The organism is Trinickia violacea (assembly GCF_005280735.1).
GTDB lineage: Bacteria > Pseudomonadota > Gammaproteobacteria > Burkholderiales > Burkholderiaceae > Trinickia_A > Trinickia_A violacea.
Window position 1 is genome coordinate 3141274 of record NZ_CP040077.1, and the last position, 115343, is coordinate 3256616.

The 115343-nt window shown below is 61.8% G+C and carries 103 protein-coding genes and 5 pseudogenes (2 of these 108 only partly in view); 37 read left to right on the forward strand and 71 right to left on the reverse strand.

What is annotated here, in order from left to right; translation table 11 throughout:
- A protein-coding gene (locus FAZ95_RS14345) for a CapA family protein (RefSeq protein ID WP_137334552.1) crosses the window boundary here: on the reverse strand, positions 1 to 175 show its 5' portion. It extends 938 nt beyond the left edge of the window; only the first 175 of its 1113 coding nucleotides appear in the window; it begins with the start codon at positions 173 to 175; its stop codon lies beyond the left edge, outside the window.
- A gap of 573 nt (positions 176 to 748) precedes the next feature.
- On the opposite strand from FAZ95_RS14345, the gene FAZ95_RS14350 reads away from it, so the two are divergent.
- The 3 genes and pseudogenes from FAZ95_RS14350 (at position 749) to FAZ95_RS14360 (ending at position 3111) form a co-directional block, all read left to right on the forward strand.
- Positions 749 to 1021, forward strand: coding sequence for a hypothetical protein (locus tag FAZ95_RS14350; RefSeq protein ID WP_137333074.1), 273 nt, complete (start codon positions 749 to 751; stop codon positions 1019 to 1021).
- A 451-nt stretch (positions 1022 to 1472) separates the two neighbouring features.
- Positions 1473 to 1836: pseudogene (locus FAZ95_RS14355) on the forward strand (DUF4148 domain-containing protein).
- 555 nt (positions 1837 to 2391) lie between these two features.
- Positions 2392 to 3111 (forward strand): hypothetical protein, encoded by a 720-nt coding sequence (locus tag FAZ95_RS14360; RefSeq protein ID WP_137333075.1) that lies wholly within the window; start codon positions 2392 to 2394, stop codon positions 3109 to 3111.
- 409 nt (positions 3112 to 3520) lie between these two features.
- Here the strand turns inward: FAZ95_RS14360 and yfiB are convergent, their stop codons facing one another.
- The 7 genes from yfiB to FAZ95_RS14395 form a co-directional block, all read right to left on the reverse strand.
- On the reverse strand, positions 3521 to 4030 hold the full coding sequence (gene yfiB / locus FAZ95_RS14365; protein ID WP_137333076.1) for an outer membrane lipoprotein YfiB: 510 nt from the start codon (positions 4028 to 4030) through the stop codon (positions 3521 to 3523).
- 97 nt (positions 4031 to 4127) lie between these two features.
- Positions 4128 to 5396, reverse strand: coding sequence for a diguanylate cyclase DgcN/YfiN (dgcN, locus tag FAZ95_RS14370; protein WP_137333077.1), 1269 nt, complete (start codon positions 5394 to 5396; stop codon positions 4128 to 4130).
- A complete protein-coding gene (gene yfiR, locus FAZ95_RS14375) occupies positions 5393 to 6055 on the reverse strand; it encodes a regulatory sequestration protein YfiR (protein ID WP_137333078.1) in 663 nt (220 codons plus the stop codon). The genes dgcN and yfiR overlap by 4 nt, the downstream gene beginning before the upstream one ends.
- 735 nt (positions 6056 to 6790) lie before the next feature.
- Positions 6791 to 7687 (reverse strand): 2OG-Fe(II) oxygenase, encoded by an 897-nt coding sequence (locus FAZ95_RS14380; protein ID WP_254699705.1) that lies wholly within the window; start codon positions 7685 to 7687, stop codon positions 6791 to 6793.
- A gap of 511 nt (positions 7688 to 8198) precedes the next feature.
- Positions 8199 to 8972: an SRPBCC domain-containing protein gene (locus FAZ95_RS14385; RefSeq protein WP_137333079.1), complete on the reverse strand. Its 774-nt coding sequence runs from the start codon at positions 8970 to 8972 to the stop codon at positions 8199 to 8201.
- The gene (locus tag FAZ95_RS14390) at positions 8969 to 9262 is read right to left on the reverse strand and encodes an ArsR/SmtB family transcription factor (RefSeq protein ID WP_217497403.1); all 294 of its coding nucleotides are present in this window, start codon (positions 9260 to 9262) and stop codon (positions 8969 to 8971) included. The genes FAZ95_RS14385 and FAZ95_RS14390 overlap by 4 nt, the downstream gene beginning before the upstream one ends.
- A 140-nt stretch (positions 9263 to 9402) precedes the next feature.
- Positions 9403 to 10374: a LysR family transcriptional regulator gene (locus FAZ95_RS14395; RefSeq protein WP_137333080.1), complete on the reverse strand. Its 972-nt coding sequence runs from the start codon at positions 10372 to 10374 to the stop codon at positions 9403 to 9405.
- 103 nt (positions 10375 to 10477) lie between these two features.
- Here FAZ95_RS14395 and FAZ95_RS14400 point away from each other — a divergent pair, with 103 nt between their 5' ends.
- Genes FAZ95_RS14400 through FAZ95_RS14420 form a run of 5 tightly spaced genes read left to right on the forward strand, consistent with a single transcriptional unit; the run spans position 10478 to position 13771 of the window.
- A complete protein-coding gene (locus FAZ95_RS14400; protein ID WP_137333081.1) occupies positions 10478 to 11965 on the forward strand; it encodes an aldehyde dehydrogenase family protein in 1488 nt (495 codons plus the stop codon).
- A 28-nt stretch (positions 11966 to 11993) separates the two neighbouring features.
- Complete coding sequence (locus FAZ95_RS14405; protein WP_175425607.1) at positions 11994 to 12200, forward strand: NAD(P)-binding domain-containing protein; 207 nt, start codon at positions 11994 to 11996, stop codon at positions 12198 to 12200.
- Entirely contained in the window at positions 12176 to 12655 is a 480-nt protein-coding gene (locus FAZ95_RS14410; protein WP_217497404.1) for an NADPH-dependent F420 reductase, read from the forward strand. The genes FAZ95_RS14405 and FAZ95_RS14410 overlap by 25 nt, the downstream gene beginning before the upstream one ends.
- Positions 12656 to 12698: 43 nt before the next feature.
- Positions 12699 to 13346 (forward strand): NADPH-dependent F420 reductase, encoded by a 648-nt coding sequence (locus FAZ95_RS14415; protein ID WP_137333084.1) that lies wholly within the window; start codon positions 12699 to 12701, stop codon positions 13344 to 13346.
- Between the two features lie 8 nt (positions 13347 to 13354).
- Positions 13355 to 13771 carry an ester cyclase gene (locus FAZ95_RS14420; protein ID WP_137333085.1) on the forward strand — a complete coding sequence of 139 codons (417 nt, stop codon included), beginning with the start codon at positions 13355 to 13357 and terminating at the stop codon, positions 13769 to 13771.
- Between the two features lie 286 nt (positions 13772 to 14057).
- Here FAZ95_RS14420 and FAZ95_RS40060 read toward each other — a convergent pair.
- The 10 genes and pseudogenes from FAZ95_RS40060 to FAZ95_RS14465 all read right to left on the reverse strand — a co-directional run.
- A pseudogene (locus FAZ95_RS40060) lies at positions 14058 to 14172 on the reverse strand (integrase core domain-containing protein); the annotation flags it as partial.
- Positions 14173 to 14220: 48 nt separating this feature from the next.
- Complete coding sequence (locus tag FAZ95_RS14425) at positions 14221 to 14472, reverse strand: hypothetical protein (RefSeq protein WP_254699706.1); 252 nt, start codon at positions 14470 to 14472, stop codon at positions 14221 to 14223.
- A gap of 233 nt (positions 14473 to 14705) precedes the next feature.
- Complete coding sequence (locus FAZ95_RS14430) at positions 14706 to 15830, reverse strand: porin (RefSeq protein WP_137333086.1); 1125 nt, start codon at positions 15828 to 15830, stop codon at positions 14706 to 14708.
- Positions 15831 to 16003: 173 nt separating this feature from the next.
- Positions 16004 to 16420 carry a hypothetical protein gene (locus tag FAZ95_RS14435; protein WP_137333087.1) on the reverse strand — a complete coding sequence of 139 codons (417 nt, stop codon included), beginning with the start codon at positions 16418 to 16420 and terminating at the stop codon, positions 16004 to 16006.
- Between the two features lie 64 nt (positions 16421 to 16484).
- Positions 16485 to 16868: a BON domain-containing protein gene (locus FAZ95_RS14440; RefSeq protein ID WP_137333088.1), complete on the reverse strand. Its 384-nt coding sequence runs from the start codon at positions 16866 to 16868 to the stop codon at positions 16485 to 16487.
- 118 nt (positions 16869 to 16986) lie between these two features.
- The gene (locus FAZ95_RS14445) at positions 16987 to 18579 is read right to left on the reverse strand and encodes a class I adenylate-forming enzyme family protein (protein ID WP_175425608.1); all 1593 of its coding nucleotides are present in this window, start codon (positions 18577 to 18579) and stop codon (positions 16987 to 16989) included.
- Positions 18580 to 18649: 70 nt separating this feature from the next.
- Complete coding sequence (locus FAZ95_RS14450; protein WP_137333089.1) at positions 18650 to 19426, reverse strand: SDR family NAD(P)-dependent oxidoreductase; 777 nt, start codon at positions 19424 to 19426, stop codon at positions 18650 to 18652.
- 126 nt (positions 19427 to 19552) lie between these two features.
- On the reverse strand, positions 19553 to 20710 hold the full coding sequence (locus FAZ95_RS14455; RefSeq protein WP_137333090.1) for an acyl-CoA dehydrogenase family protein: 1158 nt from the start codon (positions 20708 to 20710) through the stop codon (positions 19553 to 19555).
- Positions 20711 to 20720: 10 nt separating this feature from the next.
- Positions 20721 to 21962, reverse strand: a complete 1242-nt coding sequence (locus FAZ95_RS14460) for a thiolase family protein (RefSeq protein WP_137333091.1) — start codon at positions 21960 to 21962, stop codon at positions 20721 to 20723.
- 51 nt (positions 21963 to 22013) lie between these two features.
- A complete protein-coding gene (locus FAZ95_RS14465; protein ID WP_137333092.1) occupies positions 22014 to 22799 on the reverse strand; it encodes an enoyl-CoA hydratase/isomerase family protein in 786 nt (261 codons plus the stop codon).
- Positions 22800 to 23086: 287 nt separating this feature from the next.
- Between FAZ95_RS14465 and FAZ95_RS14470 the strand changes: the two genes are divergently transcribed.
- The 3 genes from FAZ95_RS14470 to FAZ95_RS14475 all read left to right on the forward strand — a co-directional run bounded on the left by FAZ95_RS14470 (position 23087) and on the right by FAZ95_RS14475 (position 26403).
- Positions 23087 to 24124 carry an AraC family transcriptional regulator gene (locus tag FAZ95_RS14470; protein ID WP_137333093.1) on the forward strand — a complete coding sequence of 346 codons (1038 nt, stop codon included), beginning with the start codon at positions 23087 to 23089 and terminating at the stop codon, positions 24122 to 24124.
- A 585-nt stretch (positions 24125 to 24709) separates the two neighbouring features.
- The gene (locus FAZ95_RS39330) at positions 24710 to 24856 is read left to right on the forward strand and encodes a hypothetical protein (protein ID WP_175425609.1); all 147 of its coding nucleotides are present in this window, start codon (positions 24710 to 24712) and stop codon (positions 24854 to 24856) included.
- A 1295-nt stretch (positions 24857 to 26151) separates the two neighbouring features.
- Positions 26152 to 26403 (forward strand): transcriptional regulator, encoded by a 252-nt coding sequence (locus FAZ95_RS14475; protein ID WP_137333094.1) that lies wholly within the window; start codon positions 26152 to 26154, stop codon positions 26401 to 26403.
- 42 nt (positions 26404 to 26445) lie between these two features.
- Here the strand turns inward: FAZ95_RS14475 and FAZ95_RS14480 are convergent, their stop codons facing one another.
- Positions 26446 to 27060, reverse strand: a complete 615-nt coding sequence (locus tag FAZ95_RS14480; protein ID WP_137333095.1) for a dioxygenase family protein — start codon at positions 27058 to 27060, stop codon at positions 26446 to 26448.
- A gap of 1031 nt (positions 27061 to 28091) precedes the next feature.
- Between FAZ95_RS14480 and FAZ95_RS14485 the strand changes: the two genes are divergently transcribed.
- Entirely contained in the window at positions 28092 to 29516 is a 1425-nt protein-coding gene (locus tag FAZ95_RS14485; protein WP_137333096.1) for a pepsin-like aspartic protease, read from the forward strand.
- 354 nt (positions 29517 to 29870) lie between these two features.
- Here FAZ95_RS14485 and ltrA read toward each other — a convergent pair whose 3' ends face one another.
- On the reverse strand, positions 29871 to 31034 hold the full coding sequence (ltrA, locus tag FAZ95_RS14495) for a group II intron reverse transcriptase/maturase (protein ID WP_254699707.1): 1164 nt from the start codon (positions 31032 to 31034) through the stop codon (positions 29871 to 29873).
- 750 nt (positions 31035 to 31784) lie between these two features.
- Complete coding sequence (locus FAZ95_RS14505; RefSeq protein ID WP_137333097.1) at positions 31785 to 32789, reverse strand: dienelactone hydrolase family protein; 1005 nt, start codon at positions 32787 to 32789, stop codon at positions 31785 to 31787.
- A gap of 722 nt (positions 32790 to 33511) precedes the next feature.
- Between FAZ95_RS14505 and FAZ95_RS41000 the strand changes: the two genes are divergently transcribed.
- Entirely contained in the window at positions 33512 to 33766 is a 255-nt protein-coding gene (locus tag FAZ95_RS41000) for a hypothetical protein (RefSeq protein ID WP_496543825.1), read from the forward strand.
- 325 nt (positions 33767 to 34091) lie between these two features.
- On the opposite strand, the gene FAZ95_RS14515 is transcribed toward FAZ95_RS41000, so the two are convergent.
- Complete coding sequence (locus tag FAZ95_RS14515; RefSeq protein ID WP_137333098.1) at positions 34092 to 34976, reverse strand: LysR family transcriptional regulator; 885 nt, start codon at positions 34974 to 34976, stop codon at positions 34092 to 34094.
- Positions 34977 to 35144: 168 nt separating this feature from the next.
- On the opposite strand from FAZ95_RS14515, the gene gstA reads away from it, so the two are divergent.
- The 3 genes from gstA to FAZ95_RS14535 all read left to right on the forward strand — a co-directional run bounded on the left by gstA (position 35145) and on the right by FAZ95_RS14535 (position 38045).
- Positions 35145 to 35753, forward strand: a complete 609-nt coding sequence (gstA, locus tag FAZ95_RS14520; protein ID WP_137333099.1) for a glutathione transferase GstA — start codon at positions 35145 to 35147, stop codon at positions 35751 to 35753.
- Complete coding sequence (locus tag FAZ95_RS14525; RefSeq protein ID WP_137333100.1) at positions 35750 to 36427, forward strand: glutathione S-transferase family protein; 678 nt, start codon at positions 35750 to 35752, stop codon at positions 36425 to 36427. The genes gstA and FAZ95_RS14525 overlap by 4 nt, the downstream gene beginning before the upstream one ends.
- A gap of 1105 nt (positions 36428 to 37532) precedes the next feature.
- The gene (locus FAZ95_RS14535) at positions 37533 to 38045 is read left to right on the forward strand and encodes a hypothetical protein (protein ID WP_137333101.1); all 513 of its coding nucleotides are present in this window, start codon (positions 37533 to 37535) and stop codon (positions 38043 to 38045) included.
- A gap of 518 nt (positions 38046 to 38563) precedes the next feature.
- On the opposite strand, the gene FAZ95_RS14540 is transcribed toward FAZ95_RS14535, so the two are convergent.
- Positions 38564 to 39232: a c-type cytochrome gene (locus FAZ95_RS14540; RefSeq protein WP_137333102.1), complete on the reverse strand. Its 669-nt coding sequence runs from the start codon at positions 39230 to 39232 to the stop codon at positions 38564 to 38566.
- A 529-nt stretch (positions 39233 to 39761) separates the two neighbouring features.
- Between FAZ95_RS14540 and FAZ95_RS40515 the strand changes: the two genes are divergently transcribed.
- Genes FAZ95_RS40515 through FAZ95_RS14550 form a run of 3 tightly spaced genes read left to right on the forward strand, consistent with a single transcriptional unit; the run spans position 39762 to position 41230 of the window.
- The gene (locus tag FAZ95_RS40515) at positions 39762 to 39884 is read left to right on the forward strand and encodes a hypothetical protein (RefSeq protein WP_302674735.1); all 123 of its coding nucleotides are present in this window, start codon (positions 39762 to 39764) and stop codon (positions 39882 to 39884) included.
- 27 nt (positions 39885 to 39911) lie between these two features.
- A complete protein-coding gene (locus tag FAZ95_RS14545) occupies positions 39912 to 40433 on the forward strand; it encodes a sigma-70 family RNA polymerase sigma factor (RefSeq protein ID WP_137333103.1) in 522 nt (173 codons plus the stop codon).
- Positions 40430 to 41230, forward strand: a complete 801-nt coding sequence (locus FAZ95_RS14550; RefSeq protein WP_254699708.1) for an anti-sigma factor family protein — start codon at positions 40430 to 40432, stop codon at positions 41228 to 41230. The genes FAZ95_RS14545 and FAZ95_RS14550 overlap by 4 nt, the downstream gene beginning before the upstream one ends.
- 10 nt (positions 41231 to 41240) lie before the next feature.
- On the opposite strand, the gene FAZ95_RS39335 is transcribed toward FAZ95_RS14550, so the two are convergent.
- On the reverse strand, positions 41241 to 41417 hold the full coding sequence (locus tag FAZ95_RS39335) for a hypothetical protein (RefSeq protein ID WP_175425610.1): 177 nt from the start codon (positions 41415 to 41417) through the stop codon (positions 41241 to 41243).
- 283 nt (positions 41418 to 41700) lie between these two features.
- On the opposite strand from FAZ95_RS39335, the gene FAZ95_RS14555 reads away from it, so the two are divergent.
- Positions 41701 to 42930 (forward strand): hypothetical protein, encoded by a 1230-nt coding sequence (locus FAZ95_RS14555; RefSeq protein WP_137333104.1) that lies wholly within the window; start codon positions 41701 to 41703, stop codon positions 42928 to 42930.
- A gap of 275 nt (positions 42931 to 43205) precedes the next feature.
- Here the strand turns inward: FAZ95_RS14555 and FAZ95_RS14560 are convergent, their stop codons facing one another.
- Both FAZ95_RS14560 and FAZ95_RS39340 read right to left on the reverse strand, forming a co-directional pair.
- Complete coding sequence (locus tag FAZ95_RS14560) at positions 43206 to 44630, reverse strand: ISKra4 family transposase (protein ID WP_137333105.1); 1425 nt, start codon at positions 44628 to 44630, stop codon at positions 43206 to 43208.
- A 75-nt stretch (positions 44631 to 44705) separates the two neighbouring features.
- Positions 44706 to 44861, reverse strand: coding sequence for a hypothetical protein (locus FAZ95_RS39340; RefSeq protein ID WP_175425611.1), 156 nt, complete (start codon positions 44859 to 44861; stop codon positions 44706 to 44708).
- Positions 44862 to 45064: 203 nt separating this feature from the next.
- Between FAZ95_RS39340 and glnH the strand changes: the two genes are divergently transcribed.
- From glnH to FAZ95_RS14600, 7 genes and pseudogenes are all read left to right on the forward strand, one after another.
- Positions 45065 to 45817, forward strand: a complete 753-nt coding sequence (gene glnH, locus FAZ95_RS14570) for a glutamine ABC transporter substrate-binding protein GlnH (RefSeq protein ID WP_137333106.1) — start codon at positions 45065 to 45067, stop codon at positions 45815 to 45817.
- Positions 45818 to 45883: 66 nt separating this feature from the next.
- Positions 45884 to 46540, forward strand: a complete 657-nt coding sequence (glnP, locus tag FAZ95_RS14575) for a glutamine ABC transporter permease GlnP (protein WP_137333107.1) — start codon at positions 45884 to 45886, stop codon at positions 46538 to 46540.
- Positions 46537 to 47265 carry a glutamine ABC transporter ATP-binding protein GlnQ gene (gene glnQ / locus FAZ95_RS14580; RefSeq protein ID WP_175425612.1) on the forward strand — a complete coding sequence of 243 codons (729 nt, stop codon included), beginning with the start codon at positions 46537 to 46539 and terminating at the stop codon, positions 47263 to 47265. Before glnP ends, glnQ begins: the two co-directional genes overlap by 4 nt.
- 97 nt (positions 47266 to 47362) lie before the next feature.
- Positions 47363 to 48315 (forward strand): annotated as a pseudogene (locus tag FAZ95_RS14585) (C45 family autoproteolytic acyltransferase/hydrolase).
- Positions 48316 to 48326: 11 nt separating this feature from the next.
- The gene (locus FAZ95_RS14590; RefSeq protein ID WP_137333108.1) at positions 48327 to 49109 is read left to right on the forward strand and encodes an enoyl-CoA hydratase/isomerase family protein; all 783 of its coding nucleotides are present in this window, start codon (positions 48327 to 48329) and stop codon (positions 49107 to 49109) included.
- A 2-nt stretch (positions 49110 to 49111) separates the two neighbouring features.
- The gene (locus FAZ95_RS14595) at positions 49112 to 51286 is read left to right on the forward strand and encodes an acetate--CoA ligase family protein (protein WP_137333109.1); all 2175 of its coding nucleotides are present in this window, start codon (positions 49112 to 49114) and stop codon (positions 51284 to 51286) included.
- Between the two features lie 20 nt (positions 51287 to 51306).
- On the forward strand, positions 51307 to 52122 hold the full coding sequence (locus FAZ95_RS14600) for an enoyl-CoA hydratase-related protein (RefSeq protein WP_137333110.1): 816 nt from the start codon (positions 51307 to 51309) through the stop codon (positions 52120 to 52122).
- A gap of 478 nt (positions 52123 to 52600) precedes the next feature.
- Here the strand turns inward: FAZ95_RS14600 and FAZ95_RS14605 are convergent, their stop codons facing one another.
- The 5 genes from FAZ95_RS14605 to FAZ95_RS14625 form a co-directional block, all read right to left on the reverse strand.
- Positions 52601 to 53962, reverse strand: coding sequence for an epoxide hydrolase family protein (locus FAZ95_RS14605; protein ID WP_137333111.1), 1362 nt, complete (start codon positions 53960 to 53962; stop codon positions 52601 to 52603).
- 35 nt (positions 53963 to 53997) lie between these two features.
- A complete protein-coding gene (locus FAZ95_RS14610) occupies positions 53998 to 54207 on the reverse strand; it encodes a hypothetical protein (RefSeq protein WP_137333112.1) in 210 nt (69 codons plus the stop codon).
- 76 nt (positions 54208 to 54283) lie between these two features.
- Positions 54284 to 55336 carry an alpha/beta fold hydrolase gene (locus FAZ95_RS14615; protein WP_137333113.1) on the reverse strand — a complete coding sequence of 351 codons (1053 nt, stop codon included), beginning with the start codon at positions 55334 to 55336 and terminating at the stop codon, positions 54284 to 54286.
- Between the two features lie 185 nt (positions 55337 to 55521).
- The gene (locus tag FAZ95_RS14620; protein WP_137333114.1) at positions 55522 to 55881 is read right to left on the reverse strand and encodes a COG4315 family predicted lipoprotein; all 360 of its coding nucleotides are present in this window, start codon (positions 55879 to 55881) and stop codon (positions 55522 to 55524) included.
- 543 nt (positions 55882 to 56424) lie between these two features.
- Entirely contained in the window at positions 56425 to 56955 is a 531-nt protein-coding gene (locus FAZ95_RS14625; RefSeq protein ID WP_137333115.1) for a hypothetical protein, read from the reverse strand.
- Between the two features lie 398 nt (positions 56956 to 57353).
- Here FAZ95_RS14625 and FAZ95_RS14630 point away from each other — a divergent pair, with 398 nt between their 5' ends.
- Positions 57354 to 58370 (forward strand): substrate-binding domain-containing protein, encoded by a 1017-nt coding sequence (locus tag FAZ95_RS14630; protein ID WP_137333116.1) that lies wholly within the window; start codon positions 57354 to 57356, stop codon positions 58368 to 58370.
- A gap of 407 nt (positions 58371 to 58777) precedes the next feature.
- Here FAZ95_RS14630 and FAZ95_RS14640 read toward each other — a convergent pair whose 3' ends face one another.
- The 21 genes from FAZ95_RS14640 to FAZ95_RS14740 all read right to left on the reverse strand — a co-directional run bounded on the left by FAZ95_RS14640 (position 58778) and on the right by FAZ95_RS14740 (position 84969).
- The gene (locus FAZ95_RS14640; protein ID WP_137333117.1) at positions 58778 to 59434 is read right to left on the reverse strand and encodes a tyrosine-type recombinase/integrase; all 657 of its coding nucleotides are present in this window, start codon (positions 59432 to 59434) and stop codon (positions 58778 to 58780) included.
- 359 nt (positions 59435 to 59793) lie between these two features.
- Positions 59794 to 60768, reverse strand: a complete 975-nt coding sequence (locus tag FAZ95_RS14645; RefSeq protein ID WP_137333118.1) for an isoaspartyl peptidase/L-asparaginase family protein — start codon at positions 60766 to 60768, stop codon at positions 59794 to 59796.
- A gap of 23 nt (positions 60769 to 60791) precedes the next feature.
- Positions 60792 to 62360 carry a peptide MFS transporter gene (locus FAZ95_RS14650; RefSeq protein ID WP_137333119.1) on the reverse strand — a complete coding sequence of 523 codons (1569 nt, stop codon included), beginning with the start codon at positions 62358 to 62360 and terminating at the stop codon, positions 60792 to 60794.
- A gap of 57 nt (positions 62361 to 62417) precedes the next feature.
- The gene (locus FAZ95_RS14655; RefSeq protein ID WP_254699710.1) at positions 62418 to 63323 is read right to left on the reverse strand and encodes a MurR/RpiR family transcriptional regulator; all 906 of its coding nucleotides are present in this window, start codon (positions 63321 to 63323) and stop codon (positions 62418 to 62420) included.
- Positions 63324 to 64006: 683 nt separating this feature from the next.
- Positions 64007 to 64555: a cupin domain-containing protein gene (locus tag FAZ95_RS14660; RefSeq protein ID WP_137333121.1), complete on the reverse strand. Its 549-nt coding sequence runs from the start codon at positions 64553 to 64555 to the stop codon at positions 64007 to 64009.
- Between the two features lie 63 nt (positions 64556 to 64618).
- The gene (locus tag FAZ95_RS14665; RefSeq protein ID WP_137333122.1) at positions 64619 to 65341 is read right to left on the reverse strand and encodes a GntR family transcriptional regulator; all 723 of its coding nucleotides are present in this window, start codon (positions 65339 to 65341) and stop codon (positions 64619 to 64621) included.
- A 92-nt stretch (positions 65342 to 65433) separates the two neighbouring features.
- Positions 65434 to 66669, reverse strand: a complete 1236-nt coding sequence (locus tag FAZ95_RS14670; protein WP_137333123.1) for a metal-dependent hydrolase family protein — start codon at positions 66667 to 66669, stop codon at positions 65434 to 65436.
- A gap of 49 nt (positions 66670 to 66718) precedes the next feature.
- Complete coding sequence (locus FAZ95_RS14675; RefSeq protein WP_137333124.1) at positions 66719 to 67717, reverse strand: 4-hydroxyproline epimerase; 999 nt, start codon at positions 67715 to 67717, stop codon at positions 66719 to 66721.
- A gap of 82 nt (positions 67718 to 67799) precedes the next feature.
- Positions 67800 to 69233, reverse strand: a complete 1434-nt coding sequence (locus FAZ95_RS14680) for an aldehyde dehydrogenase family protein (RefSeq protein ID WP_137333125.1) — start codon at positions 69231 to 69233, stop codon at positions 67800 to 67802.
- A 64-nt stretch (positions 69234 to 69297) separates the two neighbouring features.
- Positions 69298 to 70200, reverse strand: coding sequence for a dihydrodipicolinate synthase family protein (locus FAZ95_RS14685; protein ID WP_137333126.1), 903 nt, complete (start codon positions 70198 to 70200; stop codon positions 69298 to 69300).
- Between the two features lie 73 nt (positions 70201 to 70273).
- Positions 70274 to 71548, reverse strand: coding sequence for an NAD(P)/FAD-dependent oxidoreductase (locus FAZ95_RS14690; protein ID WP_137333127.1), 1275 nt, complete (start codon positions 71546 to 71548; stop codon positions 70274 to 70276).
- 60 nt (positions 71549 to 71608) lie between these two features.
- Positions 71609 to 72757 (reverse strand): branched-chain amino acid ABC transporter substrate-binding protein, encoded by a 1149-nt coding sequence (locus FAZ95_RS14695; RefSeq protein ID WP_137333128.1) that lies wholly within the window; start codon positions 72755 to 72757, stop codon positions 71609 to 71611.
- A gap of 161 nt (positions 72758 to 72918) precedes the next feature.
- Entirely contained in the window at positions 72919 to 73464 is a 546-nt protein-coding gene (locus tag FAZ95_RS14700) for a GAF domain-containing protein (RefSeq protein WP_137333129.1), read from the reverse strand.
- Between the two features lie 12 nt (positions 73465 to 73476).
- Positions 73477 to 74886, reverse strand: a complete 1410-nt coding sequence (locus FAZ95_RS14705; protein WP_137333130.1) for an MFS transporter — start codon at positions 74884 to 74886, stop codon at positions 73477 to 73479.
- Between the two features lie 234 nt (positions 74887 to 75120).
- Positions 75121 to 76173, reverse strand: a complete 1053-nt coding sequence (locus FAZ95_RS14710) for an Ldh family oxidoreductase (protein WP_137333131.1) — start codon at positions 76171 to 76173, stop codon at positions 75121 to 75123.
- A gap of 118 nt (positions 76174 to 76291) precedes the next feature.
- Positions 76292 to 78187, reverse strand: coding sequence for a D-apionate lactonase (apnL, locus tag FAZ95_RS14715; RefSeq protein WP_137333132.1), 1896 nt, complete (start codon positions 78185 to 78187; stop codon positions 76292 to 76294).
- Positions 78188 to 78206: 19 nt separating this feature from the next.
- Positions 78207 to 79451: a ribulose-bisphosphate carboxylase large subunit family protein gene (locus FAZ95_RS14720; RefSeq protein WP_137333133.1), complete on the reverse strand. Its 1245-nt coding sequence runs from the start codon at positions 79449 to 79451 to the stop codon at positions 78207 to 78209.
- 73 nt (positions 79452 to 79524) lie between these two features.
- Positions 79525 to 80439 carry an SMP-30/gluconolactonase/LRE family protein gene (locus FAZ95_RS14725; RefSeq protein WP_137333134.1) on the reverse strand — a complete coding sequence of 305 codons (915 nt, stop codon included), beginning with the start codon at positions 80437 to 80439 and terminating at the stop codon, positions 79525 to 79527.
- A gap of 24 nt (positions 80440 to 80463) precedes the next feature.
- Positions 80464 to 81486 (reverse strand): ABC transporter permease, encoded by a 1023-nt coding sequence (locus FAZ95_RS14730; RefSeq protein ID WP_137333135.1) that lies wholly within the window; start codon positions 81484 to 81486, stop codon positions 80464 to 80466.
- Complete coding sequence (locus FAZ95_RS14735; RefSeq protein WP_137333136.1) at positions 81483 to 83939, reverse strand: ATP-binding cassette domain-containing protein; 2457 nt, start codon at positions 83937 to 83939, stop codon at positions 81483 to 81485. Before FAZ95_RS14735 ends, FAZ95_RS14730 begins: the two co-directional genes overlap by 4 nt.
- A gap of 13 nt (positions 83940 to 83952) precedes the next feature.
- Positions 83953 to 84969, reverse strand: a complete 1017-nt coding sequence (locus FAZ95_RS14740) for an ABC transporter substrate-binding protein (protein ID WP_137333137.1) — start codon at positions 84967 to 84969, stop codon at positions 83953 to 83955.
- 237 nt (positions 84970 to 85206) lie between these two features.
- Between FAZ95_RS14740 and FAZ95_RS14745 the strand changes: the two genes are divergently transcribed.
- Positions 85207 to 86160, forward strand: coding sequence for a LysR substrate-binding domain-containing protein (locus tag FAZ95_RS14745; RefSeq protein WP_137333138.1), 954 nt, complete (start codon positions 85207 to 85209; stop codon positions 86158 to 86160).
- A gap of 46 nt (positions 86161 to 86206) precedes the next feature.
- Here the strand turns inward: FAZ95_RS14745 and FAZ95_RS14750 are convergent, their stop codons facing one another.
- The 4 genes from FAZ95_RS14750 to FAZ95_RS14765 form a co-directional block, all read right to left on the reverse strand.
- Positions 86207 to 86914 (reverse strand): transcriptional regulator NanR, encoded by a 708-nt coding sequence (locus FAZ95_RS14750; protein ID WP_137333139.1) that lies wholly within the window; start codon positions 86912 to 86914, stop codon positions 86207 to 86209.
- A 92-nt stretch (positions 86915 to 87006) separates the two neighbouring features.
- Complete coding sequence (gene oiaK, locus FAZ95_RS14755) at positions 87007 to 88389, reverse strand: 3-oxo-isoapionate kinase OiaK (RefSeq protein ID WP_137333140.1); 1383 nt, start codon at positions 88387 to 88389, stop codon at positions 87007 to 87009.
- A 20-nt stretch (positions 88390 to 88409) separates the two neighbouring features.
- Complete coding sequence (locus FAZ95_RS14760; RefSeq protein ID WP_137333141.1) at positions 88410 to 89240, reverse strand: phosphogluconate dehydrogenase C-terminal domain-containing protein; 831 nt, start codon at positions 89238 to 89240, stop codon at positions 88410 to 88412.
- A 52-nt stretch (positions 89241 to 89292) separates the two neighbouring features.
- Positions 89293 to 90648, reverse strand: coding sequence for an MFS transporter (locus tag FAZ95_RS14765; RefSeq protein ID WP_137333142.1), 1356 nt, complete (start codon positions 90646 to 90648; stop codon positions 89293 to 89295).
- 354 nt (positions 90649 to 91002) lie between these two features.
- Here FAZ95_RS14765 and FAZ95_RS14770 point away from each other — a divergent pair, with 354 nt between their 5' ends.
- A complete protein-coding gene (locus FAZ95_RS14770; protein ID WP_137333143.1) occupies positions 91003 to 91281 on the forward strand; it encodes a hypothetical protein in 279 nt (92 codons plus the stop codon).
- Positions 91282 to 91988: 707 nt separating this feature from the next.
- On the opposite strand, the gene FAZ95_RS14780 is transcribed toward FAZ95_RS14770, so the two are convergent.
- The 5 genes from FAZ95_RS14780 to FAZ95_RS14800 all read right to left on the reverse strand — a co-directional run bounded on the left by FAZ95_RS14780 (position 91989) and on the right by FAZ95_RS14800 (position 97615).
- Positions 91989 to 93191, reverse strand: coding sequence for an IS91 family transposase (locus FAZ95_RS14780; RefSeq protein WP_137333145.1), 1203 nt, complete (start codon positions 93189 to 93191; stop codon positions 91989 to 91991).
- A gap of 5 nt (positions 93192 to 93196) precedes the next feature.
- A complete protein-coding gene (locus tag FAZ95_RS14785) occupies positions 93197 to 94078 on the reverse strand; it encodes a tyrosine-type recombinase/integrase (protein WP_137332475.1) in 882 nt (293 codons plus the stop codon).
- 597 nt (positions 94079 to 94675) lie between these two features.
- A complete protein-coding gene (locus FAZ95_RS14790) occupies positions 94676 to 95023 on the reverse strand; it encodes an NIPSNAP family protein (protein ID WP_137333146.1) in 348 nt (115 codons plus the stop codon).
- Positions 95020 to 96735 carry an FAD-dependent oxidoreductase gene (locus FAZ95_RS14795; RefSeq protein WP_137333147.1) on the reverse strand — a complete coding sequence of 572 codons (1716 nt, stop codon included), beginning with the start codon at positions 96733 to 96735 and terminating at the stop codon, positions 95020 to 95022. The genes FAZ95_RS14790 and FAZ95_RS14795 overlap by 4 nt, the downstream gene beginning before the upstream one ends.
- A 34-nt stretch (positions 96736 to 96769) precedes the next feature.
- On the reverse strand, positions 96770 to 97615 hold the full coding sequence (locus FAZ95_RS14800) for an SDR family NAD(P)-dependent oxidoreductase (RefSeq protein WP_137333148.1): 846 nt from the start codon (positions 97613 to 97615) through the stop codon (positions 96770 to 96772).
- Positions 97616 to 97739: 124 nt separating this feature from the next.
- Between FAZ95_RS14800 and FAZ95_RS14805 the strand changes: the two genes are divergently transcribed.
- Entirely contained in the window at positions 97740 to 98672 is a 933-nt protein-coding gene (locus FAZ95_RS14805; RefSeq protein WP_137333149.1) for a helix-turn-helix domain-containing protein, read from the forward strand.
- Between the two features lie 25 nt (positions 98673 to 98697).
- Here the strand turns inward: FAZ95_RS14805 and benC are convergent, their stop codons facing one another.
- Positions 98698 to 101475: a benzoate 1,2-dioxygenase electron transfer component BenC gene (gene benC / locus FAZ95_RS14810; protein ID WP_137333150.1), complete on the reverse strand. Its 2778-nt coding sequence runs from the start codon at positions 101473 to 101475 to the stop codon at positions 98698 to 98700.
- A gap of 291 nt (positions 101476 to 101766) precedes the next feature.
- Here benC and FAZ95_RS14815 point away from each other — a divergent pair, with 291 nt between their 5' ends.
- The 4 genes and pseudogenes from FAZ95_RS14815 to FAZ95_RS40065 form a co-directional block, all read left to right on the forward strand.
- On the forward strand, positions 101767 to 102939 hold the full coding sequence (locus tag FAZ95_RS14815) for a 4-hydroxybenzoate 3-monooxygenase (protein WP_137333151.1): 1173 nt from the start codon (positions 101767 to 101769) through the stop codon (positions 102937 to 102939).
- Positions 102940 to 103260: 321 nt separating this feature from the next.
- A complete protein-coding gene (locus tag FAZ95_RS14820; RefSeq protein WP_137333152.1) occupies positions 103261 to 103578 on the forward strand; it encodes a hypothetical protein in 318 nt (105 codons plus the stop codon).
- A gap of 133 nt (positions 103579 to 103711) precedes the next feature.
- Positions 103712 to 103858 (forward strand): hypothetical protein, encoded by a 147-nt coding sequence (locus tag FAZ95_RS39345; RefSeq protein ID WP_175425613.1) that lies wholly within the window; start codon positions 103712 to 103714, stop codon positions 103856 to 103858.
- Between the two features lie 532 nt (positions 103859 to 104390).
- Positions 104391 to 104597: pseudogene (locus tag FAZ95_RS40065) on the forward strand (hypothetical protein); the annotation flags it as partial.
- A 356-nt stretch (positions 104598 to 104953) separates the two neighbouring features.
- On the opposite strand, the gene FAZ95_RS14840 reads toward FAZ95_RS40065, so the two are convergent.
- Together FAZ95_RS14840 and FAZ95_RS14845 are read right to left on the reverse strand one after the other, a co-directional pair.
- On the reverse strand, positions 104954 to 105343 hold the full coding sequence (locus FAZ95_RS14840; RefSeq protein ID WP_254699711.1) for a TniB family NTP-binding protein: 390 nt from the start codon (positions 105341 to 105343) through the stop codon (positions 104954 to 104956).
- A 6-nt stretch (positions 105344 to 105349) separates the two neighbouring features.
- Complete coding sequence (locus FAZ95_RS14845; RefSeq protein ID WP_437437702.1) at positions 105350 to 106837, reverse strand: DHA2 family efflux MFS transporter permease subunit; 1488 nt, start codon at positions 106835 to 106837, stop codon at positions 105350 to 105352.
- Positions 106838 to 107059: 222 nt separating this feature from the next.
- On the opposite strand from FAZ95_RS14845, the gene FAZ95_RS14850 reads away from it, so the two are divergent.
- Positions 107060 to 107503 carry a MarR family winged helix-turn-helix transcriptional regulator gene (locus FAZ95_RS14850; RefSeq protein WP_137334560.1) on the forward strand — a complete coding sequence of 148 codons (444 nt, stop codon included), beginning with the start codon at positions 107060 to 107062 and terminating at the stop codon, positions 107501 to 107503.
- Positions 107504 to 107532: 29 nt separating this feature from the next.
- Positions 107533 to 107957 (forward strand): annotated as a pseudogene (locus FAZ95_RS14855) (urea carboxylase-associated family protein); the annotation flags it as partial.
- Between the two features lie 82 nt (positions 107958 to 108039).
- Here FAZ95_RS14855 and FAZ95_RS14860 read toward each other — a convergent pair.
- The 7 genes from FAZ95_RS14860 to FAZ95_RS14890 all read right to left on the reverse strand — a co-directional run.
- Entirely contained in the window at positions 108040 to 108459 is a 420-nt protein-coding gene (locus FAZ95_RS14860; RefSeq protein WP_137334561.1) for an HIT family protein, read from the reverse strand.
- 404 nt (positions 108460 to 108863) lie between these two features.
- Positions 108864 to 109880 (reverse strand): DUF7064 domain-containing protein, encoded by a 1017-nt coding sequence (locus tag FAZ95_RS14865; RefSeq protein WP_137333155.1) that lies wholly within the window; start codon positions 109878 to 109880, stop codon positions 108864 to 108866.
- Entirely contained in the window at positions 109873 to 111327 is a 1455-nt protein-coding gene (locus FAZ95_RS14870; protein ID WP_137333156.1) for a phosphotransferase family protein, read from the reverse strand. Before FAZ95_RS14870 ends, FAZ95_RS14865 begins: the two co-directional genes overlap by 8 nt.
- A gap of 49 nt (positions 111328 to 111376) precedes the next feature.
- Positions 111377 to 112519 (reverse strand): MFS transporter, encoded by a 1143-nt coding sequence (locus FAZ95_RS14875; RefSeq protein WP_254699712.1) that lies wholly within the window; start codon positions 112517 to 112519, stop codon positions 111377 to 111379.
- 295 nt (positions 112520 to 112814) lie between these two features.
- Positions 112815 to 113960, reverse strand: coding sequence for an NADH:flavin oxidoreductase (locus FAZ95_RS14880; RefSeq protein WP_137333158.1), 1146 nt, complete (start codon positions 113958 to 113960; stop codon positions 112815 to 112817).
- A 43-nt stretch (positions 113961 to 114003) separates the two neighbouring features.
- Entirely contained in the window at positions 114004 to 114804 is an 801-nt protein-coding gene (locus tag FAZ95_RS14885; RefSeq protein ID WP_137333159.1) for a crotonase/enoyl-CoA hydratase family protein, read from the reverse strand.
- A gap of 28 nt (positions 114805 to 114832) precedes the next feature.
- Positions 114833 to 115343, reverse strand: partial view of a crotonase/enoyl-CoA hydratase family protein gene (locus tag FAZ95_RS14890; RefSeq protein ID WP_137333160.1) — the 3' portion only. It continues 251 nt past the right edge of the window; only the last 511 of its 762 coding nucleotides appear in the window; its start codon lies off the right edge, out of view; it ends in the stop codon at positions 114833 to 114835.

The window sequence follows — 115343 nt, forward strand, 5'->3', positions numbered from 1 at the left end:
CGAACGGGACACACTCCGGTAACGGGCCGTTTTTCGCTTCGGCGAGGCTCACATAGTCTCTCGCCGAACGCATATAGGGCTCGAAGAGATGGGGCCGGTTCGGATGCGGCAGTATCTGATCGATACCGCGCCCCAACATCACGTCCCCGCACAGAAACAGCTTGACGCAGTTCATCCTTCGGGAAGAAACCAATGTTCCGGGCGCGGCAAGCCGCCCAAGACGCCTCCAATATAGTTTGCTGGCACTGACCTGCAACTGATCATCGCTGCGCTTGCCCCATACCGCGGCGAGTTGCAAGGAGTCTTGGTGGAGTCAACCTTTGACACGGGGCGTCGGCGCTACGAGGGCGTGCGGAATTTGTGCGCTTTTGGGGGGACCACACAGACCCACGCCGTCCCGCGGACGGGGCGGCGTGGTCGGCGCAGAACGGAGAATGGTGCGCGCACGCTCGGCTTGCCGATTGCACTGCGCCCAGCGTGCACTAGTGTTCCAAACACGCTATTGACTCGCGCCTTGACCGCGATGCGGGAATCGCTGCGCGACGCCGTCAGCGCCTCATGTTTTATACAAGCAAACAGAAGCTGTGGGAATAAGCGGTGCCCGTCCCAGGAATACCTTCGCGTGAGCAGGCCTTGTGACGACTACAGCGTTTCGGTCCACTCACATCGCCCGCCTCGGCGGGCGCGAGCGAAGAAGCGCTGCGTTGCATGCCGGGACGCTCTCCATCTTTTTCGCGGAGGTATTGCCATGAACATGCTCAGACTTGCCGCGGTCGCAGCGATCGCGCTCATCGGGACGGGCGCATGGGCACAGGAACTGACGCTGGAACAGGCACAGATTCAGGCGGCGCAGGTGCCTGCGACCGAGTCGGCTTCTCAGGACCTGGGCGGCGTGGAGCCGGGCGTCGGCGGGGGCGCGCCGCAGGGCGTGACGCGCCAACAGGTCTATCAGGATCTGATCGATTCCGAAAAGTCGGGCCAGCTGCAGATGATCCAGAACGGCGTCTTCCGCGGCCATTGACGGCCTGACGACCACGCCGGGCGCCGCGACGCGGCATACCGGCGCGGGGCGCGCCGGACGGGCGCGGAGTCGGCCGTATGCGTGTCCGTGGCGAGCGCGGTGGCCGACCATCTCCCAATGCGGGACGCCGACAACGGACTTGCATTGGGCGGCAGAAGTACCGGGCGCGAGGCGGGCGCACCGCATCCGGCGAAGCGCGTTCGAGCCCCTCTCGTCAACGTCTCGACAGCCTCGACGGACGCGAGTTGCGCGCTGGTTGAACCCTTGTGGGACAAGGCGCGGCCAATGCGGATTTGCACAACAGTTTCCGCTAATGCACTCCGCTTTTTGCTCCATTCAGCGTCTATCCACGCCGTTCCGTGACCCGGGTCAACGGACTTTCCGACGAGCCGCCGCGCCGGCGCCGATTTCAATGCTCACTCTGCGGGGCTTCACTGAAGGGAGGCTTGACATGAAGAACTCGCTGACGATCTGGCCGATGCTTCTCGCGTTGGCATTCTCGCTCGCTGGCTGCGCCATAGGCGGCACGCCGGAAGGCGCGACACATCTGAGCGCAACGCAGTGCCGCGACCTCGCCGCTCTCAAAAACAACGCACCCATCACATCAGAGCGCAACCGGAGTGAACTAGCGGCGCTGGAGGCAGCGGGCTACGGACCCGTCAATATGGTTCGATCCGTACTATCCGGATGATCTGGAGGCGGCGCAGCGTCAGGTGGATCGTTGGTACCAGCAGGAGCCAGCAGGCGCGGCCCAGTTGAGGCGCAAGCGCCACGTCGGCTCGCTGCTCTGTTTGCGGTTGACCTGTGGCCGATGAACGACGTGCGCGACGCTGACATGAATGTCTCTGTCGCGACCCCACTCGGACAATCGATCCAGACGCTCGTGTGTCCGCTTGCAAGTTGCCCGGACGTTCCTAACCCAAATCACCTTCTAGTACCTCTTGGCGGCAGGGGTATGAGCGTGTCCGCCCGTTTCGCAAAAGCAGCTCGTCGCGCTCTATACACGCGTATCAACGGACACGTCACTAGCCTATTTTGAACCTGGGGCCACTGCGTTTTGGAGCGGTGAATTCGCTTCACTCGCCAACCATGCGAAGGGCACTGATTGGCAGGCACGATTGGGCTCAAAGAGTGCAACAGATAGGTGTCGCTGGGAGCGTTGCTTTCCAGCGCCACACAATTAAGCTTGTCCATCATTCCATCGATGCCGGATCGGCGGTGCGAATCAGTTACGGTTTGGACATCATCTCCGCACGCAGCAGCTGGGACGGATGGATACCAATCGCGCGCACGACGTTCATTGCAAACATGCATCGCCCGATAATGTTGAATTCGGTGCATCAACACCCTCACTATTGGAGAGCTACCAAATGATCGACCTCCTGACGCAAGTCTTGAATGCGCACGGCGGCCTTGAGCGTTGGAACAGGTTCAATAGCGTGACCGCGACCATCGTAACTGGGGGTGGGCTCTGGGCAATGAAGGGGCTTATCCAGGACCCCAATCCTCGTGAAATGACGGTCGCGCTCCATGAAGAGAGTGCGTCCGTCTCGCCCTTCGGCAGACCCAACTGGCGCACAGCCTTTACTCCGAGCCGCATTGCCATCGAGTCGACTTCCGGCGAGATCGTTCGGGAACGCCACGACCCTAGAGCCCACTACTCCGGCCATGTGATGAATACGCCATGGGAGCCATTGGACAGAGCCTATTTCAATGGCTATGCGATGTGGACTTACCTGACAACCCCCTTTCTCCTGTCCATGCCGGGCGTCGCAGTGACTGAAATCCCGCCGTTGAACGAATACGGCGAAGTATGGCGTGGCCTGCGCGCTCATTTTCCCGAGCAGATCGCTACACACAGCACGGAACAGGACTTCTATTTCGGTCCAGACTTCTTGCTGCGTCGCCACGACTACGTCGTCGAAATCTCCGGCGGATTTTCCGCTGCACAATACGTCTACGAATTCGCGCAAGTTGAAGGACTGTATTTCCCGACTGAGCGCCGCGCCTACTTGCGCGGCCCCGACATGAATCCGGTTCGCGACTTGCTGCTCGTGTCCATTGATCTCAGCAACTTTCGATTCGGCTAGCCGCGCGCTCGCGACGTCGGCTGTGTGCCAACCTTCGATCATTCGGTGGCGCTAGTCGAATGGCCCTTCATGGCCCAGAGTGTGTCAAAACGTGCGCCGCGACCGGTGATCGGGAAACTCGACTCGTCAGATCGCTCTGTGTTGGCTTGGTAGCCCTTCGGGAGGGGTAAAGCGACACTCGAAAACCGGGGGATTTCGAGTTTTGACACACTCTGGGCCGCTTGCTGCCTGCCGCGACCGACGCAAGACAACCCGACCGGAACGTCCGGACCGGCTCCACGGTTCGCTGGGCCAGGCAGCCTATGGGTGTAGGATCCAGTCACCCGGTCCAACGTATTCGCGTCAGAAATCCGGTCGGTCCAACTAATTCGGTTCGCACGTCATGGTTGGCGTGACCGAAAAGGTTGGATCAACGCGTCGAGACGACGATCGCCGCGCGGCGGTTCTGCGCCCGGCCGGCAGCAGTGCGGTTGTCACCCACCGGGTCGCGCTTGCCTTTCCCGATGGTGTGGACGCGGCCGGCAGCAAGGCCGGTGTCGACCAGTTCGATCGCTACGGTCTCGGCACGGCGCTTGGACAACCGAATGTTGTAGGCGTCCGTGCCCTCCCCGTCGGTGTAGCCATAGACGCGCACGCTGTTGAGCCCCACCGACGCGAGCGTGTGGCCGATGCGCTCGACGCTCCGGCGGACGTCAGGCTTGAGGTTGTAGCGGTCGAAGTCGAACAGGATCGGGTCGTTCGAGCCGAACTCGAAGCCCTGCTCAGTCTCTTGGAATCCTGCCGACCTGAGCGCCTTGACCTGCGTCTGGGTCAGACCGCGGTAAAGCGGTGGCGTCTGGCAGCCCCCAAGCAGCATGCACAGGAGCAGTGCGCTCCCGATGCACATCCGCCAAATGCTTTCAGGAAACGAGTCTCTCATCACCGCATCCTCTTCGAGTGCGCCCGCCTTGCGCGCGCTGTTACGAACCCTTGCGACGGCACCGGCTGCGCCTCGGCCGCTGCGCCAGGCCAGGGCGTCAAGCCGGTCCGGCGACGCCTTCGGCAAACTGCCACGACCCCGGCCGCGCGCGCTTGGCCCGATACATCGCTGCATCTGCGGCGCGCAGCAAGCCGATCGCGTCGCATGCATGATCGGGATACAGCGCAACGCCGATGCTCATCATGGTGGCCACCGTGTGGCCATCGGGCAAGACGATCGTCGGTGCCATGCTGGCCAGCACCTCCTCGGCGATACGGCCGGCGCTGGCCGCTTCGCGCATTGGCGCCAGCATCACGGCGAATTCGTCGCCGCCAAAGCGCGCGACCAGATCGGCCTCGCGCAACTGCATGCGCAGCCGCGCCGCAATGCCGATCAGCACCACGTCGCCGGCTTCATGACCGAGGCAGTCGTTGATCTCCTTGAAACGGTCACAGTCGAGATATAGCACGGCGACCCGCTGGCCCGTCACCGCGGCCTCGCCGAGGGCGCGCGCGAGGCGCGACTCGAACTGCACGCGGTTGGGCAGGCCCGTAAGGGCGTCGTGGCTGGCCTGGTGTTCGAGCGAGGCGTTTTCTTCGCGCAGGCTGTTTTGCCAGTCTTCGAATTCGTCGAGCAAGGCGTTGAAGTCGTCGCCGAGCTGGTTCAGTTCCGCGATCGCCACGGGCTCGACCCGCCGCTCGAACGCGCGCTCGCGCCGCACCGCGTGGGCGACGCCGGCCAGCGCGTGCAGCGGCGCGACGATATTGCGCAGCAGACGCTGCGAGCTGACATAGGCGCCGAGCACGCTAACGGCGAGGCAGGCCACGATGCCGCCGAGGCCGCCGAGCAGGAAGCCAAAAAACTGGTGACCCTGGCCGCGCACTTCGATGTGACCGACGACGATGCCGTCGTGCAGCACCAACGTGGTCACGGGACCGGGCAGCGCAATGCCGGCCACCTCCCGCTCGAGCCTGGCGGTTGCATTGCCGGCGGGCAAGTGCCACGCCGCGAACGGCAGGCCCTTTGCATCTGTGACGACGACCTCGGCCACGTCCTCTTCGTTGGCGATCACCCCGATCGCCTCGGCCGCCGCTACGCGGTCGCCGAACACCAGCGCCGCCTCGACCGTATAGCCGAGCGAGCGGGCCAGCAGGTTCAGATTGTTGCTGGCATAGGCACGCAGCGCGATCACGGCGACCACGATCAACGACACGGCGGCCATCGCGATCGCGACGAACGCCAGGCGCAGGTGCGCGCGGCGCAACACGCTTTGCAGCGTCGGGCGCGGCGTGCGCGGAGGGGAAACGGGGGGCGTGGGCTGTCTCATGGCGTCAGCGGCCGCCGAGCAAGATTGAGCACATTCGGGTGAACCCGTACGCCGCTGCGCGCCACGGCGTCGAGATTGATGTCGAACGTGATGCGTTCGACATCAACATTGAGGCAGAACATGCTGCCGGCGGTACAGGACGAGTCGTGTTCCGAGATGGTCAAGACCGGATGGCCGGCCACGGCGGCTCTGACCTGCTGTCTCTCATCGACGCTCAGGTCGCCGAGATAGACGACGTCGCAGGCTGCGCCGATAGCGGGATCATCAAAGCCAATGCGCTGCACGTCGAGCGGCGTCGCGCCGGCCTGCAGCGCGCCGACCAGGCCGCTCGCGTAGTCGGGCCGGCCCGTCACGCACAGGCGCAGGCGGGCGGGTGGCGTCGGCCAGTGCGTGAAGCTGATAATGCCTAGCACGACTTGGCGCACGGCGGCGTCGCGCGGCGAAGTGGTGGGATCGGCGCGGCTCGCGGTGTCGACGCCGCGCGTATCGTTGGCTGGACCGGCTGCACTGGCGGGTGTCTCGGCGAGCGCGGCCGGTGCCGCGCCCAGCGCGCAAGCCACCGCGAGCAAGGCGTGGTGAAGCCAGGCGGCCCAGCCACGCCGACCGCGCGTCATTGCGGCCGCATGACAGGCAGCCGCCGCGCAAACCCTCGCATGCATGATGAAAACATTCGTTGGCGTCGATCCCGGCGCTGTCTCCTGCCTCCCGCCATTCACGGGCCTGCACCGTATCACGCGCACGGATCAATTCATCTTAGGCACAATGTCGGGCGACCAACCAGTGGGAAACACCCGCGAGCATCTTGGGGCGGAACGCTGACTTAGCGCCGTGCGCGGCTATGCCAGCGAACTCGGCACCCGCCGTTGATCCGGCCTCGATGTTGTAAATGGATACCATGACATCAACGATCCGATCGTCCGACGAAACATTGACAGAAAGGCGTGCAAGTCCTGCTGAACGCGCCATTCAGCCCCCATTCGAGGCTTCGGCTGCGGCTTGTGGGCGACCGCTTCCGAGGGGCACGGAGGACTGCCGCCGACCCGATATAGCGGACAGCCGGTCTGTCCTAAACGACCGCGTTGGGTTCGAAAGCGCCTGGTCGATTTTTCTGGAACCGGTCACCGGATCGAGCATGGATCTCAATGGCCGGTACCTGAGCGTGGCCGACGTTCGAATGTCCACCTGAGAGCGCCGGCGAATGGCCGCATTTGGCCGCAGAACTGGGACCTTCGTCGACGGCCGACCAGCAGTTACCTGCCGGAATGAGCCGCCAAAAATGGCCATTCATGATTCTCTGCCCTTGACGAAAACTATTTCGTGTTTGCCAATTCATTGAATTTGTGCGACCGGCGTCAAGCGCCGAAACGATCAGGCTCCCGGAACGGCCTGGGAGATCATGAGCGGCGTCTAAACCATCCCGCGAGCGACATGCGGTCGCGCGTCGCAGGTAATACTTCGTGCAGCATGTCGGCGGAAAGAAACACTGCGATCCGGCTGCCGACTGGCGAGATGTCCTGCGTGCTCAAGCCCTCTGGATGTAGCCGCAACGCACCGCCGTGCTCAGGCAGCCAGTCCGCATTCAGATAGACGATGACAGACACCGTGCGGCTATCGTCATCGCGAAATTGATCGCGGTGTCGCAGATACGAAGCGCCCGGGGCGTAGTATGCGAAGTGGCTTTCGTATTCTTCGAGTCCCAGAAAGAGCCCGCGATTCAACGCAATACGCAGCATTTCCATGATCGCCAGATACCGGTCGCGGGCTTCGGACTGGCCCGCCTCCAGCCACTGAATCCGGTCGCCGCGCACATCGCGCTGCAGCGAATGCGCCGTACCATGGCCGACACGCGCCATTTTGAGCGTCCCGGCCGTCGCAAGCGCTGCACATTCCAACGCCAGCGCGAGCGTCAAATCCGGTGGAAGAAAATTGTCCTGTTCCGACCAGCCATGATCATGAATGGCATCCACGATACGTCGATGATGTTCATCTCCGGGGGCATCGAAACGCGCCGGCGGGTGTGATCGGGTCACTGCCTGTTCCTTCGAACGACGGTGCTGGGTGGAAATTCGAACGGGCGTCCGAGGCGGGTATCGGCAAGGGGAGCCTGATCTGAACGAAAGATAGTAACACCGACTTCTCACGGGTCCTGTGGCCGGCTCTCCGCGTGGTCGCCGCATGGTTCCATGCATGGAACCGACAGCAAACGAAAGCGGAAGTGATTGCAGGGGATGGGCCAATTCCGCCATGTCGAAAAACCGGTTGCAGCCAGTGCCGCGGAACAGGGTAAGCAAGGGAGCGCAGTATCGTCTGGATGCCCGGCTGCGATCTCATAAAATTGGACCGCCGAGACTGGTAGCCTCGGCCTGCCCGTCAGTGACGTGTCGCCGCGAGCGGAAACACCAGTTTGAGCTTGAAACGGACAAAGCCGTAGGCGAACAGCAACGCTAGCGGCAATGCTGCGACGATGAACCCCGGCTTCCGCCACCGCCCACGCTGCCTCGGGTCCGTGCGTCCTCACCAGGCCGACGTTGCGGCAGCCATCCACCGCAGATCGCCGCTCGCGGCGCTACGCCGTACCGGCTCCTGCGCTTTTTTTTAAGCGTTCGCGAACTGTGCTGTTCGAATGGCGCTGAGCGACCCGAACCCGTCCTTCGAGTCATCACCCGCAGAGTGGCCGCTCGCGACCATAACGCGGCCACCCGGTCTACTGCCGGGGCCGGTATCTCGCCGGCACAAGGCACCCATTCGAAGTCGCCGATCTCGTTGCCCTTCTTGCCAGTCCACCCGCCATGTCGGTTTGCGCTAGTACACCGCCGTCATCATCGGAAGTATTTCGTATTGCATACCAATGTCCGCCACCATCGCCGGATCGGCGTCGCGCATCGCTTCGACACTGGCCTCGTCCTTGGCGCGGACGATACCCACACCCCAGCCGCCCCTTGGGTCAAGCACCGGCCCGAATGCGACGACAATGCCCTCCTGAAGCTTCCCAGCCCAGTACTTGGAATGTTCGCTCATCGCCGACTTCTCCAGCGCATTTAGCGTCTGGGCGAAGTCTGGCCGCGGGGGGATCAGCCGGCACAGGAAATGGGAGAGCTTCCCCTCTTCCGATGCGTACGCCGTGAGCCACCCGAACACGCGCTCCCAGCCTTGTGCGTGTCCGGCACAGGATTGTGGACGGCCGGCGAATCCTTCGTGCCACAGCGTCAGTCGCGTGCCGCCATCGATCGGACTGAGTTCGTATGTGATCGTCGTGGTGTTGCCGCCGTCCCAATCCGCCACCCAGGTCTGCACAAGTCGCGTTGGCGGCGACACTTCCAGGTACTCTCCCCCTACGCTGAAGGAGCGGCCGTCTGCACTCACGCCACCCGCGCGCCATTTGCCGCCTGGTCGAACCTCGGCCTGCCACTCGGTGGTCTGGTAAGTATCAGGCGACCCCCACCAGCGGGTGACTTCGCTGGAAGTCAAGGCGTCGAAAATCTTCTGCGCGGCAGCCGCGATTTCCACGACGGCCAATATCGTGCCGCGGTTGACATCGGCAACAGCGCGGGCTCTGCTATTGGGCGAAGCGCTCATGATTTCTCCATCAGTTCCTTGAGATTGTCCAAACTGACCTGCCAGTGCGTTCGGTAGGCGTCAATCCAGCCCGCCACTTGTTGCAGCGGCGCGCCTTGCAGGCGATACACCCGTTCGCGCCCCGCCGGCTCCGCAATGACAAGTTCCGCGTCGCATAGCAGCTTCAGGTGCTTCGAGATGGCCGGACGGCTTTGCTCAAAGCCTGCAGCGAGGTCTTTGACCCTCACTGGGCCCTGGCGCAGCCGATCGAGAATCGTACGTCGAGTGGGATCGGCGATCGCGTGAAACACGTCGGCTTTCAGTGCGCTTCGTGGCATCATGTCGAGAGGATTGGTAACCGCATGGTTACCAATATAGGCTCAACAGGTCGGCGCGTCAAATGAAGGCGCGCATGGCTGCACGCATCATAACGACAAGGCCATGCGGCAATTCAGAGGACTCGAACGGTACGCCGCTGAACGAGTTCCCTTGATCGATTGACGATCTCGCTCTGCCGGACTTCCTCGACCACGAATTCGACGAACGCCGCGACGCGCGGCGGTAAGTGCTTTCTCGCTGCGTAGTAGATGCAGATGTCGCTGCGCCGTGACACGAACTTCGTCAGTACGCACTTCAGCTTGCCGGCGGCAATCAGCCCGGCCGCATGATGGGCACCAAGAAGCGCGATGCCGCACCCGCCGAGGGCAAGCTCCGTCAACGCTTCCGTATCGGAGACGATGAGATGCGAGCCCGGCTCGAATACGACTTCCTTGTTTCGCGCCTGCAATTTCCACGTCTGGATTCTTCCCGAACTGGGAGAACGGAACGAGATGAGTTCGTGATGCGTGAGGTCCTCGATCGACTGCGGTGCGCCGTGCTGCTCCAGGTACGCGGGCGCCGCGCACAAAATGAGCGTCAAAGGAGCGAGCGTACGCGCGACCACACTGGAATCCGTATCGTGCAATTGTCCGATCGCGCAGTCATATCCTTCCGAAATCAGGTCCACGTGGCGATTTTCGAATCGCAGGTCGAGCGTGACCTGGGGGTAGCGCTCGCGGAACCGGCTCAACACCGGCAACAGCGCGACGCGGCTGAAGGCGATCGGCAACGATACCTTCACGGTGCCGCTCAATTGGGTTTCGTCAGACGACAGCGCCGCGATCGCATCTTCGATCTGTTGCGCGGGCTCGTGCACCATCGTGTACAGGCGCCGCCCCTCGTCCGTCACCGACAGGTGGCGTGTCGTGCGCTGGAATAGCCGGCACCCGAGCAATGTCTCGAGCATGCCGATCTGTTTGCTCACCGCGCCGGGTGTCACGCCAAGTTGACGGCCGGCCTCCGAGAAACTTGTCGACTCGGCGGTTGCGGCGAACGTTTTCAGGGCCCTGAACAGGTCGATCGATCCGCCTCCGTTCGTTTTCATCTTGCACCGTCACTCACAACTGTTTCGCTGCTCCGTAGCATAGACCAGCCGCGACAGCACGCCGACAATGGACTGCACCGTCTGAACTGAGAGGAGCGCGGCCATGAATCAGGAACCGACGCGGATGCCGCAGCGCAAACGATTGGCGAGCGGACAGCTTCTGATCGACGGCAAATGGCGTAACGCATCGGACGGCGCAACCGTCCCGACCGTCGATCCCACCACCGAGGAAACCATTACGGAGGTTGCGAAGGCGACCCTCGAGGACGCCGAGTCAGCGGTTGCCTCGGCGCGCAGAGCATTCGAAGCGGGCGACTGGTCGCGCCTGCATCACGAAGCGCGCGCAAAAATCCTGTTCCGCGTGGCCGATCTGCTCGACGAGCGGGCGGAAGACTTCGCGCTACGCGAAGCAATGGATATGGGCATGCCTTATCGCGACTTTCTCGACGTCATCATGCCGCACTGTTCCGGGCTATTCCGCCTTTTCGGCGGGCTTGCCATGCATGCGATGGACGGCGCCTATCGCGCGACCTACGAACCGCACACCCGGATTCTCACGCGTCGCGAGCCGCTCGGCGTGGTGGCGGCGATTACGCCCTTCAATTTTCCGCTGGCACTCACCTGCTCCAAAGTCGCGCCGGCATTGGCCGCCGGCAACACCATCGTGCACAAGCCAGCCTCCGACACGCCGCTGACGGCGCTGGCCCTCGCCCAGGTCATACTCGACGCGGGTGTGCCGGACGGCGTGTACAACCTCGTCACCGGCCCCGGCGGCACGCTTGGCGACGCGCTGGTCAGACATCCACTCGTCGACAAGATTGCCTTTACCGGTTCCACAGCCGTGGGGCAGAACATCATCCGCAACGGCGCGGCGACGCTCAAGCACACGACGATGGAGTTGGGCGGCAAGTCGCCGAACATCATCTTCGCCGACGCCGATCTCGATGCGGCGGTGCAGGCGGCGTTCTGGGGCATCTTCTGGAACAAGGGCGAAGTCTGCGTCGCGGGCTCGCGGCTGCTCGTCGAGCGGCCCATCTACGATGAAGTCGTCGAGCGGCTCGCCGCACTGGCCAACGCCGCGGTGCTGGGCGATCCACTCGACCCGCGGACCCAGATGGGGCCTCTCGCTTCGAAGGCCGAGTTCGACAAGGTGCGGCAATACGTCGAATCCGGCAAGGCGTCGAGCGCGCGCCTCGTCGCTGGCGGCGATGTGCGCAAGATCGATGGCCGTGGCCTGTTCATCGAACCCACCGTCTTCGCCGACGCCACCAACGAACTGAAAATCAGTCGCGATGAGATTTTTGGGCCGGTCCTGCCGATCATTCCGTTCGATGGTGACGAAGAAGCCGTGCGCATTGCGAACGACACGCCATACGGCCTCGCTGCGGGCATCCAGACCCGCGATCTGAGCCGAGCGCTGCGTCTCGCGGACCGCATCGCGGCCGGCACAGTCTGGATCAACACTTGGCATAAGTACCATCCCAACGGGCCCTTCGGCGGCTACAAGATGTCCGGCTACGGGCGCGAACAAGGTGCGGAGGCGCTCGAAAGCTACACGCAGTACAAGTCCATCTGGGCAAACATTGCGTGAGTTCGAGTTCATGGAAGGAGACGCGATCGTGAACATTGGAATCATCGGAGCCGGTAACGTCGGAACCGGCCTCGCGAAACATCTCATCCCGAACGGCCATGCCGTGATGCTGAGCTTCAGTCCCGACATGGACAAGCTCAAAGCGACCGCCGCCGAGCTCGGCGCGCGCGTCGGCACGGTCGCCGAAGCGGTGCAGTTCGCGGACCTGGTGTGCTGGCCACGCCTTGGACTGTGACGTCCGACGCGCTCGGACAGACCGGCAGCGTGCAGGGTAAAAAGATCATGTGGGATTGCACGAACGCGCTCAAACCCGACCTGAGCGGTCTTGCCATCGGGACAACGACATCCGGCGCGGAAGAGATCGCGAAACTCGCGCCGTGGGCGACTGTGGTCAAGGCAATCCCGCCATTCGCGGAGATGTTGCACTCGCCCAGCATGCTTATCGGCGAGCACCGTCCAAACGTGTTTGTCTGCAGCGACGACGCCGATGCGCGGGCGGTCATCGCGAGGCTCGTCGACGAGATTGGCGCACAACCGGTCGACGCGGGGCCGCTTGCCCTTGCGCGGTACGCCGAACCCGCGGCGATGCTGCTGGTGCAGCTCGCCTATCAACAGGGGCTCGGCGCCCGGATCGGGCTGTCGTTGCTGCATGAGCCGCCGCGCGGCGCGTCTGACGGCCCGCGTTCCTGAGCACGGGTATCGCCGCGGCGGCATGACATAGAGGAGGCTGAAAATGAAAGTGGGCGTATTGGGATCAGGAGTGGTAGGTCGCGCGCTTGGCGCGGGCTTTGTCAAGCACGGCCATGACACGATGCTGGGCACGCGGGATCCGCAAAAGAGCGATGTGCAGGACTGGGTCAGTGACACATCCGGAGCGCGAGCCGGGACATTCGAGCAGGCTGCGCAGTTTGGCGAACTCATCGTGCTGGCCGTGCTAGGCCGCATCGCCGGGAGCGTGATCGCGCTTGCAGGTGCGGAGAACCTTTCTGGCAAGACTGTCATCGACGCGACCAACCCGCTCGCTGACGAGCCGCCGGTCAGTGGGATCCTGAAATACACGACCGGGCCAAACGAGTCGCTCGGTGAGTGGATTCAGGGACAGCTCCCGCAGGCGCACGTGGTCAAGGCTTTCAATAGCGTCGGTAATACCTTGATGGTGAATCCGTACTTTTCTCAGGGCACACCGACCATGTTCCTATGCGGTGACGATGACAACGCAAAGGCCCAGGTTAGCGCGATCGCACGGCAATTCGGCTGGGAACCCTATGACTGTGGGAGCATTGTTTCGGCGCGGGCGCTGGAGCCGTTATGCATGCTGTGGTGCCTACCGGGATTTCTTCGCAACGACTGGCATCACGCCCTCAAGATGCTGACTGAGTAGAGGCCGCTATGGAAGCGTACCGAGTACCGCCCGACGGTGAGCCGGGTTTCACGCTGGACGAGATGAAGCAGTTCGTCGCGAAACACTTCGACGAATTCGTGAATCGCAAGAATCCGGAGGTCGCACGGGATAACTTCAGCGCCGATTTCCTCGACCATGACGAGCCGTCAGGCCCCCAGGTCGGCCCGGAAGCGGCGATAACCATGATGAAGGCGGCTTACCAGAAATGGCCGGACCTGCACGTCACGATCGAGGTCATGATCGCTGAGCGTGACAAGGTGATGGTGAGAAACACGTGGCGCGCGACCGACGCGGCGACCGGACATAAGATCGAATTCCACGGCTTTGTGCTATGGCGATTTGCGAATCGCAAGATCGTCGAGAGATGGGCCACTCTAACGACACCACGCAAAGCAGACGACTGAACTCAACGCAAGCGTGCCCCTTCTGCCGGATGGCCCCGCGCTCCCGGGCCGTGTCCGGAGTGTGGCAAGACCGCGCGCATCGCGTGGTCCGGCCGCGCCGGCTCGGGAGATCCCAAGTCGAAGGTCCGCGGTCGACCCAACTCTGCCGTTCGGCCTACTTCATCCTAAATGACCGCTTCCGAGGTACAACGGCCGCATTCGTGATCGTTAGCGTAGCCGCGCCCATCGAGCTAAAAGCCTGTCGCTTCCGCGCCCGAGTCGGGCGTATCGGCGGCCGTCATCCCCACAATGCGGGGTGGGGACGAACCTCGTTAAGGTACGTGCGACAGTCGTTGATTTTGCTCCGCGTCGGCCAATGACAAAAATCCATGCGCATTCAGACATTCCTGCCGGAAGCGCCCGACACGGTCCATATACATCAGTGTGGCGAATCAAAAATTCGTCAAAATTTACGCGGCACGCATCATTGGCCGTTCTCGACTCGGCGGAAAGATCCGCCAAGTGCCATCTGCGTGACGAAAGAAAAACATTGCAACCGCCCCTGTCGCGTTGAATGTCTCGACGCATACATAGCATTCCCGGATGGAACGACTGTTTTTGAACCGAGTGACGCGAACCTGGTTCGCTCGCTCCGGAACAAGCCAGTGCTCGACCATCAGACGCAGCGATTTTTCAGCTCTAGCCATCAACTTCTCCTTCATTGCGCGCTCGTATCGCAGTCCGGTTGACGCGGCCGCGCCGCCTGTTGCTCCATCAGGATCCGAGTGCCTTTGGAAATCAGCAAGGAGTTCAACGGACAATAAGCAACAGGCGTTGAATTGCGAACTTCTAACTCGGGACACTGCCGCTGGCGCTTGCGCACGCTCGAGCACAAGGGCGTGGACGTGCGCCGTGTGGTGCGCGCGCAGCGTCGAACATGGCGATGAGAAAGTCGCTAGAACACGTGACGGATACCCAGCATGACAGCTGTCGTGCCCATGCCGGGCGCCACGGGCTGGCCATACGTTATTGGCTGGTTCATCGTTCCCCGGTTGTTCACGTGTCCCACCTGGCCGTAGACGAGCGTAGCTTTCGACAGGCTGTACTCCGCGCCGGCTGCAACTTCGATCGACTTGTTGGCCGAGTTGTTGCGGTCCTTCAGGTAGTACACGCCACTGGTAACCTGGAAGGTAGGTGAGAACTGGTAGCCGAGGCCGGCCGAATACAGATCGAGGTTGACCTGCTCAGGCTGCGCCGGATTCCTACCGTTCGAATACGATGCGGAAACCGAGAATGCGTGGTACGTGTATAGAGCGCCCACGTAGAAAAGGCGGTTATTGGCAAGTCCGGTGGGCACCGTCGTCGGGCCAGGATTCGTATCGTGGCCAATGTAGTAGCCAGCCGCAAAACGAAGGCCATAGTTCGAATATTTCAGTACAGCGGACTCCCGCGTGTTTCCCTGGAAACTGCCCGGTACACCTCCGGGTGCGTACTCGAGTGCCGCGGACAGGCCGGCGAACTTTGGCGATTCGTAGACAATCGCATTGCTGTCGTACAACGCGCCGATTGGCCCGTTGGTGCTGATGCCCTGCCAGCCCGCAGCCTGGTTGGTGCCGAGCCACGCAGTCAGAATGCTGCCGAAATACTGAGCCCCCCGTACGTCGGTCTCGGCCATTGCATAGGCAATCGGCACGATCTGGCGACCGAAGTTCACTGTGCCGATCGGTCCCGACACACCTACCGTCGCGATCTGGTTGAACTGTGCGGCCACGCCCGGCGTATCGCCCAGGTTGAACTTGCCGGTGCCGCTGTCGAACTCACCTTGCAGCCTGAAATTGACGTGGTACCCACCGCCGATGTCCTCTGATCCCTTGAGTCCCCAGTAGCTCGCATAGATGCCGCCATCCTTGTAGCGAAAGACCTTGCCGAGGTTCGTCGCCGTCGGGCTCAACGTGGCAGCCGAAGTGCTTTGATACAACATCCCGGCATCGATAACACCATATAGCGTCACTGACGACTGTGCGTGTACTGCACTACCTGTTGTTGCTAAAACGGCTGCTGCTATCCATTTCAATTTCATTGCGTCTCCGATTTTTTCTTTAAAGCGACCTGTTTCGACCGCCGTACGTACTGAACACGTTGGATGCCTCGCCTCAACGCCAACTGCGCTCTCCGAAGGCGTTCTAGTTTCGTTTTTACTAGTTCGAAGTACTACATAAATAAGCGCGTGCTACAGAAAGCAAGGTTGTCCGTCTACTGTCCGTGCAAATAGAAGTACCCGATAACCCAGACGACGGCACCAATCGGGATCGCCGTTGCGGCCAAAGTGAGCCGGCGAGTCGGCTGAACGCGCTTCATGTCGTGGTCCTCGCAAATGCGGGACGCGACCAGAAAAACGCGGAACGTGTTGGCAGCGACAGCAACGAGGCCCAAAGCAGCCTTGACGAGGATAAGTGTTGGAGCTGGCCACATGTGCATCATCAGCAGCACCCCTGTGACCACGGTCGTAGCGATCAGCGGCGCCTCCGCAAAGAGTCCGATCCATCCATGCATGGCCGCGACGATGGGGTGCGACTCCGGTGCTCGCGCTTGCGCCTCGATAGCTGTTTCCGCCACTAGAACAACAAGCCATGCGGCGACGGCAACAGCATGCAGTTCCTGCAAATTCATGTTCCATCCTTCAAGGTGTGCATGCGTACGCAGCGGTTGGTGCATGCCCCGACGTTCGAGCTTTTTACGCACCGCCAAACGGTTTTTGCACGGTCAGCTTGTTGGTCACGGAGGTCACCCCCGGAACACCCTTCGCGATCTCCGCAACCTCATTGACCTGCGAAGCGTCCGTAACTGTGCCGTTCAGCGTTACCGCGCCGCCTCTTGCGACGACGCTGATATTGCCGGCGCTGATCTCCTTATGCTTGCCGATGGCGGCATACACCTGCCGGCGCAGCGCGCGATCGGCTTTCCTTGCGCTGACGGGAGCCGCTGCGCCTTGCGAAGTGGATGCAGCCGGCATACCGGCAGATGCACTGGCCGTCTGGCCCGGCTGCGACCATGCGGTGCTGGACGCGGTCAGAATTAAGGTGGCAATCGCCAACGCGCTTGCCTGAATACTTTTCATCGAATACTCCGGTTGTTATGAAGGACGGAATCAAAAGGAATGCTAAATGACGATCAAGGCAGGCGTGCCGCGCAATATCGGCCATAGCAAGTCCTGCTTACATGTCAAATGAAACTGTCTAGCCGACCTTGCGCTGCATGTTCTGCCAGTACTTTTCCTTGACCACGCGCCGCAGTACTTTGCCGACCACCGAGGTCGGCAATTGCTCGACGAACACCAGCGACTTCGGCGCCTTGTAGCTGCCGAGCTTTTCCTTGGCGTGCGCGATAAGTTCGGCGGCCTCGACCGAGGCGCCGGGACGCAGCAGCACTTCCGCATGCACGGCCTCGCCCCACTCAGGATGGGGGACGCCAACCACAGCGGACATCATGACGGCCGGATGGGAGGCCAGCGCCGCTTCGACTTCAATCGCATAGATATTGAAGCCGCCACTGATGATCATGTCTTTCAAACGGTCGACGATGTACAGGTAGCCGTCCTGGTCGATGTAGCCGACGTCGCCCGACTTCCACGCCCCGTCGGCAAACTCGGCGGCCGTCGTTTCCGAATTGTTGTAATACCCCTTGATGACGGCTCGGCTGCGGATACGGATTTCGCCGCATTGGCCCGTTGGCAGTGGTTTGCCCTGCTCATCGGTCACGTAAACTTCGACGCCCGGCGTCGGCCGGCCGGCCGAAGACAGACGTTCGATGCCGCCCTCGGTCTTTTGCGCGAACTCGTGCTCGACCTTGTCGAGCGCCGACACGAACATTGGGACTTCGGTAGCGGCGTAGACCTGCGCGAAGATGGGGCCGAAGCAGGTGATCAGTTCTTCGAGCTTGGCGGGACTCATCGGTGCGGCACCGTAGATCAGGGTGTTCAGCGAAGAGAGATCGCGTGGGTTAGCGCGCTGAAATTCGAGCAGACGGTAAAGCGCGGTCGGCACCAGGAACGAATGTGTAACGCGCTGCTGTTCGACCGTTTGCCGCCATTGCCCGAGATCGAGCTGATTGAGCGTCAGGTTGGCGCCGCCGGCATAGAAAGTCGGTATGAAAGCGACCATCGTGCCATGCGAGAGCGGCGCCACGTGCAACATGCGTGTGTGGCCGTTGAAGCCGAAATCCGGGTTGGCGAAGCCGCCATCGCGGCAAGCCATCAGATTGCCGATCGTGTACATCGCGCATTTGCCCTGGCCGGTCGTGCCGCCGGTGAAGCGCAACATGAAGATGTGCTCGTCGTCGTCCAGCTCGACGTTGGCGTCGAGTTCAGAGGCCGCGTCGATCAGGCTCCAGAACGCGCGCACGCCGGGGCGTGCCGCCTGTTCCGGCGTCGGATCGTCCATGACGACGATCTCGCAGCCGGCCGCACGCAACATCGCGTAGTAGCCATCGAGCAGGCCCGATTCAATAAATACGACCTTCGGCTTGACCAGTTCGATCTGACGCGCATGCTCTTCCGGCGCGTCGCGCAAGTTGGTCATGACCACCGTGCCTTCCTGCTTGAGAACAGTCGGCAGCATCATCAGGCTCAGGTTGTCGTTTTCCAGGATGAGCAGGAACTTGTCGCCCTTGCCGACCCCGAGCGCGTTGCGCAGCGCATCGGCGATGCGGTTGGTCAATAGGTGGTAATCGTGGTAGGTGTAGCGGCGGCCGCGCTCCACATTGACGATCGCTTGCCGGCCGCGAAAGCGCAGCGTCATCAAGCCCATGATGCGGCAAAAGTTCATCTTCATGAACCTGTCTCCTTGTTTTTAGCTCGCCTCCTCTTTAGAAGAAGGGCGACCCTGTCGCCGGTACGGTCGTTTAGCGTGCGCGCAGGCGTGACGCTGCGTCCAGGCGGATAGTGTGTGCGTTCAGATAGGCGTTTTCGATAGTGAAAGCGCAGCAGTGCGCGAACTCGCGCATGTCGCCGAGGCGTCTCGGGGCTTCGATCTGCGTCTTCAACGCAGCGATGATCTTTGCATCAAGTGTCTGCACCATCGGCGTCAGGAACAGGCCGGGCGCAATGGCGTTGACACGAATGCCGACGTCACCGAGTTCCCGCGCCGCCGGCATGTTCATGCCGAGCAGCGCCGCCTTGGAGGCGGCATAGGCGACTTGACCGATCTGCGCCTCGTAGGCGGCACCCGACGAGATGTTGATGATCACGCCGCGCTCCTCGCCGGCCTCCGGGTCGTTCTTGACCATCTGCTCGGCGCATTTCGACATGACATTGAAGACGCCGTTGACGTTGACCGCCGTCACCTGTGCGAACTTCGCCAGCGGTGTGGCCTTGCCGTCCTTGCCCAACACCTTGCACGGTGTGGGCAGCGCCGCGCAATTGATGCAGACGTGAACCGTACCGAAGCGGGCAGTCACAGCGGCCACCGCGTTCTGCACCGATTCCTCGTTGGCGACGTCGGTTTGCACGAACATCGCGTGTTCGGCGCCGACATCCTCGACCGCCTTGGCGCCGGCCTCGGCGTTCAGATCGAAGATGGCGACGCGCGCGCCTTTTTCCTGTACCAGATAGCGCGCCGTGGCGAGACCGAGGCCCGAAGCGCCGCCGGTAATGACGATGACTTTTCCTTCAATGCGCATGATGTGTCCTGTGGATATGGTTTAGAGGCTGTTGCGAAATTGCCGTGACCTCGCGGTGGCTCCTTGCCGTACTAACCGCACTGGTTTCGTCGCCATGCCTGGTCACGCTAAATTCGCCTCAGCGCCTTAGAACGCCGGCACGCCAGTCAAGGCGCGGCCGATAATGAGTTGCTGAATCTGGGTCGTGCCTTCCGGAATCGGTGCGATGATCGCCTCGCGCGCGAGCTTCTCGACGAGGAATTCGGTCGTGACGCCGTTACCCCCGTGGATCTGCACCGCCTCGCGGGCGATTTTCACGGCTGCTTCGCAGGCGAAATACTTGGCCATCGCCGCTTCCATCTCGGCCGGCACGCCGGCTTCGATCATCGACGCTGCGCGGTAGGTCAAAAGGCGCGCTGCGTCCACGTGAGTTGCCATTTCGGCCAACATCGCCGCGATCAACTGGTGACCCGCGATGACCTTGCCGTGCTGGCGGCGCTCCTTTGCATAACGAATCGCTTCTTCGAGCGCGCGGCGGGCGATGCCCAGTCCCTGGGCGGCGACGAATACGCGCGACCTTTCGAACAGCGAGAGCGTATTGCGCAGTCCCTCGCCTTCGTTGCCGATCATGTTGGAGGCCGGCACGCGCACATCAGTCAGGAAGATCTGTGCGGTGGACTGGCTGTTGAAGCCGATCTTATGGATGCCGCGTACTTCGTAGGGATGTTCCATGCGGTCGAGCAGAAAATGGGTCAGCCCCTTGCGCGGGTCATCGCTGGTTCGGCAGGTGCAGATCAGGAAGTCCGAGTACTCGCCATTGCTGATCCAGGTCTTTTCGCCGTTGATGATGAAATGATCGCCATCGCGACGCGCACGCGTTCTGATCTCCAACACGTTGGAGCCGACGTCCGGTTCGGAAATGCCCATCGAGACGAAACTGTCTCCGCTCAACAAGCCGGGCAGGTAGCGTTCACGCAAATGCGGGGGGGCAACCTTCTCGAGCAGCACTACGCCAAACGAGTTGATCAGCACCGGCACCGACAGGTCGGCCGAGGTGGTAGCCACCTCCTCGAACAGCATCAGCGAAGTCAGCCAATCCAGGCCCATGCCGCCGTTAGCCTCGCTCGCGATGCCCGACACCAGCCCGAATTCCGTCAGCCGGCGCATGATTTCGGCCATCTTGTTGCGCGGCACGAACTTGTCGCGGTATTGCTTGCTGAAGATCGGATCGATCTCGGCGTCGAGGAAGCGTTTCAGTCCATCGACGGCAGCCTGCTGCTCTTCAGTGCGGAATACGTGTCCCATTCTGGTCTCCTTATTGTTTTCCCAGAATGTTGACGCCGACCACGGCCTCTTCGATGCCGTACAGGCCGCCGCCGTTTTCCTGGATTGCGATGCGTGCGTCTCGTACCTGACGCTGTCCGGCTTCGCCGCGCAACTGCGTCACCAGTTCGTGAATCTGGCCGAGACCGGTAGCGCCGATCGGATGGCCTTTCGATTCGAGGCCGCCGGACGGGTTGATCGGGATGCGTCCGCCGACCGTGAAGTCGCCGCGCGCGGCCGCAGGGCCGCCCTCACCGAACGCCACCAGCATCAGCGATTCGGCGTTGAGGATCTCGCCGATCGCCGAGGCATCGTGCACTTCGGCAACGTCAACGTCCTGAGGCGCGACGCCGGCTTGTTCGTAGGCTTTCTTCGCCGCGAGGTGTGCAATGATTTTTTGCGGCTCGTCGAGACTGCGCGTCGTACCGGTCTGAATGACGCTGGCCAGCACGCGCACTGCGCGGTCGGGGGCACCCCGCAGGCGCTTCAGGCCGTCGGCGGTGCACAGGAGAGCGGCGGCGGCGCCGTCGCTAATCGGCGAGCACATGGCCGTCGTCAACGGGTAGGCGATCGGCGCCGAAGCCAGCACCTGCTCGATCGTCATGGGCTGCTGGAATTGCGCCAGTGGGTTATGCACCGAGTGCTGGTGGTTCTTGGCCGCGACCGCGGCGATCTGGTGCTGCGTGGTGCCGTATCGCTTCATATGATTGCGGCAGATGGCGGCATAGACATCCATGAACACGCTGTATGGGCGATCCGACATCGTGCCGGGCGGGGGCTCGACGCCTTCGCCTAGTGCCAGCAGCGTCTTCTTGTTTTCCTCGACAGTCGAGACGTCCCAGCCGCCATCGAACGCGGCAAACATCTTGGCCTTGTCGGCGATGTTCATTTTTTCCGCGCCGACGGCCAGCGCTACGTCGCAGGCCCCGGCCCGCAGTGCCTGCACAGCCAGGTTGAATGCCGAAGAGCCGGCGGCGCAGGCGTTTTCGACGGTGAACACCGGAATGCCTTCGATGCCGACGCGGCGCATGGCAATCGGTCCAGGAATCGCGGTTTGCCCTTGGAACTGGCCATTGGTCAGCGTTGCATAGAATGCCGACCCGATGTCGGCAGCCTCTGCGCCGGCGTCTTTCAAGGCCACGGTGACGGCCTCGCCGACCATGTCGTACACGCTGCGATCAAGCAGGCGTCCGAACTGCGTCATGCCGACACCGGCAACATAGATATCGTTCATGTAATTCCTGACAGAGGAATGAGAAAAGCAGGATGAGAAAATTGGGCGGGCTTAACGGCCCTGGAATCGCGGTGCGCGCTTTTCGGCGAATGCCTGCAAGCCCTCCTGCAGGTCAAAGCTGCGCAAATGGCGACGCAACATGACTTGCTCATGCAGCAAGGCGTCGTCCCGGCTCTTGTCGGCGGAGGTGCGCGCGACTTCCTTCATGCGCCGCAACACGACAGGGCTCTTTCCGGCAATCTGGCCGGCCAGCTTCATCGCTGCATCGGCCAGTTCGCCGTCGGGATGCACTTCAGATACGAAACCGTAAGCCTTCATCTCAGCCGCCGAAAGCGTGTTGCCGGTCAACAGTAGATACATGGCGATGTTCTGAGGAATGAGGCGCGGCAAAACGGCTGCGCCGCCGGCGCCGGGATAGACGCCAAAGTTGGCATGGGCGTCCCCGATGGCAGCGCTTTCAGCAGCGATGACGATGTCGGCGCACATGGCCATCTCCAGGCCCCCGGCCATGGTTATGCCGTTGAGTGCGGCGATCACCGGTTTGGGGAAATTGCGCAGGCGCGCAAGCGTTGCGTCGGCACGGTCGAGGAAATCTGCTTCGCCGGCCTCTGCCTTCTGACTTGCCAGCACCTCCTTCAAGTCCGCGCCGGCGCAGAACGCGGGACCAGCGCCGGTTAAGGTCAGGACGCGAATGTCATCGTCGGCGGCGATCTGTGCCAGCCGGCGGTCCAGTTCGGCCAGCAGCGCCATATTCATCGCGTTCATCGCCTTGGGGCGATTCAGCGTCAAGCGCGCAACCGCGCCAGTTGTCTCAAACAGCAAGGTTTCTTCGGTCATAACGTCTCCGGGTTATGCAGGAATGTTGTCGTGGCGGAGAGGCGCAGATCTGTCCGCAGTAGGAAGTGATCTTAGGCAGGGGGCAATGACCGCGCGGCTCTTTGGAACGAAAAGTACATTCCGCAAAGCGATCCACAGTGATCATTCGTTGGAACGCGCCAGTGAGAAGCGACTGTGGAAGGAGGGGTGTCGTCCCAGCACGGACGCAGGGGGGCGCAAGCGCGCCTTGACCGGTTCAGCGACGGTGTAGAATCGGCGGCACCACCGTCTGCCAGGATCGCCGCGCCTTGAAATCCGACCGCCAGCCATCCCTCGTCGCAACGCAGGAAGCGACGACCATAGGGGGGTACTGCACGGCAATCGCCAAGACTCTGCAAGCCAGCGGAATGGACAGCGAGCGCATTTTTCGCTCCGTCGGCGTGCAACCCGATATGGTGAACGGCCCTATGGTCCGGCTGCCAGCCGCCACCTTGACCAGGCTATACCGTGCCTGCGTGGAGGCCACCAACAATCCGTATTTCGGCCTGTCGGTCGCCCGGCACATCCATATTTCCAATTTGCATGCGCTCGGCTACGCGCTCGCCGCCAGCAGCACGCTGCTCGACTTCTGTCGCCGGCTGGAGCGGCACTTCCGGCTGGTGTCGCAATCGGCGACCGTTCGTCTCATTGATGAAGGCCACACAACCGCCGTGCGCGCTACCGATTTCAAGGTTGAGGTCTGCGGCGAAACTGAAGACGCATTCGTCGGCTTCCTGGTGCAAACGATGCGCATGTTGTACAAACCGGGGTTCAACCCGCTGTCGGTGGAATTCCATCGTCCAATGCCGCGTGAAGGCGACGAGCCGTACCGCGCCTTGATGCGAGCACCGGTCAGTTTTTCGAATCAGGCCACGACGCTGACTTTCGACAGGCACGAGTTGATGCAGCCGCTCGGCGGAGCCTGCCCGGAATTGGCGCAAGTCAACGACAATATCGCCAATCAATATCTTGCACGGCTGGACAAGAGCGACGTGGTGACCGGCGTCACGCAGAAAATCATCGAATTGCTGCCCTCCGGCGACTGCAGCAGGGAGAAGGTAGCCGAAGCTTTATGCGTGAGCCCGGCAACTTTGCAGGTGCGATTGGCGCAGCGCGGCACCAATTTCCTGCAGATCATGGACGACACGCGCCGGGAACTGGCTTGCAATTACATCCAACAGCGAACAGGCTCCGTGACCGAAATCGCTTTCCTGCTCGGATTCACCAGCACCAGTAATTTCGCCCGCGCATTTAAGCGATGGACCGGCAAATCACCTACGCAATTCCGGGATGATCCACCTGAGTAGGAGGTTTTGTCGCAGTAACAAGATCAGTCGATGCCCCCACGCTTACTTGCTCCTGCCCATGCTCGCGCGAGACTGCACGCTGTAGGACACTCGGACCTCCGGACTCGCGATGGATCCGACGTAGACCGGTTACGTTTGCCGGCACGAAGGTCCGTTGTTTGAGTGGAGCGGCCGCTTGAATGTCCGTCGGAGCGCGACGGCGAAAGGCTGGAGATGGCCGGCTACCGTCTGTCGCGGATCTGTGCGCCGTGCTGCTACGGGTTGGGTCTGACGCGGGGAGTGTCGAGGCGCCGGCCCCCCATTTATGCGTGCACGAGATCCGGATGTAGTGCGGTACCGGCGACGGCTTACAGCGGCGCCGTTTCATATGGTGAGGCGAAGACATATCTCAAACCCCGAAAGGATCTGGATCCAGCCGGCGCCCCCATTTATGCGCTGGCGTTCCTGCTGGCGTTCGGGTGAGCGCAAGATGGGTGCGTATGGCGCGGGCGGCATGGCGAGGCGCGTGGTGTGGCATCCACTTGGTGGGGGGAGCAGATGCAAGGCGACAGGTACGAAAAGGCCCCGGCCGGAGCCTTTCAGCAAATGAAGTCGACGATTGAGGAAATCGAGGAGGACATCAGGGCGCTCGAAGAAGCGGGCCACCACGCATCGGCGGAGATGCGCCGAAAGCTTGAAAAGCTCCGAGTTCAGTTTGCGGCTCTGAGCGGAGAGAGGCTCGACGATAAGTGACGTGCCGACCGACTACGTCGACGACGAGATCAACGACCGAATCGCGGAGGCCTGCCGGGAAGATCGGGAGTCGGAGGAATACGCTGTAGCCTGGTGAGCGGAGGGATCGGCGTCGTGGGCGTAATCGGGATCACGGCACCGATCCCCTGCGGCGACTAGCGAGCAGCGCGGGCGGCGCTTGACGGCAACGGCCGGTAAGGTCGTTCGATTCGAATGTCCGCCGACCCCCTTCCGCCGTTGGGAGCCTCTCCAGATCAATGGCGTCGTTCACACGAGGCCTAACGGTCATCTGTGCGTCTGCGGTGGCCGGCGCTTTTCGGCCGCAGCGGACATTGATGTAAAGCATTCCAGGGCCAGATGGAAAGCTAATTTCGCACCAGATCGCTATCAGGCGAGTCTTTCGAGCGTACAGACCGACGCATCCGAATTGCCCCACAGCCATTTAAATTTGGCACGCTGTATGCGTGACTGAGAATCTCACCTGTTCATTTCGGGGGGCAATTATGATGACCCGAAAATTTACCTACGTAACCTGTACGTGCGGACATCGCGGTGTCATCGTCGAGACCGAAAACGCTGAGCAACGTTCGGGCGATTGGTACATGGCTAGCCTGCGCGATCTCGAGCACAATGGTACTTACGACGGACCTGACGATCTTTTTGCGGAGATGAGCCCGTCCTGCCCGAAGTGTGGTGCCTCGCTCACGCCGAGCCATATTTCTTCACAGACGCTGCGAGGGTTTGCGTCCCGCGGCGAGCGTGCGATGTCACGTGTTGTGGGCGTAGGTTCTCGCCTGTGATAAGACGGGACGCTCCCTTTGTAGGAAGTACACGCCGGTACGCGAATGTCGGAAATGGCCGATAAGCCGTTCGCCCCACTCCCAGCACGAAGGTCCGTTGTCCAGGCGAAGCGGTCGCCCAAATGTCCGACTGCCGCCCGACGCGAACGTCGCATCTTGGCACAGAGACGTTGGTTGCCGCTCAGCGGCCCGGCAACCTGGGGGACTGGCATTTGCCGGTGACAGAATCATTTCGCTTCGCGAGACCCTTGTCTCGCAACGGAGAGCGGGGATGGGCGTGCGTTCCCGCGGCGAGTTGAGAGAATTACTGCCGGAACACTGACAGATTCGATACGGTCTACGTCACAACGCTGGGGAGCGCCCCCGCCTAGCTCAAGGCTATACAACGACGGCGCGTTTGATGAGACCGAGTCGGCCCGGCTCGCGCCGAAAGCGGCGGCCGAGCATACTGGCATCGGTTGACGATATCTCCGTTGAACACATCGGGGGACGAACATGCGCCTGATCGAACCAGATGAACACAAAGATTTTCTCGCGACGCTGCAGCGCAACGGTTTGGCTGAAGGAGATTTCGATCTTCGGGAAACCGACACGACAGACCCCAAGAGTGACGAGAACTGCGGTCTGCAGGGCTATGTCTGCATAACGAGGCTATCGACGCAGGTTACGAAGGAATACCCGTTATCCGACGAAAGCGATTGGCTACAGCATTTCACGAGAGATCTCGACGCGGGCGTCTTCGGCTGACCGGAATGAAATCCCGGGCGCCATCGAAATCCGTGACTTGCGCTACGCAAACGCGAGCACGAAATCGAACCGGGCTGCGTTGCGCCTGCCGTGGTCGTCCATCGTCATCAGCAGTCGGCGATCAAACAGGAAATCGCGAGCGTTGCGCTGCTCGCCCGGAAAGTAAAGTTGGGTCGTGAGTCTGGGCCCGTTCGGCGCTTGCACCGTCACATGGAAGTGTCGTGTGCGTCCCGGATACAGACCCGGCACGATGGTCTCAAGGCGATAGCGTCCCTCGCTGTCGGCGAATTGATGACCGCGCAGCCGGAATCCCTCGACGTCGTATTCTCCGGCGTCATTAGCGTGCCAGAAATCGAGCAAAGCCCCGGACACCGCCCTGCATCGCGTCGACAGCACCTGCCCGGTCAGGACGATCTTCGCTCCATTGATCCCCGGTTCGAGCAGCGACGCGCGTTGCGGCGAGTGCGGCAGGAAGAACGGGCCTGCCGTCTGCCGCGGCGTCGGTCCGTGACCGTCGTCGCAGGCGGGCGTCGGCGAAATTGCGTCGGCCCGGCCTTCGTCGGTTTTTCCGAGCGCCAACAGCAGCAACGTGAACGGCACCGCACCCGACCCGCGAAGAAAATCGCGCCGCCCCTGGCTCACACTTCGTGCGAGCATCGTGGACCCTCCTTGTTTCGCGCTCGATCGTCCCGCCGCGCGATCCGCGCTGCGGAGTCGACGGGCGTCGATGCGGGTCCCGTTGAAGTTACCAGAGCCTGCACCAGTGCCAACCATGGTAAGCCGAAACTTCAGGTCGGGTGAGGCGGCCGCGAGGACCCGAAGCGGTCCGTCGATCCTGCCCGAACTTAATGGCGGCTTCCGTGGATTCAGCGGACATCCACAGGAGCCGTCGCACCGCGAAGCTCTACTGACAGGTACACCAAATAGTGCCCAATCTTTCAGGTGCGGGCGGCGGCCGGATCTACTTCCCGAGCTGTCAGTCAGGGCGTGGCTGGAAATCGGAGGCAGACAGTGCGGCTTGGCTTGCAAAGGCTACGGCACCAGATTATCGACCCCGGCTACACAACGGCGTCGTAGCTTGAAAGCAAAATAGGCTTGCGTTCGAGCAAAACAGATAGCGGCAGTGGTCGACCGCGGAGTTCTTTTAGTGCCCGATGCCCTCTGTCAACAGAGCGATGGACCGCCGCACGACAGTCGACGACTCATGCCTGATCGCGTTTGCAGTATCTGCGTCAACCAGCAACCCCGCTATCTCGTATATCAGCGTAGCAGCAGCGAGACTGCGAGCGGCAGTCAGACTGGCGCCCAATTCAGGATTGTCACCCGGGATCGGCACGACATGGCCGGACGCATCCACACCCCAGCCCGCAGCGCCAAGGCGGCCACCGAACATGACAGTCTCAATTATCGCCTGGCCTAGATTACCGGAGTGGCGTTCGGGCGTCATGATGAACCCGTGGTCCACGCCATTCAGTCGACCACTTCCGACAATCTGACCCGCGTCATTCAATGCTTATTCTATGCTCGGTCTAGGCCTTCGCCTCCTCCATGACCTCTATAGAGGTGCGCCCTCGGCAGAGCTTCGGCTGCGCTCCTCGCAGGGGAGCGGCTGAACTTGGTGTTCGTTCGGCGACGTGGTAGTCCCGCCGTCATCTCAAATCTAACCACTTTCGACTGAGGAGCGAGACATGGCGACTATCGCAACTTCGACACCTGCAATCTCCGATCTGGCGAACGGAGCCCTCGACACCGCCGAGACTCACAAGGCCCGAGTCATCGCCAAGGCCAGGGCGAGACGCATCGCCCGCGGCGATGCTGAAGCCCACCGGCTGCGCGGAATCGCTCGCCTGGAGGCGGCCACAGGCGGAGCTCCCACGAAGATTCTGCGCCTGGAGATCACCAACGTGCTGAGCGGCAACGACTACTCCGCCCGGCTCGCGATCGGCAGCAAGGGTGCAGTGGCCGACGTCATCCTCGACACTGGCAGCAGTACGCTGGCGGTCGAACCTTCGGTCTACAGTGGTGTTGGCGACGCGGATCTCAAGCCCACCACGCTGCTTCAGTTGATCACTTACGGCACCGGTGGCTGGGCCGGGCCAATGGTCGACACCACGCTCACTTTCGGAACGGACGCTGGCCAGGTCGTGCTGCACAACTGTCCCATCGCCATAACTACAGTGCAAGAGAGCGGCAACTTCCAGGGGGTGACCGGTATCATGGGGCTGGCCTACAACGGCCTGAACAACGCCTTCGACTTCGGCGCCTACTTGGCCACCCAGGGCAAGGAATCGACATTCCCGTGGCCGTTCGGCAAGGTCTGGACCAGCTTTCTCGCCGGCTTCCGCAAGCTGTTGCAACGGGCCCGCGCGACCGGCGTTGACGTGAAGCCCTATTTCGACCAGTTGGAGGAAAGTGGCGTGGTTGCGAACAAGTTCGCCTTCTACACCCTGCGTTCCTGGGTCAGCGTGCGCCTCGGCACCACCGTGGAGGCCGTCTCTGCTGATCCGCTCAACAAGGGCTATTTCATCATGGGCGGCGGCGAGGAGCAGCACGACCTCTACACGGGCGATTTCGTCGCCGTGAACGTGCTGCATGATCTCTACTACAACACCAACCTGAAGTCGGTGCGCGTGGATGGCTGCCCCGCGCACCAGGCCGCGCCATTGCAGTCGCAATACACAGCCACGTCGATCTCCAACTCGATCGTCGACAGTGGCACCAGCGACCTATCACTAGCTCAGGACGTCTACGACGCGATCCTGCAAGGCCTGGAGCAGCGCAACCCCGCGTTCACGCAGGCCATTCAGGCGGCGGCCGATAGCCGCGACGGCGTGCCGTCTGCATCGCTGGAACTTGCGAAGTGGCCAAACATCTATTTCACGCTGGAGGGCGAGGACGGCCAGGACGTCGAACTCGCTTGCATGCCGCAAACCTATTGGCAGACCGACTTCCCGGCGGCGGGGCGGGCGGCCTTCCAAATCAGCGGCCCGCTCGACCCGGCTAACCAATCCATCCTCGGCCTGCCGTTGATGAACAACTACTACACCGTCTTCGACCGCACTCAGGACGTCAACGGAGTCATCCGCTTCGCCAAGATCAAGGCCCCGGCCTAAGGGCGCCCATCCACCGGCTTTCGCTGGAAGCTGGCGGATTCGCGTCTGGCGCTGGTGGCTTAGTCACGCAGATCGGCAGGGAACCTCTTTTTTGGTTCATCGCCGATGTCCGGCGCGAAGAACCCTTTTTGGGCTCGTCACCAATCTGCGGGGGTGACGGTCTCAGAACGGTAGAGTCGAGATGTGGCGCGGTAGCAGTAGGTTCGGTTTGTCTGTTGCCGCCCCTTTCGTCTGGCGGTGCCCGAATAACCTCACCCTAACCCCGTTTCCACATCCCGCTCATCGAACCGGACATGCAGATTTCCCGCATCCGGCTCTCGGACAAGACATCACGCCTTCGTACACGGCAAGTTATTACCAAGGACCCTGTAGACGTACGAGACCGAAGTGCCCGTAAAGGTGCGAGGTTGGATAGGTCCCGCCCCTGCGACGTCTGACTTTGTGCTTGTTGCGTAACCACCGGCGTAACCGCGTAGCGGTGTAGCTGTCGATTGCTCGGTATGCTCGGCTGACGCTCCCTACTTGGAAGTAGTTTGCCCAGCCGCGCAACGTCCGATTCAACCTGCCCACCAACTCCGTGGTCCCTTGCCATACCGTCTTGAGGGCGGTCATCGCATGAAGCTTTTCGACCATGCGCCGGATACTCTTCTTCGACGGACGCATGCCCATACGGGCCCGACCAGTCATTGCTGAGTACATCCGCCCAAACGTAAAACCCAGGAAGTCGAATTCGCCTTCCGGCACCTTGCAGATTCGTGTCTTCTCCTCGTTGACCGTCAGCTTCAGCTTGCTCATGATCTCGCGCAGTCTGAGCAACGCCTCTTCGGCCTTGCCTCGCTTGCAGAGGATCACCAGGTCATCTGCATAGGTCACAATGCGACTGCCAAGACTTCGCTGAAGTCCGAGCTTCTTCCATGCCAGCACGAACCGGCGCATGTAGACATTTGCCAGCAGTGGTGAGATGGGAGACCCTTGCGGAATGCCGCGTCCGCTATCCCGAGCCTCCGTCGTGCGTTTCTTCCGGCCTCGGTCATCGGTTTCTTCAACGGGGCATTCCAGCCACATCTTGATCAGATGCAGCACACGCCGATCGACGATGCGTCGCGCGAGCGACAGCATCAATTCGGCGTGGGGAATGCTTCCGAAGTAGTCCGCGAGGTCGGCGTCAACAACGTCCGTTTGCCCTCGATGCAGCCGCTCTTCCACCTCGATTACCGCTTCCTGGGCATTTCGCCCCGGGCGGTAAGCGTACTGCTCGGGCGGAAGGTCCGCTTCGAAGATCGGTTCGAGCACCAGCATCGCTGCTGTCATGCACACCCGATCCCGTAGGGTCGAGATGCCCAGTGGCCTCAGCTTGCCATTGGCCTTCGGGATAAACACTCTTCTGATAGGGTCCGGCCGGTACGTCTCCTGCCTGAGCGCAAGCGCCAGTTCGCCGAGCCACTTCTGCACTCCGTACGCTTCGACCTCTGCGAAGTCCTGGCGATCGACACCGGGCGCACCCTGTTCGAGCGACACTGGGCGTACGCATGCGCCAGCACATCCTCGCGATAGATCTTGTCGTACAGCGCGTAGAAGCGGTACCCGGCTTCTGCCTTCGCTTTCGCGTGTAACGCCGTCTGCAGCTTCTGAACACTGATCGGAGTTGATAGGTTGCCCAATCTCCTGGTCCCTCACCACGTATTGCGTTCGTCTTGAACTGAGGCCCCTTCCCTCCACCGGCATTACCCGGCTTCACCGGTACTACGAGCCTCTCCGTCATCCCAAGGCGCCCGGCCTGTCCCTCGCGGGCGTCCGGTTGGTCATCCCTGACCTCGCCAAGGGACTTCCCGTGTTGCGTACGCTTTCCTTGTGTACATGCTGTCGCCACTACCCCGGCGCAGCAACTGGGCGTCCAGCCTGCTCATTCACCCAGTCGTATCAGCCTTCCCCGATAGGGTTGCCGGGTCGGCCTGCGCATCGTCCTTTTCGAGGTTTGCTCGGCGTTCACTCGCGTTACGGCCTGCACACTCGCGCTGTCACCTATTCGTGACACGCATTACCAGAGGCTTCAGCCACTTCGTTACCTCCATGACTGCTCCGGTTGCTTCCGGCTGGAGCGGTTGCCGGGCGGGGCTTGCACCCGCTGGAAAGCGCCGCCTTTTCACGGCGCACACCCATTAGGGACGTAGAACCCGGCGCTATCTGTGCGACCGCTTTGAGCGGTACAACAGTCATCCCTTTATCTGCAGCGGCTGCCACATCCCTGGCCAGGGCGGGCCACAATGATCACGGGCGGGCTGTTGAAGCGGCAACGCTGGGCTTTAGCACTTTCACCACTATCTCGTGAACAGCTTGCTTTGCCTCCCTTGCCGCCTGTTCGTCGTACGCCGTCGTCACCCCGCGCTCGACACAAGGGTCATTGTACGTAAAGGGTTCCCTTGTCCGGGCGTTGACCAGCAGCCCGTTCTCCTGCTCGATGGTCCTGCAATTTCTAGTCGTTTGCGCCTGCGGAAGCTGAACCGGCTGCCTGAGAGCCACCGAGTCGAATACATGATTGGCCCTTGCGTACTCGGTCAGCTGAGCATCGTTACCTTTTGCCGTTAGCCGTTCTACATATGCACGGCATGGGGCAATTGGGTTGTAGTTGTCTGCGCTGCCTTGGAAAATTCTTACAGGCTTTGCAACAAGATCGTCATCTTCACGATACGTATAAGTGCAGTCTGGATAGAACGCAACATAGGCCGCGAACTCCGTCCCGGGTGAGGCATGCAATCGGTGGAACCGCTTCAAGCTTGCATAAAGTGCATTTTGCCCGCCTCGCGAAAATCCCATGACCATGATCCTTGCCGGGTCGATCCTCGGGTGTTTCGAAAGAATCGCGAGCGCTCGGAAGGCGTCCTCGGCTTGTGCCAGGCGAGGCAGCTGAGCCTGATCGTTGTTTGTGTTGATGATGCCGCGTCCGGAGAAGCTATCCAGGACAAAAGTGGCGACGCCCATTGCGAGTAGATCCTGCTCCCAGTCGGTCACCGAACTGCCAATTCCGCCTGAACCATGCAGCAGGATAACGAGCGGAAGTCGATCCACCCCAGCCCTGGGAAGTCGAAGTTCGCCCGCGATCGTGACCGGTCGCCCGTCCTCAAGACCGTTCAGGAACTCCTGATCCGTCATCGTGACAGACGGGACCGGAATGACCTCAGTTCGAACCACTTGCGCCAGTCCGGCGCTCGACAGACACTCGAGCGCAAATAGCAAAGCAAGTTGGGCAACGACGCCAGTAATTGCTGCGTTCATGGCACCCCCTCCTTCAACCTCACATCGCGCGAAAGTTCACAGCGTCGGCTCCCAGGTATTCTAGACAGTGGATTCCTGACCGCCAAACTGCTCTTGCCGTGCGCCCGGCTCGAGTTTCCGGGCAACTGTTGGTCAACCAGTCGCCGCTAACGGGATTCGACAGCAGAAGCCCGCGACGGGCGGGCCAAGGCAGACCGACATCTACTGTGTGGTCAGAGCGCGCAGCGCGACTTTCCGGATCGAGGGGAGTGCCGGGCATGTTCAACGGGAAAAGGTCCGTTCACTGGGTAAAGCGGACGTTTGAGCGTCCGTCCGAACGTGCTGGCGAATGGCCGGTGATGGCCGATCTCGGAAGTCCATCAGCGAGGTGGCGGCTGCCGCTCCGTCCGCCCGCTGAACTTACGTAACCGACCCATATGAGCCATCGGAACACGATTGGCGAACGTCTGTTGTACCACACAATGACCCGTCATTCAGCGGCAGCGACTACCGCAGTTGCTGCCCGATACACCTACCGAAACCTCGATTGCTTTCGGTTGTACTTTATGAGGTGGGACTGATCGCCAAGCGGCCATGGTCTCGGACCCGCTCTACGACCGTATTCACCGCGCGGACAACAGTGTCGGGTTGATCGAACTGGAATATTGTGATGCGAATTGAACAACGGCGTGGCAAGCCGGGGAGGTTCGACCAACGCATGATCGAAAAGCAGGCCAAAAGTATTGCAGTGGCTTGAAACGGAGCCCGGCATCACAGCGAAAAAGCTGCACGAGCGTCTCATCGCAATGGCCCCGACGATGTATTCCGGAGCCAAGCTGCGCACCCTTCAGCGTCGAGCAAAAGCGTGGCGATCAAATCGCGCAAGGGAACTGGTAACCCGAATACTCGGAGACGCCGACGCGGTGAAGTCTGCCGCCTCTACGCATCGACAGTCTTCACCGCAGAACAATTCGACGACGGCGATTTCTCGGGAGTAACATCATTCCGTGAGGCAACACGGCGGCAGTTCTAATTGACGCCAGACAAAGCGCCATTGATATTTGCCGACTTCACAAGCGTAGGACTCTTGAACACGAAGTGCCCGACGACGTGAAAACGTGCCTCCTAGGCGTCGAAATCGAGTGGCACGCCAAGTGCAAGTTCAGCCGATGTGATTGGCAGGTTCGACGACGCGAACATCCTGATCGGTGATCGTGATCGCCGAGATAAGCGCAAAGGTCTGAATGCACCCTGGAGCCGGCTTTCACCCCCCAAAGTGAGTCGATATTGCTCCACGCCGGCAGGATGTCTCGCCCCGATGTCTCACGGCATGTTCATCGCTTGGGCCAAGTGCGCATAGACCTCGGCCACACGGCGGAGATGTCGCAATTCGGGATGCGTGAGGAGCCACAAATCCGTTTCACACTCGTCAAGCGGCTCGGTCAGACGTACAACGTCGCTTCGCCCATCGGCCAGGAACAAGGGCACGATGCCCACGCCAAGCCCGAGAGCAACCAGTTCCAGCACGGAAAGGATGCTGTTGACGCGGTAACGCGGGTCCGACTTGGGAAAGTGGCGCTTGCGCCAAACCACCGAAGGGTGTTCGGGTAGCGCATCGTCGGGCGCGATCCAGTCAGCCTTGCCGGCCTCGACATCGGTGAAATTGCCCGCGCGGCCTCTCTTGGCCGCGTAAAGCGCGACGCGGATCGGCCCGATATGCTTTCCCACCAAGTGCTGTGGCGGGCGCTTGGTCGCTCGCACCGCGATGTCAGCGTCACGGCGGGTCAGATTGGTCAGTTCGTTGCCTGTATGGAGTTCATAACTCAGCAGGGGGTGAACTTTCCGCAGGCCGCGTAGCGCGGGCGCGACCAGGCCGTGCAGGACGGTGTCGGTCGTCGTGATGCGCACCGTGCCCGACACCTGTGTCGGCTGCGCCTCCACGGATGAGCGCGCCGCTTCCAACGCGACCTCCATTTGCTCGGCGTGCTCGGCCAACTGTATGGCCAGCTCCGTTGCGCGGTAGCCCGAACGCGTTCGCTCGAACAAAAGACGCCCTAAACCTCGCTCGATGCGCCGCAGTGAGCGGAACACTGTTGAGGCATCCACACCGAGGCGTTCCCCTGCCGTCGCCAAGTTCCCACCACGTACGAGCGCGAGGGTCATCTCCAAGTCCCCAGGGGTCATTTTGTATTGCGCTTTTGCAATCATAGCTTGCCGTTTAGTCCATTCTAATTTCGATATGGCAATACTATAGTCGTTATATCTGACGCCCATCACGAGTCGCACCATGGCCTCATGGGCGTTGCTGGTTCCTCGGCTCCGTGCCGCTTGACTCGGCAAGGGCTCGTTCTATCCCTCAACCTATAGGGAAGTCCCATGAAGCTCTACTATGCTCCCGGCGCCTGCTCTTTGGCCGTCCACATTGCCCTACGCGAGATCGGTGCCAGATTCGACGGCGTCGCCGTCGATCTGATCAAGCACACTACGGCCGACGGCACAAACTTTTATGACATCTCACCGCGTGGCTACGTGCCGCTCCTGCTGCTGAACAATGGCTCGCGTCACACCGAGGCATCATCGTTACTACAGTACGTGGCCGACCTGGATCCGCAACAGACCTTGATCGGCGCCTCGGGGTCGACCCGGCGGCTGGCCGTGGTCGAGTGGCTGACTTTCGTCAGCACCGAGTTGCACAAGATCTTCAGCCCCTGGTTGTGGCACAAGGAGACGGCCGACTCTACGCGCCAGGCCGTCGAGGACAAGCTGGCCACACGGTTTGTTGAACTCGATGCGCTGCTATCGAAACAGGACTATCTGGCCGGCGAATACAGTGTGGCCGACGCCTACGCCTTCACGATCGTGAACTGGGCCAACTTCCTGGCACTGCCACTGACGCCCTACCCGCACTTGATGGCCTACCTGGACCGCGTGTCGCAGCGGCCGCGCGTGCAGGACGCGTTGCGCGCCGAAGGACTGGTCAAGTGAGCGCGCCATTCGTGCTGGTGTCGCACGCGCTGTGCCCCTACGTGCAGCGCGCGGCCATTGTCCTAGCAGAAAAGGGCCTGCCGTTCGAGCGCCGTGACATCGACCTGGCGGACAAGCCGGACTGGTTCAAAAAAGTCTCGCCGTTGGGCAAGACACCGGTGTTGCTGGTGGGCGACGCGGCGATCTTTGAGTCCGCCGTGATATGCGAGTATCTCGAGGAGACGGCGCTGCCCCGCCTGCACCCGACGGACCCGTTGCAACGGGCGCAACACCGGTCATGGATGGAGTTCGGCTCGGTGCTGCTAAACTCGATCGGGGCGTTCTACAATGCCGCGGACGAAGCGGCGCTGACGGCGCGCGCCGACGAGATCTACGCCCGGCTCGTGCAAATCGAGGCCGCGCTCAGCGATGGGCCGTACTTCGCAGGCGCGTCTTTCAGCATCGTCGATGCGGTCTTCGGGCCTGTGTTCCGGTACTTCGACGTTTTCGATACGATCGGCGACTTCGGCTTCTTGGACGGGTTGCGGAAGGTGCAGCATTGGCGCCGCGCACTGGAGATGCGGCCTTCGGTAGTCGCGGCGACACATCCGGACTACCCGATACGGCTTGGCAAGTTCTTGTTGGCCCGCCGCTCCGCGCTGTCGCGGCGCATGACACCAGTAGGCACGGCTTGACTGACGAAACTGACATGCAGGGGTGTCATCAAGAAACGAGGTACATTGAGGTGGTCGAGATTGAGGCATGCCGCAGGTTGTCGCGCACGTTCGTGAGCTCAGCTGTTGGAAATCGTTAATTTTGGGAGTGGACAAAAACTGGGGGAGCACGACGTTTTTGTCTTAAGCTACCTTCGACACCCGTTCAGCGAGGTGAAGAATGGACATGCACTGGACGATTTACCTGCAGCGGGACGGCACCGACGAGAAAGTGCCATTAGCCAGCTTTCAGCGCCCGCTCGAAGGAGCGACCCCGGCAGATTTTGGATTGTCGATGTCTGAGGCAAAAAGGCTGCTATCTAGCCTTCAACATGTGGTGGCCCAAGACCAAATCCGCGCCTACGACGCTCGGCGTCGCCGCTGCAGGCATTGCGGGTGATACCGCCGCATAAAAGACTGGCGGCCCCGCGTGTTGGCGACTGCGCTGGGCAACGTCAAAGTTCGAGTGCCCCGGGTGATCTCGTGCTTGTGCACCCCTGAACCGCTGGACGAGAACGATGAGCCAGCGGATCTTCGATTCTCCGAGAGCCCGATAGAAAGTTTGCTGCCGGGACGACGTACGCCGGAGCTTGCATACCTGTGTGCGAAGCAAGGCGCTGCCGTTTCCTACCGATCTGCTGCACGCAATGTCGCCGATCTCACCGGGTTGCACACCCTGTCTCACGCCACTGTTCGCGAAGAGACGCTCGACTGCGGTGAGCACATTGAAAACGATCAGTTCCACGTTGGGTGGTTCGCGCGAACCCAACACCGTGGTGGAGCGAAGCACTTGCGTCTCGCAATTGACGGCACAGCAGTCACGGCGGTGCCGCTGGAAGAGGTGCGCAGGTTCGAAGTTATCGCGGGCCGTGTCGAATGTGAGGGGATAGCGGCTCGACGATTCGCTTGTGCTCTCCAGCGCCCAAGCCTGACACGCGTGCTTGTCGCCGCTGCACTCGACCAGTGTGGCTGGGTCAGTTCTACTTTGGTCGACGTGGTCACAGATGGCGCTCGAGGTATGCGATCGTTAGTGACTTCCGTGGCGCCTTAAGTCGCACCGCGGATTCTTGACTGGTTCCACATCGGCATGAAACTCCACGCTGTGCGGTCGGCGCTCTGCGCGTACACATTTCCTCTCTACCAGCGACCGATGGTGATGCAGCGATGCGAGCGACTACTAAATCGCGTGCGCGACAAGCTATGGCGCGGCCGGGGCGACGCGGCAATCGAGATCCTACGTACGCTTATCGCTTCCCTGAATCTTGAAATCGGATCTTTGCCACTGTTCTATGATCTCGGCGCCGGTACAGCGAGTAGCGCAGCCGCTCGATTATTGACTTTCCTGGTGAACAATCGCAGCGATCTTATCGACTATCAACAGGCACGTATGAACGGCCGTCGGGTATCGTCGGCGTCGGCCGAATCGGTCATGAATCATTTGATAAATCGACGGCTCACGAAACGTCAACAAATGCGTTGGTCGATGAAGGGCGCTCACTACCTTCTGCAAACGCGAGTTGAACTGCTCGACGGGAGGCTGGAGACGTGTTTCGCAAAGCGTTTCCCTCACTTCAGATCGCCAGAGGCCGTTCGACAATGAGCGTCCCTCCCCCAGTTTTTGTCCACTCCCAGAATTAACGAACATCAACAGCCGCTGAACGATATGACGATGCAAAGGACGGTGTAGAAGAGGCGGACTGAGCACCGCGCATCGAAAGAAGGCATGACAGGCACCTCACCGGAGAGAGTCCATGTGCCGATTAGTGTACCGGGTCTCGTGCGTGATGATCCGCGATATGGCGGCTGGTCCAGTTGCTGGTCGCCTGTCGGGCCATGAAGAGACGGTCACCCAATGACGTGAAACGCGCCTTAATTCCAGCTACCAGACACTCGGACTCAATCGCATCGTATTAACCCTTCAGCCCAAGACTACCGTACACCTCGATACGACCCGTCTGGCTTACCTGCCTTAGATACACCAGGGCGATCAGAGGGATAAGAGGCACGGTACGCAGAGTTTCCATTCCTGTAATGCAATGTCCGAGTTGACTATCCTGATAAGCGGGTTGCGGTTATCAACTGGTCGTAGCGTCTGCCGGCGAAAAGCCTGGCCAGGACTCAGTGATCGGCGGTGCTGTCCGCTACTGCAGCCTTTGCCGGAAACACTTCGAGGAAGGCGGCCAAGGCACGCATATCCTGCTCCGACAGGTTGGCGCATATCGCCTGCATGACCTCACCGCGGGGCCTGTCCCGAGTGCGCTGGAAGACCAGTAGCTGCTTCACGATGTAGTCCGCATGCTGACCTGCGAGCCGTGGAAACCCGCCCGCTCCTTCGCCGTGCTGGCCATGACATGAAACGCATGCGGCAACACCCTTGTCCGGCAGACCGGATGCATAGATTGTCCTCCCCTTATCGATGAGCCTTCGATCGCCGGGCTGACCGAGCGTTGTCTGCTGTGTCGAGAAATACGTTGCAATCTCGTCGATTTGCGTACCGGTCAAGTGGGTAAAGCCCCACATGAATCTTTTCGCGTTCGGGTCGGATCGAGCGTGGGTCTTAAAGTCGGTCAGTTGATCGACAAGGTACTCCCGTTGTTGACCCGCGAGCTTGGGAAAGGTGGGCGATACCGAAACGCCGGTCACGCCATGACAATTCGAGCAGACCTGCAGCGCGATTGTCTTTCCGGAGACAGCCGGGTTGTCGACTGCACGGGAGCGCTCCAGGTCGTGGCAGGCCGTCCCGGCAAGCAGCATGCCTAGGCAGATGAGTTGCGTCACTCTGTTCATGTCACGAACCTCCTGACAGCCGACGTTGGCGTCCTTGACTCGACCTCGCTCACATCTGAGGTACAAATCCGTGCTGTTGCCGCTGCGTGTCGGGTCAAAGAGACAAAAGTTCACCCTGCCCGGACCCAGAGGGTCAAGGCATCTTTGGTCAGTGGCGATTGGAAGTTTGCCGACTGGCTGTCCGCATAAACGAAATCTGCTGCGCATGTATTCCGGCGAAGGTGACCGGCGGTCAGGCAGGGATCGCGCGGACCCTTCGGAAGCTGTGAACAAGGTCGCGTTGATGGTGAACGACGCTGCCGCTTAGCTCTACCGTGGATTTTTTTCGAGCACGTTACGAACGCTACTCGGCGAGTTTTTCAACACTATCCACCTGGAAACCGGCGTCTGGATTCCCGGAACAAGTCTAAGTCGGCGCAAAACTCACGATTCCGATGGCAGCTCATTCCCGGAATAAAGTGATCGGGCTGATCGTTTTAGCCTACGTGGATTAGTTTTGGAATGCTCCGCGTATGCGGAGGGGATAGGCATGAAGTCGACACAAATCCTGTCGGCAATACTGGTGACGGTTGGACTCGTACGATGGGGCGGCTGTTCGTCGGCGTGCGACATGAACGCATCGGACAGCTCGAGCGGCGGTGGCGATTACTAACGACGGCGATGCACGTGCCGACTTGGTGTGAGCTTCGAAGCCGACGTCGTAGGGTCACTTCCCCGGTTGCGTCACTATGCCCGCGCGTTGACGGGCGACCACGCTTGGGCGGATGACTTGGTGCAGGACACGGCCGAGCGGGCGCTCACGCGCGCGCGCGCGTTTCGTTCGGGTAGCAACTTGGGTGCCTGGCTCCTGACGATCCTGCGCCACATCTACATCGACCAGTTGCGCGGGCGTCGCGAGATCGCCGTGGACGACGAACGCGCCCCCTGGCGCACGCTCGAAGCGCCGCACGGCGAAGTGGATTCGCTCGCGCTGCGCGACGTTCAGCGCGCGCTTTACCGCCTTCCTTTCGAGCAGCGCGAGGTCCTGTTGCTCGTTTGCGTCGAGGAACTGAGCTACCAGGAAGTGTCATCAGTGTTGAACGTGCCGGTCGGCACGGTGATGTCGCGGCTTTCGCGCGCGCGGGAGAATATGCGCACGCTTTATGCCGATGGGCCGACGCGCCAATGTCGTGTCGATCAAGGCCATGAGAGATGTCAATGAGCGATCATTTCGACCCCACGGTGACATCGGGCTACAGCGAACGAGAACTGTGGGAGTTCTCAGCGCTCGTCGACGGCGAACTGCCAGAAGCGGAGCGCCCGGCAGTGATCGAGCGGCTTTTGGTCGACCCGCGGGCAGCGGGCATTGTGGCGGCCTATCGCGCGCAGCGAGCAGCGTTGCGCGCGCTGTTCGCGGACCCCGCGGCACAGACCAGCGGGCCGTGCATCGTGTTGCGCTCGCGTGTTCCATGGTGGCGGCGCGTCGCGTTGGCCGCGTGCTGGGTGGCGCTCGGCGCCGGTCTCGCGTGGCTCGCCGGCAGCTTGTCGCTGTTCAACTGGCCCCCGGGCCAAACTGTGTTCGCTCAACGAGCCAATATTGCCTACGTGGTCTACGCGCCGGAAGTACGCCATGCCGTCGAAGTGAGCGCCGCAGATGAGCAGCAGTTGACGGGCTGGCTTGCGCGAAGGATGAACCAGCCGTTGTCCGCGCCCTCGTTGCAAAACTACGGGTTCACGCTCGTGGGTGGGCGGCTGTTACCAGGCGACGCGGGACCGGCGGGTCAGTTGATGTACGAGAACCGCGCCGGCGCGCGGCTCGCGCTCTACATGACGGCCGTTTCGAAACGTGAGTTGGCGTACGGCGTCCTTCGCGACGGCAATCTCCGCACGTTCTTTTGGGCTACCAACTATATGGGTTATGCCGTGTCGGGGCAGATCGCGGAGAGCCAGTTGCGGGCGATCGCGATCGATGTGTGCGGCAAGCTCGGTGGGCACCCCGAGCGCTGGGACTGGGATTGAGACGACGGCACTAGCGATGTGCCCGATTAACAACGCCACCGCTTCGCGCAAACCATTCGCTTTCCGCCATCGACTGCGCCACCGCCGAGGCTTCCTTCACCAGCGCGGCATTCTGCACCATCCGGTTCATCTGGCTGGCTGCAATTGAATTTCGCTTGTGCTCACCGGAATATTTTTGCGTACTCACCCGTTTACTGCGCACGTGCGGCCGCCTGCAGGTTGGCTCGTTGCGCGCCTTGCGGCGTGGCCGACGTGACCGCTGTACCGGTCTTGTCAGCAAGAACGGCGTTGCCGCAAACCTCGCCACAACGCCGCTCATCCTCCGTACTGCCAGAAAGTATCGCCTGCGCCGGTGAGGTGCGATTGCGCGCTCGCCGTGCCGCAAGGCGACACAGTAGGTGGGGTTCGCTCGCGGCAGTCGACGCACCGCGCGTACGGCAGTTGCCGCAGCTTTCTTGGAGAGTCGAGTCATGAAATCTGTCATCAGACACCTCGCTTCGCTTCCCGCGGCGCCGGTTAATGCCGCAAGAGTCAGCAAGAAGCTACCCACACGGGGTGCCGCCCCAACGTTGCATCCCGCACCCGCCGCACATGGCGGCCTGTGGCGCCGGCTGCTGCTCGCGCTATGCGGCGCGGGCGTCGCGCTCGGCGCGGTACACGCTGCGTACGCCCAGGAGCCGCTACTACCGCCGCCCGCCGTCACGACGACCACCATACCGGCGAACGGCGACCTGAATCCGTATGGCGTCGTCTTCGTTCCGGACGGCTTTCCCTCCTTCGGCAATATCGCGCCGGGCGACTTGCTGGTTTCGAACTTCAACAACGCGCAGAACGTGCAGGGCACCGGCACCACGATCGTCAAGATCGTGCCGGGTGCGAAGCAGGCCACCACATTCGCCCAGCTTCACGCCACGCCCCCGTCCCCCATCGGCCTGACCATGGCGCTTGGCGTGCTGCGCGGCGGCTTCGTGCTGGTCGGCAACACGCCCACCACCGACGGCACGTTCAACACGATCAAGCCCGGCTCACTGATCGTCGTGAACCGCAACGGCGTGGCGGTCGGGGAATTCAAGGGCACTCCGACGATCAATGGACCGTGGGGCATGACGATTTTCGATCAGGTCGATCACGCGAAAGTGTTCGTCTCGAACGTGCTGGGCGGCAACGTCGTGCGGCTCGACGTGACCGTCGACACCAACGGCGTGCACCTCGTGAAGGCGACGCAGGTCGCATCGGGCTATCCGCACCGTGGCGACCCGGCAGCGGTCGTCGTCGGGCCGGCCGGGCTCGTATACGACCCGGTGCGCGACGTGCTCTACGTTGCGTCGATAGTCGACAATGCGATCTTCGCGGTGTTCGGCGCGGGCAACTCGCATCACGACGGCGGCAAGGGCGTGCTGATCTACGCGGACAACAAGCACCTGCATGGACCGCTGGCGCTTGCGTTAGGGCCGAACGGCGATCTCTTCACCTCGAACGGCGACGCGATCAACGCCGATCCGGCCCAGCCGAGCGAGCTCGTCGAGTTCACGCCGCAAGGGCAATTCGTTGCGCAGTTGCCGATCGATCCGGCACCGGATGGAGCGTTCGGCGTCGCGTTCCGTCAGATCAACAACGGACACGTGCACTTTGCAGCGGTCAACGACAATACGAACGCGGTAACTGACTGGAACCTGCCGTTCGAACAGGCGGGACAGTGATGGTGCTGGCGGCGCGATCGGTACGCTGCCGCAGTGCATGAACGCTGTGAACGACAACCAGCGCGGCTGCAGGCGCAGCACACGCTATCGGGGTAGAACATGCTAAGGGGGTAAAAAAGGCATCGTGCGGGAATCCACGCGATGCCTTTTCGTTGTTGCGTGCCGCGCAAGAGCAATGCGGCGTCCTGGCTACTGCTGCTGTTGAAGTTCGTAAATCACGCTAATGGTGTCCGTTGGAGCGCTAATCGTGGAAGCCGTTAAAAGACCCGGGATGTTCATTGCCAGGGCCACGACACGCGTCGCTGTCCAATCCATGGAAACTGCCGCCCAGCGAGTTCGTGAAATTCCTGGTTCAAGAGGGCAACGCGCACTTGAACGACACTGTGTGCCCCCGCGCGACTCCAGCGCATATGTTGGCTCTTGCCCATTCGACGGCCAACTATCCGATTGATCGACGACTCGACAAAACCGGTGGAGATTCGCCGGCCAACGCGCTGCCATGCTCGATAGTCGATCAGCGACTCAAGATTGCGCTCAAGGTACGCAATCACGTCCGTGAGCCTGTAGCGCGCTTGTTTGGCTCGGTGGCTCGAATTTGGGTCGAGCTTCTCGCGCAGCTCAAGGAGCCGATGTAGCTGTTTTCCGAGTCGTTGCCAACCCACCGTTTGTCCGGTCCAGACGAGACTGCGGAAGCGAACAAAAAGGTCCCACAGTTCGAATGCCGATCCGTTGGTCGTGAGCCGCCCATATGCCAAAGGCGCGAGAGTTTGGTCGACGTATCGCAACATTCGCCCGATATGCGCCCAGTCGAGCACCCATTCGGAATCGAACGGAAGGTCGTTTGCAACACCGGCCAGATCCAATGCTCCATCGGTCCGAACGCAGACGTCATTGGGATCGTCGTAGCCGCTGTCCTCCAAGAATCTCGTCATTTCTTTCTGCATTCGCTTGGTGCGCGGCATGGCGGAAGCCCATACCCTTGGTCGCTTACCTGCCGGGCCCAAAGCCGCAACAATGACCGCAATCGACGATGACCCTTTGTCTGTTTCCACGCGATTGCCCTTGCCCGAACCCTTGCTGTTGTTTCGTGCACGACGAACATAGCCAACGTCAATGCCAAGTTCGGCATCCGGCTTTGTCTCCTCGCACCACCGATGCACAGGCTGCGCATGCTGTATGGATTTACCGATGGTCACAGTGTGATTGCGAATGGTGACGTGACTGTCGCGACCGGAAGTCGGTAACAATAGGTCCATGACCCGCTTGGCTTGCCGGTAGGGCATCGTGGCACCCAGCTCTGCATGCAGCCATCGCAGCTCGCCTGTGCTTACATCCGTAAAATAGTTCTTGAGCGGCGACACATATCTACAGGCGTCAGCACCACACTTGCATGCCTTCCATCGCTCGCGGCAGTAGAAAACCTTCCCAAGGGTGGTCTTCAGCTCAGAGCAACGATTATCGTGCAGGCGACGGGGCACGCCGCAGGCCGCACATGCTCGACGCGACGCGCAGAATCGTTCGAGTTGCTCGACAACAAAATTCTGCTGGATGCAATTGACCAATGATTTGCCCTCGGCGAGGGACAGGCCCACGTCCCCAGATGTCGGGTTTTCTGCAGCCCTGTGAAGCCGCATTACCTCGACGCGCTTGACCGCGGATCCATCGCCATCGTCGAACTCAAGAACGATTGTGCATCGCATGGCGGCTCCTGTTCCGTAGCTAAGGAGACGATACCCTTTCTCTCACCGGCTTCCCGGGGTTTTTAACGGTTCCCTTCAACATTTGTCGCGACGCTCGCCATCGCCGAATGGCTTGTCACCGATCTTCTTGCACTCGAGGGAAATACGGCCGTCCAGCATTTGTCCGAGGCGGAAGAGGTTCCGCAAGCAAATGCACATACGTAAGCTGACTTCGGTCAGTTGGGTTGCCATTTCCCGCTTGCCCTGACGCGAAGCTACGGGTTTCCCCCATTCAGATTTTTGTTGACATCCTTTCTTGGCGGCGTAGCATCCGTCATGACAACAACTGTTGCTCTAAATATAACTAAAACAACGCATGTTGCACTGCACGGAGTGTTGTCATTGGTCCCGCCCGCGTCGCGGAGGGCGCCTTGTCAATTGCTTCGGAGAGAATTATGGGACGTCGTTCCTTCCTTATGTCCGTCATTGCTGTTGCCATGTTCGGCGCGAGCATCGCACATGCGCAAAGCAAAGAACTGGTCGTTGGCACCGACACTTCCTTCATGCCGTTCGAATTCAAGCAGGGGGGCAAGTACGTCGGCTTCGACCTTGACCTGTGGGCCGAAATCGCGAAGGACCAAGGCTGGAAGTACAAGATTCAGCCGATGGACTTCGCTGGTCTGATTCCGGCTCTTCAAACCCAAAACATCGACGTCGCGCTTTCGGGCATGACCATCAAGGAGGAGCGCAAGAAGGCTATCGATTTTTCGGACCCGTATTACGACAGCGGGCTCGCAGCGATGGTGCAAATCGACAACACGAGCATCAAGTCTATTGACGACCTGAATGGCAAGGTCATCGGCGCAAAAACGGGCACCGCCACTATCGACTGGATCAAGGCACACCTGAAGCCAAAGGAAATCCGCCAGTTCCCCAACATCGACGAGGCCTATCTGGCCCTGGAAGCAGGCCGTGTCGACGCGGCCATGCACGACACGCCAAACGTCCTGTATTTCGTCAACACGGAAGGCAAAGGCAAGGTCAAGGTTGCCGGCGCCCCGGTGAGCGGCGACAAGTACGGCATCGGGTTTCCGAAGGGAAGCCCGCTGGTACCCAAGGTCAACGAAGAGCTGACCAAAATCAAGGCCGATGGCCGTTACGCCAGGCTGTACAAGAAGTGGTTCGGCTCTGAGCCGCCGAAGTCGTAAGTGCTCGGAAATGAGTGCGCGGTGGTGACAACCGCCGCGCTCCTACGAATCAACCAGGAGCGATCCATGGATCTCGATTGGTCAGCTATTTGGGCGGCACTTCCGGACTTGCTGGACGGCGTGAAGCTCACAGTCTTTATTGCATTTGTCGGGCTCGTCGGCGGTTTCATCGTCGGCATGATTGCCGGAATGTTCCGGGCATATGGACCCACCGTGCTGAACGTTCTGGCTCAGCTCTACATCGAGCTGATCCGGGGCACGCCAATTGTCGTGCAGGTCATGTTTCTATACTTCGCGCTGCCGGTGCTTGCGCATATCCGGATCGATGGCCTAACGGCCGCGATCATCGCGATAACGGTCAATTCGGGCGCCTATCTTGCCGAAGTGGTGCGCGGCGCACTGTTGTCCATCTCCAAGGGCCTCACGGAAGCCGGTCTTGCGATGGGTCTGTCCATGCCACGTGTCCTCGCAAAGATTATCGGGCCGCTCGCCTTTCGCCGGCTGATTCCGCCGCTCGGCAATCAGTGCATCGTCAGCCTGAAGGACACCTCACTATTTATTGTCATCGGGGTGGGCGAACTGACACGAAAGGGGCAAGAAATCATCGCGGGGAATTTCCGCGCCGTCGAGATCTGGACTGCAGTTGCCGCCATCTATCTGGTTCTGACTGGCCTGATGACGCTCACACTGCGTCTCGTCGAAAAGAGGATGAGCATCCTATGAACATGGTCGAATTCCAGGGGGTCTCGAAGAGCTTCGGCCATTTGGCCGTGCTCAAGGACATCACCCTGCGCATCGAAAGTGGTGAAGTCGTGGTTGTCGTCGGTCCGTCCGGCTCGGGCAAGTCCACGATGCTTCGCTGTATCAACGTACTGGAGAAAATCTCGGGCGGAGACTTGCTGGTCGACGGGCAGAGCGTCAAGGGCAACGCATCCGTGATTCGTAACATCCGCCTCGAGGCCGGCATGGTCTTCCAGCAGTTCAACCTGTTTCCGCAGATGACAGCGCTGGAGAACGTCATGTTCGGCCCGATCCAGGTACGGGGAGCCTCGAGAGCCGAAGCACGCGACCAGGCAATGGCATTGCTGGACAAGGTGGGCCTCGAAGCGCGCGCCAATCATTACCCGTCCGAGTTGTCCGGGGGGCAACAGCAGCGCGTCGCGATTGCTCGCGCCTTGGCCATCAAGCCAAAGCTGATGCTGTTCGACGAGCCAACCTCGGCGCTGGACCCGGAACTTCGTCACGAAGTCCTCAAGGTCATGCAGGACCTGGCCAACGAGGGCATGACGATGATTGTCGTGACGCATGAAATCGGGTTTGCAAAGCGTGTCGGCACGCGTCTGCTGTTCATGGACCAGGGCGGCATTGCCGAGGACGGGCACCCGGCCGCGCTTATCCACACCCCGCCGACGCAGCGACTGAAGGACTTTTTGCAGCACGTGGCTTAAGCGAGGTGATGTTTTTATGCAGCTTCTAACTCCATCCGTCATTTCCGGCTCTCCGTACGACATCGGATACGAACTCGGAACGCTCGCCAGGCCGTTGATGAGTGCGTACATGGGTCAAAGTGCCGCCTGGCAGGCGGTCAGCCGATGGCGCGGGCACTCGTTTTTGCGAGACCTGCGCCAGGCTGCCCAAAATGTGTTCCCGGACTATGTCGAAGAAATCGAAGGTATGGCGGCCGGAATGGGATGGTCCGCCGAGGATGTGTTCCTGTGGAACTGCCGGGGAGAGTTGATTCACAACGCGCCGGACGGCTGCACGACGCTGGCTGCCAGGTCGCCCAATGAGCGGCTCATTGCGCATAACGAAGATGGCGACCCATATCTGCGCGACCAGTGCGCGCTCGTGGACGTTCGCCCAACCGGAAAGCCCGGATTCGTGAGCTTCTACTACCGGGCTCCCTGCCCGGACATACCTTCGCAGTGAACCGTGCCGGACTGGTGCAGGCTATCAACAACCTGCGAATCAGGCACCCCGCGGTTGGGGTGCCCCGCATGGTGCTCACCCGCGCGGTGCTCGACGTCGCTTCGCTTGATGCCGCGGTCGAGGTTCTCAAAGGCGTACCGCGCGCAAGCGGCTTTCACCATACGCTGGGTTGCGTAGGGGACCCGCGGCTGCTCAGCATCGAAGCAACGGTACAACGCTGCTCGGTTGTTGAGGTGAGCCGCCTGTCCGGGCACGCCAATCACCTCATCCACGATGGCTGTGGCAACGAGGAGCAGCTTGTCACGGCATCGTCCCGCGACCGGCAGACACGACTCGGTGAGCTTCTTCCGGAGCTCTCCGGCGTCAGCGAGTTGAATCTCCTGCAGGTGCTCTTCGACCAGGCGTCGAAAGGTCTGCCCATTTACCGTGACGACCCCATGGACCCGGACGATGAGAACACGCTCGCGACCGCCCTGTTCGTCATTCGGGAAGCCGGTGTGGAATTCGAAGTGCGACAGCAAGGTGAACTTCGATTCAAGCAATTCATGCCCCAGGTCAAGGTGCAGTGACGGAGACGTTCATGGCTTTCGAAACGATTATTTACGGTGTGCAGGACGGCATTGCAGAAGTCAGACTGAACAGGCCGCATCGTTTGAACGCGGTGGTCCAGCAACTTTACGATGAGCTGGGCGAAGCGCTGAGTCTGGCGGAGGCGGACCGCGACGCACGGGTGCTCGTCATTACGGGAGAGGGACGCGCTTTCTGCGTCGGCGCAGACCTGAAGGAACACAAGGCGGGTCGCACGGCCTTCGAGCGTCGCGAGTACCTGCGAGGCGAGCAGGTAGTCTGCAAGCGATTGTTGACGCTCGGTAAGCCCGTGATCGCGGCGGTCAATGGCTTCGCGCTGGGAGCCGGTGCAGAAATTGCGATTGCTTCCGACTTCGTTGTGATGGCCGCGAGCGCGAAGATCGGACTGCCTGAAATCAGCATCGGCAATTTTCTTGGTGGCGGCATCACGTATCTCCTCCCCCGGCTGGTCGGTCTGGCAAAAGCCCGCGAGCTTGTTTTCCTTGGCGAGCAGATTGACGGGCACGAAGCTGCCCGGATTGGGCTGGCAAACCGTGCGTTTCCCGATGACGGCTTTTTGCAGTGCGCGCGCGAGTTTGCACAGAAGATCGCCAGCAAGGCACCGTTTTCAATGCGGCTCGCGAAGGAACAACTGAACTTCGCGGGCGAGCGCACTTTTGACGCAGCGCTGACAGCGGAGCTGGAGGGCATGATGTTCTGCTCCACAACGAAAGACTGGCGGGAAGGGATCGATTCGTTCGCCGAGAAGCGCTCACCGGTGTTCAAGGGAGAATAACGATGAGCAGCCACGCTCTCCATGAGATTTTCTATCCGGACTCGATTGCCGTCGTTGGCGCATCGAGGGACCAGACGAAACGCGGTTTCCGTTCCATTCAGAAGCTGCTGGAAGACGGATACGTCGGGGCGATATACCCGATAAATCCAAAGGAATCCGAAATCCTGGGGCTCAAATGCTACGCGAGCCTGGGCGACATACCCGGCAACGTTGACCTCGTTCTGGTATGCACGCCGGCGAAGACCCTGCCACAGGTCATCGAGCAGTGTGGCAGGAAGGGCGCAAAAGGGGCGGTTGTCCTGGCGGGCGGGTTTGCCGAAGCGGGCGATGACGGGCGGCGCCTGCAGGATGAAATGGTGCGGGTTGCTCAGCGCTGTAACGTGCGTATCGTCGGGCCGAACACGTCCGGCGTGTTCAATACCCACAAAGCCTGCAACATCGTCGGCTTCAGCAATCTGAAGAAAGGTGGAATCGGCTTGCTGTCGCAGTCGGGGAACATGGCGCTTTCCCTCGTGACGGAGGCCGAGGCGAATGGACACATCGGTCTGTCGACGTACGTGGGTATTGGCAACGAATCGGATATCCAGTTTGATGAGTATCTCGACTACTTCGCCGAAGATGAGAACACCAAGGCCGTCGTCGCGTACGTCGAGGGGATGAACAACGGGCGGGTGTTTCTAAACGCACTGCGTCGGATCACACGCAAGAAACCGGTCGTCCTCTACAAGTCGGGTCGCACCAGCGCCGGACGGAGTTCCGCGAAGTCGCACACCGGTGCGCTGGCCGGCGACTATGCGGTTAGCGAGGGCGTTCTGCGTCAGGCGGGTGCGGTGCTGGCTCGCAAGTCCGACGAGATTCTGTCGCTCGCTGAAGCGCTTTCGCTACTCAAGCCGCTCGCGTCGCGCCGCGTGGCGGTGCTGGCAGATGGTGGCGGGCATGCGACGATTGCTGCAGACGCCCTGAGCGAGCAAGGTCTGACGCTGGCATCTCTGAGCCGCGAAACGCAGCAGCGCCTCTCGGCAATCCTGCCGCCGTCGGCCGCCGTTGCAAACCCGGTGGATGTGGCCGGGGGAACGGACGCGAATCCTGCGATATTTGCTGACTGCGCGCGCATCCTGCTTGAGGACCCTCAGGTCGACGGGCTGCTCATCACGGGGCTCTACGGTGGGTATGGCGTGAGATTCTCGCAGTCGCTGACGCCCATTGAGATGCAGACCTCGTCGCGCATCGCCGAGATGCTGGAAACGTACGGCAAACCGATCATCGTGCATAGCCTGTACGGGAGTCTGTATGCGGACCTGCGACCTGCGCCGCTGACATGTATCCGTGAAGCTGGCGTGCCGGTCTATGACTCGCTTGAGCTGGCAGTGCGCTGCATGCTGGCTCTCGCCGAATTCGGCGAAACGCAAAGGCGGCCGTCAGCCGACGCGGAGGGCCAAGCGGTGCGCTCGCCGGCGTTCGAGACAGTCCTTGCGTCCTGTCGCCGCGAGCACCGGACGGTTGTGCTCGAGCACGAAGCCCGGCAGGCGCTCGCGGATGCGGGCGTCCCGATGCCCGCACCCGCGATTCTGGCCAGCTCGCCGCATGAGGCCGTTGCGGCGTTCGAGCGCCTCGCGTCGGTGCCGGTCGCGATGAAAATCGTGTCGCGCGACATCATCCACAAATCGGATGTCGGTGGGGTCAGGCTGAACGTTGGAAGTCCCGATGAAGTCAGGCAAGCGTTCGAAACCATTGTGGCCAACGGCCGAAAGCATGTGCAAGATCCGGACATTACCGGCGTCCTGGTAACGCCCATGGCGCCCAAAGGTGGCGTCGAAATCATCATCGGGGTTGTGCGTGACCCGACTTATGGGCCGGTCATGATGTTTGGCCTCGGCGGCATTCTGGTCGAAGTGCTCAAGGACGTCGTGTTTCGCTCGCTTCCTCTCACCCAAGACGATGCGCACCGAATGCTCGCCGAGATCCGGGCCAGTGAGATTCTGAACGGGGTACGTGGAGCCGCCCCGACCGACAAGGATGCGCTGGTCAGGCTGATGATGGGCATTTCGGCGCTTTGCTCCGCGTTTCCCGAAATTGCCGAGCTGGACCTTAACCCCGTGCTGGCCTATTCCAGCGGGGTAGCCATCCTTGACGCGCGCATCCTGCTTGAGGATGTCGGCGCAACCACCCCACAGTGACTTGCAACCGGGAGGCCAGAATGACCCTTGCACCTGAACTGACTGATGCGTTGCTAAGCGTCGACGGGCGTGTCGCGATACTGACCATGAACCGGGACGATGTGCGTAACGAACTGACCGGCACGAAGCTCGTCGACGATATTGAACGCACCGTACAGTGGATTAACGCCGAGGAATCTATCGGCGTCTTGATTGTGACCGGTGCCGGAAAGGCCTTTTCATCCGGCGGAAACATCAAGCACATGTTGCATCGCGAAGGGAGTTTCGGAGGTGACGTATATGAGGTCCAGCAACGATATCGAAAAGGCATCCAGCGCCTGCCGCTGGCGATGCATCGTCTCGAGGTCCCTTCCATCGCAGCCATCAATGGCGCCGCATTGGGCGCGGGCTTGGACCTCGCCTGCATGTGCGACCTGAGACTGGCAACAACCGACGCGATCATGGGTGAGACCTTCATCAACGTGGGCATCATTCCCGGGGATGGCGGAGCGTGGTTGCTCCAGCGACTCGTCGGCTACCAGCGGGCCGCAGAGCTGACGTTTTCTGGCCGCACCTTTACCGGTGCGCAGGCCAGGGAACTTGGTATCGTTCTCGACGCCGTGAGCGCGGACCAGTTGCTGGATACCGCGCAACAGTTGGCCAGGGGCATCGCAGCAAAACCTCCGCAAGCCCTCAGGCTGACGAAGCGCCTGATGAAATCAGCCCAGCGCATGGAACTACCCGACTTCCTCGAACACTGTGCCGTGTTTCAGGGGATGTGCCACAACACCGAGGACCATATCGAAGCGCTCGCCGCGACACTCGAAAAGCGCGCGCCTCAATTCAAGGGGCAATAGGCGCGCCCACGGCAGTTGCACAAGAAAGGAGCACACGATGGCCAACCTATCCCTTTCGAGCGGTACATCAATCGACGAGATTGCGGACCGCTATCGAAGTCGAACGGTCATACCCCCACGCGGACTCGCGTGGCCGCAGCTCGGCCAAAGTTGACGTTCCGGTAACGCTGCCGCTGAGGCAGCTTCAAGTCGCTTTCCTGCCGTTCCCGTATCGATGGGCGCGAACGTCAGGTCTCGTTGTCAACGAACGCGTGCTCCCGACCCGCTAGCGACATTCAACCTTGGCAGCTGAGCGACTGCTGTCGAGTGACAACCCGTCAAGCGATCGTCGGTGCAACGAGTGCGAGACAGAATCACCGGCGCGATTGGGCCACTGCGACGCGCAACGGCCTTCGCACCACCTAACGGGATCACTGGAGTCAGCAATACACCGGAAGTATCGTTTCTGCCCCGGAAATGTACGCGCGCCCTGCCTCTGCTACCCTGCTTTCACGTTCGCTTGACGCACCGGCTTGAACGCCGCGCGCAACTCTTCCGTAAAGAGTTGTGGCTGTTCCCAGGCTGCGAAGTGACCGCCTTTGGAAACCTGGTGGTAGTAGTACAGCGAGGGATATGCCTGCTCGCTCCAGCTCTTCGGCGCGCGATAGATCTCATGCGGAAACACGCTGATCGCCACCGGAACCTTGATGTCTTGAGTCTTCTGCGTGACGGAGCTGAAATTGTTGTTGTTGTTTTCCCAGTAGAACCGTGACGACGACGCCCCTGTGTTGGTCAGCCAATACAGCGTGATGTCGTTGAGCATCTCATCCTTGCTCAGGACACGCTCGGGCACTCCGCCGCTGTCGCTCCATTGCGCAATCTTCTCATACATCCAGGCTGCGAGGCCCGCAGGCGAGTCCGAGAGGGAGTACCCGATCGTCTGCGGACGCGTGACCATGAGGGCCCCGTACGCCGCGTTTCTGCCGAAGAACGTGCTCAGCGACTGATAGGCGTCCCGCTCGGAATCGGTCAATCCAGCAGGAGCCGGGGCGCCGTTATTGATGCCCGCCATGAGGTCGCCCGGAACGGTGGCCGGCATATTGAGGTGAATCGCGAGCAGGCCGGGGGGCGCCTGGCGGGCCAGCGCATCGGAGATGACAGAGCCATGGTCGCCGCCCTGCGAGACGTAGTGCGTGTATCCGAGGCGCTTCATTAGCACGTCCCACGCCCGCGCGGTGCGGTCGGGTCCCCAGCCCAGCTCTTTCGGTTTGCCCGAAAAGCCATAGCCGGGAATCGACGGAATCACGACGTCGAACGCGTCTTCCGGACGCTCCCCATAAGCCACGGGATCGGTCAACGGGCCGATGGCCTTGATGAACTCGAACATCGAACCGGGCCAGCCATGCGTCAGGATGATCGGCAACGCATTGGGATAACGCGAGCGGACGTGGATGAACTGGATGTCGACCCCGTCGATGGTGGTCACGAACTCGGGCAGCGCATTGAGCTGTGCCTCGGCCTTGCGCCAGTCATAGTCAGTACCCCAATAGCGCACGAGCTCCTGCACTTTCGCCAGTTGAATGCCTTGCGAATCGTCCGTGACGGTCTCCTTGTTCGGCCACCGCGTGTCCACGATGCGCCGACGCAGGTCGTCGAGTTGCGCCTGCGGAACGTGAACGCGAAACGGGCGGATGCTTTCGTCGCTGTGCGTACTCGCCACCGGAGCACTCGACACCGCGTCGGAGGCGTATGCGGGTCGCAAACAGCCAGCGAACACGAGAAGGATAAAACCGATCGCCGTCGTCAATGCCCAGCTGGCGCTGGTACGGCGAGGCGCGATAGGGAGGTCTAATGCAAACATGTTTTCTCTCTTACGAATTTGGTGTGAGGAATGCGTCATTGCGATTCCAATGAGTCGATACGTGCCTGTGTCACCTCGTCGGGATACTCGCGCTCATAGGCCTCGAACAACTCTGAGCACAGAGTTGCCAATGCGGTGAGACTCACCGCTTGGCCTACATACTCGACCTCGCCCGCGTTAAGGATGTCGTCGAGGATTGGAGTAAGACGGCGCAGTCGCCGGAAAGTGGAGGCATCAAGTTTCATATCGGTACTCGTGACGGGCGTTGATTACAAGTCGTAGCACGCAAGGCCTTTCGACATGCCATTGACCCGTCACCGCTCAGTAGGATTCAACTTCGGCGACCGCCTCAGCGAACGCCTGTGGCGCTTCCTGAGGAAGGTTGTGCCCGATACCACCTCTGATGATTCGGTGTGTGTATTTGCCCGAGAACTTCTTGGCATAGGCTGTACTGTCCGGGTGCGGTGCACCGTTGGCGTCACCTTCAAGAGTGATCGTGGGTACAGTGATGACCGGACCTTCCGCAAGACGCTTTTCCAGATCGTCGTATCTCGGCTCGCCTGTGGCCAGACTTTGCCTCCAGCGGTAGTTGTGGATCACGATGCTGACATGGTCCGGATTGTCGAAGGCCGCCGCGGTGCGATCGAACGTGGCGTCGTCGAATGCCCACTTCGGCGACGCGATCTCCCAAATGAGCTTCGCAAAATCGTGCCGATACTTCTCGTAGCCGGCTGCACCGTGCTCTGTGGCGAAGTAATACTGGTACCACCACGCGTACTCAGCTCTTGGCGGCAGCGGCTTCTTGTTGAGTTCACGGTTGTTGATCAGATAGCCACTCACGGCGACGAGGGCTTTGCAGCGCTCCGGCCAGAGGGCCGCGATGATGCAGGCGGATCGTCCACCCAGGTCATAGCCGCCAATGGTCGCCCTCTGGATCTTCAGAGCATCCATCAGAGCGACGACATCCACAGCGACTGCCGCTTGCTGGCCATTCCGAATGGTTCCACTTGAAAGAAAGCGGGTCGTGCCATGGCCACGCATGTACGGAATGATCACCCGGTACCCCGCCGACGCTAGTAGGGGGGCGACATCGACATAGCTGTGAATGTCGTAGGGCCAGCCATGCAATAGAATCACCACAGGACCCTCGGCCGGGCCCGCTTCGGCGTATCCGACGTTCAGCAGGCCCGCATCGATCTGCTTCAGCGGACCGAATGATGTGTTCGTCCCCGGCTTGATGGCGGGCAAATGAGCCCGTTCTGCATCGCCCGATTTCGCCCTTGCGGAGCCAACCATCCCGAACTGTGAAGCGGCAAGAGTCATGGCCGCAGTGCCCAGGAACCCGCGACGGCGGTAATCGACATCGTGTGACATTTTCACATCTCCAATTAAGGTTTAGTGCGGTCGGCGAGCGCGACAGGGCATAACTCCGATCGGGCGGAGCTCATGCGGCCGCGTCAACGACTTTTCAGACGATGTGCGCTTTTAGCCTGATTACTTTGCATACCTATTCATCAATCTCGCGCATCGGCATCGTCTCATCCGGTCAACCTGACATCTCAAGGCTTCGCGGTATGCCACACCCCCTTGATGCCGTCTCCGGTCGACTCGCCGGGCTGTTCGTCTTTGACAAAACGGTACAGCGGATGTCCCTTATAGGTCCATTGCTTCTGGCCATCGAGCGTGGTCAGGAAACTCCAGCTACCGCTTGCCCTGTCATGCCCGCTGGCAATCGCGGCCGGCCAAATAGCCGCGCACTCGCCCGTGCAGGCACTCTTTCCTGGCTCTGTGTCCTTGTCGAACGTGTAGAGCGTCATGCCATTTTCGTCGACCATCACGCCATTCGAAACGTTGGGTTCCTTCGCGTACGACACGAAGGGAACAGCACAAGCAACGATGCAAAGCAAAGCCTTTATCATGAAAGCCATCCATATAGTTGCAACAGCGTCACCCGGGCACGTGACTTTCGATAGCCCGACGAGGAACACCCTCCCCTGTCTACTGGTGGTAAAAAGGGCTCGCATCATGCGCGCCGGATTTCACTTTTGTGATGCGATTCCAACCGGGATCAATGCGAGTTTGCCGATGGCAGGTGCTTGCCCCTACAGCCTTCTGAGGCTGTGATCGGGTCAATCTTCGTAGATTTGTACTCCATAATATCCGTGAGCATCTGACGCATTCATCGAGGTGAACATCCGCACCCAGACAGATATTCCAATGACTGGATTTTTTTCGTAACTCCAACTGATTCGCCTTGCGCATGCTCCGCCTGCCAGGCGTTCGAACAGATGATGGTGTAACCCTGTCTGTCCGGGGGCAGCCACTCGAACCGTCCAGCGTTAGCTCACGATCCCACGGGTTCCCCGTCGCTATTCGACATTGCGCGCCACATCGCGCACGGCCTCCTCCGTGACGGTGAATTGGCAAACGTCTGCGTCGCTAACGCGAAAGCGCCGGCATCCTCATACAGCCAAATGGGGTCGACCATCGCGTGTCGAGGGCTCGCGGTAGAACCATTCAAAGAGAACTGCGCAAAGCAGGAAGAACACCATATGAGCGCAGGCGAAATACAACATGCCACCCACGCTTATAACCCGATATCCCGCAAAGCCCTGATGGATCATCGGCAGGACGATACAGGCATTCGCCAGCCAGACGAGGGCCCCGTACGTCGCACCTCTTCTCCACGCGCCACCGGGCAGAAACACAAACAGAAAGGCGTACACGATGCCCATTGCGATTCCGACTGCAACGTGAAAAGCCTGTTGGAAGCTATATGTCTGGAAAATGGGGCGTACGGTGACGTGTCCGCGTGCCACTTGAAGAAGCAGCGAAAGAAGGCTGCCATTACCCGTTACTAGCTGAAAATGGGCCGCGCATGAAAGCAAGGCCGTGTTCACGGCAATTGCGATGGCCGCCGCAGCCAACGCGCATCCAAGCCGGGCGAAGAAGCGGGAATTCCTGGAGCAGCTGCTTGCATAAAGTTGAAGCATCGTAGTTCCTGAAGACGTAGTCGACTGAATGCAAACGCGTAGTTGCGCTGTTTATTCCATCCTCGGGGACACCTTTGTGAATTTCGCCCGCGGAAGAGGGCCTCACGCGACGCAGCGCTTCTTTCCCTCAGGAATGACTCACCGTGTTCGAATCGTCCACGGCGCGCTGGTCCGTCTCAAAAGCCTATCGGGTGAATCCGAGTCTCATCCAGGCCTTGGGTCGAAGACTGGAATAAACATCATCGACCGATGTTTGCCCGCATAGGGTTCATGAGCCACACAAGCGACAGTCACGACGTTCGAAGCGAACTGCCCTGCGCCACTGTCGCTGTAAAACCTCGCCCGGCTGGCGCTGACGTGTGTGTGGGCGATAGTCAATCTGTTCTGAGGTATTCTCGATGTACAACTTGAGAAGAAATGCGCTGGTGTGCACTCTCTGTGCCGCAGCTGTGCTTGCAGCGCCACTCGCCTACGCCGTCGCGGGTATTGAAACGGCGCCACCCGAAGCAGTTGAGCGCGTTTCGCCGCCTTGGCAACAGGGTGCGAACAACGACGCACCCGAGCGCGGCCTGTCATTCACTGAGCCCGATGCGGATAACCTCGCCGACTTCCACGGCGATCCGATCCATTCGGCGCTCGCGCTGTATGTCGGCGGCAACTACTTCTTCGCGATGGCGCCGCTCGTCCACGCGTTCGAAGCGCGTTATCCGCAGTACAAGGGGCATGTCTATTGGGAGACGCTCCCTCCAGGCCTGCTTGTCAAGCAGATGGAGTCGGCCGGCGTGGTGACCGTCGGCAACATGACGTGGACCGTCGCACCCGACGTCTACCTTGCGGGCCTGAAAACGGTGCAGAGGGAGATCGATGCAGGTCTGCTGCAGGCGCCGGCGGTACCTTATGTAACGAACACGCTGACTATCATGGTGCCGAAGAACAATCCCGCGCACGTCGAAAGACTCGCAGATCTCGGCGAACCCGGTGTGCGACTCGCAATGCCAAATCCGGCGTTCGAAGGGGTCGCGCGACAAATCAAAGCCTCACTCGAAAACGCGGGCGGCGACGCGCTCGTGAAGGAGGTATACGACACGAAGGTCAACGACGGCTCAACGACACTCACCCGCATCCATCACCGGCAGACGCCTCTGTGGATCATGCAGGGCAAGGCCGACGCAGGCATCACGTGGCGGTCAGAGGCGCTTTTCCAGGAGCAGGCCGGCCATCCAGTGGCTCACGTCGACATCCCTGCTGCCAACAATACGATCGCGATCTATGCCGGCGCGCTCGTCAAGGGTGCATTGCATGTACAGGCCTCGCGGCGCTGGCTCGACTTTATCCGTTCCCCGGAAGCACAGTCGGTCTTTGAACATTACGGCTTCACGCCGCTCCAGCCGAACGCCGGCATGAGCGCAAGCTGACGCCTTCTCTGACAGACCGGCCCTCGGACGAAAACCGGGTGTCGTGCGCTCTGTTCACACGAAGATGTGACTTTTCTATCTCTTTAGGTTATCAAAGCAATCCTATCGGGCGCACATCCCGGGTTGCGTACCTCCCGAAAGTATTCGTGCCGATCCGGCTCAATGTTTCATTTCAATAGGAGTACACGTTAATGTATATCGATGCCTGCCATCGTACGGGGCGATCTCATGAAATCGATTCTCGGCGGTGACCCCCCCCGCGGATCTGCCGGCTCCCGAGCGCAATGCCTACCAGGCTTTGAGTTCCTTCTTCGGCCGCAATGCTGCCTATGGCGCGATGATGGTCACGCGTCCGCTGACCATCGGCTACTCGTTGTCGGATTCTCCCCGGGCCTGGCCGCCTGGATTTATGAAAAGGTTGCACAGTGGAGCGATAGCGACGGCGTGCCCGAACTGGTGCTATCTAGGGACGAGATCTCAAGCGCGTCGTCGACTTCGATGCCAAGGTACCTGATTGTGCTTTCAACCTTGCTATGGCCAAGCAGCAACTGGACGGCCCTGAGGTTCTTTGTTCGCTTGTATATCAAGGTTGCCTTGGTACGACGCATGGAATGTGTGCCATAGACCGTCGGGTCAAGTCCCGCCGCCCCCGCCCATCGATGTATCATCCGCGCATATTGCCGGGTTGAAATGTGTGGGGACGCCGATAGCCTACTGGGGAAAAGGTATTGCTCGGGCCTCAGAGCAGCCTCATCAAGCCACGCGCCGACTGCCGTGCGGGTCGGCTCGGTCAGTTCGAACTGTACGGGTCGCTGCGTTTTTCGCTGGACGATCAGCGCCCGCGGCAGCACCTGATTGCCGCGGGTGTTATCGCCGACTCGCAGACTGACAAGGTCACAACCGCGCAGTTTGCTGTCGATTGCAAGGTTGAACAAGGCGAGATCGCGGACAGCATGATCGTTCCGAAGATAGATCCGGATGGCCCAAACGTCCTTGGGCCTCAGCGGCGGCTTCTGGCCGACCAACTTGCCATTGTTCCACGCCACGCGAGTTTCGGTTTCCATGACAGACTCCCTCAGGGATGATGGGAGTTCGATTGTGTTACTCCCCCTGACGGTCGCTTTTGGCGGACCTGACGGAGACTCACTCGCGGCCAACTCCTGCCGCTCCTAGCTCCTTATGAACGGACATTCAAGCGGCAGATCGCACTTCGTAAGCGGCCGCTGGAGTGCAGGCGTATATGACGGAGCACATTCGCGACCAGTTCACGGGCGCCAGCTCGCCGACATGACGGGCATAAGCGCACACAATTTCCCGGCGCGCAGGCTCGTTGCTCAGACTATGGCGATCGCAAATGCACCGATTTCGTCTGAACGGTTCCTAGGCTAAGGCCTTTTTCTCTGGCATTGGGAAGAGCCGTCAACTACCGATAGATATCGACGTACCGCTTGCCATCGCTTTGAACAACGCCGCGATACATCCCTTCGGTGTTGAACGGCATTGAAACATGCCCCTCGACATCGACGGCAACGAGTCCTCCCGTTCCGCGTTGCTGCAGGATCACCTCGTTCACGACCGTGCGCGCGGCTTCATCGACTGTTGCGTGACCGTACTTCATCCGCGCAGCGACATCATGCGCCGCGACAGCGCGGATAAACGCTTCTCCCGTTCCCGTCGTGGACACGGCCACGCGTGCGTCGGCAAACGTGCCGCATCCGATCAGCGGGGAATCGCCGATTCGCCCGTGGCGCTTGTTTGTCAAGCCGCCGGTGGACGTCGCTGCGGCCAGATGCCCAATTGCATCGAGCGCGACGGCGCCGACCGTACCCAGCTTGTGCTCGCCATTGATGAGTCGGCTCGCGTCGCAAGGATCCTGTTTGCGAAGCAGTGCGGTGCCGTCGTGATCAAGTAATTCGCGTCCGGTATCACGCACGGCGAGCAACTGCTGCCAGCGGAAATCGGTATAGAAGTATTCGGGCTGCTCCAGAGCCAGGCCCTCGTCGGCTGCGAATTGCTCAGCCCCCGCTCCCGAGAGCAACACGTGCGTGGAACGATCCATCACGCGTTGTGCCGCGATGACGGGATTCTTGATGCGAGACACGCCAGCCACCGCGCCTGCGCGCCCGGTATGGCCTTCCATGATGGCCGCGTCCATTTCGTGCGTGCCCGCATGCGTGAATACGGAGCCGCGCCCGGCGTTGAAAAGCGGGCAATTCTCCAGCGCGACGACGGCGGCAACAACAGCCTCGACGCTCGATCCACCGCCATTCAGAACCTGATGGCCTGCGTCGAGCGCTTCTTCGAGTGCTGCCCGATGAGCGGCTTCCTGTTCCTCCGACATGACGCCGCGCTGCAGTGTTCCGGCGCCGCCATGGATTGCCAGGATGTACTGTGCCATTTCACGCCTCCTGCCGTATTCGATCAATGCGCGTGAGTCGCAGCTTGAGCCGGTTCGTCCCCGACGAGCTTTCTCATCATCGGCATCATGAGGAACAGCAGGGCCGATACGGCGATGAGCCCTGCGGCTATGCCCCCATAGAGCAATGTCATCCGTGCCGGGACAGGCATGTAAAAGCCCGCAAAGTAACCGGCGAGCTTGTAGCCGAACGAGCTTCCAAAGAACCAGAGTCCCATCATCAATCCAACGAGCTTCACCGGTGCGAGCTTCGTGACGAGGTTCAAGCCGACAGGGCTCAAGCAGAGTTCGCCAAACACTTCGAACAGGAACAGACCGGCAAGCCAGAGCGGATTGACCTTGGCGCCGATATAGAGCGACGAGGCCATGATCGCAAACCCGGCGTAGCCAAGACCGATCAACAGCGGCGCCACGGCGAGCTTCGCGAGGCTCGAGGGTTGACGAGGGCCGAGCCGCGCCCAGAGCGCCGCGAACACCGGCGCGAGCAGGATCACGTACAGGGCGGTCAGCGACTGGAACCAGGCTGCCGGTACGAGAAAGCTGCCAATATTTCGCTGCACCAGATCCTTGGCAAAGAGACTCAGGCTCGAGCCTTTCTGTTCATATGCGGACCAGAAAGCAATTGTCACGACGAAATAGATGCCCATTACGGCGAGGCGCTTCCACTCGGCAGCAGTCAGTTGTTCCTGCAGACCCATCATAACGACGAGAACGAGCGCATCGAAGGCCAGCAGGAACGGAAGCACGTTTTGCCAGTTGCTTCCGGCGAGCAACGTGCCGATGACGGTGAACACGCTGAGCGCGATATAGACCGTCGTTCGCAGCAGACCACCTTGCCGTTTCTGTGTCGCCTGTGCGGGTTTTGCGGCGCTCCGATCGCCGACATGCGCGAGACGGCCTCTTTGCCGCCAGAAAACGATGAGCCCGATCAACATGCCGACGCCTGCCGCTGCAAAACCGAAGTGCCAGCTATTGACCGGATCGATGCCGAATGAGCGCAGCACATTCCTGAATGGCTCAGCTTCCGCAAGAAAGCCGCAGACAAGCGGCGCGAGGAATGCGCCGATGTTGATGCCCATGTAGAAGATCGAGAACCCGCTGTCGCGGCGCTCGTCATCCTTTGGGTAGAGGCCGCCCACAAGTGCGCTCACATTTGGCTTGAGCAGACCCGTCCCGCATGCAACCAGCACGAGCCCGGTGAAGAACGTCGGGACCGCCGGAATGGCCATGGTGAAGTGGCCGCATGCGATGATGATGCCGCCGATTAGCACCGCCCGACGCGTGCCGAGCAACTGGTCAGCGATGATGCCGCCGGGAAGCGCGAGCAGAAACGCGGCCATCGAATACGTGCCATAGATCGCCGTCGCGTGGGGCGTGTCGTAGCCGAGCCCGCCGAGCCCTGGGGCCGCAACCATGTACAGCACGAGAATGGCTCTCATGCCGTAGAAGCTGAATCGCTCCCACATCTCGGTGAAGAACAGTGTGGTGAGCCCGCGCGGATGCCCTGCAAGCCCCGTCGTGTCCCTGAGCTGCTGGACCGGTGAACCGGTAGCGCTATCGGAGGTAGTGTTCATCTTGCGTCTCCTCTGCTTCTCGACCTGCTGAGACAATTGAAGGCGACCATCGCGAAGTCACGATCGGTTGCGACTTCTGCGAGGCGCACCAGCACCGCCATCGCCACCCTTTCGGCTGATGCCCCTGGTCTTGCCGCTGCGCCTCGTGCCCGCTTCGGCTTTCGCCTGCGTCGACGACGTGGTGTCGAACACGAGATACGGCAGAACCGTTTGCGACAAAGTGGCCGCCATGGCTTTTGTTTGCGGCGTCGCTTTCAGCACTTCTGATGTCAATGTTTCGATGAGCGCCACCATGGCCACCGCACTTGACGACAGCACCCGATGCTCAGCCGGAGCCAACAACACCGTGTCGGCCGTAGCGGCGAGAGGCGCGGTCGGGTTGTCGGTCAGGGCGACGACGAAAGCGCCGCGTTCGCGGGCAAATCGCGCGAGTTCGACCGTGTCGCGCGAATAGCGGGGCAACGAGATCGCGATCAGCGTGTCGCCTGTGCCAATGTGCGCCATGTGTCGCGCGGCTTGCTCGCTGCCTCCTCCGGCAGCGGCCCATATGACGCGCCGGTGATACGGCATCAACGTGTCCGCCAATAGGCCGGTCAAATAGGTGCTCAGGCCTAGCCCGAGACAATACACAGAGTTGCTCGAAACGATGCGCGTCACCGTCTGGGCCAGTCGCTCTTGTTGCAGCGAAGAATCCATCGCGACAAGGTTGCGCTGGTGATCTGCCAGCCATGCGCCGATTCCTTCCTGGGCAGTTGGCGCTGCCAGTTTCTCCACTGGTTGCAGCGCTTGCCGCACGACTGCGGCAAGTTCCGCCTTCAGCTCCGAAAACCCGCGATATCCGGCGTGCCTGGAGAACCGGTTGACGCTGGCAGCGGAGCCTCCGCACGCTTCGGCGACTTCCTCGATCGTAAGCGTCGCGGCATCGAGCGAATGCGAGGCAAGCCATCGCGCGACGGGCTTCAACGCCGCCGACGCGGTGGCGGATGCATAGTGAATGCGCTCGATCACGCCGGGGAGTTCGGCTTCGCTCACAGGCATGAGTGGGTCGTCTTGGTCAACGTACGTTTGTAGTATGGCGCGTGAATCTAAATTTTCAAGTTGGTGAAAATACGAAAATTCTTATTCACCTGTCCGTGGGAGACCGTGCGAGGCTGCCATTCATCTGACTACCGCGGCCTTGGCGTGCTCGATCCCGTGTCGGACCGAGCGACAGATGTGGACTCGAAAGCGGCCGTTTTCAGTGTGAGGGAACGAACGGCGGCATTGGGTCGAAAGTACGCATTCGTCAAAGTCGGTAGCGGCCGTTCGCCGTTGCCATCGGCGAACGGCGGCTCTGAAGCAGTGAGCGGGCATATCAGCGTCGATGGGCGAACGGCAGCAACGGCCGAACTGCAGTCCGATGCCCCCGCTCCGCCGGCCACACCTCGCTGCGCTAGCAGCGATAAGGAGCGAATTATCACGGCTATCTCTTCCCGTGCCCGGCACGGATGCCGCAAGGCATTTGACCTGGAGATTTCGCAAAGTCCAACGGAATAGCCGAAGTCGGGAATCCAGCTCCAACGGGAACTGTTGCGCCGTCGTCGCCCCCCAGCCGTACGACTACTAGAAGCCGTCGACAAGCATCCTGACGAATAATCAGCAAACCGCTAACCACCCGGCTTCGAAACCGGCGTGAACCCGGTACTCGCTTCAATTTCCAATACGTCGTCCGGTCGCGCGAATGCAGCGGGCGCCGTTTCACCCGGTCGACGCGGGTGACCGACTGCTTTAAAGAATTTTTCGAGCCCGGAAGGCACGAAGAACCAGACCCAATGCAAGTCCGCTGTCCCATCGTTGATGAGCGTGTGCGACTGTCGCGCCCCAAGGAAAATCGTTGTCCCTGGTTCTAGCCTATGTTCCACGCCTTCAATGATCGCCTTGCCATACCCGTGAACGATGTGAAACACCTCTTCGGCATCGGCGTGGGCATGGAGACGAACGTAGCCGCCGGGCGGCACGGTCTGCGTGCCGACCGAGAATGCGCGCTGCATTGCGGCCAGGTGAGGTGCAACGTGCACCGATGCGAACCCGTTCGCGGGAACGGGCTGCCAATAGCTCTCCTCGTTGTCCGGCCGAACGACGAGATAGCGCCTCTCGGCCGCCGTATTGCTCGTGCCCGGATCGGCCCGAGTCGATTCGGACGATTCGTTTGCCATTCGCATTCCTCGTGAAAGTTCGACGTTCGTCGGCACAGCGCCGGGCCGAGGATGCCCGCAGGCTCAACGCGCCATGATCGCGTCCACGACCGAGATGATTTGCTGAGACGCGGTCTTGACGTGCTGTTCGAGCAGCTTCGCGCCGAGTTTCGGGTCGCGCTTCCTGCAGGCCTCCACCAGTCCCATGTGCTCCTGATGCGATTGTTCGCGAATCGGAACCTGAAAGACCTGAAAGCGGAAATACCTGTCGCTGCGATCGTGCAGCACACGTAGCATCTGCAGCGTGATGTCCTTCTGAGCCGGCACATAAAGCGTTTCGTGAAAACGCCAGTTCAGATGCCCCCACTCGCTCGAGTCGGCCTTGTCCATTTCCTTGACGAGCCGTTCAGCCTTGCCTATCTCAGCGTCCGTGATTCTCGGAATCGCCTCGGCGAAAATCCACGGCTCCAGACGAAGACGAATATCGAATGTCTCCCGGACCTCCTCGATAGACAGTTCAGCCACATACGCACCCTTGTGCGGCACGCTGGTCAGCAACCCTTCGGCGGTCAGTCGCGTGATCGCTTCGCGGATCGGCACCCGGCTCACGCCAAGCTCCTCCGCGACCGCCTCCTGGCGCAGCACCTCGCCCGGGGCCAACTCGCCGCTCAAAATGCGCTGTCGGATCGCCGTTGTTACTAATTCGACCGTCGTTGGCCGAACGATTTTTCGGGTGGATTCGGCCGCGAGGGCTTCCGTCACGTTGGATTCTTCTGCGCGGCGTTTTTTGGCTGCAACTGGGGACATGATGACGTTACTCGAAATGCGGTATGTAACTACCATCGTAGCACGCAGTTGGCTTTAGGATCCAAAATCCAAACCAGCATTCGCCGTGTGGTTCACGCAAGCGCTTGGCGAACCCAGTTTCCGCCCTTCATGATCCCCACGATATGCTCGCCCTGGCCGGTGAGAAGATTGATGTCCTTGAGTGGATCGCCATCCACGACCAATAGATCGGCTAGCGCTCCTGCGCTCACGACCCCGAGACGCCCTGCCATTCCGACGATATCCGCGCCAACGGCCGTCGCCTGGCAGAGGGTCTCAAAGACCCCGAGAATGCCGGCGCGAATCGACAGTTCGTCGCTCTGATATTGATGCATGTCGCCCAGCAGATCGGTACCCAATCCCATCTTGACGCCGTGGCGCTTGAGCAGCTCCAGCGCCTTCAAGCCCTGGATGCGCACCACTTCATTCTTCGCAAGCGCGCTTTCCGACACCCCTGTTTTCGCGCCCACCTTGCTCATCGCATCGTAGGTGACGAGGGTCGGCACCGCGAACGCGCCATATTCGGCCATCACGGCAGCCGATTCCTCGTCGACCAGGTTGCCATGCTCGATCGTACGCACACCCAACTTCACCACTCGCGCTATCGCTTTGCCTGTGTACGCGTGCGCCATTACGTACGTTTGATGGGACGCTGCCTCCTCGACAACGGCCTTCACCTCATCGACGGAAAACTGCAGATTGCCAATCGGATCAGTCGGCGACGCGACACCACCTGACGCCATGATCTTGATGTGATGCGCCCCGGCGCGCATTTCCTCGCGCACCGCCTTGCGCACCTCGTCGACGCCATCGACGATCCGCCCAATTGCACCGAGATTGCGGTAGCAGCCGCACGGGTCCGGATCGGAATTATCGAACCGCTCGCGAAAATCCCCGTGGCCGCCAGTCTGGGACAGCGCCTTGCCGGCAACGAACAGCCGCGGCCCCGCGATGACGCCCTCCTCGATTGCCCGCGAGAGCGCATAGTCCGCGCCGCCCGCGTCGCGCACGGTTGTAAAACCCCGATCGAGCATGCCGCTCAGAATCGGAACTGCCCGCAACACCGCGAGCGTGTTCGGCAAGCGGCCGTTATTCCCTAGATGGGCAACCGATGCCACGACGTGCGCGTGACAGTCGACCATGCCGGGCATCACCGTCCTGCCGCCGACGTCGATGGACTGGGATCCTTCGGCGGAAACCGGTTCGCGGGTGACCTCCTTGATCGTATCGCCGTCAACGACGATGGAGTAACGGCCCGCGTCGTTCTCGTGGTTGATGTCCAGAATGCGTGCGTTCTTCAGGATCAGCATGTCGGTTCCTCATCTATTCCTTCGCCGCGAACCCGTCGTTCACGGAGCTTCACTTGAGCAGGAAGCCTTTCGCCAACGGGTCACGATCGTCGACGAAGATCGTGTTGTGTCCCGTCACCCGCGCCCAGCCTTCGATGCTCGGAACGATCGCGTCGAACTCACCCACCTTGGCCGCCTCTTCCGGAATACCTGTGAAGAGCGTGCCGATAATGCTCTCGTGCACGAAGCGCTCGCCGATCTTCAACTTGCCCTTGCCGACCAAATGCGCCATACGCGCTGACGTGCCGGTGCCGCACGGTGAACGGTCGATGGCCTTGTCTCCGTAGAACACCGCGTTGCGCGCACTCGCGCCTTCAACGGTCGGGGCGCCCGTCCACATCACGTGGCTCAAGCCTCGGATCTCTGCCTTTTCCGGGTGAATGAAGGGGTATTTCTCATTGGCCTTCTGCCGCAGAATGGGACTCAGTCGCTGAATGTCCGACGGCTTCAATGCATGCAGCCCAACATAGTTCGCCTGCGGTTCGATGATCGCGTAGAAGTTGCCGCCGTACGCAACGTCGAACCGAATCTCGCCCAGTCCGTCCACCTCCACGCTGAGATCCGTCGAATGCAGGAACGACGGCACGTTGATGAGCTGAACGGAGTCGACGTGATCGCCGTCCATCTTGTACTTCGCGACGACCAGACCCGCCGGCGTATCCAGACGCAGCACACCCGGTTCCCTTGGACGCACAAGACCGTGCTCGATGGCCGACGTCACGGTCCCGATCGTTCCATGGCCGCACATGGGCAGACACCCGCTCACTTCGATGAACAGGATGGCGACGTCGCAATCCGGGCGCGTCGGCGGGTACAGAATGCTGCCCGACATCACCTCGTGCCCGCGCGGTTCGAACATCAGCGCTGTTCGGATCCAGTCGAACTCGCGCTCGAAATGCGCGCGCCGCTCGATCATGTTCTGGCCTTCCAGTCGGGGCGCCCCGCCCGCGACAACCCGGACCGGGTTGCCGCAGGTATGTCCGTCGATACAGAAGAAAGTCGATTTCATCGTTGTGCTCCGTTGGCTTCTATCGGAGATGCGCGCCCGAGGCCGCGCATTTCATCCACGCTCAAACACCCAGCATGGCGTTTTATGCCTTCACGTATGCCGTCTTCACAATCGTGTAGAACTCACGTGCGTAGGCGCCTTGTTCGCGAGGGCCGTAGCTCGACCGCTTGCGGCCGCCGAACGGAACGTGATAGTCCACGCCGGCCGTCGGCGCGTTCACCATCACCATGCCCGCTTCCGCACGGCGCTTGAAATGAGCCGCGATCTTCAGCGACGTCGTGCAGATGCCGGATGCGAGCCCGTAGGGGGTGTCGTTTGCAACGGCGAGCGCTTCGTCGTAATCCGCCACCTTGATGACCGATGCGACCGGCCCGAACACTTCCTCTCGATTGATCCGCATCGAATTCGTGGTGCCAGTAACGAGCGCCGGCTGCATGAAGAAGCCTTTGGTCGGCCGCTCGACTAGTTCACCGCCGAAGACCTGGCCGCCCTCCTCGCTGGCGATCTTCAGGTACGAGAGGTTTTGCTGCAGTTGGCGGCCGTCGACAACGGGGCCGATTTGGGTTGCATTGTCGAGCGCGTGACCGACGACGAGAGCCGCCGCCATCTGTTGCAACGCGCCGACGAACCGGTCGTGAATCCTTGCCGTGACGATCAGGCGCGATGACGCCGTGCAGCGCTGCCCGGTGGAAAAGAATGCGCCGTCCAGAGCCGCATTGACCGCAACGTCGAGATCCGCATCGTCCACGACGACCATCGGATTCTTCCCGCCCATCTCGAGCTGCACCTTCTTGCCCGTTTCGACACACTTCGCGGCAATCGCGCGCCCCGTCGTCTCGGACCCCGTGAAGGTGATGGCGTCGACGTCCGGCGACGTCACGAGCGCATTGCCGATCACCCGGCCCGGACCGAGCACAAGGTTCAACACGCCGGCAGGCAGGCCCGATTCCGCGAGAATCTTGACGAGTTCGGTGGCACATCCCGGTACGGCTTCCGCCGGCTTGATCACCACCGTGTTGCCGAACGCAAGCGCGGGCGCAATCTTCCACGCCGGAATGGCGATCGGGAAGTTCCAGGGCGTGATCATGCCGATCACGCCCAGCGGCTCGCGCGTTACTTCGACCGTCATGCCGGGTCGAACGGACGGGACAATCTCGCCGCCCACACGCAGCGCTTCACCCGCGAAGTACTTGAAAATATTGCCCGCGCGCGTGACTTCGCCAATCGCTTCTGGCAGCCGCTTGCCCTCTTCGCGCGCGAGCAGCGTGCCCAGCTCTTCCCGTCGCGCGAGGATTTTTGCTCCGGCGGCATCGAGAATGTCGGCGCGCTGCTGCGGCGTCGTCAGTGACCAGTTGCGAAACGCATGGCGTGCGGAGGCAATGGCGTCCGTGACCCGCGCTTCGTCTGCCAACAATGCCTCACCGACGATATCCGAGAGATCCGACGGATTGACGTTCGGCAGCGAATCCGACGCGCCAAGCCATTCTCCGTTGATGAAACTACGATATTGGGTCATGCACCCATCTCCAAAGCGGCAACCGGCCGCGCCGGAATATGGCGTGGCCGGTTGATTTCATCGACTACTTCGCCAGCGCGCGCAGATTGGCGAGCGTCTTTTCAACGATGTCGACGATCTTCTGGCGCTCTTCTCCTTCGAGCTTCAAACGCGGCGCCTTGACGTTCTCCGAATAGCCGGCGGTGATGTTTTCAGCCAGCTTGATGTACTGAACCAGCTTGACGTGCGTGTCGAGGTGGTACAGGTCGATCAGCAAGCGGTAAAGCTGGCGGGCCTTCTCGAAATCGCCGGCCGTCGCGAGGTTCATCAGTTCGACCGACTCCTTCGGAACGGCATTGGCCATACCCGACACCCAGCATTTCACGCCCAGCGCGACGGATTCGAGCACCAGGTCGTCGACGCCGCAGATCACCGCCAGACGATCGCCGAAGCGGGAAATCAGATCGGTCACGCGAGTCGTGTCGTAGGACTCCTCCTTGAGTGCCTCGATGGTCGGCTCTTTCAGCAGCTCGGCCACCACGTCCGGGGTCAGGTCGACGCCATAGCCGCGCGGATTGTTGTAGAGCAAGATCGAAAGCTTGGACGCTTGCGCGACGGTCTTGTAGAAGGCGATCGTTTCGCGGACATCGGACTTGTAGGTCAGGCCCGGGAACACCATCAGACCCTGGACGCCGATCGCTTGCGCATCCTTCGCGAACTGGACCGCGGCTGCGGTGTTCGTCTCCGCGAGGCCCGAGATCACCGGGACGCGGCCAGCGACCGTTTCGACGGCGATCTTGAGCACTGTGCGCTTCTCTTCCGGTGTGAGCTGAGCGTTCTCGCCGACCATGCCCATCATGACGACGCCACTGACACCGTTTTCGATCAGGCGGATCAGACCGGCCTTGATGGCATCGTGGTCGAGCGAGCCATCATCCTTGAGCTTGGTCGTCGCGGCAGGAATGACACCTTTCCAATTGAGTTGCATAGCTATACCTCTTAATAAAAATTGACAATGAAGCGGGAAATCCCGCGAGTAAATCGAGGTCGCGGGGGCCTCGCTAATTCCGGAAGCGTTTGATCGAATAGGGCTCCAGACTGATTCCGGGCGTTCTGCCGGCAAGCAGGTCGGCCACGAGAGCCCCTGTCGTTGCGGATTGCGTGAGGCCAAGGTGGCCATGGCCGAACGCATAGATAACGTTCGACGCACGAGGCGACTGGCCGATCACCGGCAATGAGTCAGGCGTCGCCGGACGATGCCCCATCCACTTCACGGCGCCTGCATCGTTGATTCCCGGCAGGAAGCGCTTGCCCAGAGCGAGCAGCGCGTCGCTGCGCTTGTAGTTGGGCGGTGCCTTCAGACCGGCGAATTCGGCCGCGCCGCCGATACGTACGCCGATATCGAGAGGCGTTGCGACGAATTTGCGTTCCGCGAAGATCACTTCGCGTGACAGACTGATCCCATGCGACGGCAGCGTCGTGTTGTAACCTCGCTCGCTGTCGAGCAGAACGTGATCGCCGACCGTCGCGGCGATTTCGGCAGACCAGGCGCCCGTCGCGACGATGATGCGGCGCCCCTTTATCGGTTCGCCCGTTGCGAGAACCGCGGACTGCGCAAGACCATCGGACAAGTCGAGTGCCTTGACGCTGCCTTCCACAAACTGCGCGCCCAACTCGCGAACGCGGTTGCGTAGCTGGATCACGACGCGCTTGGGGTCGCCGATGTGAGCCCAATCGTCGAGGAACACGCCGTGGCGAAATACAGGCGCAAGCGACGGTTCGCACTCGCGGACCTCGTCGGCTGTCATGGCTCGCCAACGCACACCGAGTTCCCGTTTGAAAGCCCATTCGTGCTGGTCGGCAGCGAACGCTTCATCCGTCTCGTAGATGGTCAGCGCGCCGCGCCGGTAGAAGCTGTCCATCACGCCGATGTCTTCGAACATCGGGACGATGTCGTCATAGACGCGATTGTTCAGCTTCGCGAGCGCAAAGGAAATTTCCTTGAACCGTTCCTCGTTGCCAGTACGCTGGAATTCGAGGAACCACGGCAATGCCGCGGGCAGATGCTTCCAATCGAGCGAGAGCGGCCCGAGCGGATCGAAGAGCCACTTGATGGCCTTCATGTACAGCCCATTCACGGAAATCGGCGTGCTCTCGGTCACGGCAATACCGCCGGCATTCCCGTGCGACGTGCGATCTCCTTCGAAATCGCGATCGACAACGGTGACCGTGGCGCCATCCCGAAGCGCCGACCAGGCGCAGGCGAGGCCCACGATGCCGCCGCCGATGACGACGACATCAGGAGTTGTCCGCGAATGCTGAGCTTGCTGTGTCATTTCGAATGAATCGAACTGTGGCGAAGGTGGACGGCAGACGGGTCGTCCACCACGGTGCGGTTACTTGCCGCCGAGCACGGTCTGCGGAACCCACTTCCCGTCCTCGCACTTGTAGACGGTGATGATTGCGTCGCGCAGATCGCCGTACTGGTCGTACGCGAAGTGATCGCTCGTCACGCCCTTCATGTCGGTTTTCGCGAGGACGGGCAGGTACTTCGCCGGGTCCGACGAGTTGGCTTTTTGCATCGCCTGCATCATCGCCATCGCGCCGTCATAGGTGTACGGCGCATAGGTCGTCGGTTCACCGCCGAACTTGGCTTCGTAACGCTTCGCGAAGCCCGCGCCGCCTGGCATCTTGTCGAGCGGCAGGCCCGCGAGCGACACGATCACGCCTTCCGAGGACGGTCCGGCAATCTTGATGAAGTCCTCGGTCTTCGACATTTCACCCGAGGCGAACAGCGCCTTGATCGCGAGGCCGCGTGCCTGCTTGACGAGCGGCGCGGATTGCGCGTCAGCCCCTGCGTAATAGATGAAATCCGGATTCTTGGATTTGACCTCCGTGAGGATGGACCGGAAGTCCACAGCCTTATCTGAAGTGAACTCATGGTCGATGAGGCTTCCACCGGACGCCTTCACCGCCGCTTCGAACTGCTCAGCGAGCCCCTGGCCGTATGCAGTCCGGTCGTCGATGATCGCGATCCGCTTCGCGTGCAGCGTTTCGACGACATATTTGCCCATCACGCTACCCTGCTGGGTGTCCGACGTCATCATTCGGAACGTCGTCTTGAAGCCCTGGTGCGTGTAGGCTGGCGCCGTCGCGGTGGAAATCTGCGGGATACCGGCGCGCGAGTAGATGGCGGATGCCGGAATCGTCACGCCGGAGTTGAAGTGCCCGAGCATGCCCTTGATACCGTCGTCGACGAGCTTCTGCGCGACGACCGTTCCCGTCTTGGGATCCGCCTGATCGTCGAGCGCTTCGAGCACGAACTTCGTCTCCTTGCCGTCGATCGTCGGCTTCGTTGCGTTGAAGTCGTCGATGGCAAGTTGGACGCCCGATTCGAAATCCTTTCCGTACTGCGCCTGAGCGCCTGTCATCGGCGCGGCCAGGCCAAGCTTGACCGTTTGTGTTGCAGCCGCCTTGACCGGCGAGCCGAGGACAAGAGCCGACAGCGCCGAGGCCGCTGCAAAATTGATGATGCGGACGTTCATACCAGTCTCCTTCCTACCCCAAAAAAGCCGCCTCGGCCAGAATCGGGTTCAATATTTTGGATCCAATATCCAGACATCGAGCCCATGATGCCGCCCTTCAGCGGGTCTGTCAATTCACTTCCGAAATTTCCGGGGCGGTTCTTGCCGTCCCGGCCCAAGGACTACACCTGCTCCATCCGGTCCGGTTCGCCGAACTGCTGCAGCTTGCGGACGGATGCTTCCAGTGTCGTTACCGCGAGCTGCGCGAACACCAGGGCGAGATCGACGTCGGCACCGTCGTAAAGGCCTGCTTCGCCTAGCAGATTCAAAGTGCCCAGCGTGATGCTGCCTTTTCGCACGGGGATGTTCAGCACGCTTTCGCAGCCGATCGACCACAACACTTCGTACTCGGAGAACACGGCCTTAATGGCCTCGCGAGTCGAGCCGAGAAAAATCTCGCCACGACGCAGGACCTGCTCCGTCCAGCGACTATGCGTGACCCGCTTCATGCCGCCGACAGGATTGATGTCAGGACGGTTGCTATGCAAACGACCCAGCCGATTCGACGCTTCGTCATAGGCAAGTACCGTGAAGAGTCGCTGTCCGAACACGTCCGTAAGCGTTCGCTCCAGTTCGCACCAGATCGACTCTGCCGCATGTCCCTCATGGGTCGCGCGAGCGAAACGCTTGAGCGCCGGAAGTACAAGCGCCTGATTGCCGAGTTCCATCTTTTTCCCAGCCTATTTGACGGTTTGCAATGTACCGCTACATGCGTCAGCTGCGGTCGAGCCGTATTCGGCCTCGGTAATCTCCTCGAGCGTTTTGCCGGTGGTCGACACACCCAAGAAAATGACCGCGAGCGCACCGAACAGCAAGATCGCTGTCGTCATGCCGAAAACGCCGGCAAAACCCCATAACGGGTAGATGTAGCCGACCAACATGGGCGAACAGATCGCGCCGATGCGGCCAAACGCCGAAGCCGTACCCATACCCGTGGCGCGCAGATGTGTCGGAAACACTTCGGGTGTGTACGCATACTCGCCTGCGTTCACGCCATTCATTGCGAACGACATCGCAATCGACGCGAGCACGATCGACGTATCGCTCCCCGCGTACGCCAGCCAGATGCCGGACACACAGGCCAGCACCATATACGTGACGATCGTCGCCTTTCGGCCGAGCTTTTCGCAGAAGTAAGCCGACGAGTAGTAACCCGGGATCTGCGCAAGATAGATCGCAATCGACACCGAGAAGCTCTTGGTAATCGTCATGCCGTGCTGAACCAACAAGCCCGGGATCCAGACGAAGAACGCGTACGAGCAGAAAGTTACCGACAGCCACAAGCACCACGTCATCAGCGTCGTTCTGGCCAGCGGCCGCTTCCAGAGAAGTTTCAGGTTGCCCAAGAATGAGCCGGCGTGCTCGTAGCTAAGCGTGTCAGAGGCAACAGCCTGCACCGGGGACAATGTGACGCCAGAACGCGCGATTTCTCGTTCAATGTCGGCCACCACCGCCTCGGCTTCCGCGTGCCGCCCGCGCGTCTCGAGCCAGCGCGGCGACTCGTGCAGCGACCGGCGCCACCAAAGCAGAACGATCACCGGCACCGACACGATGATTAGCGCGATGCGCCAACCTTCCGGGTTAAGCGGAATCACGAAATAGCCGATCAGCGCGGCTGCCACGAAACCGAACGAGAAGAAACCGGCCAGCGCGCCTGTAAAAGCTCCGCGATACCGATTGCTGACGAACTCGACGAGGAACGGAGCAATGATGGCGCCCTCCGCCCCCATCCCTATGCCTGCGATCGCGCGCAACAAGGCGAACGTATGCCAATCGTTGACGAACGCATTGGCAAACGTCAACACGCAGAAAAACGTCAACGCCCACATCATCACGACCCGACGGCCAAATCGATCGCCCAACAATCCCGCAAACAACGCGCCGACGAGGAAACCAACATACGTGCTGCTGCCCAGAAGGCCCGTTTCAAAGCTGGTCAGATGCCATTTGGTGCGCACGACCGGAAGGATGAACGCGATGATGGCAGCGTCGATAGCCTCGAACATGAAGCCCGCGCCGCCCATGATGAGCAGTTTGAAATGGAATCGACTGAACGGAAGACGTTCGAGTCGGGCGGCGACAGGCGACATGGCTGACTCCTGAGAGGCGGTGTTGCCTTGCAGAAAGGCAACTCCCGCTTGATTGAATGGTCACAATATCCTGGATCCAAAATCCAAAGTCAACGCCGGGTTTGTACGGAGCGGTTTTCGGGGAACACGTTTAAAACCCGGCGCGTCGCCGGAGCGCGGCGAAGAAGGGAAAATGAACAGAAGACACGCGCCGCCTCGCGTAAGGCAGCGCTTGAAGAGCTGACAGAAGTTTCGCTACCCGCGTATCAGTGCCTGGACGTCCGAGTAGAGTTGCGCCGAGACCTGAACGCCTTTCGTCTCACTGCGCACTCTCGCCTCGAAGCGTCGTTGAGACGGCAAACGTGCCCCCTGCCCTACGATGGCATCGAACATCGCTTCCGCGAAGCGCTCGCCGTCTGCCTGCTTGCCGGCGGCAAAAGTCTCCGGATTGAACGCCAGGACGAGTTCGCCGTGGCATGGCGTTGCGCCGACTCCCTCGTCGAATTTTTGCGACTCGAGGCTCGTCAGGTCGCCCAGTAGCGGACCCGCGAGCAACTCCACCATGGCAGAGAGCGCCGATCCCTTGTGGCCGCCGAAAGTCAGCATGGCCCCTTTCAACGCCGCGGCCGGGTTTGTCGTCGGCTGCCCTGCTTCGTCGACAGCCCAACCTAGGGGAATGTCCTTCCCGGCGCGCCGGTGTAACTCGATGTCGCCGCGGGCAATTGCGCTTGTCGCAAAGTCGAAGACAAACGGAAACTTTCCTGGCCGTGGCCAGGCGAACGCGATCGGATTGGTGCCGAACACCGGTTTCGTGCCGCCCGCCGGCGCCACCCAACTATGGCTCGGCGTCATGGCGAGCGCGGCGAGGCCTTGTTCTGCAATGGCTTCGACCTCGGGCCACAGTGCAGAAAAGTGGAAGCAGTTATTGATCACGAGCGCGGCGATTCCGATTTTGCGAGCCTTCTCGACGAGGATCTTGCTACCCACCTCGAACGCGAGTTGCGAATACCCAAAGCCCGCATCGACCCGCACGATTGCCGGCGAAAGTTCGCTGATCTGTGGTTTGGCATCGCCGACAAGCTTGCCGTCTCGCAACGACCTGACGCACACCAACAGACGATAGATGCCATGAGAATGACATTCATCGCGCTGCCCCGCGGTAATCACCCGAGCGATCGCACGGGCATGGTCATCCGCCATGCCGTTCGAAGTCAGAACGCGCACCGAAAGTTGATAGACCTCGTCCAGCGAGAGGCTCACCGTATCCACATTGCACTCCTCGTCGGCAATTTTGGATACAATATACATTGCAAATGAACACCGCGAAAGTCTCAATGGCCCCGAGCGCACTAGTACCAGGTTGTCCCGATTGCCGAAGTAGGCCTCACGATGACGCATTCACCGATCGCCCGCGGCCACAACGAAGCTAACGCGCAAGTGGCGGTGTAGTGGGGCTGACCACCCATTCAAAACAAGAGAACGGCGTCAGACTCAGCGGGGCCCCGCCGACCATCCGCGCAGACTGAAGCCTGCCAGTGAGGTTGGCGACCAGAACCCGAGTGACGCCTCGCTCGTCCGTAGCGCCGAAACCCACAATGCTGCCGGCGCCCCCCGAGCGGCAGACAACCCGACGCGTGCCGGCCATGCTTGCAAGCAGGCGAGCCACATAGAATGCGGGATAACGCTGCCCCGAATGACTGATGATGCCGCGAGGACCTGTGAGCCCGCCGAGCGTGAGGCATTCAATGTTTGCACCGGACAGAGACGCGGCATAACCGGCCAGCCATGCCGCGCCGAACCGGGCATGTTCGCGGGGGTCTTCCTCGGCCATCGGTATCCGCTCACGATTGGGGTTGGACATCGTGCGTGACCCATAGGGGTTCTGCCGCATCCCGATAGAGACGGGTCCTATCGCATAGGGCTTCGAACCGATCAATGCCCGGCAAGAACGGGTGATGTGCGGCACGGCCTCGAGTGTCTGCATCACGCTACGGTCGTCCGCCGCGTGAACGATCGGGCACGTTGCATGGCTGACCCAGTCGACCATGTCGAACGGCGGTCGCTTCCTGTTCAACTCCGTGAAGTAACTAAGCATGCCGCCCCCCAGCCGGACGTCGGGAAAGACACGCCGCGCTTCCCGATACACCTCGTCCAGCGGAGGACACGGTCCCGGCTCACTGCCGGGCGGATCCGAACGGCGATGAGCGGCGGGCGTGACGAAGATGCCTGAGAGGCTCAAGCCCACGTCGGCGATCAGGGCAGCCAGGGTGGTCAATTCACATCGCGGTTCCAAGACGCCCGGCAGGACATATTCCAGAATCGCCGGAATGCCGGAGCGTAGCTGCAATTCGGCGAGACGAGCGAGCTCGCTTCGGCCGTGCCCGGCAAGCGGATCAAAGTGCAATGTCAGACGTTGTGGACCGAGCTCTGCGAGGGCGTCGAGATTCGCCAGCGCGGACTCGACTTCGGCTGGCGCGACGGCAATGCCAAGACTCGGCATCACTTCGTCCGTTATCGCGAGATCGAGGTGAACATCGACGTCCCTGCCGGTCACGCGAGAAGCCCCGCCGCGCTCCGGAACACGGCGTTTGACTTCGATCCTGACGACCTGTTCTTGGGCGGAGCCGGCTGCCATGACATAGGGCCATGGCAACGCGAGCGGCCTCGAGTACGTCTTGTACGAGGCATCGGACCAGTTCCGCTGATCTTCCATTTCGAACACGTCGCCAAGCAACGTGCAACGCACTGTCAGGCCGCTTTGCAGTTCGTGCTCGATGGCGCGTATATCCTTGAATGGCTGCCGCGGATCGATCAATTCGGGAAAGCGTGACGATTCGATTGAGCCGTCGGTGTGCGTGATTCGCGCGGGCACGCCGGCGACATCCGCTATCGGATGCAACACGCAGAAGCCGCAACGCGCGATCGTACAATCGGTTCTCGCGCGGCATCTCGACAGACACTCGAGCTCGCCACGGGCGTCACAGCGAATCTCGACCGTGTACGACAACGCTCCGCCATCCGGGTTCGTGCACTCGGCCGAATAGGTAATGTGAAGCGAAACGGCCGATTCGACTACCGTGACATCGCTGGCTGCCGGTCGGCACGTTCCCCAGTCCCTGTCACGCACCAGGAAAGACACGGCACGGATGACTTCGATGCCGTCAAAGCGGATATTGCGTAACGCCCCCTCGACGACATCGATCGACCAGGGGCCGACCGTGAACGTGTCGCAAGCCGGCTCGGCCTGCAACGTACCGTAGCAAGCCAGGGTCTCCTCCGGCTCTCTGACTGTAGTGGCGCCTCTGCCTTCGCGGTCGCACATGCTGCTCATATCGACAGGATCACTTCCAGAATCGCAAAGCATCCTGCAAGGCAGGATGATGCTTCGCATGACGTTCGAGCGGCACGCCCTCCATGGCCGCAATCCAGGCCTGCCGCATCGCGTCGACACCCGCAGCGATCCCTCCCGGGTGCCCGAAGATACCGCCGCCTGCCGTGTGGATCAGGTCTGTGCAACGGATCGCCGCAAAGGTCGGCGCCGCCTGAAGTCCGGTCTGTCCCGAGCTGAACACCGGCATCGCAGGTAGCGGCGCCTCCGGCATGACCGGTGACAGCACAGCGCGCGCGGCTGCGATGACGCTTTCGTCGGACTCGCTGAACTTGTTGGCGAGGCCGTTCACGTGGAGATGATCGGCGCCGAGGAGCCGCCAGATCTGCTGCCACGGCGCGTAGTCCCACCCCAGATGCGGACTGCGCGACAGATAGCCCCAGCCCGCCCGGTGCGCATGGATCGGCAGTTGCGAATGACGCCGCAGCTCATGCAAGCCCACGAGCCCGACGGAATTCAGCACCGCCATCACGCACGTGCCCCCCTCCTCGAGCACCAGGTCATGACGGCGCCGCATCTGATCAAGCTCGCCAGTCAGATTGAACGCAACCATCACTTTCTTGCCGGTGCGCTCCGCATGCTCGTTGACCACTCGCATGACCGCACGCACGCGTTCATCAAACGGGCAATGCGGACCATCGCCCTGCAGTTCGTCATCCTTGATGAAATCGATGCCGCCGGCTACGAGTTCGCGTACGTGCTCAGCCGTCGCTTCCGGGGCCAACCCGACACTTGGCTTGATGATGGTGCCGATGATCGGGCCATGCTCGACTCCCGCCATCCGGCGGGTGCCCTCGATGCCGAACGCGGGCCCCGGGTAAGCGGCAGCGAACGACGGCGGCAACCGCAAGCCCGTCAGGCGCAGCCCCGACACCTGGCGCAGCTCGAACAGATTGCCCGCGATCGTCGACATGAGGTTCGGCAATGACGGGCCCATGTTCTCGATGGGCCAGGACAGCTCCAGCTCGCATTGCGTGTAGAAGTTCGAGCGCATTCCGCCTGGCAGGCTCGGCTTATACGTTTGCCCGAGGATCTCGAGCCGTTCGACCCGCGCGCCCGAGCGCTCCTTGAGCTCCCGGGTCTCGCCAGGGAGGGCGACGAACGTGCCGCTCGATTGCTCGCCGGCAATCGCGTCCGCCGCCGCGCGGGGATCCGTTCCGGTCTCGAGCCAGTATTTGGCATGAATTCGCTCAGTCACAGCGTTACTCCCTTAAGTGGTGGTACTGCCCGGCAATCCCTCGAGTCGATCGGATCGCCACGGCGTATTTCGCCTAAATCTTTCTTGCACCGTTTACCGGCAGCCTGATCGCATACAAGGACGTCGTCGCGCAGATAAAAAGATGATTGCGCTGCGGACCGCCGAACTCCACGTTCGCGACCGGCTCGCCGGTCTTGATCTTGCCGAGCAATGTGCCGTCGGGGTCGTAGCAGTGCACGCCGTCCGCGGCCCCCGCCCAGACGCGCCCCGATTGATCGAGACGGATGCCGTCGAACATGCCGGACTGACAAGACGCGAACACCGCGCCGCCGCTCAACTCGCGATCGGCCGATACGTCGAACACCCGGATGTGGCGCGGGCCGTTTCTGACATGCGTCACGCCGCTGTCGACGATGTAAAGACGACGCTCGTCGGGCGCGAACGCCAAACCGTTCGGGCGCACGAAGTCGTCGGCGACGACTTCGCACTCGCCAGTGCGCGCATCGACGCGATAGACATGGCACGCGCCGATCTCGGGGGTTGCCGCGAAGCCCTCGAAATCGGTGTCGATCCCATAGGTCGGATCGGTGAACCAGATCGAGCCGTCCGACTTGACGACCACGTCGTTGGGGCTATTCAGCCGTTTGCCACGATAGTGCGATGCGAGCGTCGTCACGCTGCCGTCGTGCTCCGTGCGGGTCACCGATCGCGAGCCATGCTCGCAGCGCACCGCGCGGCCTTGGCGGTCCAGCGTCTGTCCGTTTGCGAAATTGGCCGGTTGCAGGAACACGCTCACGCTGTGGTCCGTCTCGTCCCAACGCATCACGCGGTTGTTCGGGATGTCGCTCCACAGCAGGTAGCGGCCGGCCGGCACATACACCGGCCCTTCGGCCCAGCGGCAACCGCGGTAGAGCGTCCGGACCTGCTCGCTGCGGCGAACGCAAGACCGAAAACGCTCGTCCAATTCCTCGAAGTCACCGTCTGCCATGGCTCGCCCCTCGCGTTCCCGTGCTCAGGCCGCGCGTCGCCCGGCATCGCCGGTCGGCGGTGCTGGCCGGGCGCCCCGCGACGCCCGACGCACGGCGCCGCCTCCCGCCATCGCGAGCACCGTGATGATCACGAGCCCTTGCACCACGTCCTGGACACCAGGCGGCAAACCCGCGATTTGCATCGTCGTCACGACGAGCACGAGCAACATGCTGCCGAACAGCGTGCCCAGCGGGGTCGCCGCGCCGCCGAATATCAGCGTGCCGCCAAGCACAACCGCGCCGAGCGATTGCAACAGGTACGGCTGTCCCATCTCGAGAAAGGCGCCGCCGACGTAACCGCCGAGCAAAAGGCCCGCGAACGCGGCGAGCACCGAACTCGTCACGAACGCGCTCGACGTCACCCACGACGCCCGCACACCGGCGAGCCTTGCCGCACGTACGTTCTGCCCGGCAGCGGACAGCATACGTCCGTAAGCCGTATAGCCCAGCAGCAGCGAAAAGATCACCGTGACAGCCAATGCGACGACGACGATCACGGGCATCGCGCCGATGCGTCCGGTCGCGATGAAGTGAATCGCCGGCGCGACCTTGAAACCCGGAATGGCGCGGTTTGCGAGCAACGTCGCAGTGGCGAGAATGTAGCCGGTCGCGAGCGTCGCGATGATCGCGGGAATGCGGCACAGCACGACGAGCAGCGCGTTCACCAGGCCGACCGCGAGCCCGAGTGCGAGCGTCGCGGCCAGTCCCGCGACGAGCCGGCCGTCGCTGCCGCCCATCACGATCAACGCGAGATAGGCGCTCAATGTCATCACGCTTGCGATCGAGAGATCGATGTTGCCGCGCCCCGTGGTGACGACGATCATCTGCCCGAGGGCACACAGCGCGAGGAACGAGCTGGACACGGCCACGCCGGACAGCGAACTCAGGCTGAAGCGACTCGTCACGAGCGACAGCGCGAGCCATAGCAGGACGACGGCAGCCGCGGCCCACACCCAGCGATTGCGCGCCGACCATTCGGTAAATCTGACGGAGGCTGAGTGTTTCATTCGTCATTCCCCTTTCTGGTGACGAGCGCGCGCAGCGCCAGAATGACGACGAGCAGGACGCCCTGCACGGCCGCATTGAAATCGGAACTGACGTTGAGCGTGCCGAGCAGTGCGCCGATCAGCGAGAGTGCGACCGAGCCGGCGACCACGCCGGCGGGCGAGATGCGTCCGCCCATCAGGCTGCACCCGCCTATCACGACGCCCGCCACGCCAAGCAGCGTGTAGCTCGAGCCCGAGTTGACGTCGCTCGCGGTGTTGATCGCAGTGAGCGCGAGCCCCGCGACAACGATGAACGACGCCGCGAGGACGTAGCGCAGCGCCGCATAGCGCGGCGCCGACCAGCCAGCGCGGACCATCGCCGCCGGATTGTTGCCGAACGCGCGCAGGCTCACGCCGAGCGGGCAGCGGTCGAGCATCCATGCGACCAGACCTGCCAACACGATCAGCGCGAGCGACGTCGGCACGCCGGGCACCGACCAGCCGAACAACGCCGACAGCCATGCGGGACTCGACCCGCCCGGGGTCGGCTGCAGCGTGTGACCGATGCCCATCCAGATGAAGGACGCCCCCAGCGTGATCACGATGGCCGGTATGCGACGCGCCTGGATCAGCCAGCCCAGCGCGCTGTAACACGCCATCGCGCAGACGAGGCTGAACACGCCCAGCGCGGGCTGATCGAAGAGCAGCGTCGCGCTCAACACGTTGGCTAGGCCAGCAAAGGCGCCCGCGCCGAGGTCGATCTCGCTGCCGCCGATGACGAACATCTGCCCGAGCGCGACGAGCACGAGCGGCAGCGCCGGGCCCAGCAGCAGATCGAGTCCGAACACGGACCCGGCGCTGGGATTGGCGATCATCATCGCGGCGAAGACGAGCACAAGGCTTGCAAACGGCGCCATCTGGACCACGCGCTGCCCCCCCTTGCCCGTGCCCGCCTCGGCCGCGGGGGAAGCGGCAGATGCGGCAGCGGGCTGCTCGAACGAAGCGTCCACGATCGCCTGCTCGCTGATCTCGCCGCCCGTCAGTTCGCGCACGACGCGACCGCCGGCAAAGACGAACACGCGATCGCATTCGAGGAACTCGAGGTCTTCGGTGGAATGCCAGAGCACGAGACGTCCAGAGCGGGCGACTTCGGCCACGAGCTTGTAGAAGTCGCGCTTCGCGGCAACGTCGACGCCGCGCGTCGGGTCGTCGAGCAGAATGATCGGCGCCTCGGAGACGAGCGCTCGCGCCATCAGTGCCTTCTGCTGATTGCCGCCGCTCAGGTCGAGGATGCCCGACGCAAGGCGGTTCGCATCCAGCCTGAGCCGTTCGGCCGAGGTTGCTGCAACGGCCCGCTCAGCAGAGTTCGTGACGGTGCGAAACGGTGAGCCGGTAGCAATCTTCCCGAGCGAAATGTTCGACAGTACCGACCACAACGGAAACACGCCTTCGCGCTGCCGGTCACCGGACACGAAGCTGACCGCGCCGCACCGCTCGACTTTCGTGGCGTCGCGCTTCGAGGGCTTGAAGATCTGATGCAATAGCGCTTTCTGGCCGCTGCCTTCGAGTCCGGCGAGGCCGACGATTTGCCCGGCCCGCAATGCGATCGGCTCCTCGCCGCCCGCCGCGCCACCACAGAGGCGCAGGCAGACGGCGCCCGTCGCGCCCTGATGATCGGCCGCCGCTTCCCGCAGCACCGCGGTCTCGCCGCCCATGAGCCGCACCAGCACCGGCACGGACGCATCCGCCGCCAGCCCCTCCCACTCGAGGCGCCCGTTGCGAAGCAGCACGACACGTGTCGCCACGTCAACGATCTCGTGCAGCTTGTGACTGATGAAGATGAAGGCGAGACCCTCGGCCGCCTTCGCGTGAATAAAGGCGCGCAACTGGCGGCTGCGCTCCAGACCGAGCGACGAGGTCGGCTCGTCGAGAATGACGAGTCGCACGCCAGGCGCGGCGACCGTCCGGGCGATCTCCACCATCTGACGCTCGCCAATCGGCAAGTGCCCCGCTTCGGCATTGACATCGATGCCGTGGTTGGGGAACACGGCATCGAGTGCCGCGTGCGCGCGTTGGCGATAGGCCTGGCGCCACCCGGGGCGCGCCTTCGCGCCTTGCGGCGCCTCCAGGAAGAAGTTCTCCGCGACCGACAAGTTCGAGCAAAGCGAAAGCTCCTGATGGACGATGCGGATGCCCCGCTGCTGCGCCGCGTTCGCGTCGTAATCCTCCGGCTGCCCGGCTTGATCGCCGAAATCGATCGTTCCCGCGTCGGGCGACGTCACGCCGCACAGCATGCGCATCAGCGTGCTCTTGCCCGCACCGTTGCCGCCAACGAGTCCGATCACGTCGCCACATGCAACCGCGATCGAGATGTCGTCGTTCGCGCGGGTCGGCCCGTATATCTTCGTCAGATTGCGGGCACGGATGACCAGTTGTGCGCGGTTCTGCAAGTGCGCAGTGTTGTCGCGGTTCATTTGCGCCTCCACACTACTTGCCCGCCAACAGATTCTTGTCGACCCAGGCTTGCGTGTAGGTGGGACTGACGATCATGCCCGAGGGACTGTTGACGTAGTCCTTGAGGTTGTCCTGCGTCACAGTGGCGACGGGCATGATCATCTTCTTCGGAGGCTGTGCGCCCTTGACGAGCGACAGGCTCAGGTAGAACGCGGTCGCGCCGATGCCCGGCGTCGTGTTCATCGAGATAGTCGTGTAGCCGCCCTTCTGGTTCTGCGCGGCCCACCACTTGATGAAGTCAGTGCTGCCGCCGCCTTCGATCACCGGCATCTTGTCGTGATACTGGCCACCGTACTGCTCGAATGCCTGCGCGATCCCGTAGTCGTCGCTGCCGCCCTGGCCAAGCACCGCGTCGACGTGAGGCAGGCTCGGCAGCACGTTGGCGACCGCGGACTGGGCGACCGACGCGGTCGCCTGCCCGTATACCGTCGCCACAACCTTCACGTTCGGATACTGCTTGAGCACCTCCATCTGGGCGTTGTACATGTCGTTGTCGGGCGCCGATCCCTTCACGCCGCGCACCTGGATGACGTTGCCCTTGCCGCCGATCTTCTTCATGACCCACTCGGCTTCCTGCTTCTTGTAGCCGGTGAAGTCGAAGTTGAGTTGGTAGTTGCAGGGCGCGCTCGCGACCGAGTCGAACGACACCACCTTGATACCGGCCTGACAGGCTTTCTGGATGATGCCGTTCACCGCCGTTTCGGACGCCGCATCGACGGCGATTGCGTCCACTTTCTTGAGGATCAGCTCGGCGATCTGGCTGTTCTGCTGCGCGACCGAGCCGTCGCCGTTGACGACGATGTAGTCGGCGATCTTTCCATCCGCCTTCGCCTGCTTGGCGGCAGCGTCGAACGAGTCGACCATCTGATGGCGCCAGGTATTGCCGTAGTAGGCATTGGCGAGCGCGATGACCGGCTTGTCCGCCGAGGCGAACGCGGCCTGTGCCAGCGAAAGCGCGCCGAGTGCGGCGGCGAGGGTCTTCAGCTTCATGTCTGTCTCCTGACATTTTCTGCTCACCCGCAGTGCCGCGGTCCGAGCGATGGGTTGTGATTTTTTGTTCTGGTATGGCTCAAACTGTAGTCAGCCGGGAAAGGGCCTACAATCGATTTGTTCTCAGTGAGCCGTGAGAAAATGTCACAAGAGAGGCGAAGGCTCGGCTCTCGTAGCCGAGCGGTTCCATGCAAGCGGCGGGAGCGGCCGCACGCTTGAAGCGAAGGAGGCAACACTATGCATACACCGCGCCCTTCTTTGAACGCCCTGCGCGCTTTCGAGGCGGTCGCGCGTTTGCGCAGCATGACCCTTGCCGCCGAGGAGCTGTGCGTCACGCACGGCGCCATCAGCAGGCAGGTGAAGTCGCTCGAGGAAACGCTCGGGCTGACGCTGCTGGTGCGCTCCGCGCAGTCGTCCAACCCGACGCCCGAGGGGGCGAGGCTCGCCGACGGGCTGTCGACAGCGTTCAACCTCATCGACGCGAGCATCGAGCAGCTGAAGCCGGAGCCCCTCACGCTTTCGTGCTCGGCGTCGATCATGATGTACTGGCTGATTCCCCGGATCGCCGGCTTTCACGAGCGCTATCCGCAGGGGGAACTGAAGTTCAACATGAACTACGACCAGATCGACTTCGTGCGCGACAAGATCAGCGTCGCGATCCGCGCGAGCACGATCGAGCCGCCGAAGGATGCGATCACGCGCAATCTGATCGAGGAGTGGATCGGGCCGGTCTGCTCGCCGGCGTACGCGCAATCGATCGGTCTCGCGTCACCGCGCGAGCTCGCCCGCGCCAAGCTGCTTTCGACGAGAACCCGCCCCGAAGCCTGGTCGGACTGGTTCGGCGCGACAGGGATCGAGCCGCTTGCCGGAGCCGGCGACGGCGTCTACGACCATTTCTATCTGTTGATTCAGGCCGCGGTGTGCGGCCTCGGGGTCGCGCTCGTGCCTCAAATGCTCGTGATGAACGATCTGCTGTCGGGCAAGCTGTGCGCGCCGTTCGGTTTCGTGCCCGGCCCGCGGCGGCTCGTGCTGTGGGTCGCGCCTCATCTGCGCGCGCATGCGGACGTCACCAACCTCGAGAAATGGCTGATCGGCGAAATGAACGAAAGCTTGAAGGAAATGACGCAGTTCCTGCGCTCCGCAGACGAAGCGCAAGCGCCCCTGCTGCGCGCGGCGGCGCGAGCCAAGTAAGCGGCGCCCGCCGGCGTGCCGCCAGCCACGCCCGGCCGCCTTCCGCTCACGTGTGAATGAGCTTGCCGTAGAGCGCGTTAGCGCGGCTCAGATGCGCGTGCATCGCTTGCGCGGCCGCGTCGCCGTCGCGTGCCGCAATGGCATCGACGATGCGCTGATGCTCCGCGAGCGTCAGCTCTTCGGCCCCCGGTGCACGCACCATGGGCCGGTAGTATTCGCCCGCCCACCTGAAGATCGATTCGACAATCGACGGATAGATGGGGTTGCCGCTGATGTACGCGATCTCACGATGAAACGCCATGTCGCGCTCGAGGAATTGTTCGAGATCGACCATCGATGCGCGCTGCTGCACCACCCTCATCTGCAGGCGGGCGATATCCTCGTCGGTCGCCTGTTCCGCCGCCATGCGCGCGATCCCGGTTTCGAGGAAAAGCCTCGCCGATTTCAGGTGTTCGAGCATGTCCGGCTGAGTCCGCAGCAAATGCATCGCGCCGGTTGCAATCTGAGCGATCAGGCTTTGCGCAGTGGGCACGACTACTCGCGCGCGTTCGCCGTGCGCGATCTCCACGATGCCCGAGCGCTCCAAGGTCTGAAGCGCCTCGCGGATGGCCGGTCGCCCCACCCCGTAGACTTCCATCAGCTCCCGTTCAGAAGGAAGCTGGTCGCCGGGCGCGATTTCGCCGGACCGGATACGGTCCATCAGACGGTCGAGCACTTCCTGATACAGCTTGCGCCGCTGAATAATCTCAGCCATCGATATTGTCCGCGAGAGTGAAATCCAGATTTGCCGACATTATCTCCCGCCCGCGGGTAACCGCGGCCGGCAGCCCGGAAGAACCCTTCGCGCTACGTCAGAAGCCGACCTTCGCGCACCGAACCGAAGAACGAAACGCCGCCTATCTGCCCGCCCTTCAGCGCGATCTCCAGTCCGTCGCGGGCGGGGTCGTTCGACCAGGCGCGGCAAAGGGGCGATCCAGGCGCCATGCCCGCGGCGACGCTGAGCGCGGAGATGCCGAGCGCGCTAGCAACCTCGCCCGAGCTGTCGCCGCCCGCGACCACGACGCGCGACAACGGCACGCGGTCCAGCAGACGCCGCATGACCTCGGCCAGCGCTTCACCGATACGCCGGGCCGCGTCGAAACGGGTCATGCGGGCTCGGCTGGCGATAGCATCGAAGCCGACCACGTCGGGATCGTCCGGGCCCTCCGCGCTGAAGACGAGCGCGCTCTGGCCGTGCGCCAGGGCTTGCGCCGCCACGTTCACCGCGCGTTCCACCTCCGCGCTGCGCGATCGCTCGTCGAGCGCGCGGCACAGATCGAGACGCTCGACGCAGAAGCCATTTTCACGCGCCCATCGAATCTGGCTGGCCGTCACGGGCGAACAGCTGCCGCTGACGGCCGCGATCGCCTCGACCGGCTTGGCAATCGGCAGAGACGGTGTCTGCGGCACCAGCCCGTTCGCTCGCCAGTACGCCGCCAACGCATACTGCAGGCCCGACGACGACGCCGTGAACACCCCCTCGCCCCGCTCCTCCCAGACGAGCCGACCGGCCGCGGCAAGCGTCTCGTCGTCGAGCACGTCGATCATCACGACCGGCGGATCGCCGCGCATGAGTTCACGAACCTTCGCGCCCGCATCGGGCGAGCGGACCTGAACCAGGTCGATCAATTCGATCCGCCGCTCGGTCTGCCGGCGCAGATGCACGCGCAAGTCCGCCTCGTCCATCGGTGTCACGGGATGACGGGACATCGTCGGATGGCGGTCGACCCGGTAGCCTTCGCCGTCGACTGCCGCGAACAGGTTGCCGAACGCCTGGTAGCGCTTCAGGCGCGGCGCACCCACGATCATCGGCGACCATTTGCCGGGCATGTGTCTCACGCCAATGTCGATCGCCCGGCCGATCGAGCCGATCTCGGGCGACGAGTCGAACGTCGAGCACACCTTGTAGTGGAGGATTGGCGCACCGAGCGCGGCGAGGCTGGCGAACGCGCGGGGCAACTCGTCGTCCATCCACTGCGGCGTGCGTCCGCGCGACGAACCGGCCAACCCCACGCAACGGACCTCCGGAAAACGGGCGAGCAATTCCGGTGTCGGCGTGTCCAGGCACAAGAGTGTCGGCACGCCGGCCGCGGTCATCGCTTCCATTGCGTCGGTGGAACCTGTGAAGTCGTCGCCATAGTAGGCGAGCAGCAGACCCGCCGGCCACGCAGCCTGATTGCGATCACTCATTTCCTGAACTCCGGTGCGGCTTACGTGATGCGGCGGATGCTTTCGGCAATCTCCTCGCGATCGAACACATGCTTCCAGTCGTCCCGCATGAGACGCGGCTTGCCGAACTCGATTGCCTTGTTGCAGGCGTCCGAGAATGCACCGGGAATTTCATTGAAGATCACCGCGCCGAGAATGTTCATGTGGCCGAGCAGGAAGTCCCGTGCGGCCTGTTCGGGCACGCCGCGCTTGACCGTTTCGTCCATGGCCTCGCGCATCACGTAGAGCAGCGTGGCGCAAATCGTCTCTGAGAGACCCGGCTCGAGAATGGCCATCTGGTCGACGCTCAGGCGATAAGAGCGCAGGATCGGCGCATAGATCACCTTGGCGACGGCTTCGCCAAGATCGAACGCCTCCTCCGGACCTTGCATCAACGCGCTCACGATCGACTGCTTCGCATAGGCACCGCCAAAATAGTCGCGCCGAGCTTTCGGATCCGACTCGTCGTTGAAGATCAACGGATGGCAGGGATGGGCGACAAAGTACGTGAGGTCCTTGCGATCGGGCAGATGACCCGCGAAGGGCGCCGCGGCATCGAGCGTCATCACCATCGTTCCAGGGCGCAGCTTGGGCGCGATTTCGTGACTCAGCTTGCCGATGAGCGTGTCAGGCACCGCGAGGATCACCACGTCGGCGCCGTCGAGCGCGGCGTCTGCAGGCACGCACTCGATGCCCAGTTCGTCTTGCAGGCGTTTTTGACCCGCCGCTCCGGGCTCAACATGCGAGACCCGGTAGTCCGACTTCAGCAGGTTGCTCGACAGGCGAACGCCCATCTTTCCGCCTGCGCCAAACAACGCAATCTTCTCTTTCATTTCCAACGCTCCTTCGAAACGGACAATGTGCCGGGAGGGGTGACCCGGTGGATTAGTGGGCACTCAAGCCTGAGGCCGCAACGGTGCCGGACGACCGTTCCGCCGCCCCTCGTCTGATCGCGAATGCGAGCACGGCCGACATGAACATCATGGCTCCCACAATCAGCATGGGCACTTGATACGAGCCGGTCATATCCTTGGTGATGCCCGTGATGTAGGGCGCGACGAATCCGGCGAGATTGCCGACGGTGTTGATCAGCGCAATGCCGGCCGCGGCGGCCGCTCCGGATAGGGACCTGCCGGGCAACGCCCAGAAAGTCGGCAAGGCGGCGAAGATCGCGCAGGCGGTGACCGTCACGACCGCGATGCTCGCCGCCGGCGAGTTCATCTGCAGCGCAAGCGGCACACTGACCGCGCCGATCAGCGACGGGACAGCGATGTGCCACGAACGCACGCCACGGCGGGTCGCATCACGGCTCCAAAGGAAAAGCGCGAGCGCCGCCGGAAGATAGGGAATCGCGGTGATCAAGCCTTTTTGGAGCAGGTTGAAGTGCGTGCCGAAGCGTGTCTCGAATCCGCCGATGATCGTCGGAAGGAAAAATGCCAGCGCGTACAAGCCATAGACCAGTCCGAAATAGATCAGCGCGAAGGTCCACACGCGGGCGCTCATCAACGCGGCGCCTGGATTCACGCTGTGCGAGACACCGAGTGCGGCCTTCGCCCGGTCTTCCTCTTCGAGCCTCGCCGAGAGCCAGGCGCGTTCAGCCGCCGTGAGCCATTTCGCCTGCGACGGACGATCGGTGAGATAGAACCACGCGACGACGCCGACGAGGATCGCCGGGATCGCGACACCGAAGAACATGATCCGCCAGCCCGCAAGACCGAAGAGACCGTGGGCTTCGATCAGAAGCGCCGCCACCGGCGCGCCAACCACGATGGTGAGTGGTTGGGCGAGATAGAACAGCGCGAGGATATGACTGCGGTACTTCGCCGGCACCCACATGCTCAGAAATAGAATCGCGCCCGGAAAGAAGCCTGCTTCAGCGACGCCGAGCAAGAACCGCAGGGTGTAGAGGCCTCCGACGCTACCGACCCACGTGAACAGCAAGGCGACGATGCCCCACGTCACCATGATCCGCGCGAGCCACCGGCGCGCGCCGAATTTGTGGAGGGCGAGATTGCTCGGAATCTCGAGGAAGATATAGCCGATGAAGAACACGCCGGCGGCAAGGCCGAACTGCGCTGCGGTCAGCCCTAGGTCCTTGCTCAATCCGTTCGGACCAGCGAACGAAATCGCGGTGCGGTCGAGAAAGTTGATAAAAAACATGAGTGCCACGAACGGCACCAGCCGCCATGAGACCTTCCGTATTGCCGATCGCTCGACGGCCTCCGCCCCTGAAACGTTCATGTCGCCTCCTCCAGCTCGGTAGATGGATTATCTTTCTCGGCCAACTGGTGTAATGAGTAGACCATCACACCACACCAGGCGCAAATCGGCGTATACACTGAAATTGCGTGAGTTTTTCTCACAGACGTCTGCGAAATGGTCGAATCATCCACGCGTGCTAGAAGCGAATTTCACGGGATCCGCAGTGGCCGCTACGCCACTGCGGAAACGATCAGAAGTTCGGCGCAATGACCACGGGTCTGAGCAGTGATATCGGCTCAGGTCATTCAGGGCCGAGACGCGGAGGGGACATATTGAAGTCCCTGGCACTCTCTGCCTACACTGAACTGTCGATGGCCGCAGGCCCAATACAGAATGACCAATCGAATCACGCATCCCAACGCCGACATTCGGTCGACCCTGACCGTGCGAGCTGCTGCCGGCCAACTCAGGATTGTTCCGGTTTGGCAGGCTCTAGGTCCCCACGCCGCGCACGCGAAACAGGGAGGGATTCGTTGTGACGTAAAGCGCAACGTCGACGAATTGCGCGTCACGTTCGAGTCTGTCTCAGTTGATGACCTCACCGAGATCGCGGAGAGGTTGAATGCGCAGTCCTGGGTCGTGGCGGCCTCATTGAAAGCCGGAACGACTTAAGCGTCGCGCCGGCTGACCACAAGTTTCAGGAGGCCATATGGAGGCGGTGTGCCTGCTACACGGGCCAACGACCATCGTCGGCACAAATGCTTACGGATTTCCGGTTTATGCGTGCTGCTGCAACGACGTGAACCATGTGACACCCCCGGATGCGTGTACGAGGGCGCCGGCGCAACGCGGACGTGACCCGCAGCCCGAACAACCGAGGACGCGGAACGAATGACACCGACGATCAGGCCTGCTGTATCGGAGCGAATGCGGCAGCATGCAACGTGGGCGGCCGATTGAATCCACACCGAACACCTGCCCTCGCCGGCTACTTCGGGTATGAACGATAGCCTTACGCTCTGTCGCTAGCCAAGGCAGAGGATTGTTAGCGAAGCACAGACGGCGCAACTGGCCCGCATTGGCACGACGTGCGGGCCGTCTGTGCTTGGCTAACAATTCTTTGAGCTAAACCGCTCCACAGACGGTTGGGCTATGTGCGTTGAATCGAAGCACGCATGTGGTGTTCACGACGACCGTATTCGCAGCGCCCGGGACGAACAGCTCGCGGCCCGCTTTGGGAAAGGAATACCTGCACAACGCAAGGGATGACGAGACGACGCGGAGTGTCTCAGGCGAGGGTGCGCGACATCTGGCCGAGCGTATCCCAGGGCGCCGGCGGGAGGCGGAGGGGTCGGTGTTGCGAGCGAGCGGATCGGGATTCATCGGGGACTCGCCGGTGGCGCGCGCGGCGCCGCATAGGGCAACAAGTGGTCGATGCACAGCATGCGCCCGCGCGAACACACTGGACAGACGTAGAGCGAGCGGCCTGTGAGTTCCGCGTAGCGGTCGCGATAGTCAAGTTCGGGCGCGTCGCAGGCTTCGCTGGTTGGCTCGACGTTGAGCAGATCACGGCATACGGTCAGCCGAGACTCACGCAGGCGATTGCTGAGCAAGCCGTAGTGACGGATGCGTTGTAGCCCGCGCGGCAACACATGCAGCAGGAAGCGCCGGATGAATTCGTGGGCGTCCAGATGCATCACGCGCGGCCTGCCCGGATGACGATAGTCCTTCCAGCGGAACGTGACGCGCCCGTCGGTCTGGCCGACGAGGCGGTTGTTGGAGATCGCGACGCGGTGTGTGTAGCGGCCGAGATAGTCGAGGACCTGCTGCGGGCCGCCAAACGGCTCCTTAGCGTAGACAACCCATTCGGCGTGCCGCGGACCGGCAAGATAGCGAGCAAACTCGCGTCGTTCCGCCAGGTGCACGAGCGAGGAGAAGAACCGCAGTTCGCCCACGTCGAAGGCATGCTGCAATCGCTCGAGGAACAGTCGCCGGAACAGACGCGAAAGCACCCGCACGGGCAGGAAGAAACCAGGTTTGCAGGCCACCCAGCGGCTGCCGTCGGCAGCGAGGCCACCGCCCGGGACGACGCAGTGCAGATGGGGATGATGCACAAGATTCTGCCCCCACGTGTGCAGGATCGCGATGAAACCGATCGTTGCACCGAGATGGCGTGGGTCGGCCGCGATCGTGTGCAGCGTTTCGGCCGTGGCCTGGAACAGAATGTCGTAGACCACCCGCTTGTTCTGGAAGGCGATCGACGCGATCTGCTCGGGGATGGTGAAGACCACGTGGAAGTACGGCACGGGCAGCAGGTCGGCTTGGCGGTCCTCGAGCCATTGCGCGCGGGCGAGCGACTGGCACTTCGGACAGTGCCGGTTACCACAGGAGTTATAGGCAATGCGCTGATGTCCACAGGTGTCGCACTGCTCGACGTGGCCACCCAGCGCCGCGGTACGACATTGCTCGATCGCGCTCATGACGCGACGCTGTTCGCGGCTGAGCGAGTCGGCATGCACTTCCCGATAGGTTGGGCCGTGTCGACGCAGAACGTCCGCCAGTTCCAGCGCGGCGCGCATCATCGCGCTCAGTCGTTGGTGGGCGATGGCTCAGGGCAGATGGGAGTGGCAGATCGGTGAGGCAGGCGATCGAACGGACTGGTCGTCGCGCAGACGGTGCTGGTTGCGACCTTCAGATAGCGCGAGGTGGTGGCAAGGCTGCAATGACCGAGCAGCAACTGGATGGTGCGCACGTCGGTGCCGGATTCGAGCAGGTGCGTCGCGAACGCATGGCGCAAGGAGTGCGGCGTGATGGGCTTGCTGATACCGGCGCGGCGGCGCGCGTCCTGGCAGGCTTGCCGTATCACGTCGGCACCCACGGGTTGATCCGCGAAGCGGCCCGGGAACAGCCAGTACTGGGGCCGGCCAATGCACCAGTAATTGCGCAGGATCTCCAGCAGCCGTGGCGAGAGCATCACATAGCGGTCGGCGTGGCCCTTGCCCTGTTCGACGCGCAACATCATGCGCTGGCTATCGATATCGCTGACCTTCAGCCGGGTGGCCTCCGAGATGCGCAGGCCCGCGGCGTAGGCTGCCATCAGCACGGTACGATGCTTGACGCTGCGGATCGCTTCGAGGAACTGGTTGACCTCCTCCTGACTGAGGATCACCGGCAGCTTGCGGGGTGTCCTCGACATGGGGATCTCGTCGACTGACCAGTCGCGTTTGAGCGTGACGTTGTACAGAAAGCGCAGCGCCGCAGTGGCCACCACCAGCGTGCTGGGTGAGCGCCGCAGGACCTCAATCAGGTGCACTTGCCAGTCGCGCACCTCCTCTGGGCCCAGCAGTTCAGGGGAACACCCGAAGTGCTGGGCAAAGGCGCTCACCTGCTGGAGGTAGGCGCGCTGCGTGTTGGCGGCGAGGTTGCGCACGCGCATATCCACGATCATGCGTCGACGTAAGGGTGTCATGGCGGACTCCACTCAGAAGGGACAAGGCAGCAAACTGCACTGCCATCGTCCCACTCGAGGGGAGCCATTCCATGAACGATGTCGAAGCCGACGCCGCTGGCTGACCACCTCCTCCCGCGTCAGCGGGTTAGTTCAAGGCGAGGTTATCGCGGCTAGCACCCATGAGATACGTCACGCTCCGAAAAGCAGAGCGGTGTCTGACCAAAGTTCGGCCTCAGCTGACGTTCACGTCTCGCCTTTGGTAGGGCAGCTTCAGGTTTGCTCCTCTGCCATTCGCACCGTCGCGACTGCGAATGGCAGTTCTCGCTGCCGTCGGATGCGTACTTGCCGCTCTATCTGCGACAATGAATCGATCAGTTTGATAGACGGCTTCGGCTCGGTTTCTGCCGACCGCGTCGCACAGCAGTCGGCCGAGAAGATACGGTCGACTGTGCTGCCCAGATCGTCGATCGTTCACCCTCGCCGACACGGACCCGCAATGCTTGTTCGCCTGCTCACCGCCTCCGACGCTCTATCGTTCCAATCTCTGCGGCTATTAAAGACCGGCGCGATCCGACGCTCGGCTGTCGACTAACAGCAATACTCTCGAGCATCGGCTTACTCTGCGACACTAGCTAGCGCGGCGGCACGAATGAGCCGTGTCTCCTGTGCTGTGATCAGATGGCCCGATGCCTTGAGATAGGCCGGGAAATCCGGATGCGTATCGCGTGCAAGGCACCGTCGTTCGTAGTCTGCCAGATCGTCATACCCCCACAGGTGAGTGAACTGGTTCTGCGGCCCGACCAGACTTGTCCAAAAGCCAAGCGGATGTCCAAGCGTCTCGAGCAGGATTGGCATGGCGAGACTGTCAAACACCTCGAGAAAGTCGGGCATCTTGCGCAGCGCGATCGTGTAGACCCGGAAATCCACGAGGGGCTTTGCCAGAAACATGGGGTGGGTGCTCATGCACACACCTTCTCTTTGCACGTCATGGTGGCGATGGCGTTACCGGTGACATAGCCGAAAGTCATATTGGGCCCATGGGTGATACCGGCGCCCGGATAGTTGCCGCCCATCACGCTGCGCCGATCATTGCCGACCGCGTAAAGGCCCTCAATCTGGCTGCCGTCGGCGCGCAGCACCTCGCCGGTGACGCTAGTCCTGAGCCCGTCGAACGTGCCCAGATCGCCCATCACCACCTTCACTGCGTAGAAGGGGCCGGTCGAGATCGGCGCAACGCATGGATTGGGCTTGTTGTCAGGATCAGCGAGATAACGGTTGAACGATGTGCGACCGCGATCGAACATCGGGTCTTCTCCGCGCTCGGCATCGAGATTGTAGGCATAGACCGTCATCTCAAGCGCGTCAGGAACAATCCCGCAATTGCGCGCCAGTTCGCGGATCGTCTCGCCCTTGATGAGATAGCCTTTGCGTAGCAACGGCCCCACCGGCATCGGCGCGGGCTTGGCATAGCCCAGTCCATACTTGCCCAGCGCCACCTTGTCGCAGATCAGCCACATCGCCGTCTCCCGCTCACCCTCGCAAGCGCGGATCAGCGCCGCGCCAACATCGTGGTAGGAGTTCGATTCATTGGTGAAGCGCTGACCGCTCCGCAGCACGCCGATCACGCCGGGCTTATAGCGGTCGAGCAGATGCGGGAAAACGCCTGTGCGGCCCTTGCCAAAGGGCACCTTTGAGACAGGCATCCAGGCCGACGCGTCGGCGAAGCCGAGCGCCACGGCACCGCCCACCTTCTCGGCCATGGTCAGCCCGTCGCCCGTATTGCCGACGGGCGTCGGCGAGAGATGCTCACCCCCACGCTTCACATGCGGATAGACCTGCGCGATGCGCTTGAGATCGTGCGGGAAGCCGCCGCAAGCCAGCACGACGCCGTGCCGGGCGGCGATCCGAAGGTCACCGTCCGCAGCGGCCGCGCGCACACCGACCACCTTGCCGTCCTCGCTCAGCAGTTCCTTCACGGGCGTCGAAGTGAGGATCGGAATGTCGATCGCCAGCGCCGACTTCGCGAGCCTCGCGGCGAGCGCGTTGCCGCTCGTTACGTTGATCCCCCGCCGGTAAAGCCCCAGCTCCTTGATGTGCGTAGCGAGACGCCGGGCCACGTAAAGGAACGAAACAATCGACTTGGTCGCGCGGAAGAAGTGCTTGAGGTCCGCGTTCGAGGAATTGAACATCATTCCCATGAAGGTGATCGTCTCGAGCGGCGGCTTGAGGCGACGCATGTCCTTGCCCAGCCCGCGAATGTCATAGGGCGCGGCGAGGATCGAGCGGCCGATGTCGACGCCGCCGGACGCATCAGGGTGATAGTCCGGATAGAGCGTGGGCACGAACTTCATATCCGTCTCTCGCTCGAAGAACTCGACCATTCTCGGCCCGTTCTCGATAAAGCATTGGACCGCGGCGGCATCGTAGTTGTTACCCGTCTCGCTCATCATGTATTCGCGCACGCGCTCGACGGTGTCAGCCGGGTTCTGCTGTCGGCCATATTTGCTCAGCGGAATCCACAGGACCCCGCCCGACAGCGCGGTGGTACCACCGAACACGGGCTCCTTTTCGAGCACGATGACATCGAGGCCGCGCTTGCGTGCAGTGATCGCGGTGGCGAGGCCCGCAGCACCCGATCCGACCACGACCAGATCGCAAGTGATCTCCTTGGCCATATCTACTCTCCTCGTCGTTATGGTGTGATGGAGCTCACGCGGCCGGGGTGGCGTTGAAACCGGGGCGCGGGACCATGTCCATCAGCATGCAATCGAGCCCGCCGTCGACAAGTACCTCCGCGCCATTGACGTAGGCAGCCAGGTCAGAGGCGAGGAACAGGGCCGGGCCGGCGAGGTCCTCCGGCTCGCCGATGCGGCGGCTCGCGGTGGCGGCGGCGCGGCGAGCCTCGAAGCCGGGCTCCTCGTAGAACTTTGCGGACAGCGCGGTGCGGATCATGCCGGGCAGCACGCAGTTGCTGCGCACCCCGCGTGGGCCCCACTCCGCCGCCAACTGCCGCGAGAGGAGCAGCACACCCGCCTTGCTCGGGCTATAGGAACCGCTATTGGTCTGCGGACTGAGCGCCGCAATCGAGGCAACGTGGACGATACTGCCCTTGCCCGCCGCCAGCATGTCGCGCCCGAAAGCTCGAGCACACAGAAGATAGCCGGTCAGGTTCACGGCGATGGCCTGGTTCCAGTCCTCGATCGAGACCGTCTCGAGAGGTCCGGCGCGCAGGAGCCCTGCATTGTTGACGAGCACGCTGGCCGGCCCGAGCGCTGCGCGAACCGCGCCAGCAGCTGCGGCAACCGAGGCTTCGTCCGACACGTCGCAGCCGATCGCCTGCGTCACCGCACCGGCCTTCCGAAGTTCGGCGGCGACAGCTTCAGCACCGGCAAGATTCCGATCCACGAGCGCCACATGCGCTCCGACATCGGCGAAGGCGCGCGCGATGCCGGCACCAATGCCACTGCCCGCACCCGTGACCACGCAGACCTTTCCCTCCAAGTTCAGCCAGTATGGGGTCGAGGCAGCTGCGCGATTTTCAAGTTCCTGTCCCATGTAGTTAATCCTCCTAAAGTTTTGCATGCGACTACGCTTCATGAAATTCGTATCGCCATTGAACGCCGCAAGCGCCTATGGAACAATGGACAGAGATCACATATAGCAGGACATAACGTGCATCATGGCCCATGACCAACCGCGCCGCCGGACCGTTCTGCATTTCGCGCTCTATGGCGCGGAAGCCGACCAACCCTGGGTCGACATGGTGCATTACGAACGCATTCCCCTGCGTGCCGGCCGTTTCGACTTCGACATCAAGCCGCACGTCCACGATGCGCTGATCCAGGTGCTCTACGTCACCGCCGGGGGCGGCGAGACCTTCATCGACGGCAAGACCTGGGCGGTCGTTGCGCCATGCCTGATCGTCGTGCCAGCGCGCTCGGTCCACGGCTTTCACTTCCGGAGCGACATCGACGGTCACGTCATCACCGCCGCGCAGTCTGCGCTGGAATCGCTGGCGATGACGGCCGCGCCCGAACTGCTGGAATTCATCCGCACGCCGACAGTGCTGTCGATCGATCCCGACGTCGAGCGCGGCACACCTTTGGACACCCTATTTCAGTCGATCGGGCACGAGGCGGAGAGCCACGAGCGCTGGCAGTTCACCGCAGGCGCAGCACTGACGATCGCCCTGTTCGTCAAGATCGGGCGCCTCAGCGAGAGCGCCCGGCTTTCGGCCAGTTCCGAGCAGCGGACAATGGCCGCGCGGATCGAGCGGTTTCGCGCCCTGCTCGACCGCCATTGCCGTGAGCGGCGGCCGGTCGCCAGCTATGCCGACGAGATGGGCGTGAGCACCGGCCAGCTCTCCCGCATCTGCCGTGCGACCTTCGGGGTCTCGGCAATCGAGGCAATCGATGCACGCTCGATCCATGAGGCCAAGCGGCTGCTCGGCTATTCGACGCTCAGCGTGAAGCAGATCGCCAGTGAACTGGGCTTTCAGGACGAGGCCTATTTCGGTCGTTTCTTCCGCAAGCAGACGGGACTCCGGCCTACCGAATACCGCTCTGCGGCCCACGACCGATCCTTGCCGACGGAAAAGGGGGGAGCGAGCTGACTCGACCTCGCCCCCGTCATCCGGGTTAGGCCGATAACCCACCCAGCCTCACGAACAGGTGCTCCGGCCCGGAGTTGGTCAGGTTGTTGCCCCGCACATACTGGATCGGCCTTGCCGGATCGAGCACAATATCGCCAACCTTGCGGGCCAGAGCCTTCGTCGCGATTAGCGTCTCCAGCTTGGCGAGCGGCGCGCCAAGGCATTTGTGCATGCCGTTGCCGAAACCCAGATGGCCGCTGGAATCGCGGTCGATGTCGAACGTCTCGCCCTCGGCAAATTTGCGGCTGTCGCGGTTCGCAGCCGACAGCAGCAATCGCACCACCGCGCCCTTGGGCAGATCAACGCCCGCAACGGTGGTCGCCTCGGTGGTGATGCGGCTCACGCGCTGGACGGTACCACGGTAGCGCGCCACCTCTTCGACGAAACGGTCAGCGTCGGCGGGGGTTTCGCGGATACGTCCCAGCAGCTTCGGCTGTTCGGCGAACATGCGAAAAGCGTTGGCGACAAGGATAGTCGTCGTGTCGTGCCCGGCGATGAAGACGAAGGCGCACAGCTCCTTCGCTTCCTTTTCCGAAAGCAGCCCGTCCTTCCACATGCGCGCGATATGTCCGCCGATCGACTGGCTGTCGGTGCGAGCGAGCCGCTCCAGCGCTTGCTTCAGGTAAGCGAAGAAAGCCTGTGCGCTCTGCTCGTCGGTGCCGGTCCCCGGCGCATTGCGGGCGAGGCGCCCGAAGTAGCTAAAGGTCTCGTCCGACCAGAACTTCATCTTCTCCTCATCCTCGTTCGGCACGTCGATCATCGTGGAGATGGTCGAGATGCTGAGCGGGATAGCGAAATCATTGACGACATCACCGCCGCCTTTGGCAATCATCGCGTCGAGCAGGTCCTCCGCCCTTTGCGCGATCTGCTCGATAAAGGGATCGAGCGCGAGCGGCAGGAAGGACGGCTGGACGACCTTGCGTAACCGCGAATGGTCGGGCGCATCGAACAGCGTCAGGAACGTCAGCGGTGGCGGGCTGACGACCTCGGAGGAAAACAGCTTCGGGTTGCGGATCGCCTGGTAGACATCGTCATAGCGCGAGAGGAACCACACGTCCGAAGTCGCCGACTGGCAACGCAGCACCGGCGCGTGCTCCCGCATCCAGCGGTAGTGCTCGTAAGGGTCACCTTGCGAGCCGTCATCGACCACCTTGAATGGCTCCAGCCCCTCGGGCCAGTCCAGTTCGTGTGAATAGGCCGGAAGGGTCTTGGCCGTGAATGGGCAGATCTGCGGCACAGCAGACGGGAGAGAGGGGGGCGCTGCAGCCACGGGTGCCGTCTTGCCCATCGCCATACGCTCCAGCGCCCGGCTCATCGTGGCCTTGGAATGGAGCGCATGCAGCGCAATCACGTCGCGCGCCGCGTTCAGGTCGCCCAGTTCGAAGGCGGCGACAATGTCCCGGTGCTGCTGGACGATATCGCCGACAATCTCGATCTGGTCGGTCAGCGCGCGAGCGATGTAGTCCTGCACGGCCAGATGCCGGTAGAGCGCGATCAGCTGAGCGTTCCCCGAAGCTTCGATCGTGAACATGTGGAAGGCGTGGTTTGCCTCGATGTAGCGCGGAACGTCGGTAAAGCGCCGCCCGGACACGAACTGCGCCGTCGCCTCGGCGAGCTGGCGGAAGATGATCAATTGCTCGCTCGACAGCCGGCCCATGGTCAGCTGAGCCGCCCCCAGTTCGAGAGCCATGCGCAGGTCGAAGGCTTCATCGACATCAACAGGAGCGATGCGCTCCTCGCCGGTCTGGACCACCAGGCCGGTGCCGGCGAACTTCTCGTAATAGAAATTGCACGGTGCCAGCCCTTCGGACGAGAGAAAGTTGCGCACCGCATCAACCATCGGCGGCGGGCCGCAGAGGTAGACATCCGCATCGCCACCGTTGAGCTGGGAGGCGCTGATGTGGTGGGTCACATAGCCCTTGTTGGGATGGGCACTATCGGGGCTGGAGACGGTGCAGGCATAGGTGAAGTTCGGCAGGCGCTGCGCATAGGTTTCGAGCCGGTCGATGCCAACCAGATCCTCATCGCTGTTCACACCCAGGATCATGTGGATCGGATACGGGCTGCCGCCGTCTTTGACGATCTTGTCCAGCATCGAGAGGAACGGCGCGAGGCCCGTGCCACCCGCCAGGAACAGCACCGGCCGCTCGATGGGGCGCAGGTAGAAGCTTCCCATCGGGCCGCGAAACTCGATTGGGTCCCCTACTTTGGCGCTTTCGCAGAGCCAGGTCGACATTACCCCTTGACGCACATTGCGCACAAGGAAGGACAAGTGCGGCTCGGACGGCCCCGAGCTGAAAGAGTAGGACCGTGTCTGATCGGTGTCGGGCACCCGGATGTTGACATACTGCCCAGGAAGGAAGGTGAGATCTGCGCGGTTCTCGAGATCGACCGAGAAGACTATCGTGGTGTCCGAGGCTCGCTGGCAGGCGACGATCCGTCCCCTGTGGGCGGACAAGCCGGTACCCGAGACATCGGAGTTCGTGGCGATCTGGATCACGCAGTCGGAACGTGGGCTCATCTGGCAGGTGAGAACCTTGCGGGAGCTCGCCTCCTCCGGGCTAAGCGCATCTTCCACGCAGTCGCCCAGCACGTACTCGCCGGACTCGCAGACCGCTTTGCAGGTGCCACACACACCATCACGGCAATCGAGTGGAATATTGATCTTGTGGCGAATGGCGGCATCGGTGACGCGCTCGCCCTCCTCGCACTCGATGAAGCGGGACACTCCGTCCTCAAAACGGAGGGTTATCTGATGGGCCATGGCGGTGTCTCCTCTAGAGCCGCCCGAACATACCGCTCCGCTGGCGGTATGCTCGGGCGGGGTGGCGCGCGAGGTAGCCTTGTTTCTCGCAAGCCCCCGGTGGGTTTAGTGACGCCAATTTAGAGCCTGAGCCGCGTTCCCCTCAACGGACAGAGACGACGTTCACCCGGACAAAACGTGCATTGCACCACTATCTCAATCCGAGATAGTCCTTATCCATGACATCGGGTTGTGAAATAGACGTTGTAACCGGCACACTTGCGCGAAATCAACCCCTTCAGGAGACACTTCATGCGTACGCAAGTCGGCATCATCGGCGCAGGGCCAGCGGGCCTGCTGCTTTCCCATCTTCTCCATCTTCAAGGCATCGAGTCGGTGGTGCTCGAAGCACGCAGCCGCGAGCAAATCGAATCGACGATTCGCGCGGGCGTGCTCGAGCAAGGCACGATGGACCTGTTGACCGAAACGGGCGTCGGGGATCGGATGAAAGCGGAAGGCGCGCTGCACCACGGCTTCGAGCTGGCATTCGAAGGAAAGCGCCGCCGCATCGATCTCACCGCGCTGACCGGCAAGTCAATCACCGTCTACGCGCAGCACGAAGTCCTCAAGGATCTCGTTGCCGCCCGCGTCGCCGCAGGCGGTTCGCTTTACTTCAACGTGTCGGACGTGTCGATTGCGGATATCGATACCGAAGCGCCGTCGATCCGCTTCGTTCACGACGGCGTCGAACAGACGCTGATGTGCGACTTCGTGATCGGTTGCGACGGCTCACAGGGCGTGTCGCGCGCAACGATCCCCGCCGCGCGGCGCAACGACTATGAGCGCGTGTTCCCGTTCGGCTGGTTCGGCATTCTCGTCGAGGCGCCGCCCTCGTCGGACGAATTGATCTACGCCCGCCACGAACGCGGCTTCGCGCTGGTCAGCACGCGTTCGCCAAACGTGCAGCGGATGTATTTCCAGTGCGATCCGCAGGACTCGGTCGACAACTGGTCGGACGACCGGATCTGGGCGGAGATGCATGCGCGCGTCGACTCGGCGGACGGCCAGCGACTGATCGAAGGCCGGATCTTCCAGAAGACTATCGTGGGCATGCGCAGCTTCGTATCGACGACGATGCAGCACGGGCGGCTGTTCCTCGCGGGGGATGCCGCGCATATCGTTCCGCCGACCGGTGCGAAGGGGCTCAACCTGGCCGTATCCGACGTGCGTATCCTCGCGGCTGCGCTGCGGGCTTTTTATCGGGAAGACCGCACGGATCTCCTCGATGCTTACAGCGAGACGGCGTTGAAACGCATCTGGCGCGCCGAGCACTTCTCTTATTGGATGACGCGGATGATGCATCGCCTCGATGATGCGTCGCCGTTCGAGCAGCGATTGCAGGTCTCGGAGCTCGAGCACGTGACGACGTCGCGCGCGGCAGCGACCGCGATGGCGGAAAACTACGTTGGTGCAGCGGTGGTCTGAGCTGCACCCGCGCGTCGCGCGCCTCGGTTGCGCGGCATGCTCAATGCGCGAGCGCCAGATCGCGCATTGCGGCCCACCGGCACTGAACCGAATCGAGCATTCGCTGTTTCTGCAGTTGCCCGCTACGCCTGCCACGCAGCTTTCCGATTCTGACGCATTGGCCCCTCTAGACCGGGATGTCAGATCGACATACCTTGTTCAGGTCGCTATTCACGACTCTCAGCGCTCCGCGACGGAGAACGCAATCGGGCACAGGGTGCGGGTCATAGGCATCGAATATTGTCTGCTTCCGACCGGTTGTCCTGAGATTTCGAAGTGTAGATGGCAGAAACCTTCATTAGTCTCTCGACTCAATCGAGCTTGCTCGCCGGTGCGAAAAAACACGATCCGGCACCAGCATGTCCTGAATTAGGGGCGGCAGTAAAAAAAGACGCAATCCGCAGCAAATCAGCCTCATTAGCTGATTACCTCCCGCACGGCATCCCAACGCGCGCGGCGACATGTGCCGGATTCCATCACGAGTCTGCGATGGAGCATTGCTGCCCACTCAGCGACTTCATTGATGTCCGTCTTGCGCAACGGAATCGACAAATCTATCGACACCGCAACGGTAGACAACCGGCCTTTATCGCGAACTAGCCGAAAGGGCCGACTTGCCCGGGTCCGAGTCCGCACATAGACTGCTCCGACGTCGAGGCCCATCTGACTCGCCCCCGTTCACCAATGCGGATTCCAACGCGCGAACAAAACGCTGAAACGCATCCAGGGTCCCATGGACACTTCGGTACTCAGTGCCGCCAATCCTGCCATCAAGCACGACCAGCATTCCAGCATCCCGCGCCAACTCGATGATGTTCATTGCGGTCTCCTCAAAGCGTTACCAGATCGCCTGTCTATCGACCTGGCGCTCACGCCGTAAGCTGATACGCCCGCATCGCCGGCGTGCTCGCGTTTGCGGGGAACACGTTCCACGAACCGTCATCGTGACGGAAGAAAACGATGGCCAAATATCCGTCCGGCCGCACCGCGCCGATGCGCACGGAGCGCCTGCGATCCGATGGTGTGCGACTGAACGCCATCACGCGCACCGTCACCACCGCAGCAGGCCCAAACCACTTGCCGACCAACGATCACAAGCACTTCTCACCAGACTCCATCTCGCTCTCCTCTTACCCCGGCGCCACCTGGAGTAGCTTCGGCAACGCTGACGAAAGAGCACGCAAGACCTGCCGGTATGCGTCTGTGGCGTGTCGCCACCCGCGATTGCAATCGGTGAGTCCGGCTTGGATACTGTCGATAACGCATCGCGTCGGACAGCACTTGTCGAATCCATCGCGTCATCGAACCGGCCCACGATCGACTCGAATTGCGTCTTCATCCAGCGCGGTTCGTCGAGTTCCATCTCGCGCGTTACCTGCGTGTTGATGTCCACACAGAATTGACCCCCCTATGCCATAGCGGCACGTATGCCGGCCATCTTGAGCAGCGTGCTGGACAAGGCGCGTGCAGGCTTCACGCCCGAGGAAGTCGGCTTTCTCAAGAGCATGTTGAGGCTCATCCTAGCGAACAAGGATGAGCCGACGGGCGACGAGGGAAGAGCTCAAGACCGAAGCGATGCACAGCAATCGGGTTGCGAGAGTTGTAAAGGCGCCCTTTGAATCCGCCGACATCGAACCATTAGCCAGCAATCTCGGCATCTCCCGGGTCGATTTCCACGCCCCAAATCTTATCCATGTCCGCCGCATCAAAAAGATCCCAATCGATCGCACGAGCTTTTGCAATTGAGCTCGGTACGCGTGGTGGCCACGCCTTGACTCTCGGCTTGCAGCAAGCCTGAATTTCTTTTCAGCTTCCCGGGCGCATCGGCTCATCGTGGCTACAACCCAGCTTGTGTAGCGCAGAATCGTTCCCACGCCAGTTCGACCGTCATCCGGTAGGACTCACTACACGGCCGAACCAACTCCCGAATGCCTCATCCTCGAATGGGCGCGGCGCGTAAGGCAAGGGCTGCAGGTTATCGCATGCTTGTTGAAGCGACATCTTTCAAATGCTCAAGCGTGATAGATTCGTGCGCTCTGCCGATTGCCAATTCAGCTGCAGCGTTTAAGATCCTGGAAATTTCTCCTGTTAGGCCGCCGCTTACGGCAAGGACATGCTGCGCGATCTCACGCTGCGCCAGGTCGGACGGAAGGCGCAGTGGCAGGATTCGCTCGGAGGCCGCCAGCAAGCGCCGGAATGCTTCGCTCTCGCGCCAGCGCGGCACTTCGAACGGCGTGAACCGGCTCACCATCCGCGCGTCGGTTTGCAGGGCGATAACTGCATCGCGGGTGCCGACCAGCACCATGCCGCCCTGAAGGTCGTTGGCGAGGAATTTGAGTAGATTAAGCGAAGCGCGGGCCGCCACGGCAGGTCAATCCATCACGGCGTGCGCGAGCGTTTCGCCGTCGACCTTCCTTGCCGGCCGGATCAGCAGCACGAGCGGAATGACGAGCAGAGTCGCAACGAACATCAGCTTGAAGTCGTTCAGATACGCAATCATCGAAGCCTGCTGCGTAATCGACTGGTTCAGCACGGCGATGTCGTAGTGCGATCCGTTGGCGAGCATCGGCTGCATCGCAGGATTGAACGGGTTGACGTTCGCCGCCAGGTCCGCGTGCGCGATCTGGGTGCCACGCGTCATCAGCGTCTGCACGATCGAAATGCCGATACTGCTGCCGATATTGCGCATCAGACTGTAGGTTGCCGTGCCGTCAGCGCGCAACGCGGGTGTCAACGTCGAAAAGGTCAGCGTGCTCAACGGCACGAACACGAGACCGAGACCGAAGCCTTGGACCACGCCCGGCCAGACGATATCGGATTCTGCCAGCACGATTGTGTAGTGCATCATCTGCCATAGCGCGAACGCGGAGATCAAGAAGCCCGCGAGGAGGATCAGGCGCGCATCGAGCCGCTTGAGTAGACGACCGGCTAACAGCATGGCGACCATCGTGCCGGCGCCGCTCGGCGCGGTGACGAGTCCGGTCGTCGCGACCGGATAGTTCATCAGGTTCTGCAGCATCGGCGGCAGCAGGGCTCGGGTTGCATACATCACGGCGCCAATCACGAAGATGAAGAAGATGCCGGTGGCGAAGTTGCGATCCTTCAACAGTTCATACCTGAAGAACGAGGTCTTTCCTGCCGTCGCCGTATGCGCCAGAAAGAAGGCGAAGCTGATCGCGGCGGCGAGCGCCTCGATGACGATCTCATGCGAGCCGAACCAGTCAAGCTGCTCACCGCGATCTAGCATCGCCTGGAGTGCGCCGATCGCGAGACTCAACGTCGCGAAGCCGAACAGGTCAAACTTCGCATCATGCCGCGTAGGCCTGGCCGGGAGGAACGTCAGCACGCCGAAGAGCGCAAACGCGCCGATCGGCACGTTGATAAAGAATACCCAGCGCCAGTTGTAGCTGTCGGTGAGCCATCCGCCGAGTGTCGGGCCGAGAACCGGCCCGACCATCACGCCCATGCCCCACACCGCCATAGCCTGACCCTGCTTTTCGCGGGGATTGATGTCGAGCAGGATCGATTGCGACAGCGGCACCAGCGATGCCCCAAAAATACCCTGCAGCAGGCGCGATCCCACGATCTGCGGCAGCGTTTCGGACAGTCCGCACAGCGCGGAGGCAACCGTGAAGCCCGCAATCGAGAGCGCCAGCAGGCGCTTGACGCTCAGCCGGTCCGAGAGCCAGCCGGTCAACGGCGTCGCGATCGCGGCGGCCACGATATATGAGGTCAACACCCACGTGATTTCGTCCTGCGAAGCCGACAGGCTGCCCTGCATATGCGGCAGCGCCACGTTGGCGATCGTGCTGTCTAGCGTCTGGATCAGGGTGGCGAGCATGATCGAAATGGTGATCATGGGCCGGTTGAGCGGCACGGTAGCGCTCCCTGACGGCGATTCGGGGGACATGCGGGTGGAGTGGCCTTAAATAATAAGCAGGCTTATTATATATTCGATGACCGCGACAGCAAACCCAAAATTTTCGGGGTCGTCGCGAACGAGGGAAGGTCCGCGTGTGCGCGATGTTCAGGACGTACGGCCGATGTCCGTTCTCGCCAAATGCTTTCGTATAATCACGCGATGGATACCCACATTGAAGAACGCTTCGGCTTCTTGATCTCCGACGTCGGCCGCCTGTGCGGCAAGCGCTTCGACGATCTCGCGAAGTCGTCGGTCGATCTCACGCGTGCGCAATGCCGCGCGCTAGCTTATCTGGCGCATTACGGCGAGGTGAATCAGGCGCGGCTCGCCGACTTGCTGGACGTGGCGCCGATTTCGGCCGGGCGGTTACTGGACCGGATGGAGGAAGGCGGCTGGATCGAGCGTTTCGATAATCCCGACGATCGCCGCGAACGGCAAGTGCGGATAACCGCGAAGGCCGAGCGCACGCTCGGCAAGGCGCGCAAGGTTGGCGACGAAGTCGCGGCAGAAGGGCTCGACGGTCTGACTGACGTGGAGGCAAAACAGTTGATTGAGTTGCTGCAACGGGTGCGGTGCAATCTGAGCAGGATTGTCGATCGGTAACGTGCACGGGGTAGTGATCGCAGTGCGAGAACCGTATATTGACGGGCGAAGACTTCCACTTTCATTGCCATTCGAATCTGACGCGCGCCATCGCGCCGTATGGCCTGACCGAGTACGACGTACACGATGTACTCAACGTGTTCCAGTGCACAGGGTTGAATCTCGATGACAAGTACTTCATGAAGGCGTGTCCCGCAAAGAAGGGGATTATCTGGAGTTCTTTGCCGAGATCGATCTGCTGTGTGCGTTGTCGACATACCCGGGCGGTGATCTCTCGCTGCCGATGTGGGGCCCCGATGCGCGTGATCCACTCGAGGTGTGTCGGCCGCTTGGCGTCGAAAACTATCGGCTCGCGCCGCAATTGCTCGAAGGATGGTCGCAACCGACTGTGGCTGCGTACAAGGGGCAGCATGGGTTAACGCTGCAACGCCCTGACTCGAAGTACGGTTGCTGATGGGGCTGTTCCGCACATCATAGCGGACCGCCTTATTGCAACAGAACCGGCCGGACACGACTTCTCAGTGCAATGCACTCCGTTACACAAGCCGCTCGCGGATGCGCTGAGCGAACGCTTCGAGCGTGGCGACGTCGGCGATCTCGCGCGCATGCAGGCTCAACGCAACGCCCTCCCAGCGTGGGATCACATGGAAGTGCACGTGGGCCACCGTCTGGCCTGCCGCGCTGCCGTTGAACTGGCCGATGAACACGCCGTCCGCCTGTAGCGCGTCGCGCACGGCAATCGCAATCCGTTGCGTCATGCGCATGCACGCTATCGCCGACGCGCCCGATAACTCGAAGATTTGTGCAACGGGCTCCTTGGGAATGACCAGTACATGTCCGTCGGCTTGCGGCATCAGGCCCATGATGGCGCACGTGGCGTCGTCCTCCGCCACTTTGACGCACGGCAGATCGCCGCGGAGGATCTTTGCGAACGCGTTGTTGCTGTCGTAGGATATGGCAGTGTACAAGGGTCGGTTTGTCTGGATTGACGATGACATCCGGACGATTATTGGCCGATGCCGGGAGTGATTTCAACATCTGGCCGACTGCTCCTCCTGCGTACGCTTTTCTCGCGTATTTGTTGCTCAATGCTTCGAAGCCGACGTGACTGCGATCGATGAACAGGCAGTTCTGCTCGCATCGAGCGCGATCGACCGAGGCAGACATTGCAAGCGGCACCTCCCACCGCCCCTCGAGGTCGACGTCCGCCTGCGCGCGCAAATAAACACCGAGTCCCACCAATATCCACGCTCACAGCCAGCCCGCATATTCTTCTGCTGGGCCGCCTCATCGTCGTCCCCCTACGAAACCTGTGTCCCGATTCGTGCTGGGCAGCATTGTTGGCAGCACGCCGAGTGGGTCAGACCGGCTGGCAGACGCGCGCGACGAAGTCGTTCCACTGCACTTCCTGCGTCTCTCCCCAGCCGATTTCATCGAACTGGGGCGAGGTCCATTTCGTCAGTCCGCAATGGCACAGCGCGTTCTGCCAGCAGTGCCAGGGATTGCTGGCCGTCACCTCGCCGATGAAACGGTAGCGAGTGCCTTCCTCGGTCTCGCAGTCAATGATGCTACGCACCGGGCGCAAGCCGTCTTCCGCCCGCTCGGTGAGCTTGGACATCGTCTTCAACCGCAGCTGTCTGCCATGGTCGTAGATCCAGGCGTCGCTGACGAGCGCGTCCCGCGGCAGCTCGTAGAGGCCAGCCCAGTTCGGGTTGCGCTGCGGATCGTCGAAGCCGGCGATCGTGAACGCGAAATCCTTCGAGAAGGCACAGTTCATCCAGGTGTACGGCGGGATCGGATGGCCGTCCTCGGGGCGGCGCTCGCCCCAGGAGCGATCGCGGATCGTCAGGTTATCGAAGCGGTACTCTCTGCCGTCATGCACGGCCGAACCGACGGCCCGCATGGTCTGCTCGAAGTGCTGGTTGTTGGCCCGCACGATCGCGGGCTGCACGGCCTCCTGCACCATATCGAGCTTGAAGCGGCGGGCCGCGTTCTCGTACCGGATGCGCATACGCTCCATCGGCTTCTCGAAGGTCACCGTCAGTCCGTTCGGCAGGCGGATGTTGCCTGCGCCGTCGAAAATTTCGTCGGTGTTGAAGTTGCGGAAGTCGAACACCTCGGCCGCGAGTTGTTCCCGCTTGTGCCCGAAGTGCACGAAAATGCCGCCTGTGCACAAGTGCAAGTTCGGGTGAGTCCAGATATGGATGAACCCATGCATCCGCGACTCGGGCTCATAGAAGGCCCAGTACCACGTCTCCGTCATCTCGGGATGCTTTTCGGGAAGCGTACGGCCGTGATAGAAGTCGTCGCGCTCGGTGGGCGTGCCGAAGCCTTTTTGGCTCTTCGTCCAGGCGATGGTTTCGGTCGATTCAGACATTCGATGCGGCTCCTTGGATAATCGAGTTCAGCGTTTCGATCTCAAACTTGGGGATGTAGACGGTTCCGGCGACTGACAGCGGCACGTCCTTCACGCCCGGCAGCAGCAGCGAGTTCAGCGAGCCCATGCAGGCCACCATGTTGCGGGCGCTCTTCCAGACATCGAAGAAGCGCGCCGCCTTCGCCTCGAAGCGGAAACCGGACTCGGCCTCGTAGACCTCGGTAAACTGGGGCCACGCCTCGATCTGATCGATGAACGGCTTGATGTAGACCAGGTCTTCCATCGGGTCGCTGTGATGGCTGAACTCCCAGTCCAGCAGCGCGAGCAACTGATCGTTCCGCATCAACATGTTGTGATAGCCCGCATCGCCGTGCACACGGCAGGCTGGGCGGCCCCCCAGATCCTCGAGGTGATCGACGAGCCAGGCGAGGCCCAGGGCAATGCCCGGGTGCGGATGCCGTTCCCGCTCCTCCACCCGCTGTTGCAGCTCGGCGATATCGGCGCGCAGCACTTCCCGCACGTCGGCATCCTTGCGCACTGTCGAGCGGTGCAGCAATGCAAGCGCGCCGGCCAGGCTCCGGGCCCACTTCAGCCGGGTCGCAGGATCCGTCGGCACCGCCAGGTGCGCCGGCTCGCCCTTGGCGAAGCCGACTGCCATGAACGCACCGCCAAAATGCGCCACGTCGGGCTCCAGCCACAATGGTTGCGGCGTCGGCACGCCGGCCGCATGCACCTCTTGCAGCACGGCGAATTCCGATACCACGCTGGATCCGGTGGGCAGGCCGTAGCCATCCTTGCGAATCACGATCGTCTGTTCGCCGCCTGCATCGAGCCGGACGATGTAGGTTTCCTTCGAGAAGCCGCCCATCAGCCGCTGAACCTCGAGCACGGCGGTCGCCCCATGTTCGGGGAGGCGCGCACGCAAGTAATCCTGCAGAGGCTCGGCGGTGATGTAGATCGCACCGCTGCCCGACTTGTCTTCCCGCCGGTCGCCCCGGCCTCCCTGGTACGCGTTCCGCGCACCGGAGCCGATCGTGGGGTCCGCGTGTTCGTGGTACGAAACTAGAAAATCGCGCAGGCGCCGCGCGACCAAAGCCTCCGTCTGCGCATCGAGCTTGCGCCCGCCGGTCTCGCACTGCCCGCCCTGCAATACCGCCGTCAGTTCGGCGCCGACTCCCTCGGACCAATGCGGCAGCGACCGGCGCGTGACTGCGGCGGGTGCCGACTTGCCGAGTAACGCACTCAGTTCTCCGGACAACGCGCGCTCGTCACGGCGCAGCTCTGCCAGCAATGGCGCATCGTAGGCAGCCTGAGCCAACTGGTAACCGATCGCCGTTACGGCCATGTGAGCTTCGGTCAGTTGGTCGGCTGTCAACGCTTCCAAGTGCGTGAGGCGTTCGAGGAACGCCTGGGTGGAAACGAGGACCTTACGGGTGATGTCATCCATTCAATCAATGCTCCGAATGCAAGGGATCTCGTGCACGATGACGCGCAGCTCAGGAGGCGGCGACCACGGCGAGGGAGGATTTCCGCCGATGCAGCGTCAACAGCATCACGTAGAAGAAGAGGCCCGCCACCGCAAGCAGTGCGGCCGTGATCAGAAACGGCACGTCGTAGTGGCCAAAGCGGTCGAACATCAACCCGAGCGCCGGCGCGAACCCGAAGATGAACGGCAGCTTGATCGAGTAGCTGTATCCCATCGCGCGGCTCACGCTGGCCGTGTCGAACATCTGGCTGATCGCGGCTCCGTGCAGCGTGACCAGCGGCACCACGCAGATGCCGAGCAGCGCAGCGAGCACATACAAGGCGGTGCCGTCGACATACAGGAAGCTCCACCACAACAGTGCCTGGCAAAAGGTGCTGACCACCAGTGCGGCCGGCGGGCCGATGCGGTCGCAGATCCAGCCGAACAGCGCCGTGCCGCCGACACCCGCGCCGGCATAAACGGACAGCAGCGCCGAGGCCGACTGCAGCGACATTTGCCTGCTCACGCCGAACGGCACGATGTGCACGACGAAGCCGGTGCCTGCGCCGGCCACGATTCCGATGCCGAGCGACAGCAGCCAGAACGCCGGCCGTTTCATGATCGGCGCGGCCTCCTCTCCCTGCGCCGCCGCAACATCCGCTGCGCGCGCCGACGCAGGCGGGTGCTCGACCAGCAGCATCAACACCGCCACGAGCGCGGCGCAGATCGTGCCCATCGCGCTCAGCAACACACAACGGCCGTAGCGCGGCAGCGTCTCGGCGACGATGTAGGGCGTGAGGAACAGCAGGATTGGCAGGTTGACGATGCCGAGCACCTTGCCCCGCTTCGACTCGAACCAGCGGCTAACCAGGATCAGCGGCCCGAGGATCGCCGTCAGGCAGACACCGACGCCGATCAGGCCGAACATCGCGAGCGCGACATGGAACGAACCGGTGAAGGCCAGCCCCCAGTAACCGATAGCGCTGAGCAGCGCGCCGAGCGCCATGCCGGTGCGCACGGACACGCGTTGCTGCATGCCGCCGAGGAACGGCGAGAGGCCGCCGATGGCCAGCGTGATCATGCTCATGCCGGTGGCGGCAGCGGCGCGCGGCACGCCGAAGTGCTGCTCGGTACTCGCGAGCAACGGCCCGAACGAGCCGAATGCAAGACCCATGGCGCAGTTCTGCGCAACGACGCACACGAGTACCACTCGCCACCGCAGTCGATCTAGCAATCGCTCAGCAGTCCTACTGTCATTGCCCACAAGCGTCCCCTGATCATTGTTGCGTACCGGCGAGTCTAATGTGCAACAGGCTCCGGCACGCCGCACACAGGCGCAATCAAACATGCCTCACACAGCAATCGAGTGCTGCATCAATCCGCCTGCCGCTCGGATTTGCGCGTCCAGCTCGCCGAATGCATCCCCTTGCGCAGGCTTCATCCAGACCGTGGCTCACCGATGCGACGGGTCAGGCGAGCTGGCTCAGCGTGTTCGGATCGAACGGCACTGCAGCCTCGCCAGCGATCGCCTTGCGCGCCCATTCTGCGTCGCCGAGTACTGCGCGACCCACCGCGACAAGATCGAATTCGCCGTGCATGAGACGGCTCACCACCCGCTCCACGTTATCGACGGCAGCGACGCCCTTGTCTCCGTCGTACATCCCCTTGTTGATCCCGACGCCTCCGACCGCCATCGACAGCTTGCCTGTCACCTTCTTCGCCCAGCCTGCGAGGCTGAGGTCGGAATCCGGATAGGCGGCCTTGTCGAAGTAGCGCACGCTCGCATCGAACACGTCCACGCCGGCGTCGGCCAGCGGGCCGAGCACCTGTTCCAGTTCCTGCGGCGTCGTTGCGAGCTGGGCACGGAAGTCCTGCTGTTTCCACTGCGAGAAGCGGAAGAAGATCGGCACGAGGGGCCCGATCGCCTGCCGGATGCGGCGCACGACTTCCACCGCGAACGCCGTGCGCTGCGCGTGATCGCCACCCCAGCGGTCGTTGCGCACGTTGGTTTCGTCCCACAGGAAGGTGTCGATCAGGTAGCCGTGCGCCCCGTGGATGGCGACGCCGTCGAAGCCCGCGAGCGTGGCGTTACGGGCGGAGCGCACGTAGGCCTCGATGACTTCGTCGATCTCGGACTCGCGCATCGGCTCGCCGATGCGCCGATCTGCAGGGACCTTCCCCGCGGCCAGCGAGGTCATGCGCCCAAGCGGCCCCCAGACGCCTGACGGACTCAGTGTCCGCGCCTCGGGATTCGGCCCGGTACCGGCCAGCCGCAGCGCCCCCTGGTGCCACAGCTGCGGCACGATTCGACCGCCAGCCGCATGCACCGTCTCGACGACGCGCCGCCAGCCCGCAACCGGCGCGTCCCCATGCAGCACCGGAATGTTGTCTTCGCCAAGACCGGCGTCGCCGAGCGCCGACGGATGATCGATCCCAACCGCCTCGGTGATGATGAGGCCACAGCCGCCCGCCGCACGGCGCGAGTAGTACTTCGCCACCTCCTCAGTGGGCGCGCCGTCAGGACAGAAGCCCCGGGTCATCGGTGACATCGCAACGCGATTGGGGACCGTGAGCGTGCGGATTGTGAGCGGAGAAGACAGGCTCTGACGGGTCATGGGATGGTCGTTCCGAAAGGAATAGCTGCAGTGAACCGCGCATTTAGCCTCGCCCGAACTGCGGCGCACGCTTGGCGAGGAAGGCGGCGACGGCTTCGGCGTGGTCGGGCGTGGTGTGCGATAGCGCCTGCGCCGCGGCCGAAAGCTCGAGGATCGTCGACAGCGTCGCCGTGCGTGCCTCGCGCATCAGCCGCTTGGTCATGCGCACCGCGTGGGGCGGATTCGCCGCGATGCGGCCGGCAACGGCTCTCGCTGCGGCCATCAGCTCGGCGTCGCCGACGACTTGCGAAACCAGCCCGCAGGCCAGCGCGTCACGAGCATCGATGATGTCGCCGGTGAAGGCCAGTTCGCAGGCTTTCGAAAAACCGATCACGCGCGGCAGCAGCCACGCACCGCCATCGCCCGGCACGATGCCGAGCTTGACGAAGCTCTCCGCGAAGCGTGCGCTCTCGCCCGCGATGCGGATGTCGCACATGCATGCGAGGTCGCATCCGGCGCCGATCGCCGGGCCGTTGACGGCGGCGACGACAGGGATTTCGATCTGTTCGAACAGCAGCGGGAGCCGCTGGATGCCGCGGCGGTAGTTCTGCCGGGTCTGGATCGGACGGGCGTCGACGAGGCCGCCGCCCGGCTGCATCGAATGGATATTGCCGCCGGTCGAAAACGCCGAGCCGGCGCCTGTCAGGATCACGACGCGCGCAGACAGGTCCGCATCGGCGGCTTCGATCGCATCGCACAGCGCGTCGATCATCGCCGGATCGGAGACGGGGTTGCGCTGCTCGGGCCGGTTCAGCGTCAGCGTCACGATGCCGTCGGATGTGCTGCGCAGCAGGATATCTATCATGGTCTGGCTCGTTGGAAGAAAAGAAGCCTCAGGCTCCGGTCCAGACCGGCATGCGCTTCTCGGCGAAGGCGGTGGCGCCCTCCTTTGCATCGGCAGACTTGAACACGGGCATCGTGTATTCGTTCTGTCGATCGAAGAGCTCGGTGCTCGCCCAGTCCTGCGATTCCTGCATCACCCGCTTGCTCACGGCTACGGCCATCGGGCCGTTCGCCGCGATGGCGGCGGCCAGTGCCCGGGCCACGGTGAGCGCCTGGCCGGCCGGCGCGACCCGGTTGATCAGGCCGTGCGCGAGCAGCGCCTGCGCGGAGACCGTCGCGCCGGTCAACACGAGCTCGAGCGCCACACGGTACGGGAGTTGGCGCGGAAGCCGCACCAAGCCACCCGCATTGGCAACGAGCCCGCGCCTGACTTCGGGCAGGCCGAACGTCGAGGCCTCGGAGGCGACGATCAGATCGCAGGCGAGCGCCATTTCGAAGCCGCCGGCCAAGGCATGCCCCTCCACCGCGGCAATCAGAGGCTTGCGAATCGTCGCGTTGGTC

Excerpts from the sequence above, each read along its gene's own strand:
- FAZ95_RS14430 (WP_137333086.1), bottom strand. The coding sequence starts at position 15,830 with ATGAAATTGAAATGGATAGCAGCAGCCGTTTTAGCAACAACAGGTAGT.
- benC (WP_137333150.1), bottom strand. The coding sequence starts at position 101,475 with ATGGCCCATCAGATAACCCTCCGTTTTGAGGACGGAGTGTCCCGCTTC.
- FAZ95_RS14540 (WP_137333102.1), bottom strand. The coding sequence starts at position 39,232 with ATGAACAGAGTGACGCAACTCATCTGCCTAGGCATGCTGCTTGCCGGG.
- dgcN (WP_137333077.1), bottom strand. The coding sequence starts at position 5,396 with ATGAGACAGCCCACGCCCCCCGTTTCCCCTCCGCGCACGCCGCGCCCG.
- apnL (WP_137333132.1), bottom strand. The coding sequence starts at position 78,187 with ATGTGCGACCGCGAAGGCAGAGGCGCCACTACAGTCAGAGAGCCGGAG.
- FAZ95_RS14765 (WP_137333142.1), bottom strand. The coding sequence starts at position 90,648 with ATGAACGTTTCAGGGGCGGAGGCCGTCGAGCGATCGGCAATACGGAAG.
- FAZ95_RS14560 (WP_137333105.1), bottom strand. The coding sequence starts at position 44,630 with ATGCGATGCACAATCGTTCTTGAGTTCGACGATGGCGATGGATCCGCG.
- FAZ95_RS14675 (WP_137333124.1), bottom strand. The coding sequence starts at position 67,717 with ATGAAATCGACTTTCTTCTGTATCGACGGACATACCTGCGGCAACCCG.
- FAZ95_RS14535 (WP_137333101.1), top strand. The coding sequence starts at position 37,533 with ATGAAACTCCACGCTGTGCGGTCGGCGCTCTGCGCGTACACATTTCCT.
- FAZ95_RS14630 (WP_137333116.1), top strand. The coding sequence starts at position 57,354 with ATGTACAACTTGAGAAGAAATGCGCTGGTGTGCACTCTCTGTGCCGCA.
- FAZ95_RS14440 (WP_137333088.1), bottom strand. The coding sequence starts at position 16,868 with ATGAAAAGTATTCAGGCAAGCGCGTTGGCGATTGCCACCTTAATTCTG.
- FAZ95_RS14870 (WP_137333156.1), bottom strand. The coding sequence starts at position 111,327 with ATGGATGACATCACCCGTAAGGTCCTCGTTTCCACCCAGGCGTTCCTC.
- FAZ95_RS14710 (WP_137333131.1), bottom strand. The coding sequence starts at position 76,173 with ATGTATATTGTATCCAAAATTGCCGACGAGGAGTGCAATGTGGATACG.
- FAZ95_RS14420 (WP_137333085.1), top strand. The coding sequence starts at position 13,355 with ATGGAAGCGTACCGAGTACCGCCCGACGGTGAGCCGGGTTTCACGCTG.
- FAZ95_RS14460 (WP_137333091.1), bottom strand. The coding sequence starts at position 21,962 with ATGAACGATATCTATGTTGCCGGTGTCGGCATGACGCAGTTCGGACGC.
- glnH (WP_137333106.1), top strand. The coding sequence starts at position 45,065 with ATGGGACGTCGTTCCTTCCTTATGTCCGTCATTGCTGTTGCCATGTTC.
- FAZ95_RS14595 (WP_137333109.1), top strand. The coding sequence starts at position 49,112 with ATGAGCAGCCACGCTCTCCATGAGATTTTCTATCCGGACTCGATTGCC.
- FAZ95_RS14505 (WP_137333097.1), bottom strand. The coding sequence starts at position 32,789 with ATGAACGCAGCAATTACTGGCGTCGTTGCCCAACTTGCTTTGCTATTT.
- FAZ95_RS14730 (WP_137333135.1), bottom strand. The coding sequence starts at position 81,486 with ATGAAACACTCAGCCTCCGTCAGATTTACCGAATGGTCGGCGCGCAAT.
- FAZ95_RS14805 (WP_137333149.1), top strand. The coding sequence starts at position 97,740 with ATGGCCCATGACCAACCGCGCCGCCGGACCGTTCTGCATTTCGCGCTC.
- FAZ95_RS14795 (WP_137333147.1), bottom strand. The coding sequence starts at position 96,735 with ATGGCCAAGGAGATCACTTGCGATCTGGTCGTGGTCGGATCGGGTGCT.
- FAZ95_RS14845 (WP_437437702.1), bottom strand. The coding sequence starts at position 106,837 with ATGATCACCATTTCGATCATGCTCGCCACCCTGATCCAGACGCTAGAC.
- FAZ95_RS14740 (WP_137333137.1), bottom strand. The coding sequence starts at position 84,969 with ATGAAGCTGAAGACCCTCGCCGCCGCACTCGGCGCGCTTTCGCTGGCA.
- FAZ95_RS39345 (WP_175425613.1), top strand. The coding sequence starts at position 103,712 with ATGGACACTTCGGTACTCAGTGCCGCCAATCCTGCCATCAAGCACGAC.
- FAZ95_RS14445 (WP_175425608.1), bottom strand. The coding sequence starts at position 18,579 with ATGAAGATGAACTTTTGCCGCATCATGGGCTTGATGACGCTGCGCTTT.
- FAZ95_RS14670 (WP_137333123.1), bottom strand. The coding sequence starts at position 66,669 with ATGCTGATCCTGAAGAACGCACGCATTCTGGACATCAACCACGAGAAC.
- FAZ95_RS14515 (WP_137333098.1), bottom strand. The coding sequence starts at position 34,976 with ATGATTGCAAAAGCGCAATACAAAATGACCCCTGGGGACTTGGAGATG.
- FAZ95_RS14865 (WP_137333155.1), bottom strand. The coding sequence starts at position 109,880 with ATGTCTGAATCGACCGAAACCATCGCCTGGACGAAGAGCCAAAAAGGC.
- FAZ95_RS14815 (WP_137333151.1), top strand. The coding sequence starts at position 101,767 with ATGCGTACGCAAGTCGGCATCATCGGCGCAGGGCCAGCGGGCCTGCTG.
- FAZ95_RS14615 (WP_137333113.1), bottom strand. The coding sequence starts at position 55,336 with ATGTCACACGATGTCGATTACCGCCGTCGCGGGTTCCTGGGCACTGCG.
- FAZ95_RS39330 (WP_175425609.1), top strand. The coding sequence starts at position 24,710 with ATGAAGTCGACGATTGAGGAAATCGAGGAGGACATCAGGGCGCTCGAA.
- FAZ95_RS14850 (WP_137334560.1), top strand. The coding sequence starts at position 107,060 with ATGGATACCCACATTGAAGAACGCTTCGGCTTCTTGATCTCCGACGTC.
- FAZ95_RS14550 (WP_254699708.1), top strand. The coding sequence starts at position 40,430 with ATGAGCGATCATTTCGACCCCACGGTGACATCGGGCTACAGCGAACGA.
- FAZ95_RS14785 (WP_137332475.1), bottom strand. The coding sequence starts at position 94,078 with ATGACACCCTTACGTCGACGCATGATCGTGGATATGCGCGTGCGCAAC.
- FAZ95_RS14610 (WP_137333112.1), bottom strand. The coding sequence starts at position 54,207 with ATGAAACTTGATGCCTCCACTTTCCGGCGACTGCGCCGTCTTACTCCA.
- FAZ95_RS14790 (WP_137333146.1), bottom strand. The coding sequence starts at position 95,023 with ATGAGCACCCACCCCATGTTTCTGGCAAAGCCCCTCGTGGATTTCCGG.
- FAZ95_RS14480 (WP_137333095.1), bottom strand. The coding sequence starts at position 27,060 with ATGCTCGCACGAAGTGTGAGCCAGGGGCGGCGCGATTTTCTTCGCGGG.
- yfiR (WP_137333078.1), bottom strand. The coding sequence starts at position 6,055 with ATGCATGCGAGGGTTTGCGCGGCGGCTGCCTGTCATGCGGCCGCAATG.
- FAZ95_RS14750 (WP_137333139.1), bottom strand. The coding sequence starts at position 86,914 with ATGGCTGAGATTATTCAGCGGCGCAAGCTGTATCAGGAAGTGCTCGAC.
- gstA (WP_137333099.1), top strand. The coding sequence starts at position 35,145 with ATGAAGCTCTACTATGCTCCCGGCGCCTGCTCTTTGGCCGTCCACATT.
- FAZ95_RS14800 (WP_137333148.1), bottom strand. The coding sequence starts at position 97,615 with ATGGGACAGGAACTTGAAAATCGCGCAGCTGCCTCGACCCCATACTGG.
- FAZ95_RS14465 (WP_137333092.1), bottom strand. The coding sequence starts at position 22,799 with ATGACCGAAGAAACCTTGCTGTTTGAGACAACTGGCGCGGTTGCGCGC.
- FAZ95_RS14590 (WP_137333108.1), top strand. The coding sequence starts at position 48,327 with ATGGCTTTCGAAACGATTATTTACGGTGTGCAGGACGGCATTGCAGAA.
- FAZ95_RS14665 (WP_137333122.1), bottom strand. The coding sequence starts at position 65,341 with ATGTCCCCAGTTGCAGCCAAAAAACGCCGCGCAGAAGAATCCAACGTG.
- FAZ95_RS14400 (WP_137333081.1), top strand. The coding sequence starts at position 10,478 with ATGAATCAGGAACCGACGCGGATGCCGCAGCGCAAACGATTGGCGAGC.
- FAZ95_RS14385 (WP_137333079.1), bottom strand. The coding sequence starts at position 8,972 with ATGAGCGCTTCGCCCAATAGCAGAGCCCGCGCTGTTGCCGATGTCAAC.
- FAZ95_RS14820 (WP_137333152.1), top strand. The coding sequence starts at position 103,261 with ATGGCAGAAACCTTCATTAGTCTCTCGACTCAATCGAGCTTGCTCGCC.
- FAZ95_RS14555 (WP_137333104.1), top strand. The coding sequence starts at position 41,701 with ATGAAATCTGTCATCAGACACCTCGCTTCGCTTCCCGCGGCGCCGGTT.
- FAZ95_RS14695 (WP_137333128.1), bottom strand. The coding sequence starts at position 72,757 with ATGAACGTCCGCATCATCAATTTTGCAGCGGCCTCGGCGCTGTCGGCT.
- FAZ95_RS14700 (WP_137333129.1), bottom strand. The coding sequence starts at position 73,464 with ATGGAACTCGGCAATCAGGCGCTTGTACTTCCGGCGCTCAAGCGTTTC.
- FAZ95_RS14395 (WP_137333080.1), bottom strand. The coding sequence starts at position 10,374 with ATGAAAACGAACGGAGGCGGATCGATCGACCTGTTCAGGGCCCTGAAA.
- FAZ95_RS14625 (WP_137333115.1), bottom strand. The coding sequence starts at position 56,955 with ATGCTTCAACTTTATGCAAGCAGCTGCTCCAGGAATTCCCGCTTCTTC.
- FAZ95_RS14600 (WP_137333110.1), top strand. The coding sequence starts at position 51,307 with ATGACCCTTGCACCTGAACTGACTGATGCGTTGCTAAGCGTCGACGGG.
- FAZ95_RS14745 (WP_137333138.1), top strand. The coding sequence starts at position 85,207 with ATGCATACACCGCGCCCTTCTTTGAACGCCCTGCGCGCTTTCGAGGCG.
- FAZ95_RS14660 (WP_137333121.1), bottom strand. The coding sequence starts at position 64,555 with ATGGCAAACGAATCGTCCGAATCGACTCGGGCCGATCCGGGCACGAGC.
- FAZ95_RS14425 (WP_254699706.1), bottom strand. The coding sequence starts at position 14,472 with ATGAAGGAGAAGTTGATGGCTAGAGCTGAAAAATCGCTGCGTCTGATG.
- FAZ95_RS14620 (WP_137333114.1), bottom strand. The coding sequence starts at position 55,881 with ATGATAAAGGCTTTGCTTTGCATCGTTGCTTGTGCTGTTCCCTTCGTG.
- FAZ95_RS14705 (WP_137333130.1), bottom strand. The coding sequence starts at position 74,886 with ATGTCGCCTGTCGCCGCCCGACTCGAACGTCTTCCGTTCAGTCGATTC.
- FAZ95_RS14725 (WP_137333134.1), bottom strand. The coding sequence starts at position 80,439 with ATGGCAGACGGTGACTTCGAGGAATTGGACGAGCGTTTTCGGTCTTGC.
- FAZ95_RS14415 (WP_137333084.1), top strand. The coding sequence starts at position 12,699 with ATGAAAGTGGGCGTATTGGGATCAGGAGTGGTAGGTCGCGCGCTTGGC.
- FAZ95_RS14455 (WP_137333090.1), bottom strand. The coding sequence starts at position 20,710 with ATGGGACACGTATTCCGCACTGAAGAGCAGCAGGCTGCCGTCGATGGA.
- glnP (WP_137333107.1), top strand. The coding sequence starts at position 45,884 with ATGGATCTCGATTGGTCAGCTATTTGGGCGGCACTTCCGGACTTGCTG.
- FAZ95_RS14875 (WP_254699712.1), bottom strand. The coding sequence starts at position 112,519 with ATGGGTCTTGCATTCGGCTCGTTCGGGCCGTTGCTCGCGAGTACCGAG.
- yfiB (WP_137333076.1), bottom strand. The coding sequence starts at position 4,030 with ATGAGAGACTCGTTTCCTGAAAGCATTTGGCGGATGTGCATCGGGAGC.
- FAZ95_RS14780 (WP_137333145.1), bottom strand. The coding sequence starts at position 93,191 with ATGATGCGCGCCGCGCTGGAACTGGCGGACGTTCTGCGTCGACACGGC.
- FAZ95_RS14880 (WP_137333158.1), bottom strand. The coding sequence starts at position 113,960 with ATGACCCGTCAGAGCCTGTCTTCTCCGCTCACAATCCGCACGCTCACG.
- FAZ95_RS14485 (WP_137333096.1), top strand. The coding sequence starts at position 28,092 with ATGGCGACTATCGCAACTTCGACACCTGCAATCTCCGATCTGGCGAAC.
- FAZ95_RS14435 (WP_137333087.1), bottom strand. The coding sequence starts at position 16,420 with ATGAATTTGCAGGAACTGCATGCTGTTGCCGTCGCCGCATGGCTTGTT.
- FAZ95_RS14640 (WP_137333117.1), bottom strand. The coding sequence starts at position 59,434 with ATGGAAACCGAAACTCGCGTGGCGTGGAACAATGGCAAGTTGGTCGGC.
- FAZ95_RS14650 (WP_137333119.1), bottom strand. The coding sequence starts at position 62,360 with ATGAACACTACCTCCGATAGCGCTACCGGTTCACCGGTCCAGCAGCTC.
- FAZ95_RS14690 (WP_137333127.1), bottom strand. The coding sequence starts at position 71,548 with ATGACACAGCAAGCTCAGCATTCGCGGACAACTCCTGATGTCGTCGTC.
- FAZ95_RS14605 (WP_137333111.1), bottom strand. The coding sequence starts at position 53,962 with ATGTTTGCATTAGACCTCCCTATCGCGCCTCGCCGTACCAGCGCCAGC.
- FAZ95_RS14760 (WP_137333141.1), bottom strand. The coding sequence starts at position 89,240 with ATGAAAGAGAAGATTGCGTTGTTTGGCGCAGGCGGAAAGATGGGCGTT.
- FAZ95_RS14475 (WP_137333094.1), top strand. The coding sequence starts at position 26,152 with ATGCGCCTGATCGAACCAGATGAACACAAAGATTTTCTCGCGACGCTG.
- FAZ95_RS14350 (WP_137333074.1), top strand. The coding sequence starts at position 749 with ATGAACATGCTCAGACTTGCCGCGGTCGCAGCGATCGCGCTCATCGGG.
- glnQ (WP_175425612.1), top strand. The coding sequence starts at position 46,537 with ATGAACATGGTCGAATTCCAGGGGGTCTCGAAGAGCTTCGGCCATTTG.
- FAZ95_RS14680 (WP_137333125.1), bottom strand. The coding sequence starts at position 69,233 with ATGACCCAATATCGTAGTTTCATCAACGGAGAATGGCTTGGCGCGTCG.
- FAZ95_RS14685 (WP_137333126.1), bottom strand. The coding sequence starts at position 70,200 with ATGCAACTCAATTGGAAAGGTGTCATTCCTGCCGCGACGACCAAGCTC.
- FAZ95_RS14735 (WP_137333136.1), bottom strand. The coding sequence starts at position 83,939 with ATGAACCGCGACAACACTGCGCACTTGCAGAACCGCGCACAACTGGTC.
- FAZ95_RS40515 (WP_302674735.1), top strand. The coding sequence starts at position 39,762 with ATGAAGTCGACACAAATCCTGTCGGCAATACTGGTGACGGTTGGACTC.
- FAZ95_RS14645 (WP_137333118.1), bottom strand. The coding sequence starts at position 60,768 with ATGGCACAGTACATCCTGGCAATCCATGGCGGCGCCGGAACACTGCAG.
- FAZ95_RS39340 (WP_175425611.1), bottom strand. The coding sequence starts at position 44,861 with ATGGCAACCCAACTGACCGAAGTCAGCTTACGTATGTGCATTTGCTTG.
- FAZ95_RS14885 (WP_137333159.1), bottom strand. The coding sequence starts at position 114,804 with ATGATAGATATCCTGCTGCGCAGCACATCCGACGGCATCGTGACGCTG.
- FAZ95_RS14360 (WP_137333075.1), top strand. The coding sequence starts at position 2,392 with ATGATCGACCTCCTGACGCAAGTCTTGAATGCGCACGGCGGCCTTGAG.
- FAZ95_RS14450 (WP_137333089.1), bottom strand. The coding sequence starts at position 19,426 with ATGCGCATTGAAGGAAAAGTCATCGTCATTACCGGCGGCGCTTCGGGC.
- oiaK (WP_137333140.1), bottom strand. The coding sequence starts at position 88,389 with ATGAGTGATCGCAATCAGGCTGCGTGGCCGGCGGGTCTGCTGCTCGCC.
- FAZ95_RS14770 (WP_137333143.1), top strand. The coding sequence starts at position 91,003 with ATGACCAATCGAATCACGCATCCCAACGCCGACATTCGGTCGACCCTG.